At 66.9% G+C, this 115,343-nt stretch carries 98 protein-coding genes and 5 tRNA genes (1 of these 103 running past the window's edge); 77 read left to right on the top strand and 26 right to left on the bottom strand.

Annotation, left to right across the window (positions count from 1 at the left end; translation table 11 throughout):
• From BCHO_RS04170 to BCHO_RS04160, 3 genes are all read left to right on the top strand, one after another.
• Positions 1 to 983: the 3' portion of a hypothetical protein gene (locus tag BCHO_RS04170; protein ID WP_024541347.1), read on the top strand. The gene continues 187 nt to the left of window position 1, outside the view; the window shows 983 of its 1,170 coding nt (coding positions 188–1,170); its start codon lies off the left edge, out of view; it ends in the stop codon at positions 981 to 983.
• Entirely contained in the window at positions 980 to 1,183 is a 204-nt protein-coding gene (locus BCHO_RS04165; RefSeq protein ID WP_024541346.1) for a hypothetical protein, read from the top strand. The genes BCHO_RS04170 and BCHO_RS04165 overlap by 4 nt, the downstream gene beginning before the upstream one ends.
• A 130-nt stretch (positions 1,184 to 1,313) precedes the next feature.
• Positions 1,314 to 1,688 carry a GNAT family N-acetyltransferase gene (locus BCHO_RS04160; protein WP_081707996.1) on the top strand — a complete coding sequence of 125 codons (375 nt, stop codon included), beginning with the start codon at positions 1,314 to 1,316 and terminating at the stop codon, positions 1,686 to 1,688.
• An 8-nt stretch (positions 1,689 to 1,696) separates the two neighbouring features.
• Here the strand turns inward: BCHO_RS04160 and BCHO_RS04155 are convergent, their stop codons facing one another.
• The gene (locus BCHO_RS04155) at positions 1,697 to 2,596 is read right to left on the bottom strand and encodes an ADP-ribosylglycohydrolase family protein (protein ID WP_024541345.1); all 900 of its coding nucleotides are present in this window, start codon (positions 2,594 to 2,596) and stop codon (positions 1,697 to 1,699) included.
• 834 nt (positions 2,597 to 3,430) lie between these two features.
• On the opposite strand from BCHO_RS04155, the gene BCHO_RS04145 reads away from it, so the two are divergent.
• Entirely contained in the window at positions 3,431 to 3,862 is a 432-nt protein-coding gene (locus BCHO_RS04145; RefSeq protein WP_024541343.1) for a hypothetical protein, read from the top strand.
• A 133-nt stretch (positions 3,863 to 3,995) separates the two neighbouring features.
• On the opposite strand, the gene BCHO_RS04140 is transcribed toward BCHO_RS04145, so the two are convergent.
• Complete coding sequence (locus BCHO_RS04140; protein WP_024541342.1) at positions 3,996 to 4,340, bottom strand: winged helix-turn-helix transcriptional regulator; 345 nt, start codon at positions 4,338 to 4,340, stop codon at positions 3,996 to 3,998.
• A 165-nt stretch (positions 4,341 to 4,505) separates the two neighbouring features.
• Here BCHO_RS04140 and BCHO_RS04135 point away from each other — a divergent pair, with 165 nt between their 5' ends.
• Both BCHO_RS04135 and BCHO_RS04130 read left to right on the top strand, forming a co-directional pair.
• The gene (locus BCHO_RS04135) at positions 4,506 to 4,703 is read left to right on the top strand and encodes a type II toxin-antitoxin system HicA family toxin (protein ID WP_024541341.1); all 198 of its coding nucleotides are present in this window, start codon (positions 4,506 to 4,508) and stop codon (positions 4,701 to 4,703) included.
• Positions 4,700 to 5,113 (top strand): type II toxin-antitoxin system HicB family antitoxin, encoded by a 414-nt coding sequence (locus tag BCHO_RS04130; RefSeq protein WP_024541340.1) that lies wholly within the window; start codon positions 4,700 to 4,702, stop codon positions 5,111 to 5,113. The genes BCHO_RS04135 and BCHO_RS04130 overlap by 4 nt, the downstream gene beginning before the upstream one ends.
• Positions 5,114 to 5,310: 197 nt before the next feature.
• Here the strand turns inward: BCHO_RS04130 and BCHO_RS04125 are convergent, their stop codons facing one another.
• From BCHO_RS04125 to BCHO_RS04105, 5 genes are all read right to left on the bottom strand, one after another.
• Positions 5,311 to 6,240: a LysR family transcriptional regulator gene (locus BCHO_RS04125; protein ID WP_024541339.1), complete on the bottom strand. Its 930-nt coding sequence runs from the start codon at positions 6,238 to 6,240 to the stop codon at positions 5,311 to 5,313.
• Positions 6,241 to 6,317: 77 nt separating this feature from the next.
• Complete coding sequence (locus BCHO_RS04120; RefSeq protein ID WP_024541338.1) at positions 6,318 to 6,950, bottom strand: HAD family hydrolase; 633 nt, start codon at positions 6,948 to 6,950, stop codon at positions 6,318 to 6,320.
• Between the two features lie 186 nt (positions 6,951 to 7,136).
• Complete coding sequence (locus BCHO_RS04115; protein WP_024541337.1) at positions 7,137 to 8,909, bottom strand: FAD-dependent oxidoreductase; 1,773 nt, start codon at positions 8,907 to 8,909, stop codon at positions 7,137 to 7,139.
• Positions 8,909 to 9,472, bottom strand: a complete 564-nt coding sequence (locus BCHO_RS04110) for a redoxin domain-containing protein (RefSeq protein ID WP_024541336.1) — start codon at positions 9,470 to 9,472, stop codon at positions 8,909 to 8,911. The genes BCHO_RS04115 and BCHO_RS04110 overlap by 1 nt, the downstream gene beginning before the upstream one ends.
• A gap of 80 nt (positions 9,473 to 9,552) precedes the next feature.
• Positions 9,553 to 11,331: a bifunctional ADP-dependent NAD(P)H-hydrate dehydratase/NAD(P)H-hydrate epimerase gene (locus tag BCHO_RS04105; protein WP_024541335.1), complete on the bottom strand. Its 1,779-nt coding sequence runs from the start codon at positions 11,329 to 11,331 to the stop codon at positions 9,553 to 9,555.
• Between the two features lie 337 nt (positions 11,332 to 11,668).
• Between BCHO_RS04105 and bsh the strand changes: the two genes are divergently transcribed.
• The 3 genes from bsh to BCHO_RS04090 all read left to right on the top strand — a co-directional run bounded on the left by bsh (position 11,669) and on the right by BCHO_RS04090 (position 14,698).
• Positions 11,669 to 12,613: a choloylglycine hydrolase gene (gene bsh, locus BCHO_RS04100; RefSeq protein WP_024541334.1), complete on the top strand. Its 945-nt coding sequence runs from the start codon at positions 11,669 to 11,671 to the stop codon at positions 12,611 to 12,613.
• A gap of 148 nt (positions 12,614 to 12,761) precedes the next feature.
• On the top strand, positions 12,762 to 13,556 hold the full coding sequence (locus tag BCHO_RS04095) for a carboxymuconolactone decarboxylase family protein (protein ID WP_081707999.1): 795 nt from the start codon (positions 12,762 to 12,764) through the stop codon (positions 13,554 to 13,556).
• Between the two features lie 83 nt (positions 13,557 to 13,639).
• Positions 13,640 to 14,698 (top strand): cation diffusion facilitator family transporter, encoded by a 1,059-nt coding sequence (locus BCHO_RS04090; RefSeq protein WP_024541332.1) that lies wholly within the window; start codon positions 13,640 to 13,642, stop codon positions 14,696 to 14,698.
• An 89-nt stretch (positions 14,699 to 14,787) separates the two neighbouring features.
• On the opposite strand, the gene BCHO_RS04085 is transcribed toward BCHO_RS04090, so the two are convergent.
• From BCHO_RS04085 to BCHO_RS04075, 3 genes are all read right to left on the bottom strand, one after another.
• Entirely contained in the window at positions 14,788 to 16,389 is a 1,602-nt protein-coding gene (locus BCHO_RS04085; RefSeq protein WP_024541331.1) for an ABC-F family ATP-binding cassette domain-containing protein, read from the bottom strand.
• 188 nt (positions 16,390 to 16,577) lie between these two features.
• Complete coding sequence (locus BCHO_RS04080) at positions 16,578 to 17,039, bottom strand: uracil-DNA glycosylase family protein (RefSeq protein WP_237743034.1); 462 nt, start codon at positions 17,037 to 17,039, stop codon at positions 16,578 to 16,580.
• Positions 17,040 to 17,131: 92 nt separating this feature from the next.
• Positions 17,132 to 18,130, bottom strand: a complete 999-nt coding sequence (locus tag BCHO_RS04075) for a hypothetical protein (RefSeq protein WP_024541329.1) — start codon at positions 18,128 to 18,130, stop codon at positions 17,132 to 17,134.
• A 371-nt stretch (positions 18,131 to 18,501) separates the two neighbouring features.
• Between BCHO_RS04075 and uvrA the strand changes: the two genes are divergently transcribed.
• The 9 genes from uvrA (at position 18,502) to BCHO_RS04030 (ending at position 30,524) form a co-directional block, all read left to right on the top strand.
• Positions 18,502 to 21,453 carry an excinuclease ABC subunit UvrA gene (gene uvrA, locus BCHO_RS04070; RefSeq protein WP_024541328.1) on the top strand — a complete coding sequence of 984 codons (2,952 nt, stop codon included), beginning with the start codon at positions 18,502 to 18,504 and terminating at the stop codon, positions 21,451 to 21,453.
• Positions 21,454 to 21,527: 74 nt separating this feature from the next.
• Positions 21,528 to 23,864 (top strand): excinuclease ABC subunit UvrC, encoded by a 2,337-nt coding sequence (gene uvrC, locus BCHO_RS04065; RefSeq protein WP_024541327.1) that lies wholly within the window; start codon positions 21,528 to 21,530, stop codon positions 23,862 to 23,864.
• A gap of 111 nt (positions 23,865 to 23,975) precedes the next feature.
• Positions 23,976 to 24,878 (top strand): shikimate dehydrogenase, encoded by a 903-nt coding sequence (locus tag BCHO_RS04060; protein WP_024541326.1) that lies wholly within the window; start codon positions 23,976 to 23,978, stop codon positions 24,876 to 24,878.
• Positions 24,875 to 25,807, top strand: coding sequence for an RNase adapter RapZ (rapZ, locus tag BCHO_RS04055; protein ID WP_024541325.1), 933 nt, complete (start codon positions 24,875 to 24,877; stop codon positions 25,805 to 25,807). Before BCHO_RS04060 ends, rapZ begins: the two co-directional genes overlap by 4 nt.
• Before the next feature lie 164 nt (positions 25,808 to 25,971).
• Positions 25,972 to 26,931: a DNA-binding protein WhiA gene (gene whiA, locus BCHO_RS04050; RefSeq protein WP_024541324.1), complete on the top strand. Its 960-nt coding sequence runs from the start codon at positions 25,972 to 25,974 to the stop codon at positions 26,929 to 26,931.
• Positions 26,932 to 27,093: 162 nt separating this feature from the next.
• Positions 27,094 to 28,299 (top strand): phosphoglycerate kinase, encoded by a 1,206-nt coding sequence (locus BCHO_RS04045; protein ID WP_024541323.1) that lies wholly within the window; start codon positions 27,094 to 27,096, stop codon positions 28,297 to 28,299.
• Positions 28,300 to 28,424: 125 nt separating this feature from the next.
• Complete coding sequence (gene tpiA / locus BCHO_RS04040; RefSeq protein WP_024541322.1) at positions 28,425 to 29,231, top strand: triose-phosphate isomerase; 807 nt, start codon at positions 28,425 to 28,427, stop codon at positions 29,229 to 29,231.
• Positions 29,232 to 29,312: 81 nt separating this feature from the next.
• On the top strand, positions 29,313 to 29,564 hold the full coding sequence (gene secG / locus BCHO_RS04035) for a preprotein translocase subunit SecG (protein WP_024541321.1): 252 nt from the start codon (positions 29,313 to 29,315) through the stop codon (positions 29,562 to 29,564).
• A 129-nt stretch (positions 29,565 to 29,693) separates the two neighbouring features.
• On the top strand, positions 29,694 to 30,524 hold the full coding sequence (locus BCHO_RS04030; protein WP_024541320.1) for an HAD hydrolase family protein: 831 nt from the start codon (positions 29,694 to 29,696) through the stop codon (positions 30,522 to 30,524).
• Positions 30,525 to 30,646: 122 nt separating this feature from the next.
• On the opposite strand, the gene BCHO_RS04025 is transcribed toward BCHO_RS04030, so the two are convergent.
• The gene (locus BCHO_RS04025) at positions 30,647 to 31,222 is read right to left on the bottom strand and encodes a hypothetical protein (protein WP_160271595.1); all 576 of its coding nucleotides are present in this window, start codon (positions 31,220 to 31,222) and stop codon (positions 30,647 to 30,649) included.
• On the opposite strand from BCHO_RS04025, the gene BCHO_RS04020 reads away from it, so the two are divergent.
• From BCHO_RS04020 to BCHO_RS09545, 5 genes are all read left to right on the top strand, one after another.
• Positions 31,106 to 32,605: an aminotransferase class I/II-fold pyridoxal phosphate-dependent enzyme gene (locus tag BCHO_RS04020; RefSeq protein WP_420306477.1), complete on the top strand. Its 1,500-nt coding sequence runs from the start codon at positions 31,106 to 31,108 to the stop codon at positions 32,603 to 32,605. The genes BCHO_RS04025 and BCHO_RS04020 overlap by 117 nt on opposite strands.
• A 61-nt stretch (positions 32,606 to 32,666) precedes the next feature.
• On the top strand, positions 32,667 to 33,191 hold the full coding sequence (locus BCHO_RS04015; RefSeq protein ID WP_024541317.1) for an Lrp/AsnC family transcriptional regulator: 525 nt from the start codon (positions 32,667 to 32,669) through the stop codon (positions 33,189 to 33,191).
• A complete protein-coding gene (locus BCHO_RS04010; protein WP_024541316.1) occupies positions 33,191 to 34,348 on the top strand; it encodes a pyridoxal phosphate-dependent aminotransferase in 1,158 nt (385 codons plus the stop codon). Before BCHO_RS04015 ends, BCHO_RS04010 begins: the two co-directional genes overlap by 1 nt.
• 30 nt (positions 34,349 to 34,378) lie before the next feature.
• Positions 34,379 to 34,777: a hypothetical protein gene (locus BCHO_RS09550; RefSeq protein WP_232513781.1), complete on the top strand. Its 399-nt coding sequence runs from the start codon at positions 34,379 to 34,381 to the stop codon at positions 34,775 to 34,777.
• Positions 34,704 to 35,045, top strand: a complete 342-nt coding sequence (locus tag BCHO_RS09545; RefSeq protein WP_232513782.1) for a pentapeptide repeat-containing protein — start codon at positions 34,704 to 34,706, stop codon at positions 35,043 to 35,045. The genes BCHO_RS09550 and BCHO_RS09545 overlap by 74 nt, the downstream gene beginning before the upstream one ends.
• Positions 35,046 to 35,187: 142 nt before the next feature.
• Here the strand turns inward: BCHO_RS09545 and tal are convergent, their stop codons facing one another.
• Together tal and tkt are read right to left on the bottom strand one after the other, a co-directional pair.
• Positions 35,188 to 36,294, bottom strand: coding sequence for a transaldolase (tal, locus tag BCHO_RS04000; protein WP_024541315.1), 1,107 nt, complete (start codon positions 36,292 to 36,294; stop codon positions 35,188 to 35,190).
• A 98-nt stretch (positions 36,295 to 36,392) separates the two neighbouring features.
• Positions 36,393 to 38,489 carry a transketolase gene (gene tkt, locus BCHO_RS03995; RefSeq protein WP_034256183.1) on the bottom strand — a complete coding sequence of 699 codons (2,097 nt, stop codon included), beginning with the start codon at positions 38,487 to 38,489 and terminating at the stop codon, positions 36,393 to 36,395.
• Positions 38,490 to 38,798: 309 nt separating this feature from the next.
• Here tkt and hrcA point away from each other — a divergent pair, with 309 nt between their 5' ends.
• Complete coding sequence (gene hrcA, locus BCHO_RS03990) at positions 38,799 to 39,902, top strand: heat-inducible transcriptional repressor HrcA (protein ID WP_024541313.1); 1,104 nt, start codon at positions 38,799 to 38,801, stop codon at positions 39,900 to 39,902.
• A 56-nt stretch (positions 39,903 to 39,958) separates the two neighbouring features.
• On the top strand, positions 39,959 to 41,101 hold the full coding sequence (gene dnaJ, locus BCHO_RS03985; RefSeq protein ID WP_024541312.1) for a molecular chaperone DnaJ: 1,143 nt from the start codon (positions 39,959 to 39,961) through the stop codon (positions 41,099 to 41,101).
• Here the strand turns inward: dnaJ and BCHO_RS03980 are convergent.
• Entirely contained in the window at positions 41,094 to 41,888 is a 795-nt protein-coding gene (locus BCHO_RS03980) for a fructosamine kinase family protein (RefSeq protein WP_024541311.1), read from the bottom strand. The genes dnaJ and BCHO_RS03980 overlap by 8 nt on opposite strands.
• A 167-nt stretch (positions 41,889 to 42,055) precedes the next feature.
• On the opposite strand from BCHO_RS03980, the gene BCHO_RS03975 reads away from it, so the two are divergent.
• Positions 42,056 to 42,946, top strand: coding sequence for an undecaprenyl-diphosphate phosphatase (locus tag BCHO_RS03975; protein ID WP_024541310.1), 891 nt, complete (start codon positions 42,056 to 42,058; stop codon positions 42,944 to 42,946).
• Positions 42,947 to 43,082: 136 nt separating this feature from the next.
• Here BCHO_RS03975 and BCHO_RS03970 read toward each other — a convergent pair whose 3' ends face one another.
• Positions 43,083 to 43,880: a PAC2 family protein gene (locus tag BCHO_RS03970; protein ID WP_024541309.1), complete on the bottom strand. Its 798-nt coding sequence runs from the start codon at positions 43,878 to 43,880 to the stop codon at positions 43,083 to 43,085.
• Positions 43,881 to 44,254: 374 nt separating this feature from the next.
• Here BCHO_RS03970 and BCHO_RS03965 point away from each other — a divergent pair.
• The 9 genes from BCHO_RS03965 (at position 44,255) to rpsD (ending at position 50,727) form a co-directional block, all read left to right on the top strand.
• Positions 44,255 to 44,327 (top strand) — tRNA-Gly (locus BCHO_RS03965).
• Between the two features lie 30 nt (positions 44,328 to 44,357).
• Positions 44,358 to 44,428: transfer RNA gene (locus tag BCHO_RS03960), tRNA-Cys, on the top strand.
• A 30-nt stretch (positions 44,429 to 44,458) separates the two neighbouring features.
• Positions 44,459 to 44,530: transfer RNA gene (locus BCHO_RS03955), tRNA-Val, on the top strand.
• Positions 44,531 to 44,560: 30 nt separating this feature from the next.
• Positions 44,561 to 44,633 (top strand) — tRNA-Val (locus tag BCHO_RS03950).
• Positions 44,634 to 44,937: 304 nt separating this feature from the next.
• Positions 44,938 to 45,909 (top strand): hypothetical protein, encoded by a 972-nt coding sequence (locus tag BCHO_RS03945; RefSeq protein ID WP_034256182.1) that lies wholly within the window; start codon positions 44,938 to 44,940, stop codon positions 45,907 to 45,909.
• Positions 45,910 to 46,113: 204 nt separating this feature from the next.
• A complete protein-coding gene (locus tag BCHO_RS03940; RefSeq protein ID WP_024541413.1) occupies positions 46,114 to 46,299 on the top strand; it encodes a hypothetical protein in 186 nt (61 codons plus the stop codon).
• Positions 46,300 to 46,389: 90 nt separating this feature from the next.
• Complete coding sequence (locus tag BCHO_RS03935) at positions 46,390 to 46,839, top strand: Panacea domain-containing protein (protein ID WP_024541412.1); 450 nt, start codon at positions 46,390 to 46,392, stop codon at positions 46,837 to 46,839.
• A gap of 289 nt (positions 46,840 to 47,128) precedes the next feature.
• A complete protein-coding gene (locus BCHO_RS03930) occupies positions 47,129 to 49,852 on the top strand; it encodes a UvrD-helicase domain-containing protein (protein WP_024541411.1) in 2,724 nt (907 codons plus the stop codon).
• A gap of 248 nt (positions 49,853 to 50,100) precedes the next feature.
• Positions 50,101 to 50,727, top strand: coding sequence for a 30S ribosomal protein S4 (gene rpsD / locus BCHO_RS03925; RefSeq protein ID WP_024541410.1), 627 nt, complete (start codon positions 50,101 to 50,103; stop codon positions 50,725 to 50,727).
• A gap of 107 nt (positions 50,728 to 50,834) precedes the next feature.
• On the opposite strand, the gene BCHO_RS03920 is transcribed toward rpsD, so the two are convergent.
• A complete protein-coding gene (locus BCHO_RS03920) occupies positions 50,835 to 51,200 on the bottom strand; it encodes a phage holin family protein (RefSeq protein WP_024541409.1) in 366 nt (121 codons plus the stop codon).
• A 40-nt stretch (positions 51,201 to 51,240) separates the two neighbouring features.
• Between BCHO_RS03920 and BCHO_RS03915 the strand changes: the two genes are divergently transcribed.
• The 6 genes from BCHO_RS03915 (at position 51,241) to mltG (ending at position 57,140) form a co-directional block, all read left to right on the top strand.
• Entirely contained in the window at positions 51,241 to 51,918 is a 678-nt protein-coding gene (locus BCHO_RS03915; protein WP_024541408.1) for a histidine phosphatase family protein, read from the top strand.
• 88 nt (positions 51,919 to 52,006) lie between these two features.
• Positions 52,007 to 52,411: a DUF948 domain-containing protein gene (locus BCHO_RS03910; RefSeq protein WP_024541407.1), complete on the top strand. Its 405-nt coding sequence runs from the start codon at positions 52,007 to 52,009 to the stop codon at positions 52,409 to 52,411.
• Positions 52,412 to 52,414: 3 nt separating this feature from the next.
• The gene (locus BCHO_RS03905) at positions 52,415 to 52,651 is read left to right on the top strand and encodes a hypothetical protein (protein ID WP_024541406.1); all 237 of its coding nucleotides are present in this window, start codon (positions 52,415 to 52,417) and stop codon (positions 52,649 to 52,651) included.
• 101 nt (positions 52,652 to 52,752) lie between these two features.
• A complete protein-coding gene (gene alaS / locus BCHO_RS03900; protein WP_024541405.1) occupies positions 52,753 to 55,449 on the top strand; it encodes an alanine--tRNA ligase in 2,697 nt (898 codons plus the stop codon).
• Positions 55,450 to 55,461: 12 nt separating this feature from the next.
• Positions 55,462 to 55,938: a Holliday junction resolvase RuvX gene (ruvX, locus tag BCHO_RS03895; RefSeq protein WP_024541404.1), complete on the top strand. Its 477-nt coding sequence runs from the start codon at positions 55,462 to 55,464 to the stop codon at positions 55,936 to 55,938.
• A gap of 2 nt (positions 55,939 to 55,940) precedes the next feature.
• Positions 55,941 to 57,140, top strand: coding sequence for an endolytic transglycosylase MltG (gene mltG, locus BCHO_RS03890; protein WP_024541403.1), 1,200 nt, complete (start codon positions 55,941 to 55,943; stop codon positions 57,138 to 57,140).
• An 18-nt stretch (positions 57,141 to 57,158) separates the two neighbouring features.
• Here the strand turns inward: mltG and BCHO_RS03885 are convergent, their stop codons facing one another.
• A complete protein-coding gene (locus tag BCHO_RS03885) occupies positions 57,159 to 57,626 on the bottom strand; it encodes a prepilin peptidase (protein ID WP_024541402.1) in 468 nt (155 codons plus the stop codon).
• 45 nt (positions 57,627 to 57,671) lie between these two features.
• Here BCHO_RS03885 and aroC point away from each other — a divergent pair, with 45 nt between their 5' ends.
• The 3 genes from aroC (at position 57,672) to aroQ (ending at position 61,074) form a co-directional block, all read left to right on the top strand.
• Positions 57,672 to 58,865, top strand: a complete 1,194-nt coding sequence (gene aroC, locus BCHO_RS03880) for a chorismate synthase (RefSeq protein ID WP_024541401.1) — start codon at positions 57,672 to 57,674, stop codon at positions 58,863 to 58,865.
• An 18-nt stretch (positions 58,866 to 58,883) separates the two neighbouring features.
• Positions 58,884 to 60,542: a bifunctional shikimate kinase/3-dehydroquinate synthase gene (locus BCHO_RS03875; protein ID WP_051354927.1), complete on the top strand. Its 1,659-nt coding sequence runs from the start codon at positions 58,884 to 58,886 to the stop codon at positions 60,540 to 60,542.
• A 70-nt stretch (positions 60,543 to 60,612) separates the two neighbouring features.
• Positions 60,613 to 61,074, top strand: coding sequence for a type II 3-dehydroquinate dehydratase (aroQ, locus tag BCHO_RS03870; protein ID WP_024541399.1), 462 nt, complete (start codon positions 60,613 to 60,615; stop codon positions 61,072 to 61,074).
• Between the two features lie 95 nt (positions 61,075 to 61,169).
• Here aroQ and BCHO_RS03865 read toward each other — a convergent pair whose 3' ends face one another.
• The 3 genes from BCHO_RS03865 to BCHO_RS03855 form a co-directional block, all read right to left on the bottom strand.
• Entirely contained in the window at positions 61,170 to 62,135 is a 966-nt protein-coding gene (locus BCHO_RS03865; protein ID WP_024541398.1) for a GIY-YIG nuclease family protein, read from the bottom strand.
• Positions 62,136 to 62,182: 47 nt separating this feature from the next.
• Positions 62,183 to 62,836, bottom strand: coding sequence for a hypothetical protein (locus tag BCHO_RS03860; protein WP_237743033.1), 654 nt, complete (start codon positions 62,834 to 62,836; stop codon positions 62,183 to 62,185).
• A gap of 110 nt (positions 62,837 to 62,946) precedes the next feature.
• Positions 62,947 to 63,369, bottom strand: coding sequence for a hypothetical protein (locus BCHO_RS03855; protein WP_024541396.1), 423 nt, complete (start codon positions 63,367 to 63,369; stop codon positions 62,947 to 62,949).
• A 187-nt stretch (positions 63,370 to 63,556) separates the two neighbouring features.
• Between BCHO_RS03855 and BCHO_RS08785 the strand changes: the two genes are divergently transcribed.
• The 16 genes from BCHO_RS08785 (at position 63,557) to BCHO_RS03785 (ending at position 87,464) form a co-directional block, all read left to right on the top strand.
• The gene (locus tag BCHO_RS08785) at positions 63,557 to 65,041 is read left to right on the top strand and encodes a hypothetical protein (protein ID WP_156097568.1); all 1,485 of its coding nucleotides are present in this window, start codon (positions 63,557 to 63,559) and stop codon (positions 65,039 to 65,041) included.
• Positions 65,042 to 65,055: 14 nt separating this feature from the next.
• Positions 65,056 to 65,844: a hypothetical protein gene (locus BCHO_RS03845; protein ID WP_024541394.1), complete on the top strand. Its 789-nt coding sequence runs from the start codon at positions 65,056 to 65,058 to the stop codon at positions 65,842 to 65,844.
• Positions 65,845 to 66,169: 325 nt separating this feature from the next.
• The gene (pulA, locus tag BCHO_RS03840; RefSeq protein ID WP_024541393.1) at positions 66,170 to 71,368 is read left to right on the top strand and encodes a type I pullulanase; all 5,199 of its coding nucleotides are present in this window, start codon (positions 66,170 to 66,172) and stop codon (positions 71,366 to 71,368) included.
• Positions 71,369 to 71,651: 283 nt separating this feature from the next.
• Positions 71,652 to 72,419, top strand: coding sequence for a hypothetical protein (locus BCHO_RS09540; protein WP_237743032.1), 768 nt, complete (start codon positions 71,652 to 71,654; stop codon positions 72,417 to 72,419).
• 9 nt (positions 72,420 to 72,428) lie between these two features.
• A complete protein-coding gene (locus BCHO_RS03835) occupies positions 72,429 to 74,453 on the top strand; it encodes an InlB B-repeat-containing protein (RefSeq protein ID WP_237743031.1) in 2,025 nt (674 codons plus the stop codon).
• 260 nt (positions 74,454 to 74,713) lie between these two features.
• Positions 74,714 to 76,312, top strand: a complete 1,599-nt coding sequence (locus BCHO_RS03830; RefSeq protein ID WP_024541392.1) for an alpha-amylase — start codon at positions 74,714 to 74,716, stop codon at positions 76,310 to 76,312.
• A 139-nt stretch (positions 76,313 to 76,451) separates the two neighbouring features.
• Positions 76,452 to 76,733: an ATP-binding cassette domain-containing protein gene (locus tag BCHO_RS09020; RefSeq protein WP_026645403.1), complete on the top strand. Its 282-nt coding sequence runs from the start codon at positions 76,452 to 76,454 to the stop codon at positions 76,731 to 76,733.
• A gap of 93 nt (positions 76,734 to 76,826) precedes the next feature.
• Positions 76,827 to 77,690 (top strand): helix-turn-helix domain-containing protein, encoded by an 864-nt coding sequence (locus BCHO_RS03825; RefSeq protein ID WP_024541391.1) that lies wholly within the window; start codon positions 76,827 to 76,829, stop codon positions 77,688 to 77,690.
• A 52-nt stretch (positions 77,691 to 77,742) separates the two neighbouring features.
• Complete coding sequence (locus tag BCHO_RS03820; RefSeq protein WP_024541390.1) at positions 77,743 to 79,404, top strand: CTP synthase; 1,662 nt, start codon at positions 77,743 to 77,745, stop codon at positions 79,402 to 79,404.
• A gap of 196 nt (positions 79,405 to 79,600) precedes the next feature.
• On the top strand, positions 79,601 to 81,217 hold the full coding sequence (locus BCHO_RS03815; protein ID WP_024541389.1) for a L,D-transpeptidase family protein: 1,617 nt from the start codon (positions 79,601 to 79,603) through the stop codon (positions 81,215 to 81,217).
• Between the two features lie 190 nt (positions 81,218 to 81,407).
• The gene (gene sufB, locus BCHO_RS03810; RefSeq protein ID WP_029675654.1) at positions 81,408 to 82,889 is read left to right on the top strand and encodes a Fe-S cluster assembly protein SufB; all 1,482 of its coding nucleotides are present in this window, start codon (positions 81,408 to 81,410) and stop codon (positions 82,887 to 82,889) included.
• A 3-nt stretch (positions 82,890 to 82,892) separates the two neighbouring features.
• Entirely contained in the window at positions 82,893 to 84,119 is a 1,227-nt protein-coding gene (sufD, locus tag BCHO_RS03805; RefSeq protein ID WP_024541387.1) for a Fe-S cluster assembly protein SufD, read from the top strand.
• Positions 84,119 to 84,898 (top strand): Fe-S cluster assembly ATPase SufC, encoded by a 780-nt coding sequence (gene sufC / locus BCHO_RS03800; protein WP_024541386.1) that lies wholly within the window; start codon positions 84,119 to 84,121, stop codon positions 84,896 to 84,898. The genes sufD and sufC overlap by 1 nt, the downstream gene beginning before the upstream one ends.
• Before the next feature lie 20 nt (positions 84,899 to 84,918).
• Positions 84,919 to 86,190 carry a SufS family cysteine desulfurase gene (locus BCHO_RS03795; RefSeq protein ID WP_024541385.1) on the top strand — a complete coding sequence of 424 codons (1,272 nt, stop codon included), beginning with the start codon at positions 84,919 to 84,921 and terminating at the stop codon, positions 86,188 to 86,190.
• A gap of 93 nt (positions 86,191 to 86,283) precedes the next feature.
• Entirely contained in the window at positions 86,284 to 86,823 is a 540-nt protein-coding gene (gene sufU / locus BCHO_RS03790) for a Fe-S cluster assembly sulfur transfer protein SufU (protein ID WP_420306444.1), read from the top strand.
• A gap of 74 nt (positions 86,824 to 86,897) precedes the next feature.
• Positions 86,898 to 87,464 carry a metal-sulfur cluster assembly factor gene (locus BCHO_RS03785; protein ID WP_024541383.1) on the top strand — a complete coding sequence of 189 codons (567 nt, stop codon included), beginning with the start codon at positions 86,898 to 86,900 and terminating at the stop codon, positions 87,462 to 87,464.
• Positions 87,465 to 87,520: 56 nt separating this feature from the next.
• Here BCHO_RS03785 and BCHO_RS03780 read toward each other — a convergent pair whose 3' ends face one another.
• Positions 87,521 to 88,396, bottom strand: coding sequence for a TrmH family RNA methyltransferase (locus tag BCHO_RS03780; RefSeq protein ID WP_024541382.1), 876 nt, complete (start codon positions 88,394 to 88,396; stop codon positions 87,521 to 87,523).
• A gap of 93 nt (positions 88,397 to 88,489) precedes the next feature.
• Positions 88,490 to 88,577, bottom strand: a tRNA-Leu gene (locus BCHO_RS03775).
• 121 nt (positions 88,578 to 88,698) lie between these two features.
• On the opposite strand from BCHO_RS03775, the gene BCHO_RS03770 reads away from it, so the two are divergent.
• From BCHO_RS03770 to era, 6 genes are all read left to right on the top strand, one after another.
• A complete protein-coding gene (locus BCHO_RS03770; RefSeq protein ID WP_024541381.1) occupies positions 88,699 to 89,505 on the top strand; it encodes a 16S rRNA (uracil(1498)-N(3))-methyltransferase in 807 nt (268 codons plus the stop codon).
• A 121-nt stretch (positions 89,506 to 89,626) separates the two neighbouring features.
• Entirely contained in the window at positions 89,627 to 89,962 is a 336-nt protein-coding gene (locus tag BCHO_RS03765; protein WP_024541380.1) for a histidine triad nucleotide-binding protein, read from the top strand.
• A gap of 123 nt (positions 89,963 to 90,085) precedes the next feature.
• Positions 90,086 to 91,201, top strand: coding sequence for a PhoH family protein (locus tag BCHO_RS03760; protein WP_024541379.1), 1,116 nt, complete (start codon positions 90,086 to 90,088; stop codon positions 91,199 to 91,201).
• The gene (gene ybeY, locus BCHO_RS03755) at positions 91,191 to 91,736 is read left to right on the top strand and encodes an rRNA maturation RNase YbeY (protein ID WP_024541378.1); all 546 of its coding nucleotides are present in this window, start codon (positions 91,191 to 91,193) and stop codon (positions 91,734 to 91,736) included. The genes BCHO_RS03760 and ybeY overlap by 11 nt, the downstream gene beginning before the upstream one ends.
• A gap of 25 nt (positions 91,737 to 91,761) precedes the next feature.
• A complete protein-coding gene (locus BCHO_RS03750; RefSeq protein WP_029675652.1) occupies positions 91,762 to 93,177 on the top strand; it encodes a hemolysin family protein in 1,416 nt (471 codons plus the stop codon).
• Positions 93,170 to 94,153 carry a GTPase Era gene (era, locus tag BCHO_RS03745; RefSeq protein WP_024541376.1) on the top strand — a complete coding sequence of 328 codons (984 nt, stop codon included), beginning with the start codon at positions 93,170 to 93,172 and terminating at the stop codon, positions 94,151 to 94,153. Before BCHO_RS03750 ends, era begins: the two co-directional genes overlap by 8 nt.
• 135 nt (positions 94,154 to 94,288) lie before the next feature.
• Here era and BCHO_RS03740 read toward each other — a convergent pair whose 3' ends face one another.
• On the bottom strand, positions 94,289 to 96,340 hold the full coding sequence (locus BCHO_RS03740; protein ID WP_024541375.1) for an AMP-dependent synthetase/ligase: 2,052 nt from the start codon (positions 96,338 to 96,340) through the stop codon (positions 94,289 to 94,291).
• A 250-nt stretch (positions 96,341 to 96,590) separates the two neighbouring features.
• Here BCHO_RS03740 and BCHO_RS03735 point away from each other — a divergent pair, with 250 nt between their 5' ends.
• Genes BCHO_RS03735 through BCHO_RS03725 form a run of 3 tightly spaced genes read left to right on the top strand, consistent with a single transcriptional unit; the run spans position 96,591 to position 99,491 of the window.
• Positions 96,591 to 97,736, top strand: a complete 1,146-nt coding sequence (locus BCHO_RS03735; protein WP_024541374.1) for an NAD(P) transhydrogenase subunit alpha — start codon at positions 96,591 to 96,593, stop codon at positions 97,734 to 97,736.
• A 13-nt stretch (positions 97,737 to 97,749) separates the two neighbouring features.
• A complete protein-coding gene (locus BCHO_RS03730) occupies positions 97,750 to 98,061 on the top strand; it encodes an NAD(P) transhydrogenase subunit alpha part 2 (protein WP_024541373.1) in 312 nt (103 codons plus the stop codon).
• A gap of 14 nt (positions 98,062 to 98,075) precedes the next feature.
• Entirely contained in the window at positions 98,076 to 99,491 is a 1,416-nt protein-coding gene (locus BCHO_RS03725) for an NAD(P)(+) transhydrogenase (Re/Si-specific) subunit beta (RefSeq protein WP_024541372.1), read from the top strand.
• A gap of 126 nt (positions 99,492 to 99,617) precedes the next feature.
• On the opposite strand, the gene BCHO_RS03720 is transcribed toward BCHO_RS03725, so the two are convergent.
• Entirely contained in the window at positions 99,618 to 100,688 is a 1,071-nt protein-coding gene (locus BCHO_RS03720; RefSeq protein ID WP_081930113.1) for an alpha/beta hydrolase, read from the bottom strand.
• 279 nt (positions 100,689 to 100,967) lie between these two features.
• Here BCHO_RS03720 and BCHO_RS03715 point away from each other — a divergent pair, with 279 nt between their 5' ends.
• The 3 genes from BCHO_RS03715 to BCHO_RS03705 all read left to right on the top strand — a co-directional run bounded on the left by BCHO_RS03715 (position 100,968) and on the right by BCHO_RS03705 (position 103,969).
• Entirely contained in the window at positions 100,968 to 101,588 is a 621-nt protein-coding gene (locus BCHO_RS03715) for a 50S ribosomal protein L25/general stress protein Ctc (protein ID WP_024541370.1), read from the top strand.
• A 227-nt stretch (positions 101,589 to 101,815) separates the two neighbouring features.
• Positions 101,816 to 102,943: a branched-chain amino acid aminotransferase gene (locus BCHO_RS03710; protein ID WP_024541369.1), complete on the top strand. Its 1,128-nt coding sequence runs from the start codon at positions 101,816 to 101,818 to the stop codon at positions 102,941 to 102,943.
• 201 nt (positions 102,944 to 103,144) lie between these two features.
• Entirely contained in the window at positions 103,145 to 103,969 is an 825-nt protein-coding gene (locus BCHO_RS03705; RefSeq protein ID WP_024541368.1) for a trimeric intracellular cation channel family protein, read from the top strand.
• Positions 103,970 to 104,092: 123 nt separating this feature from the next.
• Here the strand turns inward: BCHO_RS03705 and rpsT are convergent, their stop codons facing one another.
• On the bottom strand, positions 104,093 to 104,353 hold the full coding sequence (rpsT, locus tag BCHO_RS03700; RefSeq protein WP_024541367.1) for a 30S ribosomal protein S20: 261 nt from the start codon (positions 104,351 to 104,353) through the stop codon (positions 104,093 to 104,095).
• 115 nt (positions 104,354 to 104,468) lie between these two features.
• Between rpsT and lepA the strand changes: the two genes are divergently transcribed.
• The 5 genes from lepA (at position 104,469) to BCHO_RS03675 (ending at position 114,599) form a co-directional block, all read left to right on the top strand.
• Positions 104,469 to 106,382: a translation elongation factor 4 gene (lepA, locus tag BCHO_RS03695; protein ID WP_051354922.1), complete on the top strand. Its 1,914-nt coding sequence runs from the start codon at positions 104,469 to 104,471 to the stop codon at positions 106,380 to 106,382.
• Between the two features lie 11 nt (positions 106,383 to 106,393).
• The gene (gene hemW, locus BCHO_RS03690) at positions 106,394 to 107,572 is read left to right on the top strand and encodes a radical SAM family heme chaperone HemW (RefSeq protein ID WP_024541365.1); all 1,179 of its coding nucleotides are present in this window, start codon (positions 106,394 to 106,396) and stop codon (positions 107,570 to 107,572) included.
• 300 nt (positions 107,573 to 107,872) lie between these two features.
• A complete protein-coding gene (gene gltB / locus BCHO_RS03685; protein WP_193345750.1) occupies positions 107,873 to 112,393 on the top strand; it encodes a glutamate synthase large subunit in 4,521 nt (1,506 codons plus the stop codon).
• Position 112,394: 1 nt separating this feature from the next.
• Positions 112,395 to 113,930, top strand: coding sequence for a glutamate synthase subunit beta (locus BCHO_RS03680; protein WP_024541363.1), 1,536 nt, complete (start codon positions 112,395 to 112,397; stop codon positions 113,928 to 113,930).
• A 210-nt stretch (positions 113,931 to 114,140) separates the two neighbouring features.
• Positions 114,141 to 114,599: a hypothetical protein gene (locus tag BCHO_RS03675; RefSeq protein WP_024541362.1), complete on the top strand. Its 459-nt coding sequence runs from the start codon at positions 114,141 to 114,143 to the stop codon at positions 114,597 to 114,599.
• Positions 114,600 to 114,682: 83 nt separating this feature from the next.
• Here BCHO_RS03675 and BCHO_RS03670 read toward each other — a convergent pair whose 3' ends face one another.
• Entirely contained in the window at positions 114,683 to 115,159 is a 477-nt protein-coding gene (locus BCHO_RS03670; RefSeq protein WP_024541361.1) for a peroxiredoxin, read from the bottom strand.
• Positions 115,160 to 115,343 lie beyond the last annotated feature (184 nt).

Raw genomic sequence — 115,343 nt, 5'->3', positions numbered from 1 at the left:
CCGAAGTCGTGACCGGCATGGCGCGCAGCGAGAAGCAATGGGTCGCGGACATCCCGAAATACTATGAGAAGCTGCTCGACGAGGGACAGATCTTCTTCAACAGGGACAAGATGGGACGGCTCCTGCCGGATCTCAAAGGTCAACATGGACGCTTCGTGCAGAAAGTGCGCCTCAAGGAAACCGTGACGATGCCCGAACTGCTGCCCAACCTGCAGCATCTGGAGACGCAGGCCGCGCTCGCGATGATCATGAGCCAGCTGGAGAACGTGCAGGAGCAGATCGCCCAGATCCGCGGCGAACTGCAGCAGGACCGCCTCGCCAAGGCGGACGCCGCATGGGACCAGCTCAATCAGTCGTTGAAAATCACCGACGGACGCAGACGCGAACAGGCGATCATGATCGCAATCGGCGCCGGCACCGAAGCCAAACGCGCGTTGATGCGTCACCTGCATGGTTGCCTGAACGTCATCGAAGGCAACGCCGACCAGAACGAGGCGCAGCTCATCTTCGGCGACCTGCTCAAAGGCAAATCGAAGAAGGAACGCGGTAAAATCGAGGCGCGCATGGCGTACGACGACATCGCCGGCATCCTCAACGGTGTACGTGTGGAAACCGCGGGACACATGGCGCTCGGCGATACGGATGCGGCACGACGTGCGATGAAGGAATTCGCATTCTTCATCGAAACGGAACAACTCGACGACCGCGACACAATCCTCAGAATCGATTCACGGCTGCCGGTGGAGGAGAAACGTCCCGACATCGTCGACGAATTCGACGCGATCGCCCAACGCACGATACAACTGGGAGCACTGTCGGCAGGGCAGAGCATACCCGAACAGCTGCTCGTGGCATACCGTCCGCCACAGGATGGCAAAGACGACTACAGCGAAAAGGACGACATCGAAACGAGAGCATCGACGGACGACGTCGAGGACACAGTCGAAGCAGCAGACATCGAACCATACAAGGAGGAAGCATGAGCATCCGCAAGAAGAGGACATGCGCGACCTGCGGCGCGGAGATCCCACGAAGCGCCAAAGAGGACCGCTGCGACGCATGCATCGCAGCGGCGGCGGACAAGAAGATGGCCATCGCGAAAATCGGCGCGGCATTGATGGGCGGTGCTGGCGTAGTAGTCGGCATCGCATTGAAGTTATTCGGGGGCGGGAAGGGGAAATAGAATCCCCGAAACGTTCGCCGCCCTCGCCAACGAAAACCCGACGGACGACCCGCAAAGGAACCCACATGATCCGCATCATGACACCCGACGATTACGCGCCGTCGTCACATGCTGGACCTCATGCCCCGGCATGGGACTCAACACCATCGACGACTCACGTCAGGGCATCACCAGATACCTTGAACGCAACCCCACCACCAGCTTCGTCCGCGAAACCAGCGACGGCATCATCGACGGAGCCATCCTCGCAGGACACGACGGACGACGCGGCTACGTCTACCACACCGCCGTCAGCCCCGAACACCAACACCAAGGCATCGGCACCGCGCTCGTCAACGCGACGCTGCACGCGCTCGCGGATGAAGGGATCATCAAAGTCGCCCTCGTCGTATTCTCACGTAACGACGCAGGCAACGCGTTCTGGCAGCGCCTCGGCTTCAGCGCACGCGACGGCCTCACCTACCGCGACAAGGCGTTGTGCGCCATCACCCGCATCGACACATGAGCCGCCGGCTACGCGGCCAACGGACGATGCTCGAAGAACAGCGGCGGCTTGTCGCGCTCGCGGTAGAAGTCGTCCCAGCGTTCGAGCACGTCGCGCAGCGGGCCGGGCAGGTAGGAGAGCGCCTGCTCGGCGATGTCGTCGGGGATGCCGTAGGCGGCCTGCGCGATGCTCGCGGCCATCGCGGCCTGCGTGTCGCTGTCGCCGCCCAAGGAGACGGCGTTGCGGATCGCGTCCTCGAAGCCGTCGCTGTCGAGGAAGCAGCAGATCGCCTCGGGCACCGAACCCTGGCAGGTCACGTCGAAACGGTACGCGGGGCGGATGCGGTCGATGGGCAGGCTCATGTTGTAGCCGTACTCGTGGTTGATGTAGTCGCGGATGCGCTGCCTGCATTCGGCTGGATCGTCGGCGATGCTTCGCTCGAACTCGCCGTGGCAGCCGCCGAACCAGTAGCGTGCGAGGAAGATCGCGTCGGCGACGGCCATGCCACCCTTGATGCCTTCGGGATGGTCGTGCGTCACGGCTATCGAACGTTCGGCCAGCTGACGGCCGACGATCGGCATGAAACCGGTGCGCGCCATGAATCCGCAGTCCATCATCCAGCCGCAGGGGGAGACGCGCATCGCGGCACCGTTGCCGAAACTGCCGATGGGTTCGCGACTGTCCGAGGCGAGCCACCGCCGGAAGCGGCCGCCGTAGCCGGCGTGCGGATACATGCGGCCGTACTTTTTCATCGCGGCGATGAAGTCGTCGGCGCCGCCGCCGTTCATGACGCCCTCGGCCACGGCGCAGGTCATCACCGTGTCATCGGTGAAACGGCAGCCGTCGGAGAACAGCGGGAAATCCTTCGTCTTGATCGGATGCCACTCGTACTTCGAACCGACGATGTCGCCGATGATCGCTCCGAACATGATGCCCTCCTTGGATCCTCCACCGATCGGACGTCCCCGCCCGACGTTGCTTCAGTAGTGTAGCCGCATCACAAGGCCGGCACGGACGAATGCGCGACACACGTCATCAATGCGCGCGGCGAGGTCATAGCCGTGCGTGCCTGCGTCTGCGCACAAGATCGTCCGGGACGGAGAACCGGCACGCTGCGAACTCCCGAACAGCACGGACGCCATGCCGACGAGCGACGATGCCATCGTCGGTGTCCGGCATCGGAAAGCAAGAAGGAGAAGGCATATGCGGACAACACAGCACCAGACCACTGCGCTCGCAGGCGTATGTGAGCCGGCTCGTACGGCGCCGCATCTTCCCCTAGGATGTGCAACCACACATTGAAAGGCGACGACGCAGCCGGAACTATGCGCGCGTCAACATCAAGGATCGCATACGCTCGCACCAATTGCCGAGGATCGGGGGCGGCTCGCCGAGGTCGGTGTCGGTGAGCTTGGCGGGGAGCCTCTGTTCGTCATCCAACGAGCATGCCGGAGCATCCGCGGTGACGGACGAATGCCGCGCCGAATCCATCCACTTGAAAGCCATACAGCCTCGATGTACAGTGAAAAAAGATGCGCGGAGACGGGAAACCACGCACGCGGGCAGGAAGGGGACACTATGACCATGCCATTCGGACTCTATCCGCAGGACCATTGCACGAACGACTACTTCAACCCACCGGATCCGACAGGAACGAACGCCGCGCCCAATCCGGTCACCGAAGAAACGCCCGCCCCCGAACAGGCAGATCAGTATGCCGTCCCGACGCCGTCAAACGAACGCGGTCATACGGATTCGAATATGTGGTTCTCTACAAGGTGGCCGTCGCACTGCTCTCACTCGTCCCCGCAATCGCCGGCGGCGTGCTGACGAACGCGACCGACAATGCCGCCTATCTGTTCGCAGGCATAGCGCTGGGAGCGATCCTCGCGTTCCTGCTGCTCGCCTTCATCAAGAGATTCGAGAACATCGCGGTGATCGCACGGAACTCAGATCGCACCGTCGCCTACCTTCAAGCAATATACGCATGGGAACAGCCGCTCGTCGCCAGGTCGCTGCCTACAGCACAATCCGCGCCGATCGCCTACGCGCAGCCGGCGCCAGCAGCCGGGTTAGCAGTCGCCGAACCAGCAGTGCCGGCACAGTCAGCGCCAACCGCCGAGCCGACACAGCCGACAGCGACATTCATCAGCATGCCGCCGCTGCCGCCCCTTCCCGACGCCGCCAACGACTGATCCGGATACAGGGTACACGGAACAACGAGAGCCCGCCGACGCCATGGACATCCAGCCGAACCAACACTGCAAGGACGAAATTGAGAATTCGCGCACACCACTCCGTGACGGATAGGCCCTGACGTCCTGCGGATCAGTCGTGATGATAGATCAACGCGTCCACGTTGCGGTTCGCGATCTCGACGAGCTGGGAGAGGGGAGCGACGAACTGCCGTCCCAGCGGCGTGAGTTCGTAGTACACCTGCGGCGGCTTCGCATGCTGCACGACGCGCCGGCGTACTACGCCGCAGCGTTCCAGATACTTGAGCGTCTGCGACGCCATGCGTTCGCTGATGCCGCCGATCGTGCGCACCAGTTCGCTGAAGCGCAGCGAATGGTCCGCCAGCGCCAGGATGATGGGCAGCCCCCATTTGCCGCTGATGACCGACAGGTTGAAGCGGGTTGGGCAGTCCTTGGAGAAGATGTCGATGTCCTGCATAAGCCCATTATACCACATGAATATACAGGTACTTACGGTTAGTAAGCATCACTTCCCAAACCACCGAGACAAGCGCCAACATGACCACAACATCACAAGCATCTAGAAGAGGGGCTTCCCCATAGACGTATTGCATCTTATGCGCATAATGCGTATACTTATGATATGAGATTCAGAGAGGTGGAGCGCATCCTTCTTCAGGATGGCTGGCAGATCAAAGCACAGGTCGGCAGCCACCGGCAATACGTCCGCCCTCACAAGCAGGGCAAGGTGACCGTGCCGAATCACCGAGGCGATTTGCCTCCGGCCGTCGTGAAGGCGATATGGAAGCAGGCGGGCATACAGAGAAGGAGCACGAAATGAAGCTGACGTACCCGGTCATTCTCGAACCCTATGAGGAAGACGGAGGCGGCTATGTCGCGACCGTTCCTGACATGCCCGGTCTGGTCACCTATGGTTCTAGCCTGAGCGAGACGATGGAGATGGTGCAGGATGCCGCATGCGGATGGGTCCTCACCGAACTGGAGGACGGAAGACCGGCTCCGCGGGCCACGGCGCTGATGGACGTCGACACGGAAGATGTGAACGCGCAGAAGGCCCTGATTCTTCTGGACATGGATGCCTATGCGGAGAAATACGGCCGCCGCGCCGTACGCAAAAACGTCACCATCCCCGCATGGCTGGATACGTGGGCTTCTCGGCGGAATCTGAACTACTCGCATACATTGCGGGACGCTCTGGAATCCGAATATCGGCAGCAGACGATGGCCTGATCCGAATCACGGGACGTATCTGCGATTTTGGGGTGGGGCGGCCGGGTATAACCTCCGGCGTGTCGGGCCGCAGGTCGATGACACGTCGGGAGATACCGCACCTGTCCCACCCCAAAATCGCAGATACGCCCGTATGGAGGCCGGATGACGCCTTGACGGCGTCCCGCGGGACCAAGTCCGCGCCCGCGGGGATGCGCTCACTGCTCGATGACGTCGTAGCCGTGCTCGGCGAGCACGTCCTTGAGCTTGTCGAGGTACACCTGCGCCGGCTTCGTCAGCTTCGCGCGCTCGTGCGAGATCCAGCCGACGAGCATCGTCACGTCGGTGTCGAGCGGCACCGTCACGATCTTCTCGTTGTTGAGGTCGCCGTTGTCGATGCCGGTGCACACCGTGTATCCGTTGAGGCCGATGATGAAATTGAGGATCGTCGCCCGGTCGGTCACGTTGATCTGCTTGGGGGACTGGTCCGGCCACACCGCCTCCTCGGCGAAGTAGAAGCTGCCCTCCTCACCCTGCTCGTACTGGATGAACGGGAAGGGCCTGAGGTCCTCCATCGTGACCTTCTTCTTCATCGCGAGCGGGTTCGTGCGCGCGATGAACACATGCAGCGGCGCGCGGAACAGCGGATGGAACTCGAGATGCTTCTCGCGCAGCAGCTTGCCGATGACCTGTTTGTTGAAGTCGGACAGGTACAGGATGCCGATGTCCGAGCGCATGTTCGCGACCTGGTTGATGATGTCGCGCGTGCGCGTCTCGCGGATCGTGAACTCGTATTCGTCCGAACGGATCGATTCGATCATCTTGACGAAGGCCTCGACGGCGAACATGTAATGCTGCGTCGAGACCGAGCACAGCTGCTTGCGCGGCTTCGCGTTCTTGTAGCGTTCCTCCATCAGCGAGACCTGGTCGAGCACCTGGCGCGCATAGGTGAGGAACTCGGCGCCGTCGACGGTCAGCGCGATGCCCTGCGACGAGCGTGTGAAGATCTCGATGCCGAGCTCGTTCTCGAGTTCCTTGACCGACGAGCTCAGCGCCGGCTGCGAGATGTACAGCATGTGCGACGCCTCGTTCATCGAGCCGCATTCGACGATCTTGACGATGTACTTGAGCTGGAGCAATGTGGCCATGCGACGCCCGTCCTTTCCTGTTCCGCGTCCCGATGATATGCCCGAGTGGTATGTCCGAGTGACCGCCGTCCGATACGTCAGATGGCCGCGCCGAGCGTACGCAGCGCGTCGCGCGCGCCGTCCGCGTCGGTGAAGCGGACGCCGCGCCAGCCGAGCGCCTCGGCGCCGACGACGTTCTTCGCCGTGTCGTCGACGAACGCCGTCGTCGCGGGGTCGAGCGAGAACCGTTCCTCAGCGAGACGGTAGATCGGCGCCTCGGGCTTGTGCAGCCTCTCGACGCCGGAGACGACGGTGCCCTCGAGCAGCTCCTCGAGCTGCGGGAAGCGTTCGAAGGCGAAATGGAAGGTCTCCTCGGCCCAGTTCGTCAGTCCCCACACGTGCACGCCCGCGGCCTTCAGGTCGCGCAGCAGCCCTTCCATGCCCAGGACCATTGCCGGCAGCGCGTCGCCGTAGTGCTCGATGTAGTAGCGGTAGATGCCGGCGATGTCCTTGCCGTGCTCCCTCTCGACGATCGGCAGCACGTCGTCGAGGCGCATGCCGCCATCCATCAGGTCCTCGTAGTGGAAGAACCCGCAGGGGTCGTCGTCGGCGCAGATGCGTTCGACGAGCGCGGCGTCCACATGCCCGTCGAGCGCGCAGTGGCACTGCCAGTCGACGAGCACGCCGCAGAAATCGAAGACGACATCGGTGATCGGACGGGCATCGGCCATCGGGAACCTCGCTTGGCTGGATTGGGTGAAGATGAAAAACGACATCGCCAGTGTACTGCACGGGCGTCGATTTGCGCCGCCGTGCGGTACATATCGCGGACATGGCGCATATGGCGGATGCCGTGCGGATATGCGAGGAGGATTCCCGAAGACGGGAATCCTCCTCATGCACGGAATGTACGGCCGTCAGACGTGTTCGATGAGGTCGAGCATCTGCGCGACGCCCTTCCTGCCGAAGTCGGTGCGCCGCGCGCCGCCGCGCGTGACGACGATGCACGGCACGCTCATGACGCCGTAGCGTTCCCTGAGCTCGGGGTAGTGCGCGATGTCGTACGCCTCGGCGCGCACGTTCGGGTTGAGCGACGCGATGCGTTGGGCGGCGCGCACCGTCTCCGGGCACATCGTGCATGTCAGCGAGACGAACAGCATCACGTCGACCGGTTCGTGGATCGCCTCGATGCGCGCGCGTTCGTCGTCGGGCAGCGGCTGTCCGGGGCCGGCCGCGTTGTACAGCGCGAGCACGAAGGAGTTGAACTCGTGGCCGCCGGGCACGCCATGGAACGCGATGCCGGTGGGCACGAGGTCTCCGGCGCCGTTGCGCACGAGCAGGCTGACGACCGGAGCGGCGAAGGGCAGCGGCAGCGACGCGTTGAAGACGCCGCGGCCATGCTCGTCGACGCGTTCGACCCGGTCGGCCATCATCGCGAGCTTGCCGCCGCCGAGACGCACGAGCTCGTCGACGAAGGCCCTGAGTTCGACGCTCAGCGGCGTGTCGTCGAGCTGCAGCTGCAACGTGACCGGCTTCTCCATGCGCGCGAAGACCATCGCGAGCTGCGTGCGCACGTCGTCGTCGAAGAACGAGCCGACCTGCGGCGCGGGCGTGTCGTCGGCGTCGCTGGACACGGGCGCGACCGTCGTTTCCGGCGGGGTCTTCGCACGCTCCTCGCGTTCCCTGCGCTCGTAGACGGAGACGGACGGGCGTTCGGGGACGACGCCGGTGCGTCTGGACATGTCGGCCGCGTACTGTTCGGCGTGCACGGCGGCGATCGCGCCGTCGGCCGTGGCGGTGACGACCTGCCGCAGGTCCTTGGCGCGCAGGTCGCCGGCGGCGTAGACGCCGGGCACCGACGTCTCGAGCGTCGTCGGGTCGCAGATCACGTAGCCGTCGTCGTCGAGGCGCACGAAGCCGTCGACGATCGAGGTCTGCGGCACGTAGCCGGCGAAGACGAAGACGCCGAACGTGCCGTCGTCCTGCGGCTGCCAGCGGCGCCGTTCGCCAGTGTGCGCGTCGCGCAACGTCGCTTCGACGAGGCCGCGTTCGCCGGCTTCGACACCTTCGAGCTCGGTGTGGTAGAGGACGTCGACCTTCGGGTCGCGCTTCGCGCGGTCGGCGACCTGCGCGTCGCAGGTGAAGTCGTCCTCGCGCACGAGCACGGTGACCTTGCGCGCGTAGCGCGTCAGGAACACCGATTCCTCGGCCGCCGCGAAGCCGCCGCCGACGACGAGGACGTCCCGGCCGGCGAAGAACTCGCCGTCGCAGGTCGCGCAGGTGGCGACGCCGCGGCCCATGTATTCGCGTTCGCCGGCGAATCCGGCGCGGCGCGGCGCGGCGCCCATCGCGAGCACGACGGCGAAGGCGCGCACGTCGCCGCGCGTCGTGTGCACGAGTTTGACGCCGTCGTCGAGCACGTCGATGCCGGTCACGTCCGCCGTGCGCAGCTCGGCGCCGAAGTCCTGCGCCTGCCGGCGCATCGCCGACGCGAGCGCATGCCCGTCGGTCGTCGGGACGCCGGGGTAGTTGACGACCTCGTCGGTGATCGTGATCTGGCCGCCGAAGTCGTCCTTTTCGACGACGAGCGTACGGTAGCGTGCGCGTGCGAGGTACATCGCCGCCGTGAGTCCCGCGGGGCCGCCGCCGATGACGACCGCGTCGTAGAAGTCCTGTCCGGGCGTGCTCATCACAGCTCTCCGACGAGGTCGAGGCTCGGCTTGATCGTCTTGTCGCCGGGCTCCCATTTGGCCGGGCACACCTGGTCGGTGTGCTCGTAGACGAACTGGGAGGCCTTGACGCGGCGCAGGATCTCGGCGGCGTCGCGGCCGACGTTCGACGAGGTGACCTCGTAGGCGACGACGCGGCCTTCGGGGTCGATGATGAAGTCGCCGCGTTCGGCCAGACCGGTGTGCTCGTCGTAGGTATCGAGGTCGCGCGCGAGCGCGCCGGTGGGATCGGCGAGCATCGGGAAGGCGATCTTGCCGATCTTCTCGTTCGCGTCGTGCCATGCCTTGTGCGTCCATTGGGTGTCGCAGGAGACCGAGTAGATCTCGCAGCCGGCCTGCTTGAACGCGTCGTAGTGGTCGGCGAGGTCCTCGAGTTCGGTCGGGCAGACGAAGGAGAAGTCGGCCGGGTAGAAGAAGAGCACCGACCAGTGGCCGAGCAGGTCTGCCTTGCGTACCGTCCGGATGGCGTCGTTCTGATAGGCCTGGAGGGTGAAGTCGATGACGTCGTGCTGCAGCAGTGTCATGATGGTTCCTTTCTGTATCTGTGCGGCGGGCGCTTCCGGGCGTCCGTCATGGGTGGTGCGGTTCTGTGCGCGTGCGCGCGTCACTCGTAGTGCGCGGTCGCGTTGAGCATGTCGAAGGCGTCGGGCAGCGCGTCGACGACGTCCATCGCGACGATCGGGTGGCCGACCGCCTCGGCGGCCTCATGCGTGTCCTCGTCGCCGTCGGTGAACAACGCCGGCTCGTTCCAGGCGTGCTGGTCGCTGTGCGAGGCGAGCGCGGCGGCGAGCCCGTGCACGTAGGCGGCGCCGGCGACAACCTCGGCGGCGAGCGAGGGGTCGGCGACGACCTCGTCGGCCTGTTGGGCGAGCATCGCCCCGACGATGCCGGCGAGCACGTCCCCGGCGCCGGCCGTGGCGAGGAACGCCGGCGCGCGTCCGCAGACGAGCGTGCGCGTCGAGCCGGCGTCGTCGGCGCCGACGATGACGGTCATCGCGCCTTTGAGCAGCACGGTCGCGCCGGTCAGTTCGCAGGCGCGGCGTGCGGCGGTCAGAGGACGTGCGGCCACGTCAGCGGCGTCGGTCGGCTCGCCGAGACGGGTGAGCAGCGACGCCATCTCGCCGGCGTGGGGCGTGACGACGACGTGGGCGGGCACGTGTGCGGGCAGCAGGTCGAGGGCGCCGGCGTCGACGACGACCGGCGGCATCGCGAGCGCGGCGCGCCGCGCCTCCTCGTCGCCGTCGAGCGAGTAGTGGGCGAGCAGGGCCTTGGCACGGGTGCGCTGCAGGTCGCGTCCGTCGTCGTGCTCGCCGTCGGGGATGCCGCAGCCGACGACCCAGGAATGCACGTGGCCTTTGCCGACGACCGCTTCGGGCAGTGCGCGCAGCACGAGGTCCTGCGCGCGTTCGGGACCGAGGTAGCGCACCATGCCGATGTTCGAGCGCGCGGCGGCGCATGTGGACATGACGGCGGCGCCGGGGTAGGCGTCGGAGCCGGTGATCAGGCCGGTCACGCCGCGTCCGTATTTGGCGTCCTCGAGGCGGGGGATGCGGATCGCGGACTGGGCGAAGGCGCGGTCGACGATCTCGACGTCCGGGTCGACGTCGTCGACGTCGAAGCCGAAGTCGACGAGCGTGATCCGTCCGCATACGTAGCAGGCGGGAGGCAGCATCGCGCACGGCTTGAGCGCGCCGAACATCATCGTCGCGTCGGCGGGGATGTATGCGCCGGGCAGCGTGCCGTCGTCGACGCCGATGCCGGAGGGCGTGTCGATGGCGAGCACGAAGGGGAATTCGATGTCGAGCTCGTCGTCGGGCAGGGCGACGCGTTCGGGTACGCCGTGCGTGCCGACGGCTTCGGCGATGGCGGCGGGGATGCCGTGCAACGCGCCGTTGACGCCGATGCCGGTCATCGCGTCGACGATGATGTGCGCGCGCGAGACGAAGCGCACGGCCTGTTCGAGGCGGGCGCCGGCCTCGCCGGAGGAGAATCCGACGGAGGCGCCGGGGATGTGCGCGTTCGGGTCGAGCGTGAAGACGTGGCCGCCGGCCTTGCGGAACGCGGCGTACGCCTCGTCGTGCAGCGAACGGCCCACGGCGATCGCCGTCACGTTGAGGCCTTCGCCGGCGAGCATTGCGCCGCAGTACAGGCCGTCGCCGCCGTTGTCGCCGGCGCCGGCGAGCACGCATACGCGCAGGGACTCCGCATCCCAGTCCTGTTCGTCGACGACGTCGAGGATGTGCCGGGCGGCGGCGGCCGCGGCCATGCGCATGAGCGGCGCGCCGTCGTCGAGCAGCGGGCGTTCGAGCGCGCGCACCGTCGCCACGTCGTAGGCGGACGAGCACAGCATGTCGGTGCGCGCCCCCTCCTCGTTCTCCTCCATGGTCTGCGTCCTCGCCGCACCGGAGCCGTTCATGCGCTGATCGTTCATCGTCGGTCCTTTCCCCGCCTTCCCGCGACGTGCGAGCGCATGGCCGGGAAGGGACAACACATACACCATCTACTCTAGTGCCGCGCGCCGTGTGCGCCACCGGCCGAACGGCGGGGAGCACGTCGAGGCGTGTCATGCCGCCGCTTCATCTGACAACGATAACGTGCATGTCCGCGCGCCTCCGCCCCCTATAATGGCGGCCGCGACGTACGTCATGCCCTCCGGCGCGGCGTGCGCGATCGGACGCGGGACGCGTGCGCGGGCCCGTGAACAGGAAAGGAACATCATCATGTGCAGTGCAGTGCGTTTCGTCGACGCCGAAGGCAACCTCTACTTCGGTCGCAATCTCGACTGGGAGTGCGGATACGGCGAGAAGATCGTGTACACGCCGGCTGACTACAACTACCAGCCGGCGTTCAACGCCAAGGACCGTAACCACGCCGTCATCGGCGTCGGCATCGTCGTCGACGACACGCCGCTCTACTTCGACTGCGCGAACGACGCCGGCCTGGCCGTCGCCGGCCTCAACTTCCCCGGCTACGCGCAGTACGCCGAAGACAGCGTCAACTTCACGACGAACGTGGCCGCCTACGAGTTCCCGCTGTGGGTGGCGCGCAGCTTCACGAGCGTCGACGACGTCGCCGAGGCGCTCAAGAACGTGACGATCGTCGGCAAGCCGATCAACGACCGGTACCCGGTGTCGATGCTGCACTGGATCGTCGCCGACGCGACGCGCAGCATCGTCGTCGAATACACGGCGAGCGGCATGCACGTCTACGACGACGACGTCGACGTCATGACGAACCAGCCGGAATTCCCGGTGCACCGCCAGAACCTCATCAACTACATCAACTGCACGCCGATGATGGTCAAGCCCGTCAGGTGGGGCGGCGCCGAACTCAAGCCGTGGGGCGCCGGACTGAGCGCCCACGGCCTGCCGGGCGACCCGAACTCGATGTCCCGCTTCGTGCGCATCGCCTATGCGAACGCGCACTATCCGGACAAGCAGGGCGAGAAGGACAACGTCACCCGCCTGTTCAAGACGCTGTCGAGCGCCGCGATGGTCGAAGGCATGAGCGCGATGGCCGACGGCCAGTACGAGAAGACGATGTTCACGAGCGGCTACTCGGCGAGGACGAAGACCTACTACATGGCCACCTACGACGATCCGACGATCGTGGCGACGCCGGTGAGCGACTTCGACGCGACGAGCAACAAGCTGCAGACGAAGTGACCCATGCGAGGCCGCCATGGACCGGTGCCATGGCGGCCTCGTCCGACGAACATCGCCGGCAACCCCGTCGGCGCCGCACGTCCGTGGGCGCGGCGGGGCCACACGACCGGGCAGGAGGCATGCAGTGTTCGAGGAGCTGCACAAGAAGATGAACCATTTCTGGAACGACGACCGCACCCTGGCCCAGACCGACCCGGAGTACATCGAGCTGTTCTCCCGATTCGCCTACGACGAGGTCGTGCACGAACCCGAGGCGAACGACCCGAAGCTGGGGGAGGCCGACCGGTGCCTCGCGATCATCGCCTCGATCATCGGCGCGCAGGGCATGGACGCGTTCGAGATGATGCTGCCGATCGCCTACCAGGCGGGCGTCACGTCGGTCCAGCTCAAGGAGGTCGTCTACCAGGCCACGCCCTACGCCGGATTCGCCCACGCATTGCCCTATCTGAAGAAGCTCAACGACTTCCTCAACGCCGAAAACGTCGCGATGCCGCTGCCCGGCCAGGCCACCGTCGCCGACGACGAACGCATGGCACGCGGCGAACAGGTCGAGATACGCCTGTTCGGCGACGTGATGAAGGACTTCCATCGCAAGGGTCCCGAGGACACGCGGCACATCAACGCCTGGCTCACCGACGCCTGCTTCGGCGACTACTACACGCGCGGCGGCCTGACGCTCGCCCAGCGCGAGATGGTCACGTTCTGCCTGCTCGTCGCCCAAGGCGGCTGCGAGGCGCAGGTGCGCGCGCACATCCAGGCCAACCTGCGTCTGGGCAACGGCGAGCACTTCCTCATCGCCGTCGTCTCGCAATGCCTGCCGTACATCGGATACCCGCGCGCGCTCAATGCGATCGCCTGCATCCGCGCGGCCATCGGAGAACGGGGCGAGGACGACGGGATGCCGGCGGCGCACGAGCCGGACACGGACCGCGGCGACGCATGACGCCGCGCCGTGCGCCCGCGCGGCGAAACGACTACAACGGTCGTAGCGCCAACAACGACCGCAACGAGGAAAGAAACGAGGACATGACGGCAGACAGCGCGAAGGACACCACACGGGGCGCGGCACCGCATGGCGGCGTCGGCGTGCAGCAAGAACGCAAGCATGAGGGGGCGGCCGTCAAGGCCGCCCTCGCGGCGAACATCGGCGTCGCCGTCGCCAAGCTCGGCGCGTTCCTGTTCACGCGATCGTCGTCGATGCTCTCGGAATCGGTGCATTCGATCGCCGACTGCTCGAACGAGATCGTGCTGATGGCCGGCGACCGCGTCGCCAGAAGACGGCGCAAGAACGCGCAGCACCCCTTCGGCTGGTACCGCGTCAAATACCTCGCGTCCTTCGTCGTCGCGACGCTGCTGTTCTTCGTCGGCGGCTTCTTCTCGACGAGCGAGGCGCTCAAGAAGGTCGGCGACGTGCTCGAGAACCCCGCCATCCGCGACGCCAACCGCGGCGAACTCGTCGTCGCGCTCATCGTCGTCGTCATCTCCGCATGCCTCGAAGGCTACGGCCTGCACCAGTCGATCAAGGAATCGAACGAACGCATGCGGCACACCGGCATGCCGCACATGGGCATCTACAGGTTCTGGCGCGTGACGAAATCCGCCGATCTCGCCTCGGTCATCATGGAGGACACGCTCGCGCTCATCGGCCTGGCCTTCGCGTTCCTCGGCATCGGCCTGGCGATCGCCACCGGTGACGAGCTCTACGACGCGCTCGGCGGCATGTGCGTCGGCGTCGTCCTGATCGTCGGTTCGCTGCTGCTCGCCTACAAGGCGGGTTCGCTGCTCATCGGCGAATCGGTCAGCGCGCTGACGCAGGAGCGCATCATCAAGGCCGTCGAAGGCACCGAAGGCGTCGAGGACCTCATCAACATGCAGTCCGTGCACATGTCCGAGGACAACATCCTGCTATGCCTCAAGGTGCAGACCTCCAAGCTCGACCGCGACTACGACGTGGACACCGTCAACAAGATCGAACGGTCGGTGCGTGAGTCGATGCCGTGGTACAACTGGGAGATCTACGTCGAACCGGACATCATGCGCGCCTCCCAGGCCGGCACGCCCGACGAGCCGGTCGACCTCGACTGAACGCGCATGCATAAAAGAGGGACCGGGGCCCATGGCATGCCATGGGCCCCGGTCCCTCTTTTATGCATGCGGGAAGGACGGTCGCGCCCTCACTCCTCGGCGACGAGCTCGAGATAGGAGTCGTTCCACAGGTCCTCGTCGCCGTCGGGCATCAGCAGCACGCGTTCCGGGCGCAGCGCCTCGACGGCGCCCTCGTCGTGGGTGACGAGCACGATCGCGCCCTCGTACTTCGAGATCGCCTTGAGGATCTCGGCGCGCGAGGCGGGGTCGAGGTTGTTCGTCGGCTCGTCGAGCAGCAGCACGTTCGCGCGCGACGTGACGAGCGTGGCGAGCGCGAGCCTCGTCTTCTCGCCGCCGGAGAGCACGCGCGCCGGCTTGAACGCGTCGTCGCCGGAGAACAGGAACGAGCCGAGGATCGAACGCGCCTGCGTGTCGGTGAGCTCGGGCGCCACATGCTGCAGGTTCTCGAGGACCGTCATGTCCAGTTCGAGCGTGTCGTGCTCCTGCGCGAAATAGCCGATCTTCGCGCCGTGGCCGTATTCGACCGTGCCGGTGTCTGGCTCGTCGATATGGGCGAGCAGCCGCAACGTCGTCGTCTTGCCGGCGCCGTTGTAGCCGAGGATGACGACGCGCGACCCCTTGTCGATCGCGAGGTTGACGCCGGCGAAGACGATGTTGTCGCCGTACGCCTTCGAGATGTCCTTCGCCATGATCGGCGTGCGTCCGCACGGGGCCGGCTCGGGGAAGCGGATGTCGGCGACCTTCTCCTTCTTCTGCTCGCCGCTCGTTTCGCTGAGCAGCTTCTCGGCGCGGCGCATCATGTTCTGCGCGGCCACGGCCTTCGTCGCCTTGGCGTGCAGGCGGATGCCCTGCTGCATGAGTCGCTCCGCCTTCTTCTCGGCGACCTCGCGTTCGCGACGGCGGCGCTCCTCGTCGACGGCGCGCTGGTGCAGGTACGCCTTGTAGCCGAGCGAGTACATGTCGATCTGCGCGGTCTGCGCGTCGAGGTGCCACACCTTGTTGACGACCTCGTCGAGCAGCTCGACCGAGTGGGAGATGACGAGGAAGCCGCCCTCGTACTTCTTGAGGAAGCCGCGCAGCCATTCGATCGAGTCGGCATCCAGGTGGTTCGTCGGCTCGTCAAGGATGAGCGTGTCCGCGTCGGAGAACAGGATGCGGGCGAGTTCGATGCGGCGGCGCTGGCCGCCGGAGAGTGTGCCGAGCGGGCGGGCCATGACGTCCTGAGGCAGCCCCAGGCTCGCCGCCATCGCCTGCGCCTCGGACTGCGCGGCGTAGCCGCCGGCCTTCTCGAAGTCCTGCATCGCCTTGTCGTAGCGGTTCATCGCCTTCGTCATCACGTCCGGGTCCGGGTCGGTCATCCCCTTCTCGGCCTTGCGGATGCGCCGGATGATCGTCGCGATGTCGCGCGCGCTCATCATGCGGTCGAGCGCCGACTGCTCCGGGTCGTCGGCGTGCGTGTCCTGCGGCAGGTAGCCGAGCTTGCCGGTGACGCGCACCGTGCCGGCCGTCGGCAGCAGCTCGCCGGTGATCGTGCGCGTCAGCGTCGTCTTGCCGGCGCCGTTGCGTCCCACGAGGCCGATCTTGTCGCCCTTGGCGACGTGGAAGCTCGTCGGATGCAGCAGCGTGCGCGCGCCGATCTGAATCTCCAGTCCCTGTACTTCGATTGCCATGCGTCACCGTCTCCCGACCATAAGGTCCGTGATGTTCGTCCGTTCGTCCAATGGTTGTTGTCGTGAAAACGCCCGTCCCTGTATGAAACGGCGTCGGGCGTGCTCGTGCGCAGACCATCATAAACGCGCCCATGAACGCCCGCCGACGGCGTACATGGCATATGCGGGGCGCGCGTCGCCGTCGGCGGCTAGTCGAAGTCCGCCATGTCCACACGTCCGCGGTAGACCGCGATCAGGTCGTCGAGCGTCTTCGCCGCGTAGGCCGGCGACGTGCTCGGCAGCGGCGTGGCCGGCAGGTCGATGCCGGCGCCGAGCAGCATCGGCCGGCAGTGGCGTTCGTACAGCTGCGCCGCCTTCGCGCCGCACGGATAGATGTGCCGGATTCGCGATCCGCGCACAATCGGCGTCAGGTCGCTCGGCACGACGTCGCGGATTGACGCGTCGGACGCCCCGAGGATCTCGCACGATTCGACGGTGTCCCACAGCGCGAAACGGTGCCTGAGCGCGAACGCGCGGCGCGACTCCACGCTCGTGCCCACCCTGTCCGACGGATCGGACGGGTCGGCGAACAACGCGTCCATGATCGGCCAGAAACGGTTGCGCGGATGCATGTAGAAGAACCCGGCCTCACGCGACTTCGGACTGGCCATCGTGCCGAGGAAGAGGATGCGCGAACGCGCGTCGAACAGCGGCGGGAAGCCGTGCTCGACGCGCGTCCAGCGTCCGTCGTGATCCTTCGCGCTCACCGCGACGCCCCCTCGCGGCGGCCGTCCGTCCCGGCGACGTCGGCATGGAAGTCCTCGACGTGCGGCGCGTCCAGCGAGCGCTTCGCCTCGCGCTGCACCTTCGTCGGCTCCTGCCTGCGCGGCTCGATCGTGCCGAGCCTGCCGGAGACGCGCTTCCACGGCACGTACATGAACACGGCCGTCACGGCGGCGAGCGCGATGATGACGACGGCCGTGAACTTCGAGACGTCCATCAGATGGATCGCGATGCCGACGACCGACCACAGCGAAACGAGGCCGAAGACCCAGTCGTCGAAGCGGAAGCGCGCAAGGCATGCGGCGGCGAGCAGCGCGAGCGCGAGCGCGATCGTGGCGACGGACTGGGCCGTGCCGCTCATCGCGCCGTCCTTCGAGACGTAGTAGGTGACGGCGCGCGCAATGTCGACGAGCGTCTCGACGATGAGCCACGAGCCCCACAGTGAGAACGGCGCCCATCCCCACACGCTCGCGTCGTCGCGCCGGGAGAGGAACCACAGCGTCCATACGAGCGCCGTCTGCACGACGATGAGCGTGACCGAGGCGGGGTAGTTCTTGAAGGCCCACGCGAACACCCAGCCGACGCCAACGAGGCAGGCGGCCGTGAACAGCGCGCCGAGCATCGTGAAGCGCGCGCGGCCGAGCCGTTTTGCGTGCCGGCGTCCGTTGCCGACGCGCACGAGCCACACGGCGAGCAGCAGGTAGACGGGGATCCAGATGAGCTGCACGTAGCGCGGCGCCGAGAACCACGAGTGCACGCGCTGGCGGGCGTCGTTCATGTCCACGTGCACGAGGACGCCGGCCTGCGCGAGCGCCATGACGACGATGAGCGCGGCGAAGGAGACCCAGGCGACGATCATCTCGACGTCGTGTTCGCGTCTGCCGTTCCCGCCGCGGCCGGTCCGCCGCGCCTCGGGCGGCTGCGGGGATGCGGCGTCCGTCCTGCGCGGCGGTGCGCCGTGCGTGTTGTTGTCTGCCATGGTTCTCGCTCCTTCGTCGTGTCCGTTTCCTCCGTTGCGGCCGCGCGCCGGCGTGCATGGGGCGGCGCGCGGCCATGTGTCGGTTTCCAGCGTAGGCGAAACGCGGGCGGCTGCGCGCGGCGCGGCGTCGTTTTTCGTCCCGTGGGCGAACGCGCGGCGGCCGTGCGGCGCCGTCGGCGACACGCCGGCGCGCGGCCATGCGAAGATTTCGAACAGGTGTTCGATTTTTTCGCCGCGATGCGCTATCCTTGTGTTGCCTGCACGCCCGCGGGACGGGTGCGCGGAGGGACCCACACGGGAATCGAAAGGCGGAGAATCCATTGGCAGCAGAACATGAAGCACAGGCGTCGCGCGCGGTCCTCGAACGCGTCATGTCGAGCGACACCTTCCTGAGCCGCGAGCTGGCGAAGGCGCCGTTGCGCGAGGAGCACGGTTCGCTCATCGCGGACATCGGCCATCTGCCCAACGACCTCAAGATCGTCATCCAGGGCGCGCGCGAGCACAACCTCAAGAACGCGAACCTCGAGTTCCCGCGCAACCGCATGGTCGTCTTCACCGGCCTATCCGGCTCGGGCAAGTCGTCGATGGCCTTCGACACGCTGTTCGCCGAGGGCCAGCGCCGCTACGTCGAATCGCTGTCCGCCTACGCGCGCCAGTTCCTCGGCCAGATGGACAAGCCCGACGTCGACTTCATCGAGGGTCTGAGCCCGGCCGTCTCGATCGACCAGAAGACGACGAACCGCAACCCGCGTTCGACCGTCGGCACGATCACCGAGATCTACGACTACCTGCGCCTGCTCTTCGCGCGCACCGGCGTGCCGCACTGCCCGGTGTGCGGCGCCGAGGTGAGCGCGCAGACGCCGCAGCAGATGGTCGACAGGCTCCTGGCGAACCCCGAGGGCACGCGCTTCCAGATCCTCGCGCCGGTCGTGCGCGGACGCAAGGGCGAGTTCGAGGACCTGCTCGAGCTGCTGCGCGGCGACGGCTACGCCCGCGCGCTCATCGACGGCGAGATGCGCCAGCTGTCCGACGACATCAGCCTGGCCAAGCAGAAGAAGCACACGATCGAGGTCGTCGTCGACCGCCTCGTCGTGCGCGACGGCATCCGCCAGCGTCTCACCGACTCCGTCGAGACGGCGCTGCGTCTGGCGAAGGGGCTCATGGTCGCCGACTTCGTCGACCGCGACGCCGACGCGCCCGACCGGCGCGTGCCGTTCTCCGAGCACATGGCGTGCCCCAACGGCCACACGCTCGAACTCGACGAGATCGAGCCGCGCACGTTCTCGTTCAACGCGCCCTACGGCGCCTGCCCCGAATGCACGGGCTTGGGCTTCAGCCTCGCGATCGACCCCGAGCTCGTCGTGCCCGACCCGGACAAGACGCTCAACGAGGGCGCGATCGAGCCGTGGATGATGACGAAGTCCACCGGCGACTACTACCGCCATGTGCTCGAAGGCCTCGGCTCCGAACTCGGATTCGACCTGGACACGCCGTGGAAGGACCTGTCCGAGGAGGTCCGCCAGGCGATCATGTACGGCAAGGACTTCAAGGTCACCGTCTCGTACCGCAACCGTTGGGGGCGCATGCGCGAATACTCGACCGGCTTCGAGGGCGTCGTGCGTTCGCTGATGCGCCGCCACGAGGAGACCGACTCCGAGCAGCGCCGCCAGTACTACGAGTCGTACATGCGCGAGGTGCCGTGCGCCGCCTGCCACGGCAAGCGCCTCAAGCCCGAGGTCCTCGCCGTGACCGTCGCCGGCCTGTCGATCGCCGACGTGTGCGACATGCCGGCCGAACGCAGCCTCACATGGATCAACGAGCTCGACCTGACCGGCCCGGCCGCGCGCATCGCCGGCGAGGTCGTCAAGGAGATCCGCGCACGCCTCGGCTTCCTCAACGACGTCGGCCTCAACTACCTGACGCTCTCGCGCGCCGCGAAGACGCTGTCGGGCGGCGAGGCGCAGCGCATCCGCCTCGCCACGCAGATCGGCTCGGGGCTCGTCGGCGTCATGTACGTGCTCGACGAGCCGTCGATCGGCCTGCACCAGCGCGACAACGCGCGCCTGATCGACACGCTGCACCATCTGCGAGACCTGGGCAACACGCTCATCGTCGTCGAACACGACGAGGACACGATCCGCTCGGCCGACTGGCTCGTCGACATCGGCCCGGGCGCCGGCGAACACGGCGGCGAGGTCGTCTACTCGGGCCCCGCCGACCATCTCGTCGACGCGAAACGCTCGATCACCGGCGACTACATCGCCGGCCGGCGCAGGATCGAGGTGCCGAAGGGGCGGCGCAAGCCGAAGAAGTCGCGCAGGCTGCGCGTCGTCGGCGCCCGCGAGAACAACCTCAAGGACATCACCGTCGACTTCCCGCTCGGCGTCATGACCTGCGTCACCGGCGTCTCCGGCTCCGGCAAGTCGACGCTCGTCAACCAGATTCTCTACCCGGTGCTCGCCGACCGGCTCAACGGCGCGAGGATCGTGCCCGGCAAGCACACGCGCGTCGAAGGCGTCGACCTGTGCGACAAGGTCATCCACGTCGACCAGAACCCGATCGGGCGCACGCCGCGCTCCAACCCGGCCACCTACACCGGCGTGTGGGACAAGATCCGCGCGCTGTTCGCGAAGACGCCCGAGGCGCAGGTGCGCGGCTACGGGCCGGGGCGCTTCTCGTTCAACGTCAAGGGCGGCCGTTGCGAGGCCTGCCACGGCGACGGCACGCTCAAGATCGAGATGAACTTCCTGCCGGACGTCTACGTGGACTGCGAGGAATGCCACGGCAAGCGCTACAACCGAGAGACGCTCGAGGTCAAGTACAACGGCAAGTCGGTCGCCGACGTGCTCGACATGCCGATCAGCGAGGCCGCCGAGTTCTTCAGGGCCTACCCGTCGATCTCGCGCTACCTCGACACGCTCGTGCAGGTCGGCCTCGGCTACATCCGCCTCGGCCAGCCCGCGACGACGCTCTCCGGAGGCGAGTCGCAGCGCGTCAAGCTCGCCACCGAGCTGCAGCGCCGGAGTACCGGCAGGACCGTCTACATCCTCGACGAGCCGACGACCGGCCTGCACTTCGAGGACGTCAACAAGCTCCTCGTCGTGCTGCAGGGACTCGTCGACAAGGGCAACACCGTCATCGTCATCGAACACAACCTCGACGTCGTCAAGTCGGCCGACTGGATCATCGACCTCGGCCCCGAAGGCGGCGAGGGCGGCGGCACGATCGTCGCCGAGGGAACGCCGGAGCATGTAGTCGAATGCGACGAATCGTGGACCGGCAAGTTCCTCGAGCCGCTGCTCAGACAATCAAATAGCAAATAAACGGAAGGGCGCCGTCGGCCATCTGCGCCGACGGCGCCATCGGCCGACGCCATCAACGTCATCATGGAGGCGACGTGAGCATATTCGAACGGCATGCGCCGGGCACATGGCACGCGATCGCGCGTGACCTGGCCGCATCCGGCGGCACGGGCGACGCGGGCACGGGCGTCAACGCGAACGGCGCGCCGCTGCTCGGCGACAGCCGCGACCTGTTCCGTCCGAAGACCTCGGACATCCCCGCGCAGCCCGGCGTCTACAAGTGGCGCGACGGCGAGGGGCGCGTCATCTACGTGGGCAAGGCGAAGAACCTGCGCAACCGGCTGACCAACTACTTCCAGCCGCTGCGCCAGCTGCACCCGCGCACGCAGACGATGGTGCTCACCGCCCGTTCGCTCGAATGGACCGTCGTCGGCACCGAGATCGAGGCGCTCACGCTCGAATACACGTGGATCAAGGAGTTCGACCCGCGCTTCAACGTCGTGTTCCGCGACGACAAGACCTACCCGTATCTGGCGATCTCGGCGGGGGAGGAGTATCCGCGCGTCTGGATCACGCGCAGCCGCAAACGCCGCGACACCCGCTACTTCGGCCCTTATGCGAAGGTGTGGGACCTGCGCAAAAGCCTCGACCGGCTGCTGCGCGCGTTCCCGGTGCGCACCTGCACGCCGTCCGTGTTCCGCAAGGCGCAGCTGACCGGCAGGCCGTGCCTGCTCGCGTCGATCGGCAAATGCTCGGCGCCGTGCGTCGGCAGAATCGCCCCCAAGGAGCACCGGCGCATGTGTGAGCAGCTCGTCGGCGTGCTCACCGGACGCATCGGCCGCTCCTACGTCGCACAGCTCACCGTGCAGATGAAGGAGGCGAGCGCCGAGCTCGACTTCGAACGCGCCGCGCGGCTGCGCGACGACATCCAGATGCTGTCGGGCATCGTCGAGCAGAACTCCGTCGTCCTCGACCAGGACGTGGACGCGGACGTCTTCGGCTTCGCCACCGACGAGCTCGAGGCGTCGGTGCACACCTTCTTCGTGCGCGCCGGCACGATCCGCGGCGAACGCAACTGGAGCGTCGAACGCGCGGAGGGCATCGAGGACGGCGAGATCATCGCCGACCTGCTCGTGCGCGTCTACGCCGACCTCGTCGGCGACGGACGGCACGAGGGGGAACGCGACCCGAAGGTCGTCGTCAACGAGGAACGCAACGCCGTCGCCGCCTCGCAGCGCTTCCGCGCGACCGACCCGACGGCGCGCGCGCAGGCGACGCGCGAACGCCGTGAACGGCTCGAACAGACCGGGCGCGCCGACCTGCTTGCGCCGATCGCGCCGGTGCCACGGCAGATCCTCGTGCCGATCGAGCCGGCGCGCCGCGAGGAGCTCGAGACGTGGCTGTCGGGACTGCGCGGCGGCACCGTGTCGATCGACGTGCCGCAGCGCGGCGCGAAGCGCCAGCTGCTCGAACGCGCGGACCAGAACGCGCAGCAGGCGCTCCAACGCAACAAGATGAGCCGCATCAGCGACATCGGCGCGCGCACCGAGGCGATGAACGAGGTCGCCGAGGTGCTCGGCCTCGACCAGGCGCCGCTGCGCATCGAATGCTACGACATCTCGAACACGGTCGGCGGCGCCTACCAGGTCGCGTCGATGGTCGTGTTCGAGGACGGCGTCGCGAAGAAGTCCGAATACCGGCGCTTCGCGATCCGCGGCGACGACGGCTCCGGCGCGCTCGACGACCTGTCGGCGCTCTACGAGACGCTCACGCGCAGGTTCCGGCACGGCAACATCGCCGGCGACAGCGGCGAGAGCATCGACGACGAGCGGCGTGCGGCCCGCGCGATGCGCGAGGGCCGCCGGGACGAGGCCGGCGCGGAGGGGATCGTGCAGCAGGACACCGACCGGCGCCGGTTCGCCTACAAGCCGAACCTCGTCGTCGTCGACGGCGGCAAGCCGCAGGTCATGGCCGCCGCGAAGGCCCTCGCCGACTGCGGCGTCGACGACGTGGCCGTATGCGGGCTCGCGAAGCGCCTCGAGGAGGTGTGGGTGCCCGACGACGACTATCCGATCATCCTCAGACGCTCGTCGGAAGGCATGTACCTGCTGCAGCGCGTGCGCGACGAATCGCACCGCTTCGCGATCGACTACCACCGCCGGACGCGCCGCAAGGGCGCGCTGCGTTCGGCGCTCGACGGCATCCCCGGCGTCGGGCCGGCGTTCCAGAAGCGGCTGCTCGCGCATTTCGGCTCGGTGCGCGCGATGCGCGAGGCGAGCGTCGAACAGCTCGAGGAGGTCAGGGGCATCGGATCGGCGAAGGCGCGGCGCATCTGGCAGGCGCTGCACAAGGACGACGCCGCCAAGGACACGCAGACCGCACAGGACGCGCAGGACAACACATCAGGCGCACGGGACGTCGCCGGGGACTAGACGCGCGCACACGCCGCGCGAACGGCGTGCGGTACGCTGATGGGGCGGCTCCGCCGGGCCGCCGCAGCATATCGACGCCCACGCCGGCAGACGGCCATGTCAGGAGGATTCATGAACAACGGACCACGGCGCTGCGCCGTCCTCGGCAAGCCCATCGCCCACTCGCTCTCGCCGGTGCTCCACGAGGCGGCCTACCGCGCGCTCGGACTGGACTGCTGGAGCTACGGGCGCATCGAAATGGACGAGGACGGGCTCGGCGCCTTCCTCGACTCGCTCGGCGACGACTGGGCCGGGCTGAGCCTGACGATGCCGCTCAAACGCACGATCCAGCCCTACGGCACGCCGTCGAACCTGTGGGCGCGCGAGCTCGGCGTCGCGAACACGGCGGTCTTCGCCGGCGGCGCGACGAGACTGTACAACACCGACGTCTACGGCATCGCCCGCGCCTTCGCGCACGCGGCGGCGACGCGCGGCACCTACGCCGCGACGGACCGTTCGGCGGTCGTCCTCGGCAACGGCAACACGGCCACCTCCGCCCTCGCCGCATACGTCATGATGGGCGGCGTCACACACGTGACCGTCACCGCACGCCATCCGGACCGCAACCCCGGACTCGCCGAGGTCGGTGCACGGCACGGCATCGACGTGACGACGGTCGCGCTCGACGACGCGCGGCTGCCGCGGCTGCTCGCCGATGCCGACCTCGTCGTCAACACGATCCCGGCGCATGGCGCCGACGCCGTCGCCGGCCGCCTCGCCGAGGCCGGCGGCGCCGTGCACGGCATGCTGCTCGACGTCGTCTACGATCCGAGGCCCACCGAGCTGATGAAGGTCTGGGAGCGTCTGGGCGGCGTCGCGCTGGGCGGGGAGGAGATGCTACTGTATCAAGCGGTGGCCCAGGTGCTGCTCATGACCGGACTCGCCGCGGACGGGGACTTCGACGCCGTCGACGCGCGGGCCGTGCACGGGCCGCTCGAGCAGGCCATGAGAGAGGCATTGGAGGAAGCGCTGTGAGCCAGGGCAACGAGACGGCGACGCACGAGGACGGGCGGCAGGGGCACATCGGCGGGCCGGCCGAGGGATTCGAGGTCATGCTCATCACCGGCATGTCCGGGGCCGGCAGGTCGCATGCCGCGCACAGCATCGAGGACATGGGATGGTACGTCGTCGACAACATGCCCCCGCAACTCATGGTGCCGATGGTCGATATGATGACCGCGTCCAAGAGCGGCGTGCACAAGCTCGCCGCCGTCATCGACGTGCGCTCCCGCGACTACTTCACCGACCTGTCCGCGATGCTCAGCCACCTCGACGACCTCGGCGTCAAGACGCGCATCCTGTTCCTCGACGCCGACGACGAGGTGCTCGTCAAGCGCTTCGAGGCGGTGCGCAGGCCGCACCCGCTGCAGCGCAACGGCAGGCTCATCGACGGCATCCGCGAGGAGCGCGAGATGCTCGAGAACCTCGAGGAGCGCGCCGACATCGTCATCGACACCTCGCACCTGAGCATCCACCAGCTGTCGACGAAGCTGTACAACGCGCTGATGGGTTCGGGGCCGACGACCGTGTCGGTGCACATCTTCAGCTTCGGCTTCAAGTACGGCATCCCGATCGACGCCGACTTCGTGGCCGACGTGCGCTTCCTGCCGAACCCGTACTGGGTGCCCAAACTGCGCGGGCTCAACGGCCGAGACGAGCCGGTGAGCGACTACGTGCTGCGCAGCGAGGGGGCGGCCGAGTTCCTCGACGCCTACGAGAAGGCGATCGAGGTCGCCGTCAACGGCTACGCGCAGGAGGACAAGCACTACGTGACGATCGCCATCGGATGCACCGGCGGGCAGCACCGCTCGGTGGCGATGAGCGAGGCGCTGGCGGAGCGTCTGCGCGCGCGCGGGCTCAACGTGAGCGTGTCCGCGCGCGAACTCGACCGACGCCAGTCCTGAACGCTTCCGCACCCGCGCGACACGCGGGGAAACAAGCATAATTCCAACGGTTTGTCAAATGCGAGTCCACCACCGGCGTTGTCCAAGACCTTCGGTATCACGGAATCTCGGTGGTCACTTGCGACACGCCGTATCGATCACGATGAAGACAACAGGAGGATCCTTTGGCTCTGCTCGATGAAGTCAAACGTGAGCTGTCCGAAATCGACGGGGAGATGGTCCTCGCGCAGAAGGCGCAGGTGACCTCGATGCTCCGTTTCGGAGGCGGCCTTCGCAAAAGCGATCGGAACATCATCGTCCAGGCGCAGTTCGACTCGCTCGACGCGGCCCAGTGGCTCCAGCGAGCGATCAAGAACCTGTACGGCCACGACGCGATGCTGACCGCCGTCGAACGCCAGACGCCGACCGGCCCGGTGCGCCGCTACATGGTCATCGTCGAACGCGGAGGCGTCGCCCTCGCGCTGCAGACCGGACTGCTCGACCGTCGCAAGCATCAGGCCGTCGCGGGCCTGCCCCAGGAGCTCACGGCCGGCAACATCGCGCAGATCAAGGCGATCTGGCGCGGCGCGTTCCTCGCGCACGGCGGCCTGTCCGACCCGGGCAAGGCCAGCTATCTCGAGATCATCTGCCCGACCGACGAGACCGCGCTGGCGCTCACGAGCGTCGCACGCCGCCTCGGCATCAGCGCCAAGCCGCGCCAGCTGCGCAGCTCGCGGCGCGTGACGCTCAAGGACCCCGACGCGATCGAACGCATGCTCATCCTGATGGGCGCGCCCCGCTCGGCGCGCGAATGGACCGGCAAGCGTTCCGACGGCGAGGCGCGCGGCAAGGCGAACCGCCTGGCCAACTTCGACGACGCGAACATGCGTCGCAGCGCGAAGGCCGCGGCCGAGGCGTGCGAGAAGGTGCGTCGCGCCTTCGAGATCCTCGGCGACGACGTGCCGGAGAACCTGCGCGCCGCCGGCCAGCTGCGCCTCGACCACGACGACGCGAGCCTCGAGGAGCTCGGCCGCCTCGCCGACCCGCCGATCACGAAGGACGCGGTCGCCGGACGCATCCGCCGCCTGCTGCAGCTGGCGGACAAGGTCGCCAAGGCGTCCCAGGACGCCGACCCCGAGGCCTGACGCCTCGTCCGGGCCGCCGACGGCCCGGCAAGCATCTGTGGACAGGCGGGACGACGCTCTCGGCGGAAGACCGCGCCTGTTCGTTTTTGGCTGTATGATGCATAACTGGCGGATCATGCAGCCGTTCCCCGTCAACCCCGGCGGCGAGAAAGGAAAATCCATATGAAGACACTCAAGGATCTCGGAGATCTCAAGGGCAAGCGCGTCCTCGTCCGCGCTGATTTCAATGTGCCGCTCGATGGCACGACCATCACCGACGACGGTCGCATCAAGGCCGCACTGCCCACGATCGAGCAGCTGCGCAAGGACGGCGCCAAGGTCATCCTCATGGCGCATCTCGGCCGCCCGAAGGGCAAGGTCGTCCCGGAGCTCTCCCTCGCGCCGGTCGCCGCGCGCCTGAGCGAGCTGCTCGGCGTCCCGGTCGTCCTCGCGAAGGACACCTACGGCCCGGACGCGCAGGAGAAGGTCGCCGCGATGAAGGACGGCGACGTCGTGCTGCTCGAGAACGTCCGCTTCAACCCGGAGGAGACGAGCAAGGACGAGGCCGAGCGCGCCGCGTACGCGAAGAAGATCGCCGCCCTCGGCGACGTCTTCGTCTCCGACGGCTTCGGCGTCGTGCACCGCGCGCAGGGCTCCAACTACGACGTCGCGGCCGACCTGCCGGCCGCCGCGGGCCTGCTCGTCGAGAAGGAGGTCAAGGCGCTGTCCAAGGCCACCGAGAACCCGGAGCGTCCGTTCACCGTCGTGCTCGGTGGCTCGAAGGTCTCCGACAAGCTCGGCGTCATCGAGAACCTCCTCGACAAGGCCGACCGCCTCGTCATCGGCGGCGGCATGGTCTTCACGTTCCTCAAGGCCAAGGGCTACGAGGTCGGCACCTCGCTGCTCGAGGAGGACCAGATCGAGAAGGTCAAGGGCTACATCGCCACGGCCGAGAAGAACGGCGTCGAGCTCGTCCTGCCGGTCGACATCGTCGTCAACAAGGGCTTCCCGGCGGGCGACACCCCGATCGACCCGCAGGTCGTCCCGGCCGACCAGATTCCGTCCGACATGATGGGCCTCGACATCGGCCCGGAGTCCTGCAAGCTCTTCCACGACAAGATCGTCGACTCGAAGACGGTCGTCTGGAACGGCCCGATGGGCGTGTTCGAGATCCCGCAGTTCGCCAACGGCACCCGCGCGGTCGCCCAGGCGCTCGTCGACGCGACGGCGAACGGCGCGTTCACGATCGTCGGCGGCGGCGACTCCGCGGCCGCGGTGCGCAACCTCGGCTTCCCGGAGGACGGCTTCTCGCACATCTCGACCGGCGGCGGCGCATCCCTCGAATTCCTCGAGGGCAAGGAGCTGCCGGGCCTCAAGGTCCTCGACTGACGGCACCGTCGCGGTCCTCGCCGCGACGCCCGCCTTTTTCCGCGACTTCACGGCGCGCACCGTCCGGCATACGGCGGTGCGCGCCCGCGCATTCCATCCGCATGCCCACGTCCTAGGGAATCCATATGGCATCAGCACGCATTCCGATGGTGGCCGGCAACTGGAAGATGAACTTCGATCATCTCGAGGCGACCGCCTTCGTCCAGCAATTCGCGAGGAACCTCAAATCCGGCCGCTTCGACTTCTCGAAGTGCGAGGTGGCGCTGTTCCCGGCCTTCACGGCGCTGCGCAGCGTCCAGGTGCTCGTCGACGCCGACAACCTCAGGATCCGCTACGGGGCCCAGACCGTCTCCGTCACCTCCCAGGGCGCCTTCACCGGCGACGTCTCCGCGGACATGCTCGCCCGCCTCGGCTGCAGCTACGTCATCGTCGGCCATTCCGAACGCCGCAAGTACCATCCCGAGGACGACGCGAATATCGTCGACCAGGTGCGGGCCGTCCTCGCCGCCGGCATGCAGCCGATCCTGTGCGTCGGCGAAAGCCTTGAGGAACGCCGCAAGGGCATCGAGCTCGACTTCGCCGTCGGCCAGGTGCACGACGTGACGCGCGACCTGTCCGACGAGGAGGCCGAACGGCTCATCATCGCCTACGAGCCGGTGTGGGCGATCGGCACCGGCATGGTCGCCACGCCGCAGTCCGCGCAGGACGCCGCCGAGGCGTTCCGCGAACATCTGGCGAGCACCTTCGACGACCACGTCGCGCAGATGGTGCGCGTGCTGTACGGAGGGTCGGTCACGTCGAAGAACGCCGTCGAACTCATCAGCGAACCCGACGTCGACGGATTCCTCATCGGCGGCGCCGCGCTGCACGTCGACGAGCTGACGAGGATCTGCATGCTCACGCTGCAGACCACATCTTCACAAGGTCTTTGAGATTGCGCGTCGTTTTGTTCGCGGCCTTGCGCTAAGGTTGTACCAGCAATTGATAGTTTTGGAGGTTCACCAGTGTCCGGTATCGCAGTTGTCAAGCTGATCCTGCAGATTGTGCTCGTCGTGCTCAGCCTGCTGCTCACCCTGCTCATCCTTATGCACAAGGGCAAGGGCGGCGGCCTGTCCGACATGTTCGGCGGCGGTCTGACGCAGAACGCCGGATCCTCAGGCGTCGCGGAGAAGAACCTGAACCGCTGGACGGTCATCATCGCGCTCATCTGGGTCGCGATCATCGTCGCGCTCGGACTCATCGCGAAGTTCGTCCCCGCAGCCTGAACCCTCGGGTGACGACCATCAGCTTCGATCCCATGGCCATGACGGCCATGGGATTCTTTGTATGCGCCGGCCGTCCGATGCGCAGCCGACGCGAGACCATGAACGACAACGCACGATAGGGGAGGGGACATGCCCACCACACCATCCATCATCGTCGACCTCGACGGCACGCTGCTGCACGACGCGCCGCGCTTCGAGGAGCGCGACTTCAGCGCGCGCACGCAGCGCGCCGTCGACCGTCTGCACGCCGCCGGCGTCCCGTTCGCCGTCGCTACCGCGCGTCCGGTGAGCACCGGCATCGGCATCGTCCGCCGGCTGCACGCCGACGCATGCATCTACCTCAACGGCGCGCTCATCGACTTCGACCCCGCCCACTCCGACATGGACTCGCTCACCGGGCGCCGGCCGGTCGACCCCGGCGATATGCTCAAGGTCGGCTTCCCGTCGGCCCGCGCATGCGACGTGTGCCTCGCGATCCTGAGCGTCATCCCGGACCTGCAGATCGGCATCGTCATGGACGACGTGCGCTACACGAACTTCGACGTGACGCAGTACTGGACGACGCAGACCTGGACCTACACCGACTTCCGCGACGTGCCCGACGGCGTCGCCGACAAGATCATCATCTTCCCACGTGGCGACCAGACCAATCTGCTCGCCACGCTCATCCCGGACGACTTCGACGTGCACATCTCCGAAGGAAGGCTCTGGATGCTGATGGCGCCGGACGCGAACAAGGAGCAGGCGATGCTCGCGTTGTATGAACGGTGGGGGATCGACCCGTCGTCGGCCGTGTCCTTCGGCGACGACATCGTCGACATCGCGATGATGGAACAGTCCGGCACCGGCGTCGCTGTCGCGAACGCGAACCCCAAGGTCCTCGCCATCAGCGACGCCGTCTGCCCGTCGAACAACGACGACGGCGTCGCCCACTGGATTGAACAGAACATGTTGAATTGAACATGCGAAACATGATTTGAGCAAACATCTTATAAGATTGAACACTGACGAGACAGCTTTGAACATCTACTGAGTGGGCGTTTATCATCATGTTCAACGACAACGTGTTCAGCGTTGTCCAACTATTGTTCAATCCTCAGTATGTCTTGTTCAACGTATGCTAGACTGTCGTTCAGTTTCGCATTGAACATCTTGTGACGGGAGCACCGATGACCGACCGATTCGCGCAGCGCCTCAACCAGGCGATGGATCTGCGCAACATACGGCAGAGCGACTTCGTGAAGGCGGCCGAGGAGCATGGCGTCAAGCTCGGCCGCAGCCACATCAGCCAATACGTCAACGGCAAGACGAGGCCGCGTCCTGAGATCGAGCGCTTCCTCGCCGCCGTGCTTGGCGTCGACGCGCGCTGGCTCGCGGGGGAGGCCGTCGCCTTCGACGAGCATCCGGCCACCTTCGACGACGTCGCACAGGCGACGGGCGTCGGACGACGTGCCGGTGACCGACGGCAGTTCAATATTGAACATACGTCCGATGTCGAACATATGGACAGTATTGAACATGGCGATAGTATTGAACACGATATCGTTGAACATGATGATCCAGTTGAGCACAACCATATTGAACATCAAGCCAGCGTTGAACACAGTGCCGGCATTGAACATCAAGCCAGCGTTGAACACAGTGCCGGCATTGAACATCCCAATCATCCATCTGCATTGAACATGACCGATCCATTCCATTCGCCAGCACAGCACCGACCCGGACAGGAGCACACCATGGAACCGCAATTCGACGACGACGTACAGGACCCCTCGTTCACCGACGTGCCCTCGAGCGTGACGCCCGAGGAGCCGGCGACGCGCGGCAGGCGCACCTTCACGAAGTCGCACAAGCTCGACAACGTCCTCTACGACGTGCGCGGACCGGTCGTCAACGAGGCGGCGCGCATGGAGGCCGCCGGCATGCACGTCATGAAGCTCAACATCGGCAACCCGGCGCCCTTCGGATTCCGCACGCCCGACGAGGTCGTCTACGACATGGCGCAGCAGCTCACCGACACCGAAGGCTACTCGGCGTCCAAGGGCCTGTTCTCGGCACGCAAGGCGATCATGCAGTACGCGCAGCTCAAGAACCTGCCGAACGTCGGCGTCGAGGACATCTACACCGGCAACGGCGTCAGCGAGCTGATCAACCTGAGCATGAGCGCGCTGCTCGACAACGGCGACGAGGTGCTGCTGCCGGCGCCGGACTATCCGCTATGGACGGCGTGCGTCACGTTGGCCGGCGGCCGTCCTGTGCACTACGTGTGCGACGAGCAGTCCGAATGGTATCCGGACATCGATGACATGCGCGCCAAGATCACCGACCGCACGAAGGCGATCGTCATCATCAACCCGAACAACCCGACCGGCGCGCTCTACCCGAAGGAGGTGCTCGAGCAGATCGTCGAAGTGGCGCGCGAGCACCAGCTGATGATCTTCTCCGACGAGATCTACGACCGCCTCGTCATGGACGGCCTCGAGCACACGTCGATCGCCTCGCTCGCCCCGGACCTGTTCTGCGTCACCTACAGCGGCCTGTCGAAGTCGCATATGATCGCCGGCTACCGCATCGGCTGGATGATCCTGTCGGGCAACAAGGCGATCGCGAAGGACTACATCGAGGGCCTCGACATGCTCACGAACATGCGCATCTGCTCGAACGTGCCCGCGCAGTCGATCGTGCAGACCGCGCTCGGCGGCCACCAGAGCGTCAACGACTACCTCGTGCCCGGCGGACGCATCTACGAGCAGCGCGAATACATCTACGAGGCGCTCAACTCGATCGACGGCATCACCGCCGTCAAGCCGAAGGCCGCGTTCTACATCTTCCCGAAGATCGACGTGCGCAAGTTCAACATCCACGACGACGAGCAGTTCGCGCTCGACCTGCTGCACGACGAGAAGCTGCTCATCGTGCAGGGCACCGGCTTCAACTGGAAGGACCCCGACCACTTCCGCGTCGTCTACCTGCCGCGCGTCGAGGTGCTCAAGGGCGCCGTCGACAAGATGACGCGGTTCTTCTCCCACTACCGCCAGTGACGGCGGCGCGCGGGACATGGCACGTACAGGCAACGGACAAAGGAAAGAAGGAAAACGCCATATGGGCGATATGAACAGGGACGTCGACGCGAACGATCTGTCGATCCTCGAGCTGCTCGAGAACGACGCGAGGCTCGACGCGCGCGATCTCGCGGACATCCTCGGCGAGGACGAGACGACCGTCGCCTCGAGCGTGCGCCGTATGGAGGACGAACGGATCATCTGCGGCTACCACACGGTGATCAACTACAACAAGGTGCTGCGCGACGAGCGCATCATGGCGTTCATCGAGGTGGACGTCACGCCGATGAAGGACCGCGGCTACGACCACACGGCCGCGCTGCTCGCGAAATACCCCGAGATCGATTCGCTGTACCTGATCACCGGCGACAACGACTTCATCTGCCTCGTGCAGGGCAGGACGATGTTCGAGGTGTGCCAGTTCGTCGCCGACCGCATCGCCGTCATGGAGAACGTGCGCAGCACGAAGACGCTGTTCGTGCTCAAGCAGTACAAGCAGTCGGGCGTGCTCACCGGCGGCGGCCGCGCGTCCGACGGCGAAGGACGATTGGTGGTGAGCTACTGATGAAGCCGATCAACGACACCGTCGAGGCGCTCAAGCCCAGCGGCATCCGCAAGTACTTCGACCTGGCGAACGCGATGGAGGGCGTCATCTCGCTCGGCGTGGGCGAGCCGGACTTCGACACCCCCTGGCACATCAGCGCGAAGGCCGTCGAATCCCTCGAGGAGGGGCGCACCCACTACACGGCGAACCGTGGCCTGCTCGCGTTGCGCCGGCAGATCGCCAACTACTACCGCAACCGCTACGGCATCGGCTACGACCCCGAATCGCAGATCCTCGTGACGGTCGGCGGCTCCGAGGCCGTCGACCTGTGCTGCCGCACATTGATCAACCCGGGCGACGAGGTCATCGTGCTCGACCCGAACTACGTGGCCTACGAACCGGCGATCGAGATGGCCGGCGGCGTGCCGGTGCGCATCGAGCTGACGCAGGAGCACGACTTCAAGCTGCTGCCCGAGGACCTCGAGACGGCGATCAGCGAGCGGACGAAGGCGATCATCGTCAACTTCCCGTCGAACCCGACCGGCGGCGTGATGAGCCGCGAGGACTACGCGCGCATCGTGCCGATCATCCAACGCTCCGGCATCTACGTCATCTCCGACGAGATCTACTCCGAGCTGCTGTTCGACGGGGAGTTCTGCTCGCCGGCGAACTTCGAGGATATCCGTGACCAGGTGCTCGTCATCAACGGCTTCTCGAAGGCCTTCGCGATGACCGGCTGGCGGCTCGGCTACCTGCTGAGCAACCCCGAGCTGAGCGCGCAGCTGACGAAGGTGCACCAGTTCGTCATCATGTCGGCGCCGACGGCCGCGCAGTACGCGGCGATCGAGGCGCTCGAGCACGGCATGCCGGACATCGAGGCGATGCGTCGTGAATACGAGGCGCGCCGCAACCTGCTGTGCACCAGACTCAACCGCATGGGACTGACGACGAACGTGCCGAAGGGCACCTTCTACGTCTTCGCGAACATCACATCGTCGGGCCTGAGCTCCGACGAGTTCTGCGTGCGCCTGCTCGAGGAGCAGAAGGTCGCCATCGTCCCCGGCACCGCGTTCGGCGAGTCCGGCGAGGGATTCGTGCGCATCTCCTATGCGACGAGCATGGAGCACATCAAGGAGGCCTGCGCGAGGATCGAGGCGTTCCTCGCACCGCTGCAGTGATCGGGCTCGGGTTCGGCCTAAGCTGGCCGTATGCCGAACAACAGCCACACCAAGCCGTCGCGCCTGCCACATCTTCCCGATGCGACGGGCGCGACGTGCATCGAAGCCCGCATTGCCGCCATGTACGCCGCGGAGGACCTGGACGGCCTGCATATCGCCGACCAGCGCGCCGACGTCGTCGACATGACGGCGGCCGCCGTGCTTGACTGCGCGTTCGAACGGCTGTCCATCAGCACGTTCGTCGCCGAGCGCGCACATCAGCCACACGACGGCAACCGGCTGCCGCGCCGCGGCATGCGACGTCCGCGCGGCGGGCGTGGAGGCGAGCCTCGTCGACGGCTGCGCTTTCGGCGCCGTGCAGGCGAACGCGGCGAAGATCGTCGGCGCGGAGGTCCGCGGATGCCGCATCGACTATCTCAACTGCCGTGACGCCGTGTGCCGCGACCTCGTGTTCCGCGATTGCACGATAGGGGAGTTCGACGGCAACGACGCCAGACTCTCCCGCGTCGCGTTCATCGACACGGACGTGGCCGTGCTGTCGCTGCGGCACGCCGTATGCGCCGACGTCGACCTGCGTGGCGCGCGGCTGCATGAGATCCGCGGCGGCGATTCGCTCAAGGGCACGACGATGACCATCGAACAGATCGCCGACCTCGCCGCCGTGTTCGCGCGCAGCCTCGGCATCCGCACCGACTGAACCGCACCGTTCATCTGCGTCATTGCAGATAGCCGTTGCGGAAAAGCCATTGCATACGAATACGAAAGGGCCCCGGCAATGCCGGGGCCCTTATCCGCTGCCGACCGTCAGGTCAGCGGCGAATCATGATCCGAAAGCCGAATCAGCCGTTGACGCGGTCGATGCCCGACTGGACGTCGGTGAGGACCGAATCCCAGGACTTGATGAAGGCGGCGACGCCGTCGGCCTCGAGCTTGTCGGTGACATCCTTGAAGTTGATGCCGACTTCGGCGAGGTCGTTCATGATATCGTGGGCTTCGTCATAGTTGCCCGGGATGATGCCCAGCGTGGCCTGGCCGTGGTCGGCGACGGCGAGCAGGGTCTTCTCCGGCATCGTGTTGACGACGTCCTTGGCGACGAGCTCGTCGACGTACTTGACGTCGGAGTAGGCGGCGTTCTTCGTGCCGGTGGAGGCCCACAGCGGACGCTGCTTCTTGGCGCCCTTGGCTTCGAGGGCGGCCCAGCGCGAATCCTCGGCGAACTTCTTCTCGAAGAGCTCATAGGCGAGGCGGGCGTTGGCCACGGCGGCCTTGCCCAGCAGGCCCTTGGCCTCTTCGGAGCCGATCTCCTCGAGCTGCTTGTCGACCGCGGTGTCCACGCGGGAGACGAAGAAGGAGGCGACCGAAGCCATCTTCGAGAGGTCCTTGCCGTTGGCGTCGGCCTGGACCATGCCCTCGATGAAGGCGTCGATGACCTGCTCGTAGCGCTCGAGCGAGAAGATCAGCGTGACGTTGACGGAGATGCCCTTGGCGAGCGTGGCGGTGATCGCCGGGAGGCCTTCGAGGGTCGCCGGGATCTTGATCATCGCGTTCGGACGATCGACCTTGGCCCACAGCTCCTCGGCCTGCTTCTCGGTCTCGGCGGTCTCATGCGCCAGACGCGGGTCGACCTCGATCGAGACGCGGCCGTTGACGTAGTCCGAAGCCTCGGAGATCGGCTTGAAGATGTCGCAGGCGTTGCGCACGTCGGTCGTCGTGAGCTCGCGGATCGCGGTCTCGACGTCGACCTTGCCGAGCTCCTTGAGCTGGGCGTCGTACGGGCCGACCTGGCTCAGGGCCTTCTGGAAGATCGACGGGTTGGTCGTGACGCCGACCACGTTGTCGTTCTTGATGAGTTCCTCGAGGTTGCCCGACTCGATGCGGGTACGGGACAGGTCGTCCAGCCAGATCGAAACGCCGGCATCGGAAATTGCCTGAGTGGATGCAGTCATATTGCTTCTCCTGTTTTGGTTATGGGGAAAATCTTTTCGCCTACTGCAGTATAGGCGCAAGGGGAGGGGATGTCGCGCGACATCCCCTCATGGATGAATCAGCGGGCCTCTTCGATCGAAGCCTTCGCGGCCTCGACGACGTGCTCGGCGGTGATGCCCAGATCGATCATGTTCTGGGCGCCGTCACCCTGCAGGCCGAACTGGTCGATGGCGATGGCCTTGCCGTAGCTGCCCAGGTACTTGTACCAGGACATCGCGGAGCCGGCCTCGATCGAGACGCGGGCCTTGACGCTCTTCGGGAGGATCTCCTCCTTGTACTCGTCGTCCTGCTCCTCGAACCATTCCATCGAGACCATCGAGACGACGCGCGCCTTGATGCCTTCCTCGGCCAGCTTCTTGGCGCCTTCGAGCGCCCACTGGACCTCGGAACCGGAGGCCATGATGATGACGTCCGGCTCGCCTTCCTCGCCGTAGAGCACGTAGGCGCCCTTGCGCACGCCTTCCTTGGCCTTCTCGGCGGTCTCGACGAGCGTCGGGACGCCCTGGCGGGTCAGGATCATCGCGGTCGGCAGCGTGTTCTTCTTCTCGAAGAAGTAGCGGTAGGCCTCGGCGGTCTCCCACTCATCGGCCGGACGGACGACCTCGAGCTGCGGGATGTCGCGGAAGGAGCTCAGGTGCTCGATCGGCTGGTGGGCCGGGCCGTCCTCGCCGAGGGCGACGGAGTCGTGGCTCCAGATGTACAGGTTCGGGATCTCCATAAGCGCGGACAGGCGAACCGCGGCGCGCATGTAGTCGGCGAACTGGAAGAAGGTGCCGGAGAACGGACGGGTATCCGAGCCGAGCAGGATGCCGTTGGTGATGCAGCCCATCGCGAACTCGCGCACGCCGAAGTGCAGCTGGCGGCCGTACGGCGAGCAGTTCGGCCACTGGGTCGTGGCGTCCTCGGCCGGGGCGAAGGAGGAGGCGCCCTTGATGTTCGTGTTGTTGGAGCCGCCCAGATCGGCGGAGCCGCCCCACAGTTCCGGCATGATCGGCGCGATCGCGTTGATGACGGCGCCGGAGGCCTTGCGGGTGGCGACCTTGGAACCGGCCTCGAAGCCGGCCTCGAGATCGTCGATGGCCTTGTCGAACTCGGCCGGCAGCTCGCCGTTCTTGATGCGCTCGTACAGCGCGGCCTTGTCCGGGTTGGCGGCGGCCCACTTGTCGAAGGCCTCGTCCCATTCCCTGTGCGCCTCGAGGCCGCGATCGGCGACCTTGCGGGCGTGGGCGAGCGCCTCCTCGTCGACCTGGAAGGTCTTCTCCGGGTCGAGGCCCAGCGCCTTCTTCAGGCCGGCGACGGCCTCTTCGCCGAGGGCGGAGCCGTGCGACGACGGATCGTTCGTCTTGCCCGGGGTCGGCCATGCGATGAGCGTGTCGACCTTGATGAAGTGCGGGCGGTCAGTGACCTGCTCGGCCTTCTCGAGGACCTTGGTCAGGCCTTCGATGTCCTCCTTGTAGGAGCCGTCGGGCTGGATGAAGCTGATCTCGTCGGTGTACCAGCCATAGGCCTTGTAGCGGCCGATGACGTCCTCGTCGAGCGCGATCTTCGTCTCGCCCTCGATCTGGATGTGGTTCGCGTCGAAGATCACGAAGAGGTTGCCGAGCTTCTCGTTGCCGGCCAGCGAGGAGGCCTCGCCGGAGACGCCTTCCTCGATGTCGCCTTCGCCGCAGATGACCCACACCTTGTGGTCGAACGGCGAGGTGCCCTCCGGGGCGTCCGGATCAAGCAGGCCGCGCTCGTAGCGCTGGCCGTACGCGAAGCCGACGGCGGAGGCGACGCCCTGGCCCAGCGGGCCGGTCGTCATCTCGATGCCCGGGGTCAGACCGTATTCCGGATGGCCCGGGGTGCGCGTGTCCGCGCCGCCGCGGAAGTACTTGAGGTCGTCCAGCGTCAGGCCGTAGCCGGAGAAGTACAGCTGAACGTACTGGGTGAGCGACGCATGGCCGCCCGAGAGGATGAAGCGGTCGCGGCCGGCCCAGTTCGGGTCGTTCGGGTCCTGCTTGATGAAGCGCTGATAGAGCGTGTAGGCGATCGGGGCCAGCGAAATCGGGGAGCCGGGATGGCCGTGACCCGCCTTCTGCACCGCATCGGCGGAGAGGGCCTTCGCCATCTTGATGGCGCGCTCGTCCAGTTCAGACCAGATGTTATCGGTCATTGATCTACTTTCCTTCCAATACTTCGGGCGCGCGGGGGTCCGGCATTGTGCCGTTCTTCGCACGTCCTTCACATTGCCCTTACATAGTACCCGCCGTAACCGACTTAAACGGCGGCGTTTGGCGTGTTCGGCAGCGCGGGCGCCGCGCCGCGGGCGGCCTCGGACGACGCCCATGGCCTCTCGGGCCGTTCGCCGGCAGCGGCAAACTAGCACTCGATGACCAAGAGTGCTCATACAATGAATGCTGATCGGTCGCGCGCGGCATCCGCGCGTCCGTCCGTTTCGCACATTCAGGAGGCTTGAGCGACCATGACCCAGACACGTCGCATGCAGGTGCTGCACGCCGTCGTCGAGGACTACATCCGCACCCAGGAGCCGGTCGGCTCCGCCGCGCTCATCGCACGCCACCATCTGCAGGTGAGCTCGGCCACGATCCGCAAGGACATGGCCGCGCTCGAAGAGGAGGGCTACCTCGTGCAGCCGCACACCTCGGCCGGGCGCGTGCCCACCGAGCGTGGCTACCGCTACTTCGTGGACACGCTCGCCACCGTCGTGCCGCTCAGCGAGGCGCAGCGGCGCGCCATGCACACCTTCCTGGACGATTCCGTGAACCTGCAGGACACGCTGCAGCGCGCCGCGCATCTGCTGTCGAACCTCACCGGCCAGGTGGCCGTCGTCGCCTCGCCGTCGCTGGGCAAGTCGCGTCTATGGCATCTCGAGCTCGTGTCGGTGTCGGACACGTCGATCCTGGCCGTCGTCGTCACCGACACCGGCCGCGTCGCGCAGCACGTGCTGACGGTGCAGGAACTGCCGTCGCGCGAGCATCTGCAGCGCCTGTGCGACGCCGTCAACGAACGCTGCGGGTCGCTGACGCTGCGCACGGCCGCGTCGCGCATCCGCGCGCTGCACCTCGGCGACGGCATGGACGACGTGCGCACGCTGCCCGAACTCGTCGCGCACGCCTTCGAAGCGATGGCTGACGAGGAGCGCACGCACGAGCTGTTCATGTCCGGTGTCTCGACGCTCGCGCACCAGCGCGCGACCGCGCAAGATCTCGCGCCGCTGTTCGACGCGCTCGAGGAGCGCGCCGTGCTCATGCATCTGATGACCGAGCTCAGCGAGACGCCCGACTCGCGCGGCGTCGGCGTGGCCATCGGCTCCGAGACGAACACGCCGGGGCTCATCCACGCGGCCGTCGTCACGAGCGGCTACGGTGCGAGCGAAGCGGACGGCGGGCAGACCGACGCCGGCAAGGCCGAGGCCGCCGCCGTCGCGCCGATCGCCTTCGTCGGGTCGATCGGCCCCACCCATATGAACTATGCCGTCACGATGGCGTCGGTGCGCGCCGTCGCGCGGTACCTGACGACGTTCCTGGACCACACCGGGACGACCGAGACCAGCATGGCCTCGTGACGCGCACATTGAACCGACACACACGTTGAACCACCACAAGAAAAGGAACCCTGGCATTGGCTGACTACTACGAAACGCTTGGCGTGGAGCGCACGGCTACCGAAGAGGAGATCAAGCGGGCGTACCGCAAGATGAGCCGCAAATACCATCCGGACATCGCCGGCCCCGAATACGAGGAGAAGTTCAAGGAGGTCAACAGCGCCTACGAAGTGCTCTCCGACCCGGACAAGCGGCGCATGTACGACGCGGGCGTCGACCCGAACGACCCGAACGCCGGCTCCTACGGCGCCTCCGGCCCCTTCGACATGGGCGACATCTTCAGCCAGTTCTTCGGCGGCGCCTTCGCGGGTGGCGGCGACAGCCCGATCCCGCGCACGCAGCCGGGCCGCAATGCGGTCGAATCGCTGACGGTCACGCTCAGGACCGCCGTCTTCGGCGGCACGCAGCAGCTCGAATACCATACGCTCGGCGTCTGCGAGCACTGCGAGGGCACCGGATCCGAGGACCGCAAGTCGCCGGTCACCTGCCCGCAGTGCCACGGCACCGGCCATGTCCAGAAGGTCGTGCGCACATTGCTCGGTCAGATGATGACGTCGGCGCCGTGCGACCGCTGCGAGGGACACGGCACGATCATCGAGCATCCGTGCATGGTGTGCCACGGCCATGGACGCGTCCACACGACGCGCACCGTCGACGTGCCGGTGCCGGCGGGCGTCTCCGACGGCATGCGCGTGCGCATGGAGGGCCAGGGCGAGGTCGGCGAATGCGGCGGCCGGCCCGGCGACCTCTACATCGACTTCCGCGTGCGCCGCGACCGCCAGTACACGCGCGACGGCGACGACCTGCACTGCTGGATCAGCGTGCCGATGACCTGGGCCGTGCTCGGCCACGAGACCACGCTCGACACCTTCGACGGCGAACGGACGCTCGACGTGCCGGCCGGATGCCAGCCAGGGCAGCAGATCGAGCTCAAGGGGCTTGGCGTCACGCATCTGGGCGGCGATGGCTCGCGCGGCGACCTCGTCGTGCACATCGACGTGCGGATCCCGACGAAGCTCAACGACCGCGAGCGCCAGCTCATCGACGAATTCGGCCAGTTGCGCAAGGACGACGACCGCGCCGTCGACGCGCAGGGCTCGAAGCCGGTCGCCGCCCAGAGGAAGGGCTTCTTCAGCAAGATCAAGGACGCGTTCAGCTGAGCAGCGAACGGCACATCTGGCGGTATTCGCTCACGTAGCCGCCGCCGAAGAACACGCAGTGCCCGGCGATGGGGTAGAGCTGCCAGAGCGTCGTGCGCTCCTCGTATCCGGCTTTGAGCGGGTGCACCGACTGGTAGCCGTCGGTGATCTCGCTCAGGTAGGACATGCCGAACAGGTGGAGCATCGCGAGGTCCTCCTCGCGGTGTCCGCCGTGCGCGGCCGGGTCGATGAGGACGGCCTCGACGTCGCCGCGGTCGGCGGTCCACATGACGTTGCCGCTCCACAGGTCGCCGTGCACGCGGGCCGGGCGGTCCGCGCCGGCGCGGCCGAGCAGTTCGGGCAGTGCGTCGATGACCTCGTTCGTCAGGTCCATGTCCATGTCGCGCAACGTGCCGCGTTCGATGCCGAGCTGCACCATCGGGCGCAGCCTTCCCTCGGCGAGGTAGGTGGCCGGATCGGTCCATGCGCCGGTGTCCATCGGCACCGGGTCCTGCAGCGGTCCGAAGTAGCAGGTGCCGTCGTATCCGTCGGGGGCGGACCCGAAGTACGCGGCGCCGGTGTCATGCATATGCGCGAGGGCGGCGCCGAAGCGGCGCGCGGCCTGCGGCGTGGGGGAGCAGGCCTGCACGCGTTCGATGTCGAGGTGGTCGTCGCCCCATCCGTACACCTTGACGACGCGCGGTCCGCCCTGCGCCGTCGCCTCGCCGAGCCATTCGAGGCCCTTTCCCTCGCATTCGAAGAAGCCCTTCGGCGCATGCGCCCTGCTCTTCCTGTATTCCAAAGCCATCGTCGGCTCCTTTCGCCGTTGCGCGTACATATCCGGACCGGGCTCGTCATGGGCGCCGCGCCCCGTCCTTCGACGCCATCCTATGCCGTGCGCGGTATCGGCGGGGCGGGTTGCGGTACAGTGAACACGAAGTCAATCCACTCATCCATCTATCTCAACGAGGGTTCATGAACTTCTTCCAAGCAATATTCCTGGGACTCGTGCAGGCGCTGACCGAATACCTTCCGGTCTCGTCGAGCGCGCATATCCGCATCATCGGCGACCTCATGCTCGGGCAGGATCCAGGTGCGGCGTTCACGGCGATCATCCAGATCGGCACCGAGCTCGCCGTGCTGCTGTATTTCCGCCATGACATCTGGAACATCCTCAAGAACTGGTGCCTGTGCCTCGCCGGCAAGCAGGGCTCGGACTGGCGCCACCGCATGGGCGCCGGCAACAAGGACGCGCGCCTCGGCTGGTACATCATCATCGCGACGATCCCGATCGTCGTCGCCGGCCTGCTGTTCCAGAACGCGATCGAAAGCACGCTGCGCAATCTGTGGATCACCGCGGCGATGCTGCTCATCTTCGGCATCATCCTGTGGATCGTGGACGACCGCGCCCCGCAGGTCAAGACGATCGACGACATGACGACGAAGGACGCGGTCCTTTACGGCATCGGCCAGATGCTCGCGCTCATCCCGGGCGTCTCGCGCTCCGGCGGCACGATCACCTTCGGCCGTGCGATGGGCTACACGCGCGAGGCCGCGGTGCGCTGCGCGTTCCTGATGGCGATCCCGGCCGTGTTCGGCGCCGGCATCCTCGAGGCCGTCAAGGCGATCAACGGGGGAGCGGCCGCCGACCCGATGTTCCCGGGCTGGGGCGCGACGATCGCGGCGACGGTCGTCGCCTTCGTCGTCGGCTACATCGTCATCATCGGTTTCCTCAAGTTCGTGTCGACGTTCTCCTACAAGGCGTTCGCGATCTATCGCATCGTGCTCGCCGTCGTCGTCGCCGTGCTGCTGCTCACCGGCGTGCTGCAGCCGCTCGAGGGCGCCGCGCTCGGCGGCAACGCCTGAGTCTCCGGTCATATGCTTCGGGCCTGGGGAAGGAACCTTCCTCAGGGCCCGAAGCATATCGAGACCGGCCGCTGCGCCGATTCGCCGGCATCGGCGGTGAACATCCGGTGAATTCGCCGGCGTGTGCGGCCGAGCGTCACCGCTGGTCGCTCAGATAGGCCTCGGCCTCCTGCACGAGCTGTTCGACGGCGGGCGCGCCGGCCGTCGTGATGTCCTTCGCGTGCTGGCGCATGTCGGTGTCGTGCTCGAGCTGGTCCACGTACTGCGCGAGGTCGGCGTTGCTGCGCACCATGATGTCGCAGTGCGAACGCCACTGCGCGGCCTTGTTCTCGAGGTCCTTCGCGTCGAGCTTGACGCCGATGACCTTCGAGAGCTCGTCGAGCAGCTGCAGCGTGGCCTGCGGGCACGAGTCGGAGCCGAGGTACTGCGGCAGCGACACCCAGATGGCCGTCGTGTCGTAGCCATCCTCGAGCGCGAGCGCGTCGAGCAGATGGGGGATGCCGATCGGGCCGTTGTATTCGCTGTCCGGATCCGTCTGCTCGCCGTCGATGCTCACGTCCATCGGCAGCGGACGCGTATGCGGGCATTCGGCGAACATCGAGCCGAGCGTGACGATGCTGTGCACGTCGTACTGCTGCGCGAAGTGCAGGCTTTCCTTGCAGTACTCCATCCAGTGGTAGTTCGGCTCGGGGCCGAGCTGGGCGAGGATGTGCAGCGAATCGTCGATCGTGATGTCGTAGAACGCGGTCTGCGGCCACAGGACGCGGCGCGTGCCCTGAATGACGCACTGCATCGGACGCGCCGTCTGATAGTCGTAGTAGCCGTCCCGGTTGATGTGGCCGACCTCGAGCATGGGGGATCTGGAGACCAGATGACGCACGACGTTCGTCGCGCTCTGACCGGCATCGTTCCATCCGTCGAATGCCGCGACCATGATGTATCTCGCTCCGGGTCTCTGTCCGTACATGGCTTTTACTGTAGCCCTCGATTTGTTCGGAAACCGTGAAGATTAGCCTCAGGCTGACACTTCGGCGCACGGCGTATCCGGGCGTTGGAGATCCAGCGTACGTCCGGATGCGCGGCGCATGCGGCGCACGATCCGCACTGTGGGCCGTCCGTGCGCCGCGGACCGCGCGCGCCGTCCGTGGCGTCGTAGTGCACGGCGCGGCGTCGACGTGCCCGTGGTCCGGTCGTGGGGCGCATGAGGGGCTTCGCGTAAGGCGACACGCCGTGATGTTGCGAATCGCGGCGGCGTCGTTTAAGGTAGTCAATCGTGCTCAGGCAGCGGCGACGCGGTCTGGATCACATGCGGACATAGCTTAGTTGGTAAAGCGCGACCTTGCCAAGGTCGAGACCGCGGGTTCGAGTCCCGTTGTCCGCTCTAAGGTCCGATGAGTCTGACGACCTTGTCGGTGGGTTAGCCAAGCGGTTAGGCAGCGGCCTGCAAAGCCGTATAGACGAGTTCGACTCTCGTACCCACCTCGCATGGATGAGCGATCATCCAAGCCGACCGGGCGGTTGGCGCAGTGGTAGCGCACTTCCCTGACACGGAAGGGGTCACAAGTTCGAATCTTGTATCGCCCACAAGCCGAGCGATCGGCATAATTGAAGAACGGGTGATTGGCGCAGCGGCTAGCGCACTTCCTTCACACGGAAGGGGTCGTAGGTTCGATTCCTACATCACCCACCTGTTCAAGCCTCCGACGACATGTCGGAGGCTTTTCTGTTTCGGCATGTCTGCCAAGATTGTGCCCAGACGCTGAAAGGCATCGGCGCCAGCTATCTTCATGGAGCTTCATGAAGCGGGACGGCAAACGGTACGGTGCAAGTGACTCCGGTCGTGTTCGGCATATTGGCGATGAACGGCAATACTGGGCTGAATGCGAACAGAACGAGGCATGATCGGCTGCCAACACGACCGGCCGGGCATACGGCGTGGACCGTGAGACAATGAACGGTGACGACTGAAGGGAGACGTCACGAACGACGACATGAAGGGCACGAGGAAGACCACCGATCCGGGGAGAAGGAAGCGGATCGCCATCATCGGCGTTTCGGCGCTGCTGGTCGCCGTCCTGGCCGCCGGCGGCGCGGTCGCCGTGTACCGGCATTCCGCGTCCGCGCAATTGGCGGAGGCGAGGGAGGCGTGCGCCCGGTCGAGCGAGACGCTGCGCGTGGCGCGCAACACGTACGACACGCTGCACGACCAGGATGCGGCCGAGGCCGTGAAGATCACCGACAAGCAGGTCGCGGACGGCGATACGGTCACGGTTCTGGCCGCCGCCTACAAGGAGAAGACACCCGACTTGGCCGCATGCAACGTGTCCGGTGTGGACCAACTGCGCGAGGTGATGGGCCGCATCGAGCAGAACGCCGCATGGTACGACACGCACACCGCCGACCTGTCGAAGGCCGTGGACGCGGTCAACGAGTCGCATGACGCCAAGACGTTGAAGGACGCCAAGGACGCCCTGTCCAAGCAGCTGACGGCCGCGCAGGAGAAGGTCAAGGGCACAGCCGGCAAGGTCAAGGACGACAGGACCCGCAAGGACCTCAAGGCCCTGATCGGCAAGGCCGCCACAACCAAGAGCGGCAAGGATGCCAAGGCGATGGACGCGCAGGCCAAGCAGCTCAAGGAGCTCATGGGCAAGGTGGACGCCTCCGTCAAAGCCAAGCAGGACGCGGATAGGAAGTCGGTCGAAGAGAAGGCCCGCAAGGAAGCCGGAGCCCAAGCCGCGACGCAGGCGCAGGCGAACGCTCAGGCGCAGCAGCAGTACGTCGCGTCGCAGCAGTCGTACACGCCGACCTACACCGCACCCGCACAACCCGCACAGCCGGCCACCCCGTCCAAACCCAGCACCGGCGGCAGCACAGGCAGCGTCCCCATCAGCGGCGGACACGGCATGACGGGACCATGTGACGCAGCATGCCAAGCTGAAGCAATGAAACCAATTCAGCGTTGATTGTTATCAAATGACTGCTTTGCTCATGTCCTCATACGCAACCTTACGCAGCGGCCGGCACAGCGACTTGTCGCAGAGGGCAGGCGACCGATGGCGTCACCGCCCGTTGAACCTCTTGAAAGAGGATCGCGATTGACGTGTTCTCGTTTCTTCAAGTACAGCGGTTCTTGGAACAGCGGCCAAGCGGAAGGACTGTGATGAGCCATGAAGCACATGATGAGAATGATGACGATTCCCGGACTGGATGATTCCCTCCGGTTGGAGGAACACCGTCAGGAGTCGATGCGGACGGCGCAACGGAACCTGAGGAAGCAGACGAAGGCCCGTGCGGCGGCGGCGATCATGACAGGGCTGGCCGCCCGGAGGAAGACGGCGCATAAGAACGGCTGAAACGGGCAGCCGCAGCGCACGGCACGAACGGCAACCCCGCGCAGGGGTGCGGCTTCCCACCTAGCATCGCAACACGAAAGGCGAGACGCCATGCCTGATGTGTTCGACGTCGCCGCGTACATCCTGCACCGGCAAGGACGCATGACGACGATGAAACTCCAGAAACTCTGCTACTATGCGCAGGCTTGGCATCTGGCATGGACGGGACGCTCCCTGTTCCCGGAACGGGTCGAAGCGTGGGCGAACGGCCCGATCATGCCGGACCTGTACCACGAGCATCGCGGCATGATCAGCATCAGCCAACCACCCGCCGGCATCGGAGACGTTTCGAACATCACGGACGACGAGCGGGAAAGCGTCGACGCCGTGCTGGACGCCTACGGCGACATGAAGCCCTACGAGCTGGTCAGTCAGACACGGTCGGAAACCCCATGGCAGGATGCCCGCGGGGGAGTGGCTGAAGGTGAATTGTGCGGGAACCGGATAACGAATGAGGCCATGCGCGGGTTTTACGGTCTTCTCGCGGACGCTGAGGCATGAAGGGGGCGCCCCTAACGATTCCTGAGTGCGGCAATTCGCCCGATCGTCTCTGGGGCGCATCGTCGCCATGGCCGGCGGCGGCTGACCAAAGCGTGTGCTAGAAATGAAAGCCGGTTTTCGTCAGGTACCACCCGTAACGAGTGGGTGAAGCGCCGTCCGTGATACGTACGACTGATGCCGCCCGTAACGGAAACCACCCATCCGTAGGGGCGACGCCGGAACACGGACGCGCGTCGCCGGGGCGGGCACGGCGGACACATGCGAACGCAGGCAACGAAAGGACACGACAGTGCATAACGATCCGGAGGTCATCGTCCGCTCGCCGCAGGAACTCGTCGGCGACCTCAACGAGCAGCAGGCGCAGGCCGTGCGGTTCCGCGGTCCGGCGCTGCTCATCGGCGCGGGCGCCGGATCCGGCAAGACGCGCGTGCTGACGCGCCGCATCGCATGGATCCTCACGCAGTTCGGCGCATGGCCGAGCCAGATCCTCGCGATCACGTTCACGAACAAGGCGGCCACCGAGATGCGCGAGCGCCTGTCGGCGCTCATCGGACCGGTCGCGCAGCACATGTGGGTCTCCACGTTCCATTCGGCATGCGTGCGCATCCTGCGCCGCGACGGCGGCAGGATCGGCCTGAAATCCGGGTTCACGATCTACGACACGGCCGACTGCGAGCGCCTCGTCAAGCTCATCGCCACCGACTTCAACATCGACGTCAAGCGCTACACGCCGCGCCAGATCCTCGCGCGCATCTCCGACTACAAGAACAACCTCACCGGCGTGCGCGAGACGCTCGCCCGGTACGCGCCCGACTTCCGTCCCGGCACGCGCGGCTTCCGCATCGGGCGCATCGGCAACGTCGAGGAGCTCTACGCGATCGTCTACGCCGAATACCAGCACCGGCTCGCGCTCGCGAACGCCGTCGACTTCGACGACCTCATCGCGCGCACCGTCGAGCTGCTGCGCACGCAGCCGGACGTCGCCGAGTACTACCACCACAAGTTCCGCTACATCCTCGTCGACGAGTACCAGGACACGAACCACGCGCAGTACGTGCTCGTGCGCGAGCTCGCCGGCGTCGACTCCGGCGAGCGCCCGTCGCCCGATGCTCCCGGCGCCGGCAGGCGGGGGCCGGCGTGGATCACCGTCGTCGGCGACTCCGACCAGTCGATCTACGCGTTCCGCGGCGCCGACATCAGCAACATCCAGGACTTCGAGCAGGACTTCCCGGACGCGCGCACGATCATGCTCGAGCAGAACTACCGCTCGACGCAGACGATCCTCGACGCCGCGAACGCCGTCATCGCGCACAATGAGGGACGCAAGCCGAAGAAGCTGTGGACGGCCGCCGGCAAAGGCGCGCCGATCACCGGCTACGCCGCCGACACCGCGCAGCTTGAGGCGCACTGGATCGCCCATGAGATCCGCCGCCTGCACGAGGAGGAGGGCGTGCGCTACTCCGACGTCGCCGTCATGTACCGGGCGAACGCGCAGTCGCGCTCGCTCGAGGAGGGGCTCATCCAGGCGCATGTGCCGTACCAGCTCATCGGCGGCACGAAGTTCTACGAGCGGCGTGAGGTCAAGGACGCGCTCGCGTATCTGCAGGCGATCGTCAACCCGGCGGACGGCATCAACATGCGCCGCATCCTCAACGTGCCCAAACGTGGACTCGGCGCGCGCGCCGAATCGATCGTCACCGCCTGGGCCGACGAGCGAGGACTGACCTTCTGGCAAGGTATCGAGCAGGCCGATCGGATCGAGGGGATGACGACGCGTACGCTCAACCCGCTCAGGCGCTTCGCCGCGATGATGACGCAGCTACGCGCCTTCGCGGCCGAGCACGACCGCCAGCCGTCGCAGGTCGTCGCCGAGGTGCTCGCGCTCAGCGGCCTGCTCGAGGAGCTGCAGAAGTCGACCGACCCGCAGGACCAGTCGCGCGTCGAGAACCTCTCGCAGCTGCAGTCGGTGGCCGCCGAATACGAGCAGAACACGCCCGACGCGACGCTCGCCGGCTTCCTCGAGACGACGGCGCTCGTCGCCGACTCCGACCAGCTTCCCGACGAGGCCGAGGACAGCGGCAAGGTCACGTTGATGACGCTGCACACGGCGAAGGGCCTCGAATACCCGGTCGTTTTCCTCACCGGCATGGAGCAGGGCACGTTCCCGCATTCGCGCGCGATGGAGGACACGAGCGAGCTGAGCGAGGAGCGGCGTCTGGCGTACGTGGGCATCACGCGCGCCAGGCGGCGCCTGTACATCACCCGCGCCGCCGTGCGCGCGCAGTGGGGCAGGGCGAGCGAGATGATGCCGAGCCAGTTCCTCGACGAGATCCCCGACGGGCTCATCGACTGGAAGCGGCGCGAGGCCGGCGTCGAACGCATGCGGTCGGGATGGGGGCACGGCTCCGGTTCCGGCTCGCACGGCTGCGGCGACGACTGGGATTCGGAGCTCGACGAGTTCGGCGGCTGGGACGACGACTTCTCCGCGCCGTCCTATGGCGGCTCGTCGTACGGAGGCTCCTCCTATGGTTCGTCGTCGTACGGCCGTTCCTCCTACGGCGGATCGTCGTATGGCTCGGCGTCGCGCTCGCGCGCGGCGTCCCATGACGACGCGGCGCCGCGTTTCGGATCGGCCGCGCGCAAGCGCTCCTCGTCGTCCTCGTCGGGCAACGGCGGCGCCCACTTCAGCTACGGCGTGAGCGGCTCCCCGTCGCCGTCGCGTTCGTCGTCGCATTCGGCATCGCGCTCCGGCTCGGCGGCGTCCCCGTCGTCGCGTTCGGGGAAGGTGACGACGCGGCGCACGGCGCCGAAGCCGGCGTCCTCGCTCGACAAGGACAACCGCCTCGACATCAACGACTTCCACGTCGGCGACAAGGTGTCGCACGACAGCTTCGGCCTCGGCACCGTCCTCGAGACGCAGGACAAGGGCCGCAACTCGATCATCACCGTCGACTTCGGATCCGACGGCGTCAAGAGGCTCATGCTGCGCGTCGCGCCCATCGAGAAGCTCTGAGTCCCTCCCCGCCGCCCGGCCATGAGGACGCCACGCGTTCGTCCATGGCTGCGGTGTACAATCGACGATTGGTGCCGTTTCGAATGGGACGGCGCCGTCTGGAGCCTTGGCCCGTCAGCGGATCGGCGGTCCGTCGCGGACCGTTCGTGCGATGCACGGCGAAGCGCTGGAGAGGCTGGCTCGCATGGCATGGGCGTCCATGCCGTGTTCCGTTCAGACAACGACAGAACAAAGAAGGATACAAACCAATGACGAACGTTCAGCGTTCCCGCCGTCAGGTGCGTCTCTCGCGCGCCCTCGGCATCGCACTGACCCCGAAGGCTCAGCGCATCTTCGAAAAGCGTCCGTATGCCCCCGGTGAGCACGGCCGCACCCGCCGCCGCGCCGAATCCGATTACGCGGTACGTCTGCGCGAGAAGCAGCGTCTGCGCGCCCAGTACGGCATCTCCGAGAAGCAGCTGCGCGCCGCCTACGAGAAGGGCACGCACACCGCGGGCCAGACCGGCAACGCGATGCTGACCGACCTCGAGACCCGTCTTGACGCCCTCGTGCTGCGTGCCGGCATCGCCCGCACGACCGCGCAGGCCCGCCAGTTCGTGGTGCACCGCCACATCCTCGTCGACGGCAACATCGTCGACCGCCCGTCCTACCGCGTCAAGCCGGGCCAGACCATCCAGGTCAAGCCGAAGAGCCAGACGATGGTCCCGTTCCAGATCGCCGCCGAAGGCACGCACCGCGACGTGCTGCCGCCGGTCCCGGGCTACCTGGACGTCAACCTCGCCCAGCTCAAGGCCACGCTGACCCGCAAGCCCGAGGCCGAGGAGATCCCGGTGCAGGTCAACATCCAGTACGTGGTCGAATTCTACGCCCGCTGATCTGGATTCACGTACTGTAAATCGATACAGTATAAGGACATACAGCGTAAGGCCCCGCGATGGCTTCGCGGGGCCTTACGTGTTGTCGGGGAGGGAACGGCGCGCGCTCAGGAGGAGAACGCGGCGCTGACGATGCCGCTGACGATCGACATGATCAGCGAGCCGAGCGTCGCCCACAGGAAGCCGTCGATGCTGACGCCGACGCCGAACAGGCTGAGCGCGAGCCACGAGGCGAGCTCCATGAACAGCCAGTTGATGACGAGGGCGAGGATGCCGAAGGTCAGGATCGAGAACGGCAGCGCGAGCATCTGCACGACTGGTTTGATCGACGCGTTGAGCAGCGCCATGAACAGCGAGAACGCGGCGACGCCGAGGATCGGCGGGTCGCCCACGGCGTGCATGCCGGGAAGCAGCACGACCATGACGCCCGCGGCGATCGTCAGGATCGCCCAGCGAATAAGAAAATCTTTCATGAGCCGATTATAGGGCGGCCGGGTGCGATAATCGGAAACCATGATCGTTCATCTGCATCTCGTCCGCCACGGACAGACCCTCTTCAACCGATACAACCGTCTGCAGGGATGGTCGAACTCGCCGCTGACGGCCGCCGGCCTCGACGACGCGGCGCACGCCGGCGAACTGCTCGCCGACGTCGACTTCGCCGCCGCCTACTGCTCGGACACGACGCGCGCGCAGGTCACCGCCGAGCGCATCCTCGACGTCAACGAATCCCACGGCCACATGCGCCCGCGGCTCGTGTGCGACATGCACTTCCGCGAGCAGTGCTACGGCTACTGGGAAGGGCAGGACATGGGCATGGCGTGGCTCGCCGCCGGCGGCCCGCACGGCGCGCCCACCTACAACGCGATCATCGAACGCCACGGCGTCGCCGCGACCCGCGACTTCCTCAAGGAGGCCGACCCCTTCCACGACGCCGAGTCGGACGACGAGTACTGGGAGCGCATCGCCGGCGGCTACGCGCTCATCGCGTCGAACCCGGCGCTCAGGGACGGCGACCACGTCCTGCAGATCTCCCACGGCAACACGCTGCTGAGCCTCATGCAGCGCTTCGCGCCGGAGGGCTACGACCTGAGCGAACGGCCGGCGAACGGATCGGTCAGCGAATTCGACCTGGACACCGACGCCGACTTCGCCTCGGCGCTCACCGTCGTCTCCTACAACCGGCGCTGACCGGCCGTCTGGGCGCTTGGGTACCCTAATGCGGGTAGGAAACTAGTCGTGACATGCACGTCGTGACAGGAAAGAGGTGCACGAGAACATGGGTGCTGGAGAAATTGCTGGTCTGATCGCGGCGATAGCGTTCGCCGTGCTCGCCGGGTTCCTGATCTATCCGCTGATCCGCCTGGGCAAGCTGTTCGACCAGCTCGCCGACACCGTCAAGGAGACCGGGGACCACGCGCTGCCGGCGCTCGACGAGGGCGTGACGACGGTGCAGCAGGTCAACAAGTCGCTCGCCGACGTCAACGAGATCTCGTCGGCCGCCTCGAGCACCGCCAACAACATCGGCGCGCTGACGAACCTGTACGGCTCCTTCCTCGGCAAGCCGATCATCAAGCTCGCCTCGACCTTCTACGCGCTGAGGGCGACGGCGCGCTCGTTCATGAACAAGGGCGGGCAGCCGGCGCAGGACGCCAAGGCCGCCGCACCGACCAAGGGGGAGTGACCCATGCGCAAACGTCTACTGTGGATCGCGCTCGGCATGATCGCCGGCGTCGTCGCCGTCAGCAAGGCCACCGCCTACGTGAAGGCCAACACCCCCGACAAGGCGCGCCAGTTCCTGCTTGGCCCCGACCAGGAGCACGTCGGCATGCGCACGCTGCAGGGCCTCGTCGCCGAGTTCACCGACGTGCGCCGCGCACGCGAGGCGGAGCTCAACAGCCGCTACATGGACAAGCTCTCCTGAGCGGAGGGACGCGCCGGAGACACGGCGCGTCCCGATATCTTCATTCATTGTTTTTCATCATCCATCCACGGACATCCAAAGTATGTAAGGAGCCGCAAACAATGCGCACCGCGGAGATCGCCCAGCGATATCTCAACTACTTCAAGAAGCAGGACCACCTCATCGTGCCGTCCGCCTCGCTCATCTCGCCGAACCCGACGACGCTCTTCACGATCGCCGGCATGGTGCCGTTCATCCCGTACCTGATGGGCGAGCAGACGCCGCCGAGCCACCGCATGGCCAGCAACCAGAAGTGCGTGCGTACGCTCGACATCGACGAGGTCGGCAAGACGACCCGCCACGGCACCTTCTTCCAGATGCTCGGCAACTTCTCCTTCGGCGACTACTTCAAGGAGGAGGCGATCCATTACGCCTACGAGCTGCTGACGAGCCCGGTCGAGCAGGGCGGCTACGGCTTCGACCCCGAGAAGCTGTGGATGACGACCTTCACCGACGATGACGAGGCGCGCGCGATCTGGAGGAACGAGGGCGTCGACCCCGAACACATCCAGATCCTCGGCATGGAGGACAACTTCTGGACGACCGGCGGCCCCGGCCCCGGCGGCCCGTGCTCCGAGATCTACGTCGACCGCGGCCCCGAATACGGCAAGGAGGGCGGCCCGATCGCCGACGAGAACCGCTACATCGAGATCTGGGACCTCGTCTTCGAGAACTACATGGTCGACAACGTCAAGTCGAAGACCGAGCTGCACATCGCCGGCGAGCTCAAGCACAAGAACATCGACACCGGCGCCGGTCTCGAGCGCCTCGCCTACCTGCTGCAGGGCAAGCAGAACATCTACGAGACCGACGAGGTCTTCCCGGTCATCGAGGCCGCCGAGAGGCTCTCCGGCATCAGGTACGGCCAGAACAAGGACGCCGACGTCAAGATGCGCGTCGTCGCCGACCACGTGCGCTCCGCGCTGATGATCATGAGCGACGGCGTGCGCCCGAGCAACGCCGGCCGCGGCTACGTGCTGCGCCGCCTGCTGCGCCGCACGATCGAGGCGATGCGCGTGCTCGGCGTCACGACGCCGGTCATGCCCGAGCTGCTGCCGGTCTCCGAGGCCGCGATGGAGCCGAACTACCCGGAGCTCGCCAACACCTTCCACGACGTCTCCGAGGCCGCCTACGGCGAGGAGGACGCGTTCCGCCGCACGTTGACGAACGGCATCGAGATCTTCGACATGGCCGTCACGAAGGCGAAGGACGAGGCCGGCAAGCAGGGCGACGCCCAGCCGGTCGTCTCCGGCGACGCCGCGTTCACGCTGCACGACACCTACGGCTTCCCGATCGAGCTCACGCTCGAGATGGCGGCCGAGCAGGGCGTCAGGGTGGACGAGGAGAAGTTCCGCGAGCTGATGAACGAGCAGAAGTCGCGCGCCCGCCAGGACGCGCTCAGGAAGCGCCACAACGTGGACCTGAGCGAATACGACGACTTCAAGAACAAGCTCCAGGCGCCGATCGAGTTCCTCGGCTACACCGACATGACGTCGCGCAGCCGCGTGCTCGGCATCATGATGGAGGGCGTCGGCTCGGTGCCGGCCGTCTCCGCGCCGGCGACCGTCGAGGTCATCCTCGACCGCACGCCGTTCTACGCCGAGGCCGGAGGCCAGCTCGCCGACCAGGGCGACATCGTCTCCGACGACGGCGCCGTGCTCGAGGTCGACGACGTGCAGAAGCCGATCAAGGACCTCATCGTCCACCAGTGCCGCCTCATCGAGGGCACGCTCGTCGTCGGCGCCGAAGTGACCGCCGAGATCGACGTCGAGCGCCGCGGCGCGATCGCCCGCTCGCACACCGCCACGCACATCGTGCACAAGGCGCTGCGCGAGGAGCTCGGCCCGCAGGCCACGCAGCGCGGCTCCGAGGACGCGCCGAACCGCCTGCGCTTCGACTTCCAGTGGCCGAAGGCGCCGACGAAGCAGCTGATGAGCGCCGTCGAGGCGCGCGTCAACGACCGCGTGCGCGACAACCTGCACGTCTCGACGCAGGAGATGAAGTTCGACGACGCGATCGCGCTCGGCGCGATGCATCTGTTCGGTGAGAAGTACGGCGACGTCGTGCGCGTCGTCACGATCGGCGACGACGGCTGGAGCCGCGAGCTGTGCGGCGGCACGCACGTCGACTTCGCCGGCAAGATCGGCCTCGTCAACATCATGTCCGAGGCCTCGGTCGGCTCCGGCGTGCGTCGCGTCGACGCGCTCGTCGGCCAGGGCGCCTACGACTACAACGCCCGCGAGCACGCACTCGTCTCGCAGCTGTCCGACACGCTCAACGCGCGTCCCGACGAGCTCGCCGAGCGCGTCAGCACGCTGCTCGCCAAGCTCAAGGACTCCGACCGCCGCCTCGCCGCGATGTACGAGGCGCAGCTCGCCGAGTCCGTCCCGCAGATCGTCGAGGCCGCGAAGGCCTCCGCGGCTCCGGTCGTCGTCGCCGCGAAGAATGTCGGCCACTTCGGCTCCTTCGACGTGCTGCGCAAGACCGTCATGGACATCCGCAACCGCCTGGGCGACGACCGCCCGGTCGTCGTGGCGCTCGCCGGCGTCAACGAGGACGACAAGCCGATGGTCGCCGTCGCGACGAACGAGGCGGCCCGCAAGGGGGGCATCAAGGCCGGCGACCTCGTGCGCGGCGCCTCGAAGATCCTCGGCGGCGGCGGTGGCGGCAAGCCGGACTTCGCCCAGGGCGGCGGCTCCGACGCGTCGAAGATCGACGACGCCGTCGCGGCGCTCGTCAAGGACGCGCGCAAGGCCTGACCGAACCCCCATATGGTCTGGCTAGGCATCGATCTGGGGAACGCCCGGGTCGGACTCGCGTTGTCCGACCCGGAGCTGACCTTCGCCCACCCCGCGGGGAACGTCACCGTGCGCGGGGACTACTTCCAGGCCTTCGACGACGTCCTCAACGTCATCGAGGACGAGCACGTCGAACGCGTCGTCATCGGGCTGCCGCTGCAGATGGACGGCACCGAGGGCAAGAGCGCGAAGAAGGCGCGCCGCTGGGCGAAGTCGCTCGGCACGCGGCTCGCGGCCGAACTGGAAGACGACCTGTCCGGCATCGACTGGATGCCTGATATCATGCTCATGGATGAACGCCTGACGACGGTCGACGCGCATCGTCGGCTGCTCGACGCGCGGCTGGGCACCCGTCGGCACCGCGCCGTCGTGGACCAGCAGTCGGCGGTGACGATCCTGCAGACGGCGTTGGACGGACGCCGCGCCGGCGCGCACGGTTCGGAGGAGTGAGAGTGCCTGAGGATTTGCACGATTTTTTCAACGACGACGTCTGGGATGACGGCACCGGCGCCGACCATCCCGGGCCCGGCGGCGGCGCCGCGCCCCCGCCGAAGCCGCCGCGTTCGCGCCGCGACATGCGCCGCCGGCGCAGGCAGCAGCGCCGCAAGCGCCTCATCGTCGTCATCGCGTCGATCGTCGTCGTCGCGCTGTGTGCCGGTGTCGGCGTCTTCGCGGTCGGCAAGATCAAGCAGTGGCGGCGCAGCACGCTCGCCGACACGGCGGTCGTCGACGACTATCCGGGGCCGGGGGAGGGCCGTGTCGCCTTCACCGTCGAGTCCGGGCAGGGCGTCGCCGAGATCGCCGAGGGACTGCAGCGCGCCGACGTCATCAAATCGGTCGACGCGTTCACGTCGGTCGTCGCGAGCAACGCCTACACGCTGTATCCGGGCACATACGAGCTCAAGCGCCATATGAAGGCGTCGGCCGCCGCGAAGATCCTCTCCGACGAGGGCAACGCGAAGGGCTTCGTCGAGGTGCGCCAGGGCGAACGCCTCGACGACGTGCTCAAGGCGGCCGCCGAATCCTCGGGTATCGCGCTCAAGGACTTCGAGGACTACGCGGGCGACGCCTCGAAGACGGGCGCGATCCTGCCCGCATGCGCGAAGGGCAAGCTCGAGGGCTGGCTCGAACCCGGCGTGTACAACGTCGGCGAGGACCCGACGCCGGCCTCGATCCTGCAGCAGATGGTGCAGGCGAGGATCGAGAAGCTCAACGCGCTCGGCGTGCCCGAAGGCGACCAGAGCGAACGCATCCTGATCGTCGCGTCGATCGTCGAGGCCGAGGTCAACTCGCAGGACTACTACGGCAAGGTCAGCCGCGTCATCGAGAACAGGCTCAAGGACGACATGCCGCTCGGCATGGACTCGACGGTCGCCTACGGATTCAAGATCAAAGGCACCGAGCTGACGAACGAGCAGCTCAACGACGGGTCGAACCCCTTCAACACGCGCGTGAACAAGGGGCTGCCGCCGACGCCGATCTCCAACCCGGGCGACGACGCGATCGAGGCGGCGATGCACCCCGAGGACGGCGACTGGCTGTACTTCGTGACGACCGACCTGAAGACCGGCGAGACGAAGTTCACGTCCAGCTACGACGAGTTCGAGAAGTACGTGCAGGAGTACAAGACCAACAACGAGCACGCGAACTGATCGGCGCACGTCGCCCGCTCAGCCGGCGACGGCGGCGAGCACGGCGAATGCGCCGGCCGCCACGATCACCGGGACGAACGGCACCCTGGCATCCACGCCGGGGCGCCGTTTCGCATATCGGGGCCATATCGCCAGCCACAGCAGGCCGCATACGCCCATGAGCAGCCACCAGCGCACGAAAGTGACGGCGCCGAACGCGCCGACGACGCAGCCGACGAGCGCGCTGGCGGTGACGTCGCCGAAGCCGAGCGCACCGGGACGCACGAGGGCGAGCACGAGCTGGACGCCGGCGCCGCAGACGAGCCCGGCGGCGGCGCGCAGCGGCGCGGCCGGGTCGGCGCCGGTCCACGCCAGCAGCATCCACACGGCGAGCTGCGCCGCGATCCCGGCCGCGACCAGCCGCCGCGGGACCGTGCGCCGACGCAGGTCGGTCACGCACGCCGCGATTCCACAAAGCAGTCCCGGCAGGCAGCAAAGGTACGGCATACCGTTAAGATAGTCACAGTTTTCCCACGGACCAAAGGAGTTGGCATGTTGCGTTGGCAGACCGCTGGCGAATCGCACGGCGAGGCGCTCGTCGCGATGATCGAGGGCGTCCCCGCAGGAGTGAAGATCACGTCGGACGACATCCGCGGGGCGCTCGCCCGGCGCCGTCTCGGCTACGGCCGCGGCGCGCGCATGAAGTTCGAGCAGGACCAGGTGCGCATGCTCACCGGCGTGCGCTTCGGCAGCACGCTCGGCTCGCCGATCGCGATCGAGATCGGCAACACCGAATGGCCGAAGTGGACCGAGGTCATGAGCGCCGACCCGCTCGACCACGAGCTCGCGCGCGAGGGCCGCAACGCTCCGCTGAGCCGTCCGCGCCCGGGGCACGCCGACCTCACCGGCATGCGCAAATACGGCTTCGACGACGCCCGGCCGGTGCTCGAACGCTCAAGCGCGCGCGAGACGGCGTCGCGTGTCGCGCTCGGCGAGGTGGCGCGCCAGCTGCTCGAACAGGTGGCCGGCGTGCGCACCGTCTCCCATGTCGTCTCGATCGGCGGCGCCGGCGTCGACGACCCGACGGCGATGCCGCTGCCGACGCCCGACGATGTCGACATGCTCGATGCGTCCCCGGTGCGCACGCTCGACAAGGACGCCGAGGCGCGCATGATCGCCCGCATCGACGAGGCGAAGGCGAACGCGGACACGCTCGGCGGCGTCATCGAGGTGATCGCCTACGGCATGCCGGCCGGCGTCGGCACCTATGTGGAGTCCGACCGCAGGCTCGACGCGGCGCTCGCCTCCGCGCTCATGGGCATCCAGGCGATCAAGGGCGTCGAGATCGGCGACGGCTTCCTCGAGGCGATGCGTCCCGGCTCGCAGGCGCACGACGAGATGGTCGCCGGCGCCGACGGCCGTATCGAACGCCTGACGAACCGCGCCGGCGGCATCGAGGGCGGCATGTCCAACGGCCAGCCGATCCGCGTGCGCGCCGCGATGAAGCCGATTCCCTCGATCCCGAAGGCGCTGCGCACCGTCGACGTGACGACCGGCGAGGCGGCGCAGGCGATCAACCAGCGTTCCGACAGCACGGCGGTGCCGGCCGCGGCCGTCGTCGCCGAGGCGATGGTCAGGCTCACGCTCGCCAAGTACCTGCTCGAGAAGTTCGGCGGCGACAGCGTCGACGAGACACGCCGCAACATCGAGGCATACGTAGCCTCGTGGCCCGAGCACATGCGCTGAGGGCGCGGAGGGACGGCCATGGCAAGGCACAGCAGACACGAGATGGCCGCGCGCAGACGCCCGGCGGCCGTCATCGTCGGCATGATGGGCGCCGGCAAGACGCGTCTGGGCAAGGAGATGTCGCAGATGCTCGGCATCGGCTTCGCGGACGCGGACCAGCAGATCGAGGAAGCGATCGGCATGTCGATCCCGAAGTATTTCGCGCGGCACGGCGAGGCGGCGTTCCGCGAGGTTGAGCGAAGGACCGTCGCCGAGACGCTCGGCTCCTTCGACGGCATCTACGCGCTCGGCGGCGGCGCGCCGATGACGCCGGCGGTGCGCGAGGCGCTGCATGACTACGCCGAACACGGCGGGCGCGTCATCTACCTGCTCGCCGATCCGGCGGAGGCGATGGAGCGCGCGCGCAGGGGCGGCGGCCGCCCGATGCTCGACGGCGACGCCGACGCGCGCTGGATGGCGCTCTACGAGCAGCGCGACCCGGTCTACAGGCAGGTGGCGAACGTGATCGTGCGCACGCACGGCATGACGCCGAAGGCAGCGGCAAGGAAGATGATCGAAATGACGAACGAGGGAATCGTCCATGTGGACGGCGCCGGCATCGAACCCTACGACGTGAGGATCGGCGAGGGCGCGCTCAACCATCTGCCCGACGTGCTCGGCGCAGGTCCGGTGCGCGTCGCGCTGATCCACACGCAGTCGGTGCAGCGGCACTCCGACCGGGCGCGCGCGATCCTGCGCAAGGCCGGCTATCAGGTGAGCGACATCGTGATCCCGGACGCCGAGGCCGGCAAGACCGTCCAGGTCGCCGACGGCATCTGGCAGCGCCTCGGCAACGAGGGCTTCACGCGCTCCGACGCGATCGTCGGCCTCGGCGGCGGCGCGTGCACCGACCTCGCCGGATTCGTCGCCGCCACGTGGATGCGCGGCGTCCGCTACGTGAACTGCCCGACGTCGCTGCTCGCGATGGTCGACGCGTCCACCGGCGGCAAGACCGGCGTCAACACGCCGCAGGGCAAGAACCTCGTCGGCTCGTTCTACACGCCCGCCGGCGTGCTCGCCGACCTGAGGACGCTCACGTCGCTGCCGAACGACATCTTCATCGAAGGCCTCGGCGAGGTCGCCAAGTCCGGCTTCATCCGCGACCCCGAGATCCTCACGATCCTCGAGGACCACGCCGACGAGCTGCGCGCCTTCGACGGCGAGACCTTCCTCGATTCGCCGCTCAAGCCGGTCGTCGCCGAACTCATCGAACGCACGGTGCGCGTCAAGGCCCACCACGTCTGCGCCGACCTCAAGGAGGCGGGACTGCGCGAATTCCTCAACTACGGGCACACCTTCGGCCACGCGATCGAACAGCTCGAGCATTTCCGCTGGAGGCACGGCAACGCGGTCGCCGTCGGCATGGTCTACGCGGCCGAGCTGTCCAATCTGACCGGGCACCTCGACCGCCCGACCGTCGAATACACCTACGACCTGCTCGACCGTCTGGGACTGCCGACCTCGTGGAACGGCGCCGGATTCGACGAGGTGCTCGCGCTGATGCACCGCGACAAGAAGGCGCGCGGCAACACGCTGCGCTTCGTCGGCCTCGAGGAGATCGGCAGGCCGTTCCACCTCGACGACCCCGACCAGCAGGCGGTGCGCGAGGCCTTCGAACGTGTGCGCCAGCAGGCGTGACGCGCACGGCGCCCGGCATCGTCGCGCACTATCATGGGGCTGACAACGTTTTCCAAGGAATGGAGTGGATATGGCCGAAAATGAGCCGGTCAAGGTGATCGTCGTGAACGGGCCGAACCTCGGTCGCCTCGGGGTGCGCCAGCCGGACGTGTACGGCAGGCAGGACCTCGAGCAGCTGTGCAGGCTGTGCACGCAGTGGGGCGAGTCCCTCGGGCTCGACGTGGACGTGCGGCAGACCGACGACGAGGCGCAGATGGTGCAGTGGATGCACGAGGCCGCCGAGCGGCAGAAGGCGGTCGTCATGAACCCGGCGGCGTTCACGCATTATTCGTATGCGCTCGCCGACGCGGCGCACATGGTGCTCGACGCGGACATGCCGCTGATCGAGGTGCACATCTCGAATCCGGCGGCGCGCGACGAGTTCCGCAAGCGTTCGGTGATCAGCCCGGTCGCCACCGGCACGATCACCGGTCTCGGCTTCCTCGGCTACAAGCTCGCGCTCGAGGCCGTCGCCGAACTGACGAAGGGCTGAGTGGGATCTGACCGCATCGGCGCATAAGACGGCGGCCCCCGGAACCGCAATCGGTTCCGGGGGCCGCCGTCTTATGCCTGAGCGTCCGACCGCCGTCAGTCGGTGCCCGCGCCCTCGCCTTCGCCGGTGCGTCGCCACTGGAGCCTGGAGTTGTAGCCATGGGGGACGGCGGCGTCCCCGTCGCACACCGAAGACAGCGTGTCCATCCACCAATGCTCGCGTTCGATGACCGTGCGGTCCGCCACACGAGGGTCGAAGATGTCGAGGATCGAATACTGGAAGTGTTTCTCGATGTACGACGCGCCCTGTTCGGCGACGAGATCCTTCAGCAGCTTGTTGCCGCCGGTGTGGTCGCCCTGCACGTATTCCTGCCAGCGCGACAGCAGGCCGCGCTCGCCGCCGTGACGGCTGTAGGCGGAGCCGACGTAGTGCCAGCCGGTGCGCGTATCGGTCTGCAGGTACACGGCGTTGACGGCGCCCAGCGCGCCGCGCCATTCGTCGTCATGCACGGCGGCGACGAGCTCGTTGAAGGACAGGCGCACGTTGTCGTATCCGGGGAACGGCATCGCCGAGACCGGCGACTGCGCGACCTTCTCGACGATCATCGTGTCGAAGAAGCGCGCCCGCATCCCGGCATCGGCCATGTCGTTCACCATCTGCACCGCGCCGCGCCGTTTGCGGTAGGTGACGACGGTGCGCGCCTCAAAGGGGCGGAAGCGTTCGATCGGTGTGCGCTGATAGACCTCGTTGCCCCCGCGCATCACCGGGGCGCCGGCCTCGTAGCCGCCGATGAACAGCCAATGGGTCGCGGGCTTCTCACGGCCGTCGAGCTGGATGAACTGCAGCACTTTGGGCCGGCGTATGTTGCCGCCGGCCCTGCCGCCGTTCCAGCGGCGCGTGAACACCCAATCCATGAGTTCGTCATGGTGCCCGTAGTACATCGTCATCGCGTCGAACCAAGCGTCGCTGCTCTGGTTCAGCCTGACCGAGTACTGCGAGAGCTCGTCCTCGCCGATGCCGAGCATCTCGAAGAACCTGATCGGCGGGTTGTAATCGTCCATGATGTCTTCCTTTCTGTCGTCGTGCGGCCCGTCGCCGCCTGCGGGATTCACCGCCTGCCGTCCTGCGGCGGACGGCAGGTGCGGCGCCATGCCTCCTCCAGCGAGGCAGCCCCGTGGAGCATCATCGTGAACCAGTCCTCGTCGACCGTGAAGCTCGAGGTCTCGAACAGCATGAGGTCCGCGGGCTGGACCGGCCGCCGATGGCGCCGGAACGAGGACAGGGAATCGGGCAGCCGCGGAATCCGGTCAAGGCACAGCGAGGGGAACGGCTTGCGGGTGCCGCCGTCGAAGGCGATGGCGCCGTCGACGATATCGATGAGGACCGTGCGGCTGCGGGCGGCGACGGTTGCGGCCTCGAGCAGCTGCACGGTCTGCCATAACCGGTCTATCGCCTCGTCGTAGATGTTGGTTCCGTGTTCGTCGTCGATGAGCTCCCGGTAGAACGGCTTGCCGTCGGAGGCCATGATGTTCAGCTCGCGGAAGTCGCCGTCCGGCATGCCGGCGGGCTGCAGCCGCGCGATGGACATGAACGGTACGGAGGCCGTCCCGTTCATGTCCTTCGACGGCGACGTGACCGTCCAATCCGACCAGGCGAGCGCGGACAGCCATCCGGCGACCGCCTGTTCGAGATCGTTCGCGCGTATTGGGCGCGGAACACCGGTGTTCTGGCGAATGCGATAACGGAACCCAAGCGTGGTCATAGGTGCCTTCTTCGATGCGCGACATTAACTTCATATCATGATAACTTATATAAAAGATAAAACGATAACGGGCGCGCCTCATTGCGTGTCCCGGGCGGTGGGGCCGCCTTCTATCGGCTGTTGAGTGTGGCCGTCTCGCCGGTGACGGCCTCGGGAGGGATGATCGCGCGTTCATCGAAATAGGCGATCGGGTTCTTCGAGTCGTTGCGTTCGAGCGTCTTGCCGATCCATGGGTCGTAGCGTTCGCCGGCGAGGTCGCCGAGGAACCACATGCGCATGTCCTCGCGCTTGACGATGCCTTTGATCTTGGCGACGCAGACGACGACGTTGTCCGGATTGAGGACGATGCCGATGTCGCAGCGCACCGCGCGTCCCGGCTCGAGCTTCCACCATCCGGCGCTGCAGCTCCAGACCTCCTCCTGGGTGAGGCCCGGCTCCCAGCCGATGGCGGTGATCGGCTGGTCGTCGGGGTCGTATTCGTCGTAGTCCAGGATCTTCCTCGGCCCGATCTTCATCGTGACGACTTCGGCCATTAGCGTCCTTCCGTGCGAAATACTTTAATATCTTTCTACCAAGATGGAGCAACATTCGGGCGCGCCGGAGCGCTGCGCGATCCGCGTGCCGAGTTGACTGGGCGGCGGTGTGGAATCTATGCTTGCATTATCTTTCTATCTTGTATAAAAGATAAAACGATGGAGGCGGATGATGGCATGTAGGAACATGGAGGTCGGCGATATCGTCGTCGTCGACACGAGTGACGTCAACGCGCTCGGTATCGTCACGGAGATTTCCGGAGATGGCGAGAAGACCGGCGGGGTGGGGGATGCGTCCAAAGGCCGCTGGGCATACGGAATACGCGTACTGCGTGGCGTCCGTCGTGCCGATGGGGCGTCTATGCCGACGGGGGCGCAGATCTGGGTCGATGACGATCCATGGCGGGTGCACGTCGACGGCGAGGACGGATATGCGCTGCCGGAATCCTATCAAGGAGAGAGTGTGGCAAGGTTGCTGGCGAAAGCCGGCGTGGAACGCAGGGGCATGACTCCTGATGAGGAGCGGGCCTTGGGCCGGAGGAGGCGGCGCGGCGCCGTCATACGGTGGATCGTCGCGGTCGTGTGCGTCGTTGCGATTGTGATGGGTGCAGGGGTTCTGGCGAAGCATCATCGGAAGCAAGCAGCCGAACGGCAGCGTCAGGAGCGGCTGGATGGTCTCGTCGGCGACGCTGACTCATATGCGTTGAAGCTCTTGAGGAGATGCGGAGGGCTGCAGACGATCAGCACAGGGCTTGGCGTGCAATACGCAACGGTTGCCCCAAGCGCCGATGGGTTGGATTCGGCGACGTTGGGGTGCATGCTTGAGTCAATGGGGGAGGAGGACACGGGTGCCAATGAGGTAACGCTATGGCGGGTGCTGATTGACGCCTCCATTGGGAACCTCGTGACGAATCCCGGGCAGTTGGTCTCGTTGCCCTGGCAGTCGGTGATGGGGATCGAAGTCCGGTGCGGCATCGATTTCGACGGTCGCATCATGTGCGACGTTCGCAGTGCGGATGGATCATTCGGCGAGAACGGGTCAAGCGATGGCACCTCTCCGGATGGGCAGGCGTCGAATGAGCCGATGCCTGCGGATGCGTCGACGACGACATCCGATAATTCCGGGGAGGTCAGCTCGTGGACCGATGAATTCGATCCGGACAACGTCCGCGGCAGATGGTGCCTGAAGGACGGCGTCACCTGCGTAGTCATCACTCCGCAGGTCGAGGGACAACGCTGGCCTCTTGCGCTGGACACCGCGCGGATGGGGGATGCGAATCCGCTGCCGGACGGACAGACGTCGACGCTGATGGCCCCCAACTATCAAGATGTGCAGGAACCGGAAACGCTCAGGCAGCAATTGCGCATGGTCACCGAATACACCTACCGCATCGACTGCAGCACCCAGCCCGACGACACCCCGTGCGACGGGCAGACGGTGCGTAAGCCGACGTACGACCAAACGACCGGCGCACCCGGTTCCGCCGGCATCGTCATGGTGCGGGAACCGTTGGGGCTGGTACGTGTGGGACCCGATAACACATTGCCCGTCGACGGCCTCGATGAGTCCAATCCACCGGCGCAGGTGGCGTACCTCATCATCAAGCCGTACGGCAAAACGCAGCCCGGCAGCATCTCCAACGATACGGTGTTCTACTCGCGACTGACCTGAATGGAGGACGGCGGATGACGCGCAGAACCATGAGATTGGGCGATATCGTGATCGTCGACGGCGCCGGTCTGGATGTGCTTGGCATCGTCGTGGATGTCTCGACCGATCCGGTGCTGACCGGAGGCGTCGCGCACGATGGCGTACCGGCGTTTCGTGTACGCGTGTTGCACGGGAGGCGGCGTGGGGCGGGTGTCCTGTCGGCTGTGCACGAGGACGTCTGGATTCGCGACGACCCCTGGGGTGTGCATATCGACGGTGAGGACGGTTACGTATTGCCGTGCATGTTCCAGGGGGTGGACGTCGACAGCATGTTGGCGGCCAATTCCGTCTCCAGGCGTTCCCCGTCGCAGGCGACCGTGAGGCGTTCCATGGCGGCTGCCCGGACGAACCAACGTATCTGGGTGCTCGTGGCGGCGGCGATCGTCGTCATCATACTGCTGGCACGTGTGGTCAACCGGCCGCATCCGGACGCGTCCATTCCGCTGGCGCAGGCATATTCCATGCATTGCGGCGCATACCCCGATTCGCCGCCGATTGAATTATGGAACAACGGTGTGAACGTGTGGAGGGGAGTCGAGGGCACCGTTTCGGAAGCGGATGAACCGTGGACCTCCGAGGCCTTCGCCTGCTTTGCCGATCAGATCGGCTATACCAAGGGGGAGGCCGCCTTCGTCGAGGAGATGGAGATGGCGGTGGGTCTCGACCAATATGTGATCAATAAGCACTTCGTGATGTTCTGCCAGCAGGTGCGGTATGTGGATGAGGTGTCCTGCGGGGCGTACAACAGGGCGTTCGTCGGTTAGGACGTCGCCGCCGCGTGCGCGGCGGCGACGGTAGGCCGGCGAAAGCGTACTGGTCGCGTGGCAAGATTCCAGTGGGGGAGGGGCGCGGCGGACGCGTATCGTCCATGCATGCGCAGCGCGGTGGATTTTTGCTCAAGGCTGAGGTATGATGAAGGTTGATTTCACTGCAAACGTATGCACGGTTCGTTGACGAACGCCCCGGAAATCCTTGCATGACATGCGAGCGGGGTCGGGCATACATTGGCAAACCGGATGGGTGGGACGTCGGCATCGCGATGCCTACGCCGAAGCCCTCCGGCCAGGGAAAAAGAGAAATGGAAAACATATGGTGAATCAGCAGTTCCGCACTGCGATGCGCCGCACGACCGGGATGGGCGTGGCCTTCGCCTTGGCCTGCTCGGGTGCGTTGCTCACGGTGCCGATGGCGGCCAACGCCGCTCCTGCCGACACGGGGAGCACGGCGCTTCCCGCCGCGACCGACGTGCAGGTCATCGCGTTCCAGCAGACCTGGAAGTCGATCGCGAAGGAGTGCACGAACACGTACGGACCGCAGGGCGTCAAGTACGTCGAGGTCTCGCCGCCGCAGGAGTCGATCCAGGGCACCGAATGGTGGACGAGCTACCAGCCGGTGAGCTACAGGCTCGATTCGAAGCTCGGCACCGAAGCCGAGTTCAAGAACATGATCACGACATGTGATGCCGCGGGCGTCGGCATCATCGCCGACGTCGTGCTCAACCAGACGACCGGTTTGGATGTCGCTGCAGGCGAGCAGACCGGTGTGGCGGGCACGAAGTACAACGGCTTGACCGGCGACTATCCGGGCTTCACCGGCGAAAACGGCCAATATCCGCAAGGTGTGACCGCCGCCGACTTCCATGACTACAACAACGGCGCAAGCATCTCCGATTACAAGAACCAGCAGGAGGTGCAGGAAGGCCGCCTGAACTCGATGTGGGACTTCGACACGTCGAGCGAGAAGGTGCAGGACATCCAGTCCGACTATCTCGCCAAGCTCTACAAGATGGGCGTCAAGGGCTTCCGCATGGACGCCGTCAAGCACATCAACAACGAGGACATCAAGGGCATCAAAGACAAGATGGCCCAGAAGGTCGGCAAGAACGCCAACGACATCTACTGGATCCAGGAAGTCATCGGCAATGCGAGCGAAGCGCCCGGCATCCAGCCGCGCAATTACCTGGAGACCGGCACCGTGACGCAGTTCGACTACAAGTCGGACCTCAACGCGAAGTTCAAGGGCAAGATCGCCGAACTCAAGGACCTCTCGACGCGCATCGGCGACCTGTCGTCGAATCCGAACGCGATTGCGTCCAAGGACGCGAACGTCTTCGTGACGAACTGGGACACGGCCCGCAACGACGGTGCGATCACGTACAAGAACGATTCGATGTACGCGCTCGCGAACGCATTCATGCTCGCCTATGACTACGGCACGCCGCGTCTGCTGTCGGACTACAAGTACGACGACGACGCTGCCGGCGCCCCTGGCGCGACGGAGACCTCGGTGCCGGACGTCGACTTCGACCAGGCGTGCTCGACGAAGGACGGCGACTGGAACTGCCAGCAGCGTTGGACGACGACGCGCGGCATGATCGCCTTCCACAACTACGTCGACGGCACGTCGGTCTCCGGCTGGCAGGACGACGGCGCCAACAACATCGCGTTCTCGCGCGGCGACAAGGGCTTCGTCGCGATCAACAACTCGACCGAGGACAAGGACGCCGAATACGCGACCTCGATGCCCGACGGCGAGTACTGCGACGTCTACGCCGTGCAGGACTGCTCGAAGACGGTGACCGTCTCCGGCGGCAAGGTCAAGACGACGGTGCCTGCGATGCAGGCCGTCGCGATCTACGGCGGCGCCACGAAGGCGACGCATCCGGCCTCCGACGTGGCCGTCGACCCGAGCACCCCGGACGTCGTGATCCCGGACACCACCGTCAAGCCGGACGACCAGACGACGACCATCTGGTACAAGCCGACCAACAAGTGGGACAAGGTCTTCGTGCACCATGGCGCCGGCAGCGACTGGACGGCCGTCCCCGGCGAGGAGATGGAAGGGCCGGACGCGCAGGGCTACTACAAGAAGACGATCGACACCAAGGGCGAGGAGCACCAGATCTGCTTCAACGACGGCGCCAACGACTGGGACAGCAACGGCGGCAAGAACTACCTGATCGCCAAGGGCATCACGCAGGTCGGCGTCGAGAACGGCGCGCTCAGCGTAGGCAACCCGGAGGCGATCGGCGCGCAGACCCGTCTCGTCGTGCATTACAAGCCGGCGGCCGATGAGGCCACCGCGAACCGCGGCGTCTACGTCTGGGGCAAGGACACCGCCGGCGCCGACATGAAGGCCGTGAACCATCCGTTCACCGGCGAGGACTGCTACGGCAAGGTCGCGGACCTCACCTTCGACGGCAAGTTCGAGGACCTCGGCTTCATCATCACGACCGAGGACTGGAACAAGTTCGGCGGCGACCGCAACGTCACCGTGAGCAAGACCGGCACCGTCGAGGTGTGGGTCGACGGCACCGGCGACGCGGACGCGACGCTCACCGAGGCTCCGGCCGACTACAAGTGCAAGGCGGACAAGGTCGACGTCACCGTCCACTACATGCGCAACGACGGCCTGTACTTCAACGCGGGCGACACCGAGACGAAGGTCCCGCAGTGGGATCTGTGGATGTGGAACTCGAACAGCAACGGTTCCGCCGCGAAGTTCACGAGCCATGACGACTGGGGCGAGCTGGCCAAGGCCTCCTTCTCCAACTACACCTACCAGGCCGCGAACGGCGAGTCCGACTTCGGCCTGCTGCGCCGCTACGGCGTCGACGAGTGGAAGAAGAAGGACGGCTCCGACGGCGACATCAAGATGAGCGCCGACGCGCTCGTCTTCAGCAACGACGGCACCGCGAAGGCCGAAGTGTGGCTCCTGCAGGACGACCCGACCGTCTACACGGCGCGTCCGGCGCTCGGCGCCCGCATCTCCACGGCCGAGATCGCGCAGAAGAACGCGATCGATGCGAAGCTCACGAAGCCGGCCGACGTCAAGGCATCGGACGTCACGGTGACCGACGCCGACGGCAACAAGCTCGCGGTCGCCGACGTGAAGACCGACGGCACCGTCGTCACGGTCACGCTCAAGGACGACCTCGACCTGACCGCCAAGTACACGGTCGAGATCGAGGGCTTCGGCTCCGCCGACGCCGTCGCCGGATCCGTCGTGCGCACCGACGCCTTCGACAAGGAATACGCCTACGACGGCGACGACCTCGGCGCGACCTACGGCAAGGACGGCTCCACGTTCAAGCTGTGGGCACCGACCGCGGCGAAGGTCGAGCTCGTCACGTTCAAGGCCTCCGACACCGCCGACGCGGCCGAGGATCAGGTCTTCGCGATGAAGCGCGGCGACAGGGGCGTATGGTCCGCGACCGAGACGGTCGCCCCGGGCACCGCCTACGTCTACCGCGTCTCCTTCGCCGACGGCACGAAGAACGACTCTCCGGATCCGTATGCGCGCGCATCGGTCATCAACGGCCGCCGCTCCGTCGTCCTGTCCGACGAGCAGACGAAGGTCGCGGGCTCCAAGCGCATGGCCCCGTTCTCGAAGAACACCGACGCGGTCATCGCCGAGACCCATGTGCACGACTTCTCGAGCAACGCCAACTCCGGCGTCTCGGAAGCCAACCGCGGCAAGTACCTCGGCATGATCGAGAACGGCACGAAGAACTCCGAGGGCAAGGCGACCGGCGTCGACTACCTCAAGGAGCTCGGCGTCACGCACGTGCAGATCCAGCCGATGTACGACTATCTGAGCGTCGACGAGACGAAGCCGACCGACGACAACAACTACAACTGGGGCTACGATCCGGAGAACTACAACGTTCCGGAAGGCTCCTACTCGTCGAACGCGGCCGATCCGAAGACGCGCATCGTCGAAGCCAAGGAGATGGTCAACGGACTGCACAAGAACGGTCTGCGCGTGATCATGGACGTCGTCTACAACCACGTCGGCGACGTGAACACGAACCCGTTCAACCTGACGGTGCCGGGATACTACTTCCGCTACCAGAACGGCTCGCTCGTCTCCAACTCCGGCTGCGGCAACGACACGGCGTCCGAACGTGCGATGATGCGCAAGTACATCGTCGATTCCGTCACCTACTGGGCGAAGGAATACAACATGGACGGCTTCCGCTTCGACCTGATGGGCCTGCATGACCTCGACACGATGAAGGCCGTGCGCGCCGCGCTCGACGCGATCGACCCGTCGATCGTCATCGTCGGCGAGGGCTGGGACATGAATACGACGATGGACAAGTCGAAGATGGCGATCCAGCCGAACGCCTACGAGCTCGACACGCACAACTCGACGGTCGCGTTCTTCAACGACTCGATCCGTGACGGCCTCAAGGGCTCGGTGTTCTCCGACGAGGACACCGGCTACGCGACCGGCAAGGCGGACGCCGAGAAGCTGATTCTCAACAACATGCTCGGCTGCCGCAACGGCGAGGAGTTCGACGGCGCGTACTGCACGAACGGCAACGCCAACGTCAAGTACGACAACGCGAACCAGATCGTCAACTACGTCGAGATCCACGACAACCTGACGCTCAACGACAAGCTCAACGTCTCGATGTTCGGCGCCAAGACCGACGCCGAACTCGACGAGGGCCAGGTTGCGCAGAAGGTGGCCGCCTCGAAGCTCGCGAACTCGTCGATCTTCCTCGCCAACGGCATCTCCGAGATCCAGCTGGGCCAGGAGTTCCTGCGCTCGAAGGACGGCGACGGCAACAGCTACAAGAACGCCGCCTCGAAGAACGCGCTGGACTGGGACCGTCTGAACGACGCCGCCTACGGCGACAACGCCCAGTACGTGGCCGACCTCATCGCGCTGCGCAAGAAGACCGCCGCGTTCCGCATCGGCGACTACGACGCGATCGGCAGGAACTCGAAGGTCCTCAAGTCCGCCGATGGCGTCGTGGCCTACGAGATCTCCGACGACAGCGGCACCTACGTCGTCGCGCTCAACAACAACGCCGACGCGGTCGCGCTGCCGGGAGTCACCTCCGGCGACTACGGCGTGCTCGTCTCGAACGGCCGCACCTACCGCCACGCCCCCGAGGCCGCGGCGCAGGCCGACGAGGCCGTGCAGGGCGTCGACGCGTCGGTCGCCGGCGCGAAGATCGCCGTGCATGACGGCGACTCGGTCGTCGTGCCGGCCAACAGCGCGCTCGTGCTCGGCCCCGAGTCGGCGCTCGTCGACCCGGTCGAGCCGGACAACCCGGACAACCCGGACCAGCCGGGCAATCCGGGCAACACGGGCAAGCCGGGACAGCCGGGCGCGAACGACCATGTGGACACGGGCTCCACGAACGCCGCCGGCACGGTGAGCGACATGGCTTCGACCGGTTCCTCGGTCGCCATCGTCATCGTCGTCGCGGTGGTCGCAATCATCGCGGCCGCGGTGCTGCTCGTGGTGAACCGCGAGCGCCGCTCGCACTGAGCGTCGGACGCTGACATGACGTCGTCCTCCTGAACGGCGTCACGGCAACCAAAAGCGGGCAGACTGACCTTCGGGTCCGTCTGCCCGCTTTCGCGTATGCGCCCGTCGTGCACGGCCATGCACCGGACACGCCGCGTGGCATCGAGGGCACGTTGCGTGGCAAGGAAGCAAACGTTGCGTGAATAGGGCCTGCGGATGCATCCCGGCATGCTATGCTTGTTCGCCGTAGGCGCAATCACCCGCGCCGTCCTTTTCCCCCAACGAGCGAACTTCGAGGAGAACAATGGCCACCAAACTACGCGCCGCCATCGGCGCGGTCTCGGCGTGCGCCGTGCTCATCGGCGCGCTCGTCGGCCCCGCCGGCGCACAGGAGACCGATCTCGACGGGCGCATCACGAACGTCTACGCGTCGGACAACGGCATGACCTTCCAGAAGGTCAGCCATCCCGAAAACGGCCTCGAGACGGCCGACGGCGTCGTCGACTACATCGGCGACGGCGCGATCTCGGCCAAGGACCAGGGTCAGGGCGACCGCGGCCAGTCCTACAGCTACGCCGCCGAATCGGCCGGCGACTGGGTCTACATCGGCACGATGTACGGAGGCCTCGGCGTGCAGGCGATCCTCAAGGGCAGCCTGTCGGCCAACATGGGCATGAGCGTCGAGGAGGCGACGGCGCTGATCCAGACGCTCTACGCCGGCAACATGTACCTCGGCGAGCCGGACGGCAAGAGCGCCGGCGGCGTGCTGTTCAAGTTCAACGTGAAGACCGGCGAGACGAAGATCCTGATGTCCCAGTCCGAAGGCGTTGACGGCGGCAAGGGCGTCATCCCGACCTTCCGCAGCGCGTTCAAGATGAACGGCAAGCTGTACTTCGAAGGCATGGTCATGGACACGAACAACACCGAGCTGACGGCCCAGGAGATCGGCACGGCGATGGCGATGCAGAACGGCTTCCCGTGCATCTACGAGGTCGACCCGGCCGACGGCGACCGCCTGACGAAGGTCTACGACAGCGTCGACGCCGCAGGCTTCCGCGAGCTCGTCAAGTAGAACGTGTTCATGTCGACGCGCGCGATCGGCTCGTTCAGGGACGCGCTCATCGCAGGCGACCTGAAGCCGACCGCCGACGGCAACGGCGCGGCGTACCTCGTCGCCTCGAAGACGCCGTCGGTGCCCGGCTCCTACAAGGTCATCGCCGACATGGCCAGCTTCGACGACCTGCCGGCGATCCACCGCTCCGACGTCAACGGCGGAGGCGGCATCTACCAGGTGCTCGAGTTCAACGGCAGGCTGTACGTCGTCGTATGCACCGGCAGCCGCGAGACGCGCGACGAGCAGACCGGCACGCTGCGCTCCTTCGCGATCTACGTCGGCGAGAACTCCGGCGACCCGACCGAGAAGGCCGACTGGACGTGGCGTCCGCTCGTCGGTGACAAGTCGAAGGGCGCGAAGTACACCTTCGGCCTCGACGCGAGCCGCGTGAGCGCCGGCGCGTGCACGCTGCAGATCTACAACGACCACCTGTACATCGGCGACTACAACGACGTCTCGAGCGCGCTGCAGGGCTTCGCGCTGCGCATGAACTTCGTGACGCAGGCGACGAACCTCGAACAGTCGATCAACCTGTACCGCATGGACGCCGACGAAAACGTCGAAATGCTCGTCGGCGACCCGAACGAGACCTTCCCCGACGGCGGCACAACGGGCCTGGGCTCTGGATACGGCAACCACATGAACCAGTACACGTGGCAGACGACCGTGCACGAGGGCAAGATGTACCTGTCGACGATGAACACGACGACGCTGCTCGAGCCGATCGCGCAGTTCACGAACGGCGACATCCTCAACATGAGCGAGAAGGACTGGAACAACACCGTCCACTACCTGCGCACCTTCGTCGAGCTCATCCTCAACCGCGACACGGCGTCCGCTGCGACGCTTGCGTCCGAGGACGGCGACACTGCGCAGAACGACGACCGTCCGCGCTCCGACGACGCCGACGCACTCGTCGACTGGGCGGTCAAGGCCGCCGACGCGCGCCTGAACGCCGCGACGCTCGCCGACATGGACGACGCCGACGAGGAGGCGCAGCACGTCACGCTGAGCGACGCGCAGCGCAAGGCGCTCGTCGACGGCATCAACGACGGCTCGATCGTCCCCGGCAGCCTGAACGACGAGGAGTCCGCCGCCCGCATGCTGCAGGCGAACGACCTGCTCACCGTGCTCGGCACGCAGCTCGACGAGAAGGCCTCTGAGGACTTCGCCGAGATGTACGAGGAGACCGAGCAGCTGCTCGCCGCCGCGCCGCAGATGCCTGAGAACCTCAAGAAGATCTACGAGACGCTCGTCAAGCTGCTCAGCGTCAACAACCTCAAGGCCTTCTTCAAGTCGCTGCCGTATCTGGCCAAATCGAAGCGCGGCTTCAACCTCTTCGAGATCAGCGAACAGGCCGACGGCGGCGTCAACGTGACGACCGTCGCCGACGACGGCTTCGGCGACCCCTTCAACCACGGCCTGCGCATCTTCGTGAACACCGATGACCATATGCTCATCGGCACCGCCAACCCGTTCTACGGCACCCAGCTGTGGCGCGTGGCGAACACGATGTTCCCGGTGCACGTCACCGCCGGCATCGGCGGCACCGCGAGCGCCGACCGCATGCAGGATGTCGCGCCCGGCACGACGGTGACGCTGACCGCGACGCCGGACGAGGGCTACCGACTCGCCGGCTGGAAGGTGACGAAGGGTGGCGTCGAGGTCGGCGCCGACGGTACCTTCGCGATGCCGGGCGAAGCCGTCTACGTGGAGGCCGTCTTCGAACGCGCCGACGGCGGCGACGCTAACGATCCCGGCGACACCGACGATCCCGGCGACACCGACAAGCCCGGCGACGCCGGCAAGCCGGACGCCACGCCTGCCGTGAAGCCTGAGGCGGACGGCGCACAGACGCCGTCGGACGCGACGACGACCCCCGCGGACATCGCGAGCACCGGCTCGTCGATCGCGCTGGCGCTTGCGGCGATCGCCGCTCTGGCGCTCGCCGGCGTCACGCTGCTCGCCTCAAAGCGCGCGACGCGTAACTGATTCGGCCGTCATCCGCACGCCGATGACGCGCGCATGACGACGCAGCGCGGATGACAAGCGCGGATGACAGGGGAGGAGGAAACCCACAGCGGGTTTCCTCCTCTTTTTGGTATCGATGTTCTATATCGATCATCAATCATCTTTTTTCTCCTTCCATCGATATCCATCCGCCTGCCGGCGATGTGACGCGCCATGCACGGCCATGCGCTAGAGTGGGTGCGACGTCGTCGAGGTCGACGGCGGGAGGAAAGGCGGTCGACATGGCATACGGGAACAGGCGCGGGGCGTCGATCAGGACGGCGGCGGCATGCGCATGCGCGGCGCTCGTCGTCGCGGCGGCGCCGGCGTGCGGCGCAAAGGACACCGGCAGCACGGCGACGCCGAAACGCACCGACGTCGAGGTCATCGCGTTCCAGCAGCCGTGGACGTCAATCGCGAAGGAATGCACGAACACCTATGGTCCGGAAGGCGTCGCCTATGTCGAGGTCTCGCCGCCGCAGGAGTCGATTCAGGGCACGCAGTGGTGGACGAGCTACCAGCCGGTGAGCTACAGGCTCGATTCGAAACTCGGCACCGAAGCCGAATTCAAGGACATGATCGACACGTGCGCTGCCGCGGGCGTCGGCATCGTCGCCGACGTCGTGCTCAACCAGACGACCGGCGCCGCGCACGACGGCGGATGGAAGGAGGGCGTGGCCGGCTCGAAGTACGATCCGACGACCGGCGCATACCCGGCCTTCACCGGCGGCCACGACCAGTACCCGCAGGGCGTCGATGCGAAGGACTTCCACGACTGGGAGCACGGCGCGAGCATCTCCGGGTACATGGACCAGCAGGAGGTGCAGGAGGGGCGCCTGAGCGGCATGTGGGACTTCGACACGTCCAGCGACAAGGTGCGCGACATCCAGACCGACTACCTCGCCAAGCTCTACGACATGGGCGTCAAGGGATTCCGCATGGACGCCGTCAAGCACATCAGCGCCGAGGACATGCAGGCCGTCAAAACGCAGATGGCCGAGAAGGTCGGCAAGGATCCAGACGACATCTACTGGATCCAGGAGGTCATCGGCAACGCCGCGGAGGCGTCCGGAATCCAGCCGCGCAACTACCTCAACACCGGCTCCGTCACGCAGTTCGCCTACGTCTCCAACCTCAACTCGGCGCTGCGCGGCGACGTCTCGGCGCTCGCCGACCTCGGCGAACGCCTCGGCGACACCGGCCGCAACAAGTTCGCGATCGCCTCGAAGGACGCGAACGTCTTCGTGACGAACTGGGACACGGCGCGCAACCCCGGTCAGGCGATCACCTACAAGGACGGCGCGCTCTACGCGCTCGCGAACGCGTTCCTGCTCGCCTATGACTACGGCACGCCGCGGCTGCTCTCCGACTACCGTTTCGCCGACCGCGACGCCGGGGCTCCCGGCGCGACCGACACGTCGGTGCCGGCCGTCGACTTCGACGAGGCGTGCGCGGCCGCCGGCGGCGACTGGAACTGCCAGCAGCGCTGGACGCCGACGCGCGGCATGATCGCGTTCCACAACTACGTGCACGGCATGAAGGTCGAGGATCTGCAGGAGCCGGACTCGTCGCTGCTTGCGTTCTCGCGCGGCGACAAGGGCTTCGTCGCGTTCAACAACGGCGCAAAGGAGGTCACGCACGAGTTCGCCACGACGATGCCCGACGGCGAGTACTGCGACGTCTACGCCGTCGAGGACTGCTCGAAGACCGTGAAGGTGCGCAAGGGCAAGGTGCAGGTGACGCTTGCGCCGACCTCGGCCGTCGCGCTGTACGCGGGAGCGACGAAAGGGACGCACCCGGCCGCGTCGCGCGCCGTCGACCCGTCGACCCCGCAGTGGTGAGCAGAGCGTCGCAGTGGTGAACGAGGCGTTGCAAACGTTGCAATGACGTCGATGCTACGCATCGTTGCGTCCGCGGGCGCATGTGCCGGTGTCCGTTGCTGGAACGGCCGCGCACCGCCCCTCTAACGTGGAGCCGTCGATGTGGGAACGCCATCAGGGCATTCCCGCCAAGCAGATGGGAAACCACGATGACACAGCAGCGCACTGCGCAGCCGCGGCGCGCCGAAGCCGAGGGGGCGCATGCTCGGATCGACGATCATCAGCGCCCGGGGGCCAGACGCAGACCTTCGCCGGCGTCGGCGGCGACCAGAAGATGCTCGACGGCCTCGATCTGGACATGCGCCGCGGCGACGTCACGGCAATCATGGGACCGTCGGGCGCCGGCAAATCCACGTTGCTCTATGCGCTCATCACCCGGTGAGCGACGTCGGCCGCGCCCATGCCGAGACAAAACAATATATGTCGTCAATGCACTCCAACACCACGGCAATGCAAGAAAAGGAATAAGACATCCATGGATTTCACGACAAAACTCAAGGACCTGCGCAGGCAGTCGGGACTCTCGCAGGAGCAGCTCGCGAACCGCGTCGGCGTCTCCAGGCAGGCGATCTCCAAATGGGAGAGCGGCGCCGGCCGCCCCGAACTCGAGAACCTCGTCGCGCTCTCCGACGTGTTCGCCGTCAGCGTCGACGCGCTGCTCGGCATCGCGATCGACCAGGCCGGCGGCGCCGGCGAATACCGCTACGAAAGCGTCACGAACTACGACATCGGGCAGGCCAAGCATTTCGACATCGACTGCGGGTCGCTCTACGCGTGCACGGTCCGCGGCTACGACGGCGAACAGCTGCGCGTGCGCGTCGTGTCGAATACTGTTGCGACGCTCGCGCGGCATTTCAAGGTCTCGATCGACGACCGCCCGAAACGCCTCGACGTCGTCGTCAACCGCGGCCCGGGCATCAGCGAGACGCTCGCCAAGGACGACGTCTCCGTCGTGCTGTCGGTGCCGCTGCGCTACGTCACGACGATGGAATGCGCGGCGAAGGCGTACGAGGTGGAGGTGCACGGCCTCGACTGCGCCGGCGTCGAACTCGACGTGCGCACGCAGCGGCTCACGCTCGACGACGTGCACGCGCACGTCGAGGTGAACTGCAACCTCGACATGGACATCGCATGCCTGTCGCTCGACGGCCGCGTCGACGTCAACCAGCTGTCCGCGACCTCGCGCATCACGGTGCCGAAGGACCGTCCGCTCGCCGTGCGCACACGCGGGCTGCGCACGCGCACGATCGTGGGCGCGGGCGTGCATGTGGACGAGGATTCGCCCAACGTCGTCGAGCTCAACGGCGTGGCGAGCGAGCTGATCATCGAGGCGAGATGAAGCGGAAACGCCTTCTTGTGCATGTCACGACGCGGCGATACCATGGAGACCCATGGCAAGAAGACAACATGGCAATGTTCAGGAACACCTCACCAAGCACATTTTCGTCACCGGAGGCGTCGTATCCTCCCTCGGCAAGGGCCTGACCGCATCCTCCCTCGGACGTCTGCTGCGCAGCCGCGGCATCCGCGTCCTCCAGCAGAAGCTCGATCCCTACATCAACGTCGATCCGGGCACGATGAACCCGTTCCAGCACGGCGAGGTCTACGTGACCGAGGACGGCGCCGAGACCGATCTCGACATCGGCCACTACGAGCGTTTCCTCGACGTCTTCCTTTCGCAGAAGGCGAATGTCACGACCGGCCAGATCTACCAGGAGGTGCTGCGCAAGGAACGCGCCGGCGAGTACCTCGGCCAGTGCGTGCAGGTCATCCCGCACATCACCAACGAGATCAAGTCGCGCATGCGCGCGCAGGCCTCGGACGACGTCGACGTCATCATCACCGAAATCGGCGGCACCGTCGGCGACATCGAATCGCAGCCCTTCCTCGAGGCCGCCCGCGAGGTGCGCCGCGAGCTGGGGCCGGAGAACTGCATGTTCATCCACGTCTCGCTCGTGCCGTACATCGCCGCCGCCCATGAGCTCAAGACGAAGCCGACGCAGCACTCGGTCATGATGCTGCGCCAGCTCGGCATCACGCCGGACGCGCTCGTGCTCAGGAGCGACCGTCCGCTCAACCAGGGCATCAAGGACAAGATCTCGCTGATGTGCGACGTCGACGCCGAGGGCGTCGTCAACTGCGTGGACGCCGCGAGCATCTACGACGTGCCGAAGATCCTGTTCGACGAGGGACTCGACACCTACGTCGTGCGCGAGCTGGGCCTGCCGTTCCATGACGTCGACTGGGACGAGTGGGAGGACCTGCTCGAGCGCGTGCACCATCCCAAGCACGAGGTCAGCATCGCGATCGTCGGCAAGTACATCGACCTGCCGGACGCCTATCTGTCGGTGACCGAGGCCATCAAGGCCGGCGGCTTCGCCAACTGGGCGAAGGTCAACGTCAAATGGGTCGCGGCCGACCGCTGCGAGACCGAGGAGGGCGCCGCCGCGGCGCTCGACCAGATGGACGGCATCGTCATCCCCGGCGGCTTCGGCATCCGCGGCATCGACGGCAAGATCGGCGCGCTGCGCTATGCACGCGAGCACAAGCTGCCGGTGCTCGGCCTGTGCCTCGGCCTGCAGTCGATGGTCATCGAATACGCGCGCGACGTGCTCGGCATCGAGGACGCCGGCTCGACCGAATTCGACCCGGACTGCCCGAACCCGGTCATCGCGACGATGGAGGAGCAGAAGGACATCGTCGCCGGCAACGGCGACATGGGTCACACGATGCGTCTGGGCTCGTACCCGGCCGAGCTGCTCGAGGACTCGCTCGTCGCACGCCTGTACGGCACGACACACGTCACCGAGCGCCATCGCCACCGTTACGAGGTCAACGTCGCATACAAGGACCGGCTGCGCGAGGGCGGCCTCGTCATCTCCGGCCAGAGCCCGGACGGCGAGCTGACCGAGTTCGTCGAGCTGCCGCAGGACGTGCACCCGTTCTACGTGGCCACGCAGGCCCACCCCGAGTTCAAGTCGCGTCCGACGAAGCCGCACCCGCTGTTCGCGGGCCTCGTCAAGGCCGCGCTGGACCATCAGGCGCAGCGCTGAGCGCCGTCGCCGCGCCCCTGAGGCATCCCCGGGCGCGGCGCGCACCACGACCGGCCGGTCCCCGCATGACTGACATGCGGGGACCGGCCGGTCAAACGTGGATGTTTTGTCATCATTCGGCCGTGGAGCTCGTCAAGTTCACGACCTTCCCCTATTATCGAAGCGAATCATCGTATTTTTTCGTACAAGGAATGCTATGTCTTTTTCCAATGGAAACCATGACATGGGCGCGGACGGGGACGGCTTCCGCGTGGATCCGGGACAGCCGCCGGCGCCTGAGGTCGACGAGCTGGAGATCGCGCAGCATGCGTCCGGGGAACACGCCAGGCGCCGCCGCGTATGGCCGTGGGTCGTGCTCGGCGTCGCCGTGGTCGCCGCCGCGGCGTGCGGGGGGACCTACGCCTATTTCCAGAACCGCGCGCTGCCGGGCACGACGCTGTGGGGACACTCCGTCGCCGGTAGGAGCGAGCAGCAGATCGCGCGCATGATCGACGACCAGGTCGCCGCCGTGCAGGTGCCCGTCACCTATGAGGGGACACAGGCGAGTATCGACGCGTCCGACCTCGGCATCGACGTCGACGCGGACGCGATCGCGAAGCAGGCCGTCGACGCCAAGCGCGACGGCTCCTTCTGGACGCGCTACCTGCCGTGGGACAAGCGCGACGTCGCCCCGACGATCACGCCCGAGACCGATCCGACCGTGCTCGACGCCAAGCTCGGCACGAGCAGCGCGAAGCCGGTCGACGCCACGCTCCGGGTCACCGAGGACGGCACGCACGTCGAGACGGTGCCCGGCGCGAACGGCTCCGGCGCCGACGCGAAGGCCGTCGCCGACGAGGCCGTCGCCGCGATCGAGTCGCTCGGCTCCGCCGGCGCGAAGACGGTGGCGCTGACGATGGACACGATCGAGCCGAACGTCCCCGACGCGACCGCCGACCAGGCGCGCGACGCGCTCAACAGACTCATCGACGCGAAGGCCGGCATCACGGTCGGCGACGAGAAGGTCGCGACCTTCTCCCCGGCGGCGCTCGTCGACGCCTCGCGCATCGAGCCGAACGAGGAGTCGACGCTCAAGGACGGCGAGACGCGCTCCGGCGTCGTCGTCTTCGACGCGGGCAAGCTGCAGAGCCACTACGACGAGGACATCAAGCCGCACTACTCGACGACGAAGGAGGACCGCGAGGTCATCGTCAACAACAACGACGAGGACGTCGTCGTCCTCAAGGAGGGCCACGACGGCGTGCGGATCAAGGACGGCGCCGACCAGGGCGTCGGCGAGCAGGCCGCCAAGGCCTTCGCCGCCGGCGACGGCGACGTGAAGGTGGACGGCGAGGTCGATCCGATGGCCGTCAAGAAGACGAAGCGCCACGTCGTCGTCGACCTGAGCGACCACAAGGTCTACGCCTATGAGAACGGCAAGCAAGTCAAGGCCTTCAGCATGTCCGCCGGCCAGGGCAACGACTACGCCACCGGCGCATGCCAGCCGAGCGGCGACCTGTGCACGCCGCTGGGCGACTTCGAGGTCTGGCTCAAGTACCCGTCGCAGCACATGAGCGGCACGCTCACGCTCTCCGACGGCACGAAGGAGACGTGGGACGCGCCCGACGTCGGCTTCGTCAACTACTTCTCGAAGAGCGGCTGCGCGATCCACCGCATCGCCACCGACGCGCCATACTCCGACGCGCAGATCGCCGCGCTCGGCGCGAACACGTCGCACGGCTGCGTCGGCATCGGCTGGGACGTGGCCGAATGGTTCTACGACTTCGCCGTGCAGGGCCCCGACCACGGGGTGACCGTGCACGTGCAGCAGTGAGCCGCGGACGTGTGACCCATCGCACATGCAGGCCGGGATCCTTCGGGGATCCCGGCCTGCCGCCGTCTTCGGGCGGTGCGAGGACGGCGGCCGGGCGTGAAACGCTCTGGCGTGTCCATACGTCGTCCGTTACCATGTAATGCGGAACAACCAAGAAAACGAGAGGCGGCGACCTGTGGCAGACAATCAGATGCCCAACGCAGCGTCCGACGTGGAGATGAATCAGTATCTTGCTGATCGCGGCCGCGTCAACGAGGACAAGATAAGACAGGATGACGAGATCATCGGTCAGTTCGGCGAATACTCGTACGGCTGGCACGATTCCGACGCGGCCGGCGAGGCGGCGAAGAAGGGCATCGACGAGCACGTCGTGCGCGAGATCTCGGCCGACAAGCACGAACCCGAATGGATGCTCGACATGCGCCTGCGCGGCTACCGGGCCTTCGTCGAGCAGCCGATGCCCAAGTGGGGCGTCGACCTGTCCGGCTTCCACGCGCAGGACTTCAAGTATTACGTCAAGCCGGTCGGCAAGCAGGCGGCCCGCTGGGAGGACCTGCCCGACGACATCCGCGAGACCTACGACCGCCTCGGCATCCCCGAGGCCGAGAAGAGCCGTCTCGTCTCCGGCGTCGCCGCGCAGTACGAGTCCGAGGTCATCTACAACTCGATCCAGGAGGACCTGGCCAAGCAGGGCGTCATCTTCGTGGACACCGACACGGCCGTACGCGAATATCCCGACCTCGTCAGGAAGTACTTCGGCACCGTCGTGCCGCCCGAGGACAACAAGTTCGGCGCGCTCAACACGGCCGCATGGTCGGGCGGCTCGTTCGTCTACGTGCCCAAGGGCGTGCACGTCGACATCCCGCTGCAGGCCTACTTCCGCATCAACACGCCGAACATGGGCCAGTTCGAACGCACGCTCATCATCGCCGACGAAGGCTCCTATGTGCACTATGTCGAGGGCTGCACGGCGCCGATCTACTCGACCGACTCGCTGCACGCGGCCATCGTCGAGATCATCGTCGAGAAGAACGCGCGCGTACGCTACACGACGGTGCAGAACTGGTCGAACAACGTCTACAACCTCGTCACGCAGCGCGCCTACGTGCGCGAGGGCGCGACGATGGAATGGGTCGACGGCAACATCGGCTCGAAGACGACGATGAAGTACCCGGCGTGCATCCTCGCCGAGCCGTACGCGAACGCCTCGACGATGTCGCTCGGCTTCGCCGGCGCCGGGCAGTATCAGGACACCGGCGCGAAGATGATCCATCTGGCGCCGCACACGAGCTCGACGATCGTCGCGAAGTCGATCTCGCGCGGCGGCGGACGCTCCGCCTACCGCGGACTGGTGAAGATCGTCGACGGCGCCGAGGGCGCCAGCTCGAACGTCGTGTGCGACGCGCTGCTCGTCGACGACTTCTCGCGCTCCGACACGTACCCGCATGTGGACGTGCGCGAGGACGACGTCTCGATGGCGCACGAGGCGACCGTCTCGAAGGTCTCCGAGGACCAGCTCTTCTATCTGATGAGCCGCGGCATCGAGGAGAAGGAGGCGATGGCGATGATCGTGCGCGGCTTCGTCGAGCCGATCAGCCGCGAGCTGCCGATGGAATACGCGCTCGAACTCAACAGACTCGTCGAACTGCAGATGGAAGGATCGGTGGGCTGACCGATGGCAGACAACGTGGAAATCAACATCCCGGTCGCGGATCCCGATGATCCGTACGCGGTGCCGGCGGCGATGCCGTCGAGCGCCGACACGAGCCCGCGCTCCTTCGACGTGGCCGACTTCGCCACGCCGACGCGCAAGCAGGACGACTGGCGCTTCACGCCGATCGACCGCATCCCCGAGTTCTTCGAACCCTTCGCGCCGAGCGGAGAGACGCGCATCTCGGTCGGCTACATCGACGGCTCGCCGCTCGACGACGACGACGTGGACGTGCGCGAGGTCGCGATCGGCGAGGCGCCGTGCGGCGCCGTCGGCAAGCCGTCCGACCGTGCCGCCGCCGTCGAATGGAACAGCGCGAGGAGCGCATGGGTCGTCGAACTCAAGCGCGAGCCGGCGCATCCGGTGCTCGTGCAGGTGCACGGCGAGGGGCTCGACCCCGACGCGCTGCACCTCGTCATCGTCGCGCGCGACCAGGTGCACGGCGACGTCGTCGTCGAACACGACGGCGACGCGCAGCTGGCCGAAGGCGTCGAGATCGTCACCGGACGCGACGCGCACATCGGCACGACCTTCATCCAGGAGTGGTCCGCCGACTCGAAGCATGTGGCGAACCACCGCATCCGGCTGGGCGCCGAATCGTCGCTGCGCCACTCGGTCGTCACGCTCGGCGGCGCCTTCGTGCGCATCCGCATGGACCAGGAGTTCGGCGGCGAACACGGTGACCTCAACATGCTCGGCATCTACTTCGTCGACCCCGGCGAACACATCGAGCATCGCACGATGGTCGTGCACAACCATCCCGAATGCCGTTCGCGCGTCGTCTACAAGGGCGCGCTCAGCGGCAAGGGCGCGCATTCGACATGGGTCGGCAACGCGCTCATCGAACCGACGGCGCCGGGTACCGACTCCTACGAGCTCAACCGCAACCTCGTGCTCACGCCGGGCGCGATCGCCGACTCCGAGCCGAACCTCGAGATCGAGAACGGCAACATCATCGGCGCCGGCCACGCGAGCTCCGTGGGCCGCTTCGACGACGAGGAGCTGTTCTACCTGCGCTCGCGCGGCATCCCGGAACGTCAGGCGCGCAAGCTTGTCGTGCGCGGCTTCTTCGGCGAACTCGTCGAGGAGATCGGCATCGACGAACTCGCGGCCCATCTGATGGACGCGATCGACCGCCGTCTGGCGCGCGGTGAAGACGAAGACACGCAACACGCATTGGAGGAGAAGTAATGTCCACGCTCGAAATCAAGGACCTGTACGCATCGGTCGAGACGAAGGAGGGCCGCAAGCAGATCCTGCGCGGCGTCAACCTGACCGTCAACTCCGGCGAGACGCACGCGATCATGGGACCCAACGGCTCGGGCAAGTCGACGCTCGCGTACACGCTCGCCGGCCACCCCAAGTACGAGGTCGACTCCGGGCAGGTGCTGCTCGACGGCGAGGACATCCTGACGATGACCCCCGACGAGCGAGCCAAGGCCGGCCTGTTCCTTGCGATGCAGTACCCGGTCGAGGTGCCGGGCGTGTCGATGACGAACTTCCTGCGCACCGCGAAGACCGAGATCGACGGCAAGGCGCCGGCGATCCGCACGTGGACGAAGGAGCTCACCGAGGCGATGAAGCGCCTGAAGATGGATCCGAAGTTCGCGACGCGTTCGGTCAACGAAGGCTTCTCCGGCGGCGAGAAGAAGCGCGCCGAGGTGCTCCAGCTCGAACTGCTCAAGCCGAAGTTCGCGATCCTCGACGAGACCGACTCGGGCCTCGACGTCGACGCGCTGCGCATCGTCTCCGAAGGAGTCAACCGCGCCAAGGCGGCCGACGACTTCGGCATCCTGATGGTGACGCACTACACGCGCATCCTCAAGTACATCAAGCCCGACATCGTCCACGTCTTCGCCGACGGCCACTTCGTCAAGACCGGCGGCCCCGAGCTCGCCGACGAACTCGAGGAGCGCGGCTACGACGAGTACCTGCCCGAAGGCTCCGACTCCGAGTCGGCGCTCGCCTGAGCGGGGGGAACGGAACGCGGATGAAGGACATCGAGACGATACGCGCGCAGTTCCCGATCCTCAACCAGCGGATCAACGGGCATCCGCTCGTCTACCTCGACAGCGGCGCGACGGCGCAGAAGCCGCAGAGCGTCATCGACGCCGAATCGGAGTTCTACGAGACGATCAACGCCGGCGTGCATCGCGGCGCGCACACGCTCGCGGCACGCTCGACCGTCGCCTTCGAACAGGCGCGCGCGAAGGTCGCGAGGCTCGTCGGCGCCTCGAGCGACGAGGGCGGCGAGGAGCTCGTCGTGACGATGGGAGCGACCGACGCACTCAACATGCTCGCCACGGCGATCGGCAACGCGTCGCTCGGCCGCGGCGGCGCCGAAGCCGAACGCTTCGCCCTGAAGCCCGGCGACGAGATCGTCGTCTCTCGCGCCGAGCACCATTCGGTGCTGCTGCCGTTCCAGGAGCTCGCCGCGCGCACCGGCGCGACGCTCAGATGGCTCGAGGTCGACGAGGACGGCCGTGTCATGGCCGACCTCGCGCCCGAGACGATCGGCGAGCGCACGCGCATCGTCGCGGTCACGCACATCGGCAACGTCACCGGTGCGATCACCGATGTCGCGCCGATCGTGCGCCGCGCGCACGAGGTCGGCGCGATCGTCGTCCTCGACGCCTGCCAGTCGGTGCCTCACATCCCGGTCGACTTCCACGCGCTCGACGTCGACTTCGCCGCGTTCAGCGCGCACAAGATGTACGGACCGACCGGCGTCGGCTTCCTGTACGGAAAGAGAGAGCTGCTCGAGGCGCTGCCTCCGGCGCGCTTCGGCGGCTCGATGGTCGAGCTCGCCTACATGGACCGCCCGGCGCTGTACATGGATCCGCCGGCGCGCTTCGAGGCGGGCACGCAGCCGGTCGCACAGGTCGTCGCCGCCGGCGTCGCCGCCGACTGGATGATGGGCATCGGCATGGACCGCATCGCCGAGCACGAACGGACGATCACCGACGAGCTGCTCAGGCTCGGCGACGTCGACGGCGTGCGCATCCTCGGTTCCACGACGGACCGGCGCCGCATCGGCACCGTCGCCTTCGAGGTCGACGGCGTGCACCCGCACGACGTCGGTCAGTTCCTCGACGCGTCCGGCATCGCGATCCGCGTCGGCCACCACTGCGCACAGCCGATCCACCGGCACTTCGGCGTCTTCGCGTCGAACCGCGCGTCGGCCGGCGTCTACAACACCCCCGACGAGGCGCGCGCGCTCGTCGAGGCGGTCAGGGGCGTCAGGCCATTCTTCCTGCGCTGAGCGCGGCAGGGGAGCGGCGGAAGGAATAATGCGGGCCGCGAGCTGTTGGCCCGATAGGGACGACGAACGCGCGGCCCGCACGGAAAGGAAGGCATGATGGCCGACGAACTCGAACAGATGTATCAGGAGGTCATCCTCGACGCCTCCCGCCACCCGCACGGCAAGGGCGCGCTCCCGCAGGCCGGCGACGCGTCCGTCGCCGACGGCGAGGCGACGGTCATGGCGCGGCACGAGGCGTGCTCGACGGCGCGTTCGCACCAGTTCAACCCGACCTGCGGCGACGAGGTCACCGTCCATGTGGAGGTGGGCCGCGACGAGCCGCACCGCATCGAGGACATCGTCTGGGACGGTCAGGGATGCTCGATCTCGCAGGCGAGCCTGTCGATCATGGTCGACCTCGTGCGCGGACGCACCGTCGACGAGGCGATGCACCTGTTCGACGAGTTCCATGCGCTGATGTCGTCGCGCGGCGCAGGGCTCGACGACGAGGCGGCGATGGACGAGCTCGGCGACGCGACCGTGTTCCAGGGCGTCTCGAAGTACCCGATGCGCATCAAATGCGCGCTGCTCGGCTGGGAGGGCCTCAAGGACTCCGTGGCCAAGGCGCTCGCCGCGCAGCGCAGGGCGTCCTGAGCGCGGGGAGACCCCGCACCCGTCGGGAACGGACGCAACGACTTTGGCAAGTTTTTTTGAGGAAGGACAAGATGATGAGCGACAATCTGGTGCCCGGACCGCAGGCTACGATCCTCGACGCGGTCAGCGGCGTCGTCGGGGACGAGGTGACGGCGCAGGCGATCATCGCGAACCCGTCGCTGGCGAAGGACGTCAGCCGCAACGCCGAGACGGCGCAGGACCATGACGGGCAGGACGGCTGCTGCGGCGGCCATGGCGGCGAGGGCTGCGGCTGCGGCGACGCCATCGCGCTCAAGGGCGTCGACGAGATCGGCCGCGCGACGGCGCAGGATGTCATGGAGGCGCTCCATCAGGTCATCGACCCGGAGCTCGGCATCGACGTCATCGACCTCGGCCTCGTCTACGGCATCGAGATCGACGAGCTCGGCCGCGCGATCATCACGATGACGCTGACGACGCCGGCGTGTCCGCTGACCGACCTCATCGAGGACGAATGCGCGAGCACGCTCGCCGGCCTCGTCGAGGAGTTCCGCATCGACTGGACGTGGACGCCGCGCTGGACCGTCGACAAGATCACGCCCGAGGGCCGCGAGCAGCTCGCCGCGCTCGGCTTCAACCTCGACGCGATGCCGCGCTACTGAGCACGGCCTCGCGTCATATTCCATATCCATTCCATCCCACGCGCGATGCGCGCCGACTATCGACGGCGTGCATCGCGCGTCGCATAGAAGGCGACGGCGCTCGAGGCGGCCACGTTGAGCGAATCGACGTCGTGTCCCATCGGGATCTTCACGGTGAGGTCGGCGTTGGCGATCGTGTGCCGCGACAGGCCGTCGCCCTCGGTACCGAAGATCAGCGCGAGACGGTCAATGCGCCCGCCGTCGGGGACAGTGGGCGCAAGGCGTGCGACGAGGTCGTCGAGCGAGATCGAATCGTCGCTGAGCGCCATCGCCGCCGTCGTGAACCCCAGGCCGTGCAGCTCCTCGAGCCCCTTCCACGGCCAGTAACGGACGTCGTCGCCGCCGATGCGCGTCCACGGCACCTGGAAGACGGTGCCCATCGAGACGCGCACGGCGCGCCGGTACAGCGGGTCGGCGCACGACGGCGTCACGAGGACGGCGTCGACGTCGAGCGCCGCGGCCGAACGCATGATCGCGCCGACGTTCGTATGGTCGACGATGTTCTCGAGGACGGCGACGCGCGTCGCGCCCTCGCACACCTGCGCAACCGACGGCAGTGGCCAGCGCCGCATCGCCGCGAGCGCGCCGCGGTGCAGCCGGTAGCCGGTCAGGCGCCTGAGCTGTTCGGGGGAGGCGACGTAGACGGGGACGTCGTCGCCCCACCGCGCGTCGATCGCGGCGAAGGTGTCCGCCATGCCGTCGATCCACGGCTCCTCGACGAGCAGCGAGATCGGTTCGCGGCCGGCGGCGAGCGCGCGCGTGATGACCTTCGGCGATTCGGCGATGAACAGCCCCTTCGCCGGTTCGAGACGGTTGCGCAGCTGCAGCTCGGTCAGGTTCGTGTACGCCTCGACCCGTGGGTCGTCGATCGATTCGAGTCGGATGAATTGCACGGCAGGCCTCCCGTGATGTGCCGCGCCCGGGGGAGGGCGCGATGGATATAATGAAAAAGACCGGTGGTTCTCATGAACCACCGGTCTTGGTCGTGTCCGGAGCGGGACTTGAACCCGCACGCCTGTATAAAATAGGCACTAGCACCTCAAGCTAGCGCGTCTACCATTCCGCCACCCGGACCCGGGTCGCTGTGCTGATCACTGTGCTGTGTTCTCAGCGGCAACAGTTGATTACTATAGGGCATCTGCGCGACGTGCGCAACATCGGCGTGTCGCACCGGTGCCGGGGTAGCCTAGAGGCCATGACCAACCCTTTGTTTCTTGTGGATTCAAGCCATGACGACGCCCCGATGTCGGCCGAGCAGATCGCGTCGGGGCGCACCGGCTGGATCATGACGCTTCCGGAGGGCGTGCGCAGGCACGCCTTCGGGTCGATGCGCCTGACGACGGGCGACGAGCTGCAGATATCGGACGGCCACGGGCTGCGCATCGACGCGACCGTCGTCGACGAGCGCGCCGGCGACGTGTGCGTCGAATCGTTCGTCAGGGAGGAGCCGCCGCTCGTGCGCCTGTCGCTCGTGCAGGCCCTCGCCAAGAACGGGCACGACGAGCAGGCCATCGACGTGAGCACGCAGATCGGCGTCGACGACGTCTACCCGTGGCAGTCGGAGCGCGCGATCGCGCGTTGGAAGCCGGGGCGCACCGACCGCAAGTGGCGCGCCACGCTGATGGCCGCCACCGAGCAGTCGCGCCGTGCGACGCTGCCCGAACTGCACGACTGCCTGACCGGCAAGCGGCTCGTCGCGCTCTGCGGGCGCGCATGCGCGCACGGCGACCTCGTCGTCGTGCTCCATCAGGACGCCACGCTCAGCTGGGACGAGGTGGAGCGTCGAGTGCGCGGCGTGCGCGAACGCAGCCTCGTCGACGGCGAGACGCGCACGATCCACGTCGTCGTCGGCCCCGAGGGCGGCATCGCCGACTCGGAGGTCGCCGCGCTCAGGGACGCGGGCGCCGAGGTCTGCGTGCTCGGGCACAACATCCTGCGCGCGTCCACGGCCGGCCCGGTCGCGCTCAGCCTGCTGTCGCGCGAGCTGGGGCGCTTCAGCTGACGGCCGCGGCGGGCGGCCTTCGGAATAGGAACGCCGCCGACGTTGTTTATCCCGGTGCGGCAATACGATGGGAGGCGCCCGCCAAGGGGCGGGCGTGGACCATATGGACGAGAGGAAGACGATGACCGACCCGGACTGCCTGTTCTGCAAGATCGTGAACTGCGACATCCCCAGCGAGAAGGTGTACGAGGACGCGAGCGTCTACGCGTTCCGCGACATCAACCCCAAGGCGAAGGTGCATGTGCTCGTCGTGCCGCGTGAACACTACCGCAACGTCGACGAGCTCGCGCGCGCCGACGCGCAGCTGCTCGCGCACATCGTCGAGGTCGCGCAACGCATCGCCGACCAGGAGTACGACGGCTCGTACCGCCTCGTCTTCAACACCGGCGAGAAGGCCGGGCAGACCGTCTTCCACGTGCACGCGCACGTGCTCACCGGCGAGCCGCTCGACGAGTAGGCCGCCGCGCCCCGCCCCGTGCCCATGCGGGCGCCGCGGTTCGCGCATTGACGTTTCCCAGTGACGATTCCATTGGTTTTCCAGACGACGGGCGCATGCCGCGCGCCGTCAGAGAGAGGTGTGGTGGCGACTACAACACGAACGGTGATCGTGCCGGAGCAGCTCGACCCGGTACGCGTCTTCGGACCCTGCGACGAGGTCATCCGCGAGCTCGAGCGCGACTTCGGCGAGATCACGATCCACATCCGGGGCGACCGGGTGACGATCCGCTCGACGTCGAAGGCGGGGGAGGCCCAGGCCGCCGAGGCCGAGGACCTGCTCCACCTGATCATCGACGCGGCCTACGGGCATCCGATGGACGCGCCGACGCTGCGTCGCATGCTCGACCAGCGCGTGCTGTCCAACGACGTGCGCGACGAGGCGCCCGGACACGGCGCGCAGACCGACGAGATCCGCCGGATCCGCGCGCGCAGGCGCGCCGACGCGCGCGAGGCGCACGCCGAATACCGCAAGCCCAGCGTCCCGGGGACGATCGCCTGGGCGAACGGCGTGCCGGTGCGCCCGAAGACGGCCGGACAGGTCGCCTACGTCAACGACATCGAGGCGAACACGATCACCTTCGGCATCGGACCGGCCGGCACCGGCAAGACCTACCTCGCCGTCGCGAAGGCCGTGAGCGCCTTCGAGGACGGCCGCGTGCGCCGCATCATCCTGACGCGCCCGGCCGTCGAGGCCGGTGAGAACCTCGGGTTCCTGCCCGGCACGCTCAACGAGAAGGTCGACCCCTATCTGCGGCCGCTCTACGACGCGCTGTCCGACATGCTCGGCCTCGAACGCATGCACCGGCTCATCGAGGAGGGCGCGATCGAGGTCGCGCCGCTCGCCTACATGCGCGGCCGCACGCTCAACGACGCCTTCGTCATCCTCGACGAGGCGCAGAACACGACGGCGCAGCAGATGAAGATGTTCCTCACGAGGCTCGGGTTCAACACGAAGATGGTCGTCACCGGCGACGTCACCCAGGTCGACCTGGCGGCGCCGCGTTCGGGGCTCGTCTCGATCGAGCGGGTGCTGCACGGCATCGACGGCATCGCCTTCGCCCACCTCGACGCCGGCGACGTCGTGCGCCACGAGCTCGTCGGCAGGATCGTGGCCGCCTACGAACGCTACGACGAGGCGCGCGCGGCGAAGGGCGCGGCGCGTGACGACAAGAGGAAGGACGCACGCGATGAGCGTTGAAGTGAACAACGAGACCGACTGGATCATCGACCCGAAGGTCTTCGCCGATCTCGGCGTGTGGGTCATGGACCAGATGCGCGTGAGCACGCAGTCGGACCTGGCGATCCTGTTCGTCGACCCCGAGCCGATCGCCGAGCTGCATGAGCGTTGGATGAACCTGCAGGGGCCGACCGACGTCATGAGCTTCCCGATGGACGAGCTGCGCCCCGGAGACGACGGCGCGCCGAGCGAGGGCTGCCTCGGCGACATCGTCATCTGCCCGTGGGTCGCCGCGCAGCAGGCCGCCGCCGCCGGGCACAGCACGATGGAGGAGATGATGCTGCTGACGATCCACGGCATCCTGCATCTGCTCGGCTACGACCACGCCACCCCCGAGCAGGAGCGCCAGATGTTCGGGCTGCAGCGTCAGCTGCTGCTCACGTTCTTCGCGCTGCGCCAGGGCACGTCGTGGATTGCGCTCGTGCCGGACGACGCGCCGGACGCGCTCGCCATCTACGAGCAGACCCACGGCGCCGACCGCCAGCTCGGCCACTGAGACCACGACGTCCGGGAGGATCACGATGTCCGAAGAACTCACGATCGCGATCATCGCCGCGCTCGCCGTGGCCGCCGTGCTGCTCGCATGGCTGTCGATGATGCTCGCGGCGCTCGAAAGCGCGATCTCGCGCGTCACACGCGCCAACCTCAACAACCTGATGATCGAGGTGCAGTCGGACGGCGAGCTGTCCGACTTCACGCGCCAGAAGAAGATCAGGCGCCTGCACGCGGCGCAGCGCATCGTCATGCACCGCTACGCCGCGTCGAACTCGTGCGCATTCTTCCGCATCTGCGGCAACGTGCTCACCGGCGTGCTCGTCGCCTGCATCGCCGCGACGCTCGGCTACGCGATGTGGGTGCAGCTCGTCGCCGGCCTCGTCGTCGCGCTCGTCATCGCCTGCATCACCGTGCTCATGCGCCCGCGCACCGTCGGCAGCGCCAAGCCGCTGTCCGTCCTCATCTCCCATGCGCCGCTCGCCGCCGCCTGCGTCAGGCTCACGCCGTTCATCCGCGGCCGCGAGCGCGCCGCATCCGGCGAGCGCGGTGAGGCGATCTCCGACGACGAGGAGCTCGAGAAGATCCGCCACGAGCAGGGCAAGGCCGCGCTCGACCGGCTCATCGAGACCAACCGCTTCGATCCCGAGGTCTCCGACATGCTGCGCAACGTGCTCATGCTCTCCGACACGCTCACGCGCGAGATCATGGTGCCGCGCACCGACATGATCACGATCGAGCGCGACGGCACATTGCAGGACTTCCTGTGCCTGTGCTCGCGCTCCGGGTTCTCGCGCGTGCCGGTCATCGGCTCCGACATCGACGACCTGCTCGGCATGGCCTACCTCAAGGACGCGGTGCGCGCGACGGCCTTCAACCCGGTGGCGCGCGCACGCGACATCGAATCGATCATGCGCAGGCCGATGTACGTGCCCGAGTCGAAGCCGGTCGACGACCTCTTCCACGAGATGCAGCGCACGCGCAACCATGTGGCCGTCGTCGTCGACGAATACGGCGGCATCGCCGGCATGGTCACGATCGAGGACGCGATCGAGCAGATCGTCGGCGAGCTCGACGACGAGCACGACCGCACGCAGCACGCCGAACCCAAGAGGATCGGCGAGCGCACGTGGAGCATGCCGGCGCGCACGCCGATCACCGATCTCGAGGAGATCTTCGAGATCGACCTCGACGAGGACGACGTCGACACCGTCTACGGCCTGCTCACCAAGCTGCTGGGACGTGTGCCGATCGTCGGTGCGAGCGCGACGACGCACGGCCTGCGCCTGACGGCCGTCGACTCGGCCGGCCGGCGCAAGAAGGTCTCGACGATCGTCGTCGAGCCGGTCTCCGTCGAGGGCGGCGACGACACTGGCAGTACGATTCAGCAACAGGGCGATGGCATATCGCATGACGGCAAGGAACATGGACACGACGATGACTGATCAGCAGCACACCACGCAGGACGCAACGCAGGAGCGGCCGTACCGCTCCGGATTCGTGGCCGTCGTCGGCCGGCCGAACGTCGGCAAGTCGACGCTCATCAACGCGCTCATCGGCACCCGCATTGCGATCGCGTCGTCGAGGCCCGAGACGACGCGTAAGGCGATCCGCGGCGTGCTCACGCTCGACGGCGCGCAGATGGTGCTCGTCGACACGCCGGGCATCCACCGTCCGCGCACGCTGCTCGGCCAGCGTCTCAACGACGTCGTCGACGAGTCGCTCGCCGACAGCGACGAGATCGCGTTCCTGCTGCCGGCGGACCAGGAGATCGGCCCCGGCGACCGCCGCATCCTCAGCCGCCTGCGCTCGCAGTTCGCGACGAAGTCCGAGGACGGCAGATTCGTCTGGAAGGTGCCGCTCGTCGCGATCGTCACGAAGATCGACGAGCTCGACCGCTCGCAGCTCATCGACAAGCTCATCGAGATCGACGGCTTCGCCGACTTCGCGGACATCGTGCCCGTCAGCGCGCTCAAGGACGACAATCTCGCCGAGGTCACGAAGGTGCTCGTCGAGCATCTGCCCGAGGGCCCGCAGATGTATCCGGCCGAGCAGATCACCGAGGAGAGCCCCGAGGACGAGATCGCCGAGCTCGTACGCGGCGCCTTCCTCGAGGAGCTGCACGACGAGCTGCCGCATTCGCTCGCCGTCGTCGTCGACGCGATCGAACGCCCGCAGGACAACGAGACCGGCGAGGGCTACGCCGGCAAGACGCATGTGCTCGTCTCGATCTACGTCGAACGCGACTCGCAGAAGCCGATCATCATCGGGCGCAAGGCCGAGCACCTCGTGCGCGTCAAGAAGCGGCTGCGCACCGCCGTCAACCGCATCGTCGGCGGCAAGGCGGTCCTCGACATGCACGTCAAGGTCGCGAAGAACTGGCAGTCGGACCCCAAGAAGCTCGACCGCCTCGGATTCTGACGCGCGGGGGAGGGTGACGGCCCCGTCCGCTGCCGGAGGAAGGACGCGAAACGACGAAAGCCCCGCGGAAGGGATATCCTTCCGCGGGGCTTTCGTCGTCGTCGGCGACGTGCCGTCACGTCGCCGACATGGCCGTCACTGCATCTTCTCGGCCGGGTTGCGCTTCGTGTACATCTGCGTGTTGAGCAGCTCGGTGTAGCGTTTGATGACCTTCGGGCGGATGATCTTCATCGACGCGGTCATCAGGCCGTTCTTCTGCGAGAACTCCTCGGGCAGGATGATGAACTTGCGCACCGACTCGGCGCGCGAGACGCCCTCGTTGGCCTGGTCGACCCACTTCTGCACCTCGGCGCGCACGACCGGGTTAACCGCCGCGTCCTCCATCGTCATGTCCGCGTCGAGGCCCTTCTTCGCCAGCCACGCGCGCAGTGCGTCGGGGTCGAGCGTGATGAGCGCCGAGATGAACGGACGCTTGTCGCCGAGCACGAGCGCCTGCGAGACGAGCGGGCAGCGCTGGATGACCTCCTCCATCGGGCCGGGGGAGACGTTCTTGCCGCCGGCCGTGATGATGAGGTCCTTCTTGCGGCCGATGATGTACAGGAAGCCGTCGTCGTCGAGCCGTCCCAGATCGCCGGTCGCGTACCAGCCGTCGTCGGTGAACGAGGCCTCGGTCTGCTCCTCGTTCTTGTGGTAGCGCGGGAAGACGGCGGTGCCCTTGACCTGGATCTCGTTGCCGTCGCCGATGCGCAGCTCGAAGCCCGGGAACGGGATGCCGACCGAACCCTGATGGTAGGGCACGCCGATCGGGTTGAACGCGCACGGCGCGGTCGTCTCGGTCAGGCCGTAGCCCTCGTAGACCGGCACGCCGGCGCCGCGGAAGAAGGCCATGAGCTCGGGGTCGAGCGGCGCGCCTCCGGTGACGATCCAGCGCGCGCATCCGCCGAGCACGTCGCGGATCTGCGCGTAGACGAGCGGGTCGAAGGCGTTGCGGCGCATCGTGGCGAAGCGGCTCGCCTGGCCGCGCTCGCTGAGCTCCTGCATGTACTTCTGCGCCGCGACGACCGAGGCGGCGAAGACGCGGCCCTTGGGGCCGTTGCCGGCCTTCTGCGACGCCGCGTTGTACACCTTCTCGAGCACGCGCGGCACGACGATCATGATGTGCGGGCGCGCGACCTTGAGGTCGCCGGTGAGCGTCTTGATGCCGTTGGCGATGTAGATGTGGATGTTGCTCGCCACGCAGATGTAGTTGATCGCGCGCGCGAAGGAGTGCGCCTGCGGCAGGAACAGCAGCACGCGGTTCTTCTTGTCGTGCAGCAGGTCGGGCATGTAGTCGGGCAGGTTCGTGGCCGTCGCGCAGTAGTGCGCGTGGGTCATCTCGACGCCCTTGGGCGCCGACGTGGAGCCCGACGTGTAGACGATCGAGCACAGGTCGTGCAGGCCGACCGAGGCGATGCGCTCGTCGAGCTGGCGGTCGCTCACCTGTCTGCCGTAGACCTTGAGCTCGTCGATCGCGCCGTTCTCGAGGCACATGACGGTCTTGAGCGTCGGGCAGTCGCGCTTGGCGAGCTCGGTCTTCTTGAGCATGTCCTTCGTCTCGACGACGAGGAGCGTGGCGTCGGAGTTGTCGACGATGTTGCGGATCTGCTCGGCCGAGTCGGTGTCGTAGACAGTCGCGAGCACGCCGCCGACGGCGAGCAGCGCGGCGTCGAAGACGTCCCAGTCGTAGGATGTGTGGCACATGAACGCGCAGCCGTCGCCCTTCCTGAAGCCCATGTGGATCAGGCCCTTGGCGACGGCGCGGATGTCGGCGAGCGTCTCGTTCGCCGTCTTCGACATCCATTCGCCGCCGACCTTGAAGGTGTACAGCGGTTCGTCGCCCATGCGCGAGGCGCGGTCCTCGTAGATGCGGTAGACGTTGAAGTTGTCCGGCAGCGAGCCGTTGCCCTCGGTGCTCGCCGTGATGAATCCGGAGTCGGCGTCGATGAAGGTCGTCGTCGGGCGGTCGGGGCCCCAGAAGTCGACGTGCGGGAGGTTCTCGTAGTCGTGGTGCTGCAGCTGGGTCTCGGGGTCGACGTAGTCGGGCGTGTCGCCGTCATCGCTGATCGGGTGCGAGAAGTCGCCTCCCAGATGCAGCGCCCGCTGCGTGAGGACGGACGCGCGGTCCTTCACGGACTTGAAGATGGACATGGATTTGCTCCTTACCCGCAGAAATACACTATTCCCTTGCAGTGTAGCCGTTTCGCGGGAACACGTCACCCTACGCTTGCGTAGCCTCGGCCGGGCCGCGCGCCGCCGCGCGGGCGGCTGCGCGATGGGCGAAAAACGCTCCGCCCGGCCGAAAGATGGACGCATGGGAACGACGGCGGCCGTATTGGTTACACTGGAACGCTGTATGTTCACCATCCCGCAACGGGCGGGATGCATAGAAAGGGTTCACATGGCCGAACAACCAGAAGGAACCGTGACCTTCGGCGTCTTCAACGAGACGTCGGAGCACGAGTCCCGCGTCGCGCTGACGCCGGACATCGTCACGCGGTTGCGCAAATCAGGCGTCGCATGCCTGATCGAATCAGGGGCCGGCGAGGCTTCCGACTACACGGACGAGGACTACACGAAGGCCGGCGCGCAGGTCGTCGACGCCGACCGGATCCTCGCACGCGCGGACGCCCTCGGCTTCGTCGAGCGGCCGGATGACCAGCTCGTCGCCCGCATCAAGCCGGGCACCTGGGTCATCGGCATGCTCGGATCGTTCACCGACGCCGACTACATCGAGGCGCTCGACAAGCACGGCGTCACCGCCGTCGCGATCGAACGCCTGCCGCGCCAGCTGAGCGCCGCGCAGTCGATGGACGAGATGACGTCGCAGAACTCCGTCATGGGCTACAAGGCCGCCCTCGTCGCGGCGAACGCCTATGGCTCCTTCCTGCCGATGATGACGACTGCGGCCGGCACGATCCGCCCGGCGAAGGTCCTCATCCTCGGCGCCGGCATCGCCGGCCTGCAGGCGATCGGCACGGCGAAGCGCCTCGGCGCCGTCGTCACCGCATACGACGTGCGCCCGGCCTCGCGCGGCGAGGTCGAATCGCTCGGCGCGAAGTTCCTCGAGCTCGGCCTCGACTTCTCGCAGGGCCAGGGCGAGGGCGGCTACGCGCGCGCGCTGACCCCCGAGGAGCAGGCGCAGCAGCAGGCGGCCGTCGACGAGAAGGCCGCCGGCTTCGACATCATCATCACGACGGCGAAGGTCCCGGGACGCAAGCCCCCGGTCCTGCTGACCGCGCGCGGCGTCGAAGGCCTGCACCGCGGCGCCGTCGTCGTCGACTGCGCGGCGAGCGAGCTCGGCGGCAACGTCGAGGGCTCCGCGATCGGCACGCACACGACCAAGGGCGGCGTGACGATCATCGGCGCGCCGTATCTGGCGAGCGAGGTCAGCACGACCGCGTCGAACCTGCTGAGCCGCAACGTCGCCGACATCCTCGTGCATTTCATCAAGGACGGCGCGCTCGCGGTCGATCCGTCCGACGAGATCGACCAGGCCATGATCGTCGCCGGCAACAAGCCGGCGGCCGGAACGAAGGGAGAATGACATGCAGGTCATCATGCCGAATCTCGTGATCGCGCTCACGCTGTTCGTCCTCGCGCTGCTCATCGGCATCGAGGTCATCGGCAAGGTGCCGGCGACGCTGCACACGCCGCTGATGTCCGGCGCCAACTCGATCCACGGCATCGTCATCGTCGGCGTCGTCATCGTCGCCGCGCACGCCACGAGCACGCTGTCCTACGTGTTCATCTTCCTGGCGGCCGTTCTCGGCACGATGAACGTCGTCGGCGGCTACGTGGTCACCGATCGCATGCTTGAGATGTTCAAGTCCGACAAGTCCGACGCGAAGAAGAAGGAGAGCAGCAAGTGATCTACGACAATTGGGTGCCCGCATCGACGATCGACGTCGTCGCATGGTGCGTCTACGTGCTCGCGGCGGTCCTGTTCGTGCTGGGCCTGCACTTCATGAACTCGCCGAAGACGGCCCGCAAGGGCAACATCGTCTCCGCGGTCGGCATGGTCATCGCCGTCGTGATGGCCTTCGTCAAGCTCTTCGTCGACGGCGTCTTCACGACGACCGCGCTCGTCGTGCTCGTCGCCGGCATCGTGATCGGCGCCGTCGCCGGCGTCGTCTCGGCGAAGAAGGTCAAGATGACCGACATGCCGCAGCTCGTCTCGGTGTTCAACACCGTCGGCGGCGGCGCGGCCGCGCTCGTCGCGCTCAACGACATCCTCGCCGGCGACGGCAGCCCGAGCCTCGTCGTGCTCATCACCGCGGGCCTCGGCGTCATGATCGGCTCGGTCACCTTCACCGGCTCGCTCGTCGCGGCCGGCAAGCTGCAGGGCATCAAGTGGGTCAGGAAGCTGCGCCTGCCTGGCAAGAGCGTGTGGAACATCCTGTTCATCGTGCTGACGATCGCCGCGCTCGTCATGCTGTGCGTGCAGCCCGAGCACCGCGTGCTGTGGTCGATCCTGACGACGGTGTTCGCGCTGTGCTACGGCCTCGTGTTCGTCATCCCGATCGGCGGCGCCGACATGCCGGTCGTCATCTCGGTGCTCAACGCCTGCACCGGCACCGCCGTCGCGATGTCCGGCCTGGCGATCGACAACGTCGCGCTCATCGTGGCCGGCGCCCTCGTCGGCGCGGCCGGCGTGACGCTGTCGGTGCTCATGTCCAAGGCGATGAACCGTCCGCTCATGTCCGTCCTCGCGGGCGGCTTCGGCGGTTCGAACGCCGCCGGCGGCGACGCCGAGGGCCCGGAGGGTACGATGAAGGAGACCTCGCCCGACGATCTGGCCGTCCAGCTCGTCTACGCGGACAAGGTCATCTTCGTCCCCGGCTTCGGTCTGGCCCAGGCGCAGGCGCAGCGCGAGCTCGCCGACCTCGGCGAACTGCTCAAGGAGCACGGCGTCGAGGTCGAGTACGCGATCCACCCGGTCGCGGGCCGCATGCCCGGCCACATGAACGTGCTGCTCGCCGAGGCGAACGTCCCGTACGAGGAGCTCGTCGACCTCGACGACATCAACCCGCAGTTCCCGAGCGCGAACGTCTCGCTCGTCGTCGGCGCGAACGACGTGACGAACCCGGCCGCCCGCAAGCCGGGCACGCCGGTCTCCGGCATGCCGATCCTCGACGTCGACAAGTCGCAGAACGTCGTCGTCATGAAGCGCGGCCGCGGCAAGGGCTACGCCGGCATCGAGAACGAGCTGTACTTCGAGGACAACACGCAGATGCTCTTCGGCGACGCGAAGGCGAGCCTGCAGGCCGTCATCGCAGCCGTCAAGGAGCTGCTCGCCTGATTGGAGCGATCCGGTCCGTACGGCGAAGGAGGCCGGCCCCGATGGGGCCGGCCTCCTTTTTGCATGCCTCCGTATGTTTGTTATATATGCGATCCATATGCGCTTGCGGCGCATCCCGCGCCGCGCTCAGGCGGCGAAGGCGGGAATGCGCCGCAGGAAGCCGTCGACCGTCGACCAGTACAGCCGCGGGTCGGTCGCGAGCGAGGCGACGTGGCCGGCGCCCGGGACGACGAGCAGCTCGCAGTCGTTGCTCGCGCACGCTTCGTAGAGCCGGCGCGCGCTCGACGGGTCGACGATCGCGTCGGCGTCGCCCTGGACGAACAGCGTCGGGATCGTCAGGCGCCGCACGGCGCCGAGCACGTCGGCGTCGGCGAGCGAGGCGTCGGCGAGGCGTCCGAGCAGCAGGTTCGCGACGCCGACCGCGGGCCTGGAGCGCGCGCGGCACATGCAGCGCGTCGGCCATGCTGTGCGTGAGCTGCGCCGTGGCGCAGACGAAGGCGCTGTCGGAGACGATGGCCCTGATGTTCGGCGCGTGGCAGGGGTCGCGCCGGCGAGCAGCACGCTCGCGGCGCCCATCGAGTTGCCGTGCAGCAGGATGCGCGCCTGCGGGTCGCGCGAGACGATGAGGTTGACCCACTGCTTGAGGTCCCTGCGTTCGAGCGCGCCCATCGTCACGTAGCGCCCGGCGCTGCGCTCGTGCGCGCGCATCGCCGGCGTGAACACCGTGAAGCCCATCGTCGCGTAGTGCTGCGCCCACGGCGCCATCTCCCCGGGGCCGCCGGTGTAGCCGTGCACGCAGATCGCGTAGCAGTGGGGCATCGGCCGGGCCGTGTCCGGGTCGAAGCGCCAGCCGTGCAGCCGCAGCCGGTCGTAGCTGCGGATGACGACGCTCTGGTGCGTGTCCTCGAACCAGCGGCGGGTCTGCTCGGACACGGGCACGTTCGCGTCGTCGTGGTCGTCGAAATGGTTCAGGCGGCGCCTTGCGAAGATCGACTGCGGGCAGTCGGCGTCGAGCGCGGCGCGCAGCAGCCCGACGCCCGCGCCGACGACGCCCGCCGCCGCGGCGAGCGCGCAGGCGGACGCGACGCCGGCGGCGATGCGCCCGGCGCGCGACGGCGACGACGGCGATGATGGCGATGATGAAGATGAAGATGAAGATGAAGACGATGACGGCACTGACGGCGATGACGATGACATGACCGGCGTTTCCTCGATTCCTCGGACGATGCGACATATCCGACTGACTGCAGCACATTGTACATGGGCGGCAGCGGGACGGTGGGTGCCGGCGGCCTCATCCATGCGCAGGGGGAACGCCGCATGGGTTGTCCACGCCGGCGCCTAACCTCGAAACGTTGCTTTGGCGAGGGAAGGCATATGAGCCTTCCGTTATCGACTCGGCACGAAGACGCTCCCCGATGCGCGTCTTCGGCTCGTTGATGCGCCGAAGACGGAGCATATAAGGAGAACAAGATCATGGCAAACACCACCATCGTCCTCGAAGGCGAACCGCGCACCGAGTTCGGCAAGGGCCCGTCCCGCCGCATGCGCGCCGCCCGCCAGATCCCGGCGACGATCTACGCCGGCGGCGACCAGCCGGTCTACGTCAAGCTCCCGATGAAGGAGACGACGCTCGCGCTGCGCCACACGAACGCGCTGATCACCGTCAAGTACGGCGAGGACAGCAAGCTCGCGGTCGTCAAGGACGTCCAGCGCAACCCGGTCAAGCGCATCGTCGAGCACATCGATTTCTACGAGGTCAAGGCCGGCGAGAAGATCGACGTCGAGGTGCCGGTCTTCGTCGAGGGCACGCCGAAGGGTGCCGCCATCGCGTTCGTCGACATCCAGGAGCTCAAGGTCCGCGCCGACGTCAGCAACCTGCCGGAGCGCATCGTCGTGACCGTCGACGGTCTGGAGGACGGCGACAAGGTCTTCCTCAAGGACCTCGAGCTGCCCGAGGGCGTCGAGCTCGACATGGAGGACCTCGACGAGTCCGTCGTCACCGTCGAGGTGCCGCAGGACGCGCCGCTGCCGGAGGTCACCGAGGAGCAGGAGGAGAACGTCCCGGCCATCGACGGGTCGAACCCGGAGGCCTGATTCCCGCCGCCCGCGCCGCGACGCCGGCGCGGGGACACGCTTCGCGACGCCCGCCCCGATCCTTTCGGGGCGGGCGTCGCCGCATCCGGCGCCGATGGCCAGTATGTGAACGCGCGAAACGCGTTGGACATGGGGTTGTGCAAGAGTGAAGCATGTCGGCGCCAAAAGCGCACTTGGACAACCACTACGATTTCGATTTTTCACGACACACCCGAAGAAGCATCACCATGACCAATGAATCCCATCACGATCCAGCGTACATCGACTCCCTCGCCGAGCGGTTCACCGTCCTGCCGAACCCGAGCCCGGCCTCGGACGCCAAGCGCGAGGAGCTCATCGACAAGCCGGCCTTCGGCCAGGTCTTCTCGGACAGCATGGCCCACATGACGTGGACGAAGGGCGAGGGCTGGTCCGACCGCCGCATCGAGCCGTACGCGCCGATCAAGCTCGACCCGGGCGCCTCGGTGCTGCACTACGCGCAGGAGGTCTTCGAAGGCCTCAAGGCGTACCGCCACGCCGACGGCTCCACATGGCTGTTCCGCCCCGACGCGAACGCCGAGCGTATGCAGAACTCGGCCAAGCGCCTGTACCTGCCCGAGGTCTCGGTCGAGGACTTCCTCGGCTCGTGCGCCGCGCTCGTCGAGAAGGACGTCAAGTGGGTCCCGGCGCGCCGCGAGTACACGCTGTACCTGCGTCCGTTCATCTTCGCGTCCGAGGCCTTCCTCGGCGTGCGCGCCCCCGAGGAGGTCGAGTACTGCGTCATCGCGTCGCCGTCCGGCCCGTACTTCGCCGGCGGCGTCAAGCCGGTGAGCATCTGGGTCGAGGACAAGTGGTTCCGCACCGGCCCCGGCGGCACCGGCTTCGCCAAGTGTGGCGGCAACTACGCCGCCTCGCTGCTCGGCGAGTACCGCGGCATCGCCGAGGGCTGCGAGCAGGTGTGCTTCGTCGACGCCGCCACGAAGACCTATCTCGAGGAGCTCGGCGGCATGAACATGATGGTCGTGCACAAGGACGGCCACGTCGAGACGCCGAGCCTGACCGGCAACATCCTGCCGGGCGTCACGCGCCGTTCGATCATCCAGCTGCTCGAGGACGACGGCCATGACGTCGTCGAGACGATGATCGTGCTCGAGCAGCTGCTCGACGAGATCCGCTCCGGCGAGGTCACCGAGGTCTTCGCCTGCGGCACCGCCGCGATCGTCACGCCGATCGGCCGCTTCAAGTCCGAGAAGTTCGACGTCACCGTCGGCGACGGCCAGCCGGGCGAGCTGACGATGGCGATCCGCAACCAGCTGCTCGGCATCCAGCTCGGCGAGATCGAGGATCCGCACAACTGGATGTGGAAGGTGTGCTGAGCATCCACGCCGAATCGTAGTGACGGGCGGGCATCATCACGATGCCCGCCCGTTTCGCATGAGGGAAAAAGAGAAAGGGGAGAGCGCCGGCCGATGACGCCGAGCGCGTAGCGTCGGCGCCGCCGTCCCCGCACGGGTGGCCGGACCGTACAATGGAGGAGTCCCGTGCCCCGATGCGCGGCCGGGAGGAAAGGAGAAGCGATGGAGGTTGCGCTGCAGAGTTCGCCGTTCTTCCGCGGCGTGGAGTACCTCGCCATCTTCTGCTGCGGCATGGCCGGGGGCCTCGCCGCGATCCGCAAGGGCTACGATGTCTTCACGATCATCATCACCGCATGGCTGACGGCGCTCGGCGGCGGCATCATCCGCGACGTGCTGCTCGGCGCCGTGCCGCCGGTCGGCATCTCCGACCGCGTCTCGGTGCTCACGGCGCTGCTCGCCGGATGCACGGTCGCGATCATCCATCCGGAGGTCGACCGGCTCAGATGGTCGATGTTCACGATCGACGCGCTCGCGCTCGGCCTGTTCGCCGTCAACGGCACGAGCAAGGGACTGCTGTACAACACGAGCGGCATGACCGCCGTGTTCCTCGGCACCTTCACGGCGATGGGCGGCGGCATGATCCGCGACATCCTGCTCAACGAGGTGCCGATGGTCATCCGCGACCGCCACTGGTACATCGTGCCCGCCGTCATCGGCTCGATGCTCACGGTGCCGGTGTGGCGCTGGCATGCGCGCGGCATGATCTCCGAGCGCGCCGAGATGGCGCTCGACGTGGCGATCGTCGTCCTCGTCGTGCTGCTGCGCCTCGGCTCGGTGCGCTTCGACTGGCAGCTGCCCCGCGCCGTGCCGCGCGCGAAGGCGCATCTGCCGCGCGTCCTGCTCGAACGGCGCGTCCACCACCGCACCGCTGACCGGCCGGAGCGGCACGGCGATGGAAACGACGGGAACGACGGGAACGTGCCGCGCGACGCGCATGGCGGCGACGCCGTCGCGGCGCACGGGCGGCCCCAGCACGGCGGCCGCTGAGCGCGGGCGACGTCGGTGGAAGGAATGGACGCGGATGCGGAACAAGGCCGGACGGCGGCCCGGCAACGACGAGAGGGCCCGGATGGACAACCATCCGGGCCCTCTCGCCAAGCGTGAATCAGATCACATCGCGTTGATCTTCAGCGCCAGACCGGACTTGCGGTTCGCGGCCTGGTTCTTGTGGATGACGCCCTTGCTGGCCGCCTGGTCGAGCTTGCGGCCGGCGATCTGGAAGGCGGCCTCGGCGGCGGCCTTGTCACCGGAGGCGATGGCCTCGCGCGTGTGACGGATTGCGGTCTTGATCGCGGACTTGACCGCGACGTTGCGCTTGTGCGCCTTCTCGTTGGTGAGGACGCGCTTCTTCTGCGACTTGATGTTTGCCACTATGTATTCTCCAAACAACGGTTTCTATAAGGACATACGGATGTGAAGCATACCATGCACCGCGGATAAAGTCGCATGCGGCGCGCGGGGCCGTTTGCCGTGCGCTGCCGCTAGAATGGTCGCGGATATCGTACAACAGGAGGGCGGCTTGAGCCAGCATCACAATCAGCCCGGTTTCACCGATCAGTCGGCGATCCGCAATTTCTGCATCATCGCGCACATCGACCACGGCAAGTCGACGGTCGCGGACCGCATCCTTCAGCTCAGCGGCATCGTCCCCGAGCGCGAGATGCGCGACCGCTTCCTCGACCGCATGGACATCGAGCAGGAACGCGGCATCACGATCAAGTCCCAGGCCGTGCGCGTGCCGTGGACCTACGACGGCCAGGAGTACACGCTCGGCATGATCGACACCCCGGGCCACGTCGACTTCACCTACGAGGTCTCCCGCGCGCTCGCCGCATGCGAGGGCGCCGTCCTGCTCGTCGACGCCACGCAGGGCATCGAGGCGCAGACGCTGTCCAACCTGTACATGGCGATCGACCACGACCTGACGATCATCCCGGTGCTCAACAAGATCGACCTGCCGAGCGCCGAGCCGGACAAGCACGCCGAGGAGATCGCCGGCCTCATCGGCTGCGACCCCTCCGACGTGCTGCGCGTGTCGGGCAAGACCGGCGAGGGCGTGGCCGAGCTGCTCGACCGCATCGTCGTCGATGTGCCGGCGCCGTCGGGCGACCCGGACGGCGACGCCCGCGCGCTGATCTTCGACTCCGTCTACGACTCCTACCGCGGCATCGTCACCTACATCCGCATGGTCGACGGCGAGCTGCGCTCGCGCGAGAAGCTGCACATGATGGGCGTGGGCACGACCTACGACCCGATCGAGATCGGCGTCATCAGCCCCGACATGATGCCGACGCGCGCGCTCGGCGCCGGCGAGGTCGGCTACGTCATCACCGGCGCGAAGGACGTCAGCCAGTCGAAGGTCGGCGACACGATCACGTCGGCCGCGCATCCGGCCGCCGAGGCGCTGCCCGGCTACCGCGACCCGCAGCCGATGGTGTACGCGGGCCTGTTCCCGATCGACAACGCGCAGTTCCCGGAGCTGCGCGAGGCGCTCGACAAGCTCAAGCTCAACGACGCCGCGCTCGTCTACGAGCCGGAGACCTCGGTCGCGCTCGGCTTCGGCTTCCGCTGCGGCTTCCTCGGCCTGCTGCACATGGAGATCGTCTCCGAGCGACTCAGCCGCGAATTCGGCCTCGACCTGATCTCGACGGCGCCGAACGTGCCGTACGAGGTGACGGGCGAGGACGGCACCGTGCACCGCGTCACCAACCCGAGTGAGTTCCCCGAGGGCAAGATCAAGAAGATCGTCGAGCCGGTCGTGGCCGCCGACATCATCACTCCCAAGGAGTTCATCGGCGCCGTCATGGAGCTGTGCCAGGACCACCGTGGTGTCATGGGCACGATGGAGTACATCTCCGCCGACCGCGTCGAGATGCACTACCGCATCCCGCTCGCCGAGATCGTCTTCGACTTCTTCGACCAGCTCAAGAGCCGCACGAAGGGCTACGCGTCGCTCGACTACCACGAGGACGGCGAGCAGGCGGCCGACCTCGTCAAGGTCGACATCCTCATCCAGGGCGAGAAGGTGGACGCGTTCTCGGCGATCGTGCACCGCGACAAGGCGTACGGCTACGGCGTCATGATGACGAAGAAGCTGCGCGAGCTCATCCCGCGCCAGCAGTTCGAGATCCCGATCCAGGCCGCGATCGGCTCGCGCATCATCGCGCGCGAGACGATCCGCGCGCTGCGCAAGGACGTGCTCGCCAAGTGCTACGGCGGCGACATCACCCGCAAGCGCAAGCTCCTCGAGAAGCAGAAGGCCGGCAAGAAGCGCATGAAGATGCTCGGCCACGTCGAGGTGCCGCAGGAGGCCTTTGTCGCCGCGCTCGCGACCGGCGAGACCGGCAACGACCGCGACACGAAGGACAAGATCCGCGCCGCCCAGAAGACCGAAGGTTGAACGCCACGCCGATGACCTACGAAGTCTACGTGCATGTGCCGTTCTGCCTGCGCCGCTGCGGCTACTGCGATTTCAACACCTACACGGCGCCCGACATGGGTCCGGGCGCCTCGCGGCGCGACTACGCGTCGACGGCGATCGCCGAGCTGCGCCTGCTGCGCCGCTGGCAGCTCGAGCACGGCATCGACGAGCCGGCCGCCTCGAGCGTCTTCTTCGGCGGCGGCACGCCGACCGTGCTGCCGCCGCGCGACCTGATCGCCGTCCTCGACGCGATCGGCGAGCTGTGGGGCATCGCCGACGACGCCGAGACCACGACCGAGGCGAACCCGGACACCGTCGACGCCGCCGCGATCGGCGCGCTCGCCGACGGTGGCTTCACGCGCATCTCCTTCGGCATGCAGTCGGCGGTGCCGCACGTGCTGCGCACGCTCGACCGCACGCACACGCCGCGCAACGTCGCCGACGGCGTGCGCGCCGCACGCGAGGCCGGCCTCGAGGTGAGCGTCGACCTCATCTACGGCGCGCCCGGCGAAAGCCTCGACGACTGGCGCACGAGCGTCGAGGCCGCGCTCGCGCTGGGCGTCGACCACCTGTCCGCCTATGCGCTGACCGTCGAGCCGCACACGAAGATGGGGCGGCGCATCGCCGCCGGCGAGCTCGCGGCGCCGGACGACGACGACGAGGCCGCCAAATACGAGATCGTCGACGACATGTGCACGGCCGCCGGACTGCGGTGGTACGAGATCTCGAACTGGGCGCGTCCCGGCCACGAGAGCCGCCACAACCTCGGCTACTGGAGGAACGTCGACTGGGCGGGCGTCGGCCCCGGCGCGCACAGCCACTACACGTTGCCCGACGGCGGCGCGCGCTCGCTGCGCGCATGGGACATCCTCCATCCGCGCGCATGGGCGCAGCGCGTCATGCTCGGCGACGTGCCGTGGGCCGACAGCGAGCGGATCGACTCCGACGAGGACGTCGAGGAGCGCGTCATGCTCGGCATGCGCCTGCGCGAGGGGCTCGACCTCGACGAGATCGAACGCATCAGCGGCCGCGACGCCTCCGCCGTCGCCGACGAGCTCGTGCACGAAGGGCTCGTCGAGCGCCCCGACGGCGTACGCCTCGTCGCGACGCGACGAGGCCGCCTGCTCAACGACGCCGTCATCGAGCGGCTGTTCGACGCGCTGCTGTGACGGCGTCTCACTATGTGATTTTTTCCGCCGCGGCCGCTGCGCTCGTCATACTTCCGAAATATTGCGCCCAATAGAATGCGAAAGGCTGGATTGCCCACCGTGCCCGCCATGGCGCGCACGGTTCCGATGGGTGGACGCGCCTGCTCCGCGATGTGGTCGCGCGACCGCCCACGCCCGCGGCGCACCGGTAATCTGTGCTGACAACTGTGCGATAGGGGATGGTCGTCCCCTGTGACTAGAGAGGTGATTGCGGTGACGTTTGGAACCCCGCTTGATTTGACGATCCGTCGTCCGGAAGGCATGTACGACCCCGGCAGCGAGCATGACGCCTGCGGCGTGGGCATGGTCACCACCCTCAACGGCCGTCCCGAACGCAGGATCGTCGACGACGCCATCGAGGTGCTCGTCAACCTCAACCACCGCGGCGCCGTCGGCGCCGAGGAGAACACCGGCGACGGCGCCGGCATCCTGATGGCGATGCCCGACGAGTTCATGCGCGCGACGGTCGACGCCGAACTGCCCGAGGCGGGCCGCTACGCGGCTGGCATCGCCTTCCTCGACCGCGACATCGCCACCTGCGGCCGCCAGGAGCAGGCGATCGCGCGGATCGCCGCCGAGGAGGGCCTCGAGGTCCTCGCCTGGCGCGTCGTGCCGACCGACCCCAACGGACTGGGACTGCAGGCGCTCGCGAGCATGCCGTCGTTCAAGACGCTCGTGCTCGCCGATCCGGAGCGCAAGCTCGCCGGCATCGAGCTCGACCGGCGCGTCTACCATGTGCGCAAGCGCGCCGAACACGAGGTCGGCATCTACTTCGCGTCGCTGTCCGCGCGCACGCTCACCTACAAGGGCATGCTCACGACGATGCAGCTCAAGCCGTTCTTCCCGGACCTGTCCGACGAGCGCATGAAGACGACGATCGCGATCGTCCACTCGCGCTTCTCGACGAACACGTTCCCGTCGTGGCCGCTCGCGCAGCCGTTCCGCCTGATCGCCCACAACGGCGAGATCAACACGATCCAGGGCAACCGCAACTGGTTCTCGGCGCGCCAGGGGCGCCTGAAGTCCGAACTGCTCGGCGACATGGACGACCTGCTGCCGATCCTGACGCCCGGCTACTCCGATTCGGGCACCTTCGACGAGGTCCTCGAGCTGCTCAACCTCGCCGGTCGCTCGCTGCCGCACGCGATCCTGATGATGGTGCCGCCGGCATGGGAGAAGAACGAGGAGCTCGACCCCGACGTGCGCGCCTTCTACGAGTACAACAACGCGCTCATTGAGCCGTGGGACGGCCCAGCCGACCTCGTGTTCACCGACGGCGTGCAGGTCGGCGCGCTGCTCGACCGCAACGGATTCCGCCCCGGCCGCTGGCAGGTCACCGACGACGGCTACGTCGTGCTCGCCTCCGAGGCCGGCGTGCTGCCGCAGGTCGACGACGCGCGCATCGTGCGCAAGGGCCGCCTCGAACCGGGCCGCATGTTCCTCGTCGACACGGCCGCCGGACGCATCGTCGAGGACGACGAGATCAAGCACGAGCTCGCCTCGCAGCACCCGTACCGCGCATGGGTCGAGGGCAACACCGTGAACATGGCGCAGCTGCCGCAGCGCGAGCACGTCAGCTACTCCGACCAGTCCGTGCACCGCCGCCAGCGCGCCTTCGGCTACACGCAGGAGGAGCTCAAGATGGTGCTCAAGCCGATGGCGGACACCGGCAAGGAGCCTCTCGGCTCGATGGGCAACGACATCCCGCTGTCGGTGCTCTCGGGGCGCAGCCGCATGCTCTTCGACTACTTCACGCAGAAGTTCGCCCAGGTCACGAACCCGCCGCTCGACTGGGAGCGTGAGAAGATCGTCACGTCGATCGAATCGGCGATCGGCCCGGAGCCGAACCTGCTCGAGGACTGCGCGACGCACGCGAAGAAGATCCTCATCGAACAGCCGGTCATCGACTCCGACGAGATGGCGCAGCTCAAGAACGTCGACCGCGCGCGCCAGCTCGACGGCTACTACAAGCCGGCCGTCATCAAGGGCCTGTACCAGGTGACCGGCGGCGGCGAGGCGCTCAGGGCCCGCCTCGACGAGATCTTCGACGAGGTCGACCGGGCGATCGAGGAGGGCAGCAACTTCCTGATCCTGTCCGACCGCGACTCGAACCACATGATGGCGCCGATCCCGTCGCTGCTGCTCACGTCGGCCGTGCAGCACCATCTGCTGCGCCGCAAGACGCGCACGCAGGTCTCGATGGTCGTCGAGGCCGGCGATGTGCGCGAGATCCACCACGTCGCGCTGCTCATCGCCTACGGCGCCGCCTGCGTCAACCCGTACCTCGCCTTCGAATCGGTCGAGGAGCTCGCGCGCACCGGTTTCCTCGAGGTCGACGAGGCCACGGCCGTGACGAACCTCAGGAACGCGCTGTCGACCGGCGTGCTCAAGATCATGAGCAAGATGGGCGTCTCGACGATCATGAGCTACCGCGGAGCCCAGCTGTTCGAGGCCGTCGGCCTCAACCAGGAGGTCATCGACGCCTACTTCACCGGCACCGTCTCGCGCGTCGGCGGCTGCGGCCTCGACGACCTCGCCGAGGAGGTGGCGATCCGCCACCGCGTCGCCTACCCGAACCAGTGGACGGCCACGCCGCACCGCACGCTGCGCACCGGCGGCGAATACAAGTGGCGCCGCACCGGCGAGGAGCACCTCAACGACCCGGAGGCCATCTTCCTGCTGCAGCAGTCGACGCAGCGCGGCGACTACGAGATGTTCAAGCGCTACTCGGCGCACATCAACGACACGTCGAACCGGATCATGACGCTGCGCGGCCTGATGAAGTTCAACCACACGCGCAAGCCCGTGCCGCTCGACGAGGTGGAGCCGGCGAGCGAGATCGTCAAGCGCTTCTCGACCGGCGCGATGAGCTACGGCTCGATCTCGAAGGAGGCGCACGAGACGCTCGCGATCGCGATGAACTCGATCGGCGCGCGCTCGAACTCCGGCGAGGGCGGCGAATCGGTCGAACGCCTCAACGACCCGATGCTGTGCAGCAAGATCAAGCAGATCGCCTCGGCGCGCTTCGGCGTGACGAGCGACTACCTCGTGCACGCCACCGACCTGCAGATCAAGCTCGCCCAGGGCGCCAAGCCGGGCGAGGGCGGCCACCTGCCGGGCGCGAAGGTGCCGCCGTGGATCGCCAAGGTGCGCCATGCGACGCCGGGCGTCGAGCTCATCTCGCCGCCGCCGCACCACGACATCTACTCGATCGAGGATCTCAAGCAGCTGATCAACGACGCGAAGATGTCCAACCCGAAGGCGCGCATCCACGTCAAGCTCGTCTCCGAGTTCGGCGTCGGCACGATCGCGGCCGGCGTCGCCAAGTGCCACGCCGACGTCGTGCTCATCTCCGGCTACGACGGCGGCACCGGCGCGGCGCCGCTCAACGCGATCCGCCACGCCGGCACGCCGTGGGAGATAGGCCTGTCCGAGACGCAGCAGACGCTCGTGCTCAACGGCCTGCGCTCGCGCATCACCGTGCAGTGCGACGGCGAGCTCAAGACCGGACGCGACGTTGTCGTGGCGGCGCTGCTGGGCGCCGAGGAGTTCGGCTTCGCGACGACGGCGCTGATGGTCGAGGGCTGCGTCATGATGCGCGCCTGCCAGAAGAACACCTGCCCGCAGGGCATCGCGACCCAGGACCCGGAGCTGCGCGCACGCTACACCGGCAAGCCGGAGCACGTCGTCAACTTCATGATGTTCATCGCCGAGGAGGTGCGCGAGCTGCTCGCCGAGCTCGGCTTCCGCACGCTCGAGGAGGCCGTCGGCCACGTCGAGTGCCTCGACCAGGACGAGGCGATCAGGCGCTGGAAGTCCGAGGGCATCGACCTGGGCAACGTGCTCATGCAGCCCGGCCCGGTCCCCGGCACGATCCTGCACAAGACGATCGAGCAGAACCACGAACTCGACAAGGCGCTCGACAACGAGCTCATCGCCCTCGCAGGCCCGGCGCTCGAACACGGCGAGCACGTCACGATCGAGCATGGCATCCGCAACGTCAACCGCACGCTCGGCACGATGCTCGGCTACGAGATCACGCGTCGCTACGGCGAGGAGGGCCTGCCGGACGATACAATCGAGCTCGAGCTCGAAGGCACCGGCGGCCAGTCGATCGGCGCGTTCATCCCGCGCGGCGAGACGCTGCACATCGTCGGCGAGGTCAACGACTACGCCGGCAAGGGCCTGTCGGGCGGCAGCATCGCGATCGCCGCGCCGAAGGACGTCACCTACGACCCGCACGAGAACGTCATCGCCGGCAACGTCCTGGGCTTCGGCGCGACCTCCGGCACGATGTTCGTCGCCGGTCGCGCCGGCGAACGCTTCGGCGTGCGCAACGGCGGCGCGACCTTCGTCGTCGAGGGCGTCGGCGACCACGGCTGCGAATACATGACCGGCGGCGAGGTCGTCATCCTCGGCCCCACCGGCCGCAACCTCGGCGCCGGCTTCTCCGGCGGCCACGTCTACGTCCTCGACCTGGACATGGGCAAGGTCAATCCGGCCTCCGCCGCCGGCGCGCTGCTGTTCGAGCAGCTCGACGACGAGACGGCGGCGCATGTGCGCGACCTCGTCGAACGGCACGTCGCACGCACCGGCTCGCGCTTCGCGCAGGGCCTGCTCGACGACTGGGGGCATGCGCGCGCACGCTTCACGCACATGGTGCCCAGGCAGTTCGTCGCGATGACCCGCGCGATGGAGCGGGCCAAGGCCGAGGACATCGATTTCAATGAGCCCGGCGTCTGGGAGCAGACGTACGAGCAGGTTATGGAAGGAGCGCGCTGACATGGCAGATCCACGTGGATTCCTCAAGGTCCGTACCCGCAGGGAACTGGCCGAACGCCCCGTCGAAGAACGCATCAGGGACTGGTTCGACGTGCATGCCGAGGACGGGCTGCAGGACTGGACCCGGGAGCAGGCGGCCCGCTGCATGGACTGCGGCACGCCGTTCTGCATGTCCGGCTGCCCGCTGGGCAACCTCATCCCCGAATGGAACGACCTCGTGCGTCAGGGCAAGTGGGAGGAGGCCTACAACCGCCTGTCGATGACGAACAACTTCCCGGAGGTCACCGGACGCATCTGCCCGGCGCTGTGCGAGTCGGCCTGCGTGCTCGGCATCCACCAGCCGCCGACGATGATCAAGAACGACGAGGTGACGATCATCGACCAGGCCTGGGAGCTCGACTACGTCAAGCCGCTGCCGCCGGCGCGACTGAGCACACAGACCGTCGCCGTCGTCGGCTCGGGCCCGGCCGGCCTCGCCTGCGCGCAGCAGCTGACGCGCGCCGGCCACACCGTCGTCGTCTACGAACGCGACGACGAGGTCGGCGGCCTGATGCGCTACGGCATCCCGAACTTCAAGCTCGACAAGCGCATCCTCGACCGCCGCGTCGAGCAGATGAAGGCCGAGGGCACGCGCTTCCGCACGAACACCGAGATCGGCCGCGACATCACATGGGACGACCTGCGCTCGCGCTACGACGCGGTCGTCGTCGCGATCGGCTCGACGGTGCCGCGCGACATGAACATCCCGGGCCGCGAGATGGACGGCATCCACTTCGCGATGGACTTCCTGCCGGATGCGACGCGCCGCGTCTACGGCAAGGAGCCGGTGCACGGCATCACGGCCAAGGACAAGCACGTCGTCATCATCGGCGGCGGCGACACCGGCTCCGACTGCCTGGGCACGTCGATCCGCCAGGGCGCCAAGGACGTCACGGTCCTGCAGATCATGCCGAAGGAGCCGTCGACGCGTCCCGACAACCAGCCGTGGCCGACCTTCGCGCGCCTCTACCAGAAGACGTCGTCGATGGAGGAGGGCGGCGAGTACGTGTACAACACGGATTCGGTCGGCTTCGTCGGCGAGGAGGACGGCACGAAGATCACCTACGAGCACGCGGCGCGCGCCGAGGGCTTCGTCTCCGACGAGCAGGGCCACGTCACCGGGCTGAAGGTCGTGTCCGTCGCGCCGGGCGAGGACGGCCCGTTCACGCGCCAGCCGGGCACCGAACGCATCATCCCGGCAGACCTCGTGCTCATCTCGGTCGGCTTCCTGCACCCCGACACGACGACGTTGGGCGAACAGCTGCCGTGCGACCTCGACGCACGCGGCAACGTGGCGCGCGACGACGCCTTCCACACCTCGCAGGAGGGCGTGTTCTCGTGCGGCGACGCCGGACGCGGCCAGAGCCTCGTCGTCTGGGCGATCGCCGAGGGCCGCTCGTGCGCGGCCGCCGTCGACGCCTACCTGACCGGCGAGCCGACCGAACTGCCGGCGCCGATCGTCGCCTCGCAGCGGCCGATGTCGCTGCCTCGGCGCTGATCCGCCGACATATGACGCGGCAGGGGTGGGTCCCCGTCATCCGGATGACGGGGACCCACCCCTGCCGCGCATTGCCCCGCATGCCGCCGGCCCGGCGGCGTTGCGACGCTGGGCGCAACCGACGCCCCGAGCCCCGGGGTGCAGTACAGTAGAGGACGGTGCACACGCCGGTGCCGGCGTGTGCGAACGTGCTTTGCGAAAGGAGCAACCATGGCAAACCGTGCGGAGCGCCGCGCGCAGAAGAAGCGGGGCGTGCCGGAGCAGTACGACGCGACGAAGGGTCGCGCGCGTTCCGGCATGATCGACGAATACCAGCTGCAGGAGAAGTCCCGCCGGCTCAAGGAGGGCAAGACCGGCCCGTGGAAGCCGACGAGCAGCGAGCTCGAGCATGCCGAGGAGGTCGCGATGGGCACCGATCCGGACGACTTCGACCCGCCGCAGGTCATCCGCGCGCCGCATTCGGTGCGCCAGTGGTTCCGCGTGGCCAGCTGGGTCGTCATCGTCGTCTCAGCGATCATGTTCTTCGTCGTCATGTGGCTGCCGCAGCATCCGCTGTGGTCGATCATCACCGTCTCCGCCTGCTTCGCCGCGGGCGTGCTGAGCCTGTTCTTCACGGCCGGCGACCCGAAGAACAACCCGAACCTCGACCAGAACGGCACCGCCGTCTGACCGGTCTTCGCCGTACGACGCAAAGGAGGGCGGGCGGACCGCGATGCGGTCCGCCCGCCCTCCTCGTATGGGGGATGGGGCCGTTACTTGATCTGCTCGAGCAGCTCGTCGATCTGGCCGTTGACGTCCACGTCGTAGCCGGCGAAGACAATCTTGCCGTCGCCGTCGATCACGAAGGTCGAGCGGACGGTCTCGTAGCTCTTCTCGCCGTCCTTGACGTGCTCCTTCGCGGCGCCGTACAGCTTGTGCGCGACGTACTCGGGATCGGACAGCAGCACGAAGCCCAGGTCGTTGTGCTCGCGGAACTCCTGCAGCTCCTTGACGTCGTCGGGGGAGACGCCGATGACGGTGTAGCCCTCCTTGGCGAAGCGCTCGAGGTTGTCCTGGAACTGCTTCGCCTCGAGCGTGCACACCGAGGATCCGGCCTTCGGATAGAAGTAGAGCACGATGTTCTGGTGCTTGAAGTCGGCGAGCGCGTAGTGCTTGTACTCGTCGGATTCAAGTTCGAAGTTCGGTGCCATATCGCCTTTGGTCAGGCGTACCATGTTTGTTTCGCTCATGCCCCCAACGGTAGTGCAAAACGGGCGCGCGGGCGCGAAATACGCGTTGAGGGAAGTTTTGCCGTCGTCAGCGAACCGGAGCCGCGCCGCCGCGGCGCCGGTGGTATGCGCCGCGGCGGACGCCGGCGCGCCCCGCGCTCCCGGATGCCGGGACGGGCGCGGTGTGACGGCCGGCGTCGTGCTA

The sequence above is a fragment of the Bifidobacterium choerinum genome, assembly GCF_000741135.1.
GTDB lineage: Bacteria > Actinomycetota > Actinomycetes > Actinomycetales > Bifidobacteriaceae > Bifidobacterium > Bifidobacterium choerinum.
Note: the sequence above shows the minus strand (reverse complement) of the source record. Positions and strands in the feature narration are given on the sequence as shown.

What these genes read in the sequence shown, in the direction of transcription:
- BCHO_RS03740 (WP_024541375.1), bottom strand. Translation starts at nt 96,340, where the DNA reads ATGTCCATCTTCAAGTCCGTGAAGGACCGCGCGTCCGTCCTCACGCAG.
- hemW (WP_024541365.1), top strand. Translation starts at nt 106,394, where the DNA reads ATGACCTACGAAGTCTACGTGCATGTGCCGTTCTGCCTGCGCCGCTGC.
- BCHO_RS04155 (WP_024541345.1), bottom strand. Translation starts at nt 2,596, where the DNA reads ATGTTCGGAGCGATCATCGGCGACATCGTCGGTTCGAAGTACGAGTGG.
- BCHO_RS04095 (WP_081707999.1), top strand. Translation starts at nt 12,762, where the DNA reads ATGAACCATTTCTGGAACGACGACCGCACCCTGGCCCAGACCGACCCG.
- BCHO_RS03865 (WP_024541398.1), bottom strand. Translation starts at nt 62,135, where the DNA reads ATGGACGATTACAACCCGCCGATCAGGTTCTTCGAGATGCTCGGCATC.
- BCHO_RS03845 (WP_024541394.1), top strand. Translation starts at nt 65,056, where the DNA reads ATGACGCGCAGAACCATGAGATTGGGCGATATCGTGATCGTCGACGGC.
- tkt (WP_034256183.1), bottom strand. Translation starts at nt 38,489, where the DNA reads ATGACCGATAACATCTGGTCTGAACTGGACGAGCGCGCCATCAAGATG.
- BCHO_RS03875 (WP_051354927.1), top strand. Translation starts at nt 58,884, where the DNA reads ATGGCAAGGCACAGCAGACACGAGATGGCCGCGCGCAGACGCCCGGCG.
- BCHO_RS04025 (WP_160271595.1), bottom strand. Translation starts at nt 31,222, where the DNA reads ATGTTCAATGCCGGCACTGTGTTCAACGCTGGCTTGATGTTCAATGCC.
- BCHO_RS04060 (WP_024541326.1), top strand. Translation starts at nt 23,976, where the DNA reads ATGAACAACGGACCACGGCGCTGCGCCGTCCTCGGCAAGCCCATCGCC.
- BCHO_RS03815 (WP_024541389.1), top strand. Translation starts at nt 79,601, where the DNA reads ATGTCTTTTTCCAATGGAAACCATGACATGGGCGCGGACGGGGACGGC.
- BCHO_RS03980 (WP_024541311.1), bottom strand. Translation starts at nt 41,888, where the DNA reads ATGGCTTTGGAATACAGGAAGAGCAGGGCGCATGCGCCGAAGGGCTTC.
- BCHO_RS04075 (WP_024541329.1), bottom strand. Translation starts at nt 18,130, where the DNA reads ATGGCAGACAACAACACGCACGGCGCACCGCCGCGCAGGACGGACGCC.
- BCHO_RS03825 (WP_024541391.1), top strand. Translation starts at nt 76,827, where the DNA reads ATGGATTTCACGACAAAACTCAAGGACCTGCGCAGGCAGTCGGGACTC.
- BCHO_RS04130 (WP_024541340.1), top strand. Translation starts at nt 4,700, where the DNA reads ATGAAGCTGACGTACCCGGTCATTCTCGAACCCTATGAGGAAGACGGA.
- BCHO_RS09550 (WP_232513781.1), top strand. Translation starts at nt 34,379, where the DNA reads ATGCCGAACAACAGCCACACCAAGCCGTCGCGCCTGCCACATCTTCCC.
- aroC (WP_024541401.1), top strand. Translation starts at nt 57,672, where the DNA reads ATGTTGCGTTGGCAGACCGCTGGCGAATCGCACGGCGAGGCGCTCGTC.
- BCHO_RS03705 (WP_024541368.1), top strand. Translation starts at nt 103,145, where the DNA reads ATGGAGGTTGCGCTGCAGAGTTCGCCGTTCTTCCGCGGCGTGGAGTAC.
- tal (WP_024541315.1), bottom strand. Translation starts at nt 36,294, where the DNA reads ATGACTGCATCCACTCAGGCAATTTCCGATGCCGGCGTTTCGATCTGG.
- BCHO_RS03910 (WP_024541407.1), top strand. Translation starts at nt 52,007, where the DNA reads ATGGGTGCTGGAGAAATTGCTGGTCTGATCGCGGCGATAGCGTTCGCC.
- BCHO_RS04140 (WP_024541342.1), bottom strand. Translation starts at nt 4,340, where the DNA reads ATGCAGGACATCGACATCTTCTCCAAGGACTGCCCAACCCGCTTCAAC.
- BCHO_RS03820 (WP_024541390.1), top strand. Translation starts at nt 77,743, where the DNA reads ATGGCAAGAAGACAACATGGCAATGTTCAGGAACACCTCACCAAGCAC.
- aroQ (WP_024541399.1), top strand. Translation starts at nt 60,613, where the DNA reads ATGGCCGAAAATGAGCCGGTCAAGGTGATCGTCGTGAACGGGCCGAAC.
- BCHO_RS03830 (WP_024541392.1), top strand. Translation starts at nt 74,714, where the DNA reads ATGGCATACGGGAACAGGCGCGGGGCGTCGATCAGGACGGCGGCGGCA.
- BCHO_RS04160 (WP_081707996.1), top strand. Translation starts at nt 1,314, where the DNA reads ATGGGACTCAACACCATCGACGACTCACGTCAGGGCATCACCAGATAC.
- ybeY (WP_024541378.1), top strand. Translation starts at nt 91,191, where the DNA reads ATGAGCGTTGAAGTGAACAACGAGACCGACTGGATCATCGACCCGAAG.
- BCHO_RS04085 (WP_024541331.1), bottom strand. Translation starts at nt 16,389, where the DNA reads ATGGCAATCGAAGTACAGGGACTGGAGATTCAGATCGGCGCGCGCACG.
- gltB (WP_193345750.1), top strand. Translation starts at nt 107,873, where the DNA reads ATGTACGACCCCGGCAGCGAGCATGACGCCTGCGGCGTGGGCATGGTC.
- alaS (WP_024541405.1), top strand. Translation starts at nt 52,753, where the DNA reads ATGCGCACCGCGGAGATCGCCCAGCGATATCTCAACTACTTCAAGAAG.
- BCHO_RS03885 (WP_024541402.1), bottom strand. Translation starts at nt 57,626, where the DNA reads ATGCCGTACCTTTGCTGCCTGCCGGGACTGCTTTGTGGAATCGCGGCG.
- BCHO_RS04045 (WP_024541323.1), top strand. Translation starts at nt 27,094, where the DNA reads ATGAAGACACTCAAGGATCTCGGAGATCTCAAGGGCAAGCGCGTCCTC.
- BCHO_RS03945 (WP_034256182.1), top strand. Translation starts at nt 44,938, where the DNA reads ATGAAGGGCACGAGGAAGACCACCGATCCGGGGAGAAGGAAGCGGATC.
- BCHO_RS04105 (WP_024541335.1), bottom strand. Translation starts at nt 11,331, where the DNA reads ATGGAGGAGAACGAGGAGGGGGCGCGCACCGACATGCTGTGCTCGTCC.
- BCHO_RS09540 (WP_237743032.1), top strand. Translation starts at nt 71,652, where the DNA reads ATGGCCACCAAACTACGCGCCGCCATCGGCGCGGTCTCGGCGTGCGCC.
- BCHO_RS03730 (WP_024541373.1), top strand. Translation starts at nt 97,750, where the DNA reads ATGCCGAATCTCGTGATCGCGCTCACGCTGTTCGTCCTCGCGCTGCTC.
- BCHO_RS03935 (WP_024541412.1), top strand. Translation starts at nt 46,390, where the DNA reads ATGCCTGATGTGTTCGACGTCGCCGCGTACATCCTGCACCGGCAAGGA.
- BCHO_RS04125 (WP_024541339.1), bottom strand. Translation starts at nt 6,240, where the DNA reads ATGGCCACATTGCTCCAGCTCAAGTACATCGTCAAGATCGTCGAATGC.
- BCHO_RS03765 (WP_024541380.1), top strand. Translation starts at nt 89,627, where the DNA reads ATGACCGACCCGGACTGCCTGTTCTGCAAGATCGTGAACTGCGACATC.
- sufB (WP_029675654.1), top strand. Translation starts at nt 81,408, where the DNA reads ATGCCCAACGCAGCGTCCGACGTGGAGATGAATCAGTATCTTGCTGAT.
- BCHO_RS03920 (WP_024541409.1), bottom strand. Translation starts at nt 51,200, where the DNA reads ATGAAAGATTTTCTTATTCGCTGGGCGATCCTGACGATCGCCGCGGGC.
- BCHO_RS04115 (WP_024541337.1), bottom strand. Translation starts at nt 8,909, where the DNA reads ATGAGCACGCCCGGACAGGACTTCTACGACGCGGTCGTCATCGGCGGC.
- BCHO_RS03940 (WP_024541413.1), top strand. Translation starts at nt 46,114, where the DNA reads ATGAAGCACATGATGAGAATGATGACGATTCCCGGACTGGATGATTCC.
- BCHO_RS03720 (WP_081930113.1), bottom strand. Translation starts at nt 100,688, where the DNA reads ATGTCATCGTCATCGCCGTCAGTGCCGTCATCGTCTTCATCTTCATCT.
- BCHO_RS03905 (WP_024541406.1), top strand. Translation starts at nt 52,415, where the DNA reads ATGCGCAAACGTCTACTGTGGATCGCGCTCGGCATGATCGCCGGCGTC.
- BCHO_RS04110 (WP_024541336.1), bottom strand. Translation starts at nt 9,472, where the DNA reads ATGACACTGCTGCAGCACGACGTCATCGACTTCACCCTCCAGGCCTAT.
- pulA (WP_024541393.1), top strand. Translation starts at nt 66,170, where the DNA reads ATGGTGAATCAGCAGTTCCGCACTGCGATGCGCCGCACGACCGGGATG.
- BCHO_RS03835 (WP_237743031.1), top strand. Translation starts at nt 72,429, where the DNA reads ATGTCGACGCGCGCGATCGGCTCGTTCAGGGACGCGCTCATCGCAGGC.
- BCHO_RS03735 (WP_024541374.1), top strand. Translation starts at nt 96,591, where the DNA reads ATGGCCGAACAACCAGAAGGAACCGTGACCTTCGGCGTCTTCAACGAG.
- BCHO_RS04080 (WP_237743034.1), bottom strand. Translation starts at nt 17,039, where the DNA reads ATGGCCAGTCCGAAGTCGCGTGAGGCCGGGTTCTTCTACATGCATCCG.
- hrcA (WP_024541313.1), top strand. Translation starts at nt 38,799, where the DNA reads ATGACCCAGACACGTCGCATGCAGGTGCTGCACGCCGTCGTCGAGGAC.
- BCHO_RS04135 (WP_024541341.1), top strand. Translation starts at nt 4,506, where the DNA reads ATGAGATTCAGAGAGGTGGAGCGCATCCTTCTTCAGGATGGCTGGCAG.
- BCHO_RS03860 (WP_237743033.1), bottom strand. Translation starts at nt 62,836, where the DNA reads ATGACCACGCTTGGGTTCCGTTATCGCATTCGCCAGAACACCGGTGTT.
- sufD (WP_024541387.1), top strand. Translation starts at nt 82,893, where the DNA reads ATGGCAGACAACGTGGAAATCAACATCCCGGTCGCGGATCCCGATGAT.
- tpiA (WP_024541322.1), top strand. Translation starts at nt 28,425, where the DNA reads ATGGCATCAGCACGCATTCCGATGGTGGCCGGCAACTGGAAGATGAAC.
- BCHO_RS04090 (WP_024541332.1), top strand. Translation starts at nt 13,640, where the DNA reads ATGACGGCAGACAGCGCGAAGGACACCACACGGGGCGCGGCACCGCAT.
- BCHO_RS08785 (WP_156097568.1), top strand. Translation starts at nt 63,557, where the DNA reads ATGGAGGTCGGCGATATCGTCGTCGTCGACACGAGTGACGTCAACGCG.
- BCHO_RS03750 (WP_029675652.1), top strand. Translation starts at nt 91,762, where the DNA reads ATGTCCGAAGAACTCACGATCGCGATCATCGCCGCGCTCGCCGTGGCC.
- rpsD (WP_024541410.1), top strand. Translation starts at nt 50,101, where the DNA reads ATGACGAACGTTCAGCGTTCCCGCCGTCAGGTGCGTCTCTCGCGCGCC.
- BCHO_RS04120 (WP_024541338.1), bottom strand. Translation starts at nt 6,950, where the DNA reads ATGGCCGATGCCCGTCCGATCACCGATGTCGTCTTCGATTTCTGCGGC.
- BCHO_RS03975 (WP_024541310.1), top strand. Translation starts at nt 42,056, where the DNA reads ATGAACTTCTTCCAAGCAATATTCCTGGGACTCGTGCAGGCGCTGACC.
- BCHO_RS04030 (WP_024541320.1), top strand. Translation starts at nt 29,694, where the DNA reads ATGCCCACCACACCATCCATCATCGTCGACCTCGACGGCACGCTGCTG.
- BCHO_RS03970 (WP_024541309.1), bottom strand. Translation starts at nt 43,880, where the DNA reads ATGGTCGCGGCATTCGACGGATGGAACGATGCCGGTCAGAGCGCGACG.
- BCHO_RS03785 (WP_024541383.1), top strand. Translation starts at nt 86,898, where the DNA reads ATGAGCGACAATCTGGTGCCCGGACCGCAGGCTACGATCCTCGACGCG.
- lepA (WP_051354922.1), top strand. Translation starts at nt 104,469, where the DNA reads ATGGTCGCGGATATCGTACAACAGGAGGGCGGCTTGAGCCAGCATCAC.
- BCHO_RS03915 (WP_024541408.1), top strand. Translation starts at nt 51,241, where the DNA reads ATGATCGTTCATCTGCATCTCGTCCGCCACGGACAGACCCTCTTCAAC.
- uvrA (WP_024541328.1), top strand. Translation starts at nt 18,502, where the DNA reads ATGTCGAGCGACACCTTCCTGAGCCGCGAGCTGGCGAAGGCGCCGTTG.
- BCHO_RS04015 (WP_024541317.1), top strand. Translation starts at nt 32,667, where the DNA reads ATGGGCGATATGAACAGGGACGTCGACGCGAACGATCTGTCGATCCTC.
- era (WP_024541376.1), top strand. Translation starts at nt 93,170, where the DNA reads ATGACTGATCAGCAGCACACCACGCAGGACGCAACGCAGGAGCGGCCG.
- BCHO_RS04165 (WP_024541346.1), top strand. Translation starts at nt 980, where the DNA reads ATGAGCATCCGCAAGAAGAGGACATGCGCGACCTGCGGCGCGGAGATC.
- BCHO_RS03675 (WP_024541362.1), top strand. Translation starts at nt 114,141, where the DNA reads ATGGCAAACCGTGCGGAGCGCCGCGCGCAGAAGAAGCGGGGCGTGCCG.
- BCHO_RS09020 (WP_026645403.1), top strand. Translation starts at nt 76,452, where the DNA reads ATGTGGGAACGCCATCAGGGCATTCCCGCCAAGCAGATGGGAAACCAC.
- BCHO_RS03795 (WP_024541385.1), top strand. Translation starts at nt 84,919, where the DNA reads ATGAAGGACATCGAGACGATACGCGCGCAGTTCCCGATCCTCAACCAG.
- BCHO_RS04010 (WP_024541316.1), top strand. Translation starts at nt 33,191, where the DNA reads ATGAAGCCGATCAACGACACCGTCGAGGCGCTCAAGCCCAGCGGCATC.
- ruvX (WP_024541404.1), top strand. Translation starts at nt 55,462, where the DNA reads ATGGTCTGGCTAGGCATCGATCTGGGGAACGCCCGGGTCGGACTCGCG.
- sufU (WP_420306444.1), top strand. Translation starts at nt 86,284, where the DNA reads ATGATGGCCGACGAACTCGAACAGATGTATCAGGAGGTCATCCTCGAC.
- BCHO_RS03670 (WP_024541361.1), bottom strand. Translation starts at nt 115,159, where the DNA reads ATGAGCGAAACAAACATGGTACGCCTGACCAAAGGCGATATGGCACCG.
- BCHO_RS03680 (WP_024541363.1), top strand. Translation starts at nt 112,395, where the DNA reads ATGGCAGATCCACGTGGATTCCTCAAGGTCCGTACCCGCAGGGAACTG.
- BCHO_RS03855 (WP_024541396.1), bottom strand. Translation starts at nt 63,369, where the DNA reads ATGGCCGAAGTCGTCACGATGAAGATCGGGCCGAGGAAGATCCTGGAC.
- BCHO_RS03710 (WP_024541369.1), top strand. Translation starts at nt 101,816, where the DNA reads ATGACCAATGAATCCCATCACGATCCAGCGTACATCGACTCCCTCGCC.
- BCHO_RS03770 (WP_024541381.1), top strand. Translation starts at nt 88,699, where the DNA reads ATGACCAACCCTTTGTTTCTTGTGGATTCAAGCCATGACGACGCCCCG.
- BCHO_RS03715 (WP_024541370.1), top strand. Translation starts at nt 100,968, where the DNA reads ATGGCAAACACCACCATCGTCCTCGAAGGCGAACCGCGCACCGAGTTC.
- bsh (WP_024541334.1), top strand. Translation starts at nt 11,669, where the DNA reads ATGTGCAGTGCAGTGCGTTTCGTCGACGCCGAAGGCAACCTCTACTTC.
- sufC (WP_024541386.1), top strand. Translation starts at nt 84,119, where the DNA reads ATGTCCACGCTCGAAATCAAGGACCTGTACGCATCGGTCGAGACGAAG.